Here is a 110,787-nt window from a genome sequence, read left to right as displayed (position 1 = left end):
CCGCATACCGGGCACGCGGCCGGCGAGGGCCTGCACGATGTCGGTGTCGGCGCGCTTCTCGCCCAGCACCATCACGTCCGTGTCGATCTCCCGCACCGACTCGTCCTGGAGCAGCACGGCCGACAGGTGGTGGAAGGCGGCCGTGACCCGCGACTCGGGCAGCAGGGCGGCGGCCTGCTCGGCGGCGCTGCCCTCCTCCGGCTTCAGCGCGTAGGCGCCCCGCTTGTCGAAGCCGAGCGGGTTGACGCAGTCGACGACGAGCTTGCCGCGCAGTTCCTCGCGCAGCGCCTCCAGGGTCGCGGCGTGCCCGTCCCAGGGCACGGCGACGATCACGATGTCGCTGCGCCGCGCGCACTCGGCGTTGTCGGCGCCCTCGACGCCCGCGCCCAGCTCGGCGGCGGCGGCCTCGGCGCGCTCCGCGGCCCGGGAACCGATGATCACCTTCTGGCCGGCGCGGGCGAAGCGGAGGGCGAGGCCGCGGCCCTGGTCGCCGGTGCCGCCGAGGACACCGACGACGAGCCCGGAGACGTCGGGGAGGTCGTACGGATCAGTAGTCATGGGCCCGACATTACGTGGCGGCCCCCCGTACGGGTGACGCGACGCCGAACGCCCGCGCGGCGCCCCGGGGGAGGGGCACCATACGGCGCCATGGATGCCGTACGAGTCGCGTTGCTGCGCGAGGTGCTGGACGGTACGCAGTGGCCCGCGGCGGCCCGCCGGTTCGCCGGGGTGCTGCGCTCCTCGGTGGTACCGCGGGGCGGCGGGCTGCTGCTGGTGGGGACGGAGCGGTACGAGCCGTGGCACCTGGCCGCGCACCTGGTGGACGAGGCCGCGTGGTCGGGGCGCCCGGAGCTGGCGCCCACGCTGGTGCGGCACCGGGCGCGGCCCGCCGGCCCGGCGCACCTGGCGGTGGGCCTCGGACGGCTGGAGGCGGCCGGGCGGGGCGAGACGCTGATGGTGGTGGCGCCGGAGCGGCCGGACGACGCCCTGCTGGAGCGGGTGCACGACGCGCGGCGGGCGGGCGCGACGGTGCTGTCGCTGGACGGCGGGGACCGGGAGGTGCACGGGCTGGCGCACGAGGCGCTGACCGTGACGGAGGCCGACGACGTGGACCTCGACATGGTGCAGCACCTGGTGAGCGCGGCGGCCGGCGAGAACACCCTGCCGGCCGCCCGGCCGGGCCGCCGCCGCTTCATGGACCGGCTGGCGCGCCTGACCGACCACCTGACGGCCCCGCCGCCGCAGCGCTGGTAGCCCGGCGGCCCCACCGCCCCGGCCCGCCCGGGCGCCCCGGCCCGCGCCGCGAGCGCGGGGCGCGTACCGCCCCTCCCCGCTCCCCCGTGGGGCGCCGCGAGCCTCAGGGTGTGTCGTCCTTGGGCGCGTCGTGCCACTTGGGGTCGGTCTCCCACCGGAGGTTCCGGTCCCGGGCGGTCTCCATGGCGTGGGCCGCCTCCTCACGCGTCGCGTACGGCCCGAAGCGGTCCGCGGCGCGGCACTCGGGGCCCTCCTCGACCTTCCCGTGTTTCAGGCAGTAGTACCACTCGCCCGCCTTTCCGGCGGTGCGCCTCTTGAACAGGGCCATCTCGGCTCCTTCCTCTGTCGCAAGGGTGCCCCCGCGACGCCTGGTTAGACTCGCTGGCATGTCTGGCCAGTCGCTGCTCGTACCAGGGGAACTGTCCCCCACCCGTTCCGTTCCCGGATCCATCCGCCGCCCCGAGTACGTGGGCAGGCCCGCCCCTGCGCCGTACACCGGTCCGGAGGTGCAGGACGCCGACACCATCGAGCGGATGCGGGTCGCGGGCCGCATCGCCGCCCGGGCGATGGAGGAGGCCGCCAAGCACATCGCGCCGGGGGTGACCACCGACGAGCTGGACCGGGTCGCGCACGAGTACATGTGCGACCACGGCGCCTACCCGTCGACGCTCGGCTACCGCGGCTTCCCGAAGTCGCTGTGCGCCTCGGTCAACGAGGTGATCTGCCACGGCATCCCCGACTCGACCGTGCTGCGCGACGGCGACATCGTGAACCTCGACGTGACGGCGTACATCGGCGGCGTCCACGGCGACAACAACGCCACCTACCTCTGCGGCGACGTCGACGAGGAGTCCCGGCTGCTGGTGGAGCGGACCCGGGAGTCGCTCAACCGGGCGATCAAGGCGGTCAAGCCGGGACGCCAGATCAACGTCATCGGCCGGGTCATCGAGTCCTACGCCAGGCGCTTCGGTTACGGGGTGGTGCGCGACTTCACCGGGCACGGGATCAACTCCTCGTTCCACTCCGGGCTGATCATCCCGCACTACGACTCCCCGCACGCGACCACGGTCATCCAGCCGGGCATGACGTTCACGATCGAGCCGATGCTCACGCTCGGGACGCACGAGTACGACATGTGGGACGACGGCTGGACGGTCGTGACGAAGGACCGCAAGCGGACCGCGCAGTTCGAGCACACGCTGGTGGTCACGGAGGCGGGCGCCGAGATCCTGACGCTGCCCTGACGATCCGGGCTGGCGGCCACTTACCGACAGACCGTCGGGAACCGGTTGACTCGGGGTCGCCCCGGCAGGAAGATCGGCGGTATCGGCGGTTCCGGCCGCCCACCCCGTCCCCCCGGTCCCCGGAGGCCCGCCTTGGACGTACGCGGCACCGTCACCCCGTTCTCGACGCTCATCCGCACCGCCTCGCACCAGCAGCACACGGAGGCGGAGAACTCGACCTTCATGAGCGACCTGCTCGGCGGACGCCTCGGCGTGGACGCCTACGCCCGCTACACCGAGCAGCTGTGGTTCGTGTACCGGGCCCTTGAGGGCGCGGCCGAGGCGCTCCGGGAGGACCCCGTCGCCGGGCCGTTCGTCCAGCCGGAGCTGTTCCGCACCGCGGAGCTGGAGCGGGACCTCGCGCACCTGCGCGGCGCGGGCTGGCGTACCGCCGTGGCCCCGCTGCCCGCCACCGCCGCGTACGCCGCGCGGGTCGAGGAGTGCGCACGCACCTGGCCCGCGGGATACGTGGCGCACCACTACACGCGGTACCTCGGCGATCTGTCCGGCGGCCAGATCATCCGCGACAAGGCGGAGCGGACGTGGGGGTTCGCCCGCAAGGGCGACGGCGTCCGGTTCTACGTCTTCGAGCACATCCCGAACCCGGCCGCGTTCAAGCGGGCCTACCGCGAGCTGCTCGACCGGGTGGACGCCGATGACCTGGAGAAGCAGCGGATCATCGACGAGTGCCGGCGCGCCTTCGACTTCAACGGCGCGGTGTTCCGTCAGCTCGCCGACGAGTTCCCGCTCAGCGCCTGATCTCCCGTACGCGGCCGCCGAGCTCGATCGTGCCGTCGGGGCCGGGGGCCGTCAGCAGTTGGGAGCCCCGGCCCTGCGTGATGTTCAGCGCCCGCCCCAGCCGGGCGGTGAGCAGCAGCGCGGCGGCGCCCGTCGCCTCGTCCTCGTCGATGCCGTCGCCCCGCCCGGGGAAGGCCCGCGCCCGGATCCGGCCGGCCGCCTCGTCCTCCCACGCCCACGCGTAGATCCACTCGCCGGGCGGCGGCACGTCCAGCGCGTCCACCTCGCCGGCCGACGCGTACTGGCGCAGCGTCCGTTCCGGGGCCCACGCCGCGCGGGCCGTGATCCAGGTGAACTCGCCGTCGCTCCGGGCCCACACCTCGCCCGCCGGCGGGTTGAGCACCTCCAGGTCGAGCAGCCAGGCGGTGCCCACGAGGGGGTGCCCGGCGAAGGGCAGCCGCACGCCGGGGGTGTAGATGTCGACGACCCCGCGCTCGGGGTCGTCGACGAAGACGGTCTCGCTGAAGCCCAGCCGCTTGGCGAACGCCTGCCGGGACGCCTCGTCGGGGTGGGACCGTCCGTCGCGCACGACGCCGAGGGGGTTGCCGTGGCGGCCGTCACCCCCGCAGAAGACGGCGACCACGTCATATGCGGTGTTCACCCGGGCATTGAAGCACGCGGCGGGGCGCACCGGTCAGCGCCCGGACACCATCCGGCGAACCACCGCAAACGGCGGTGACCTGGATGGTGTTCCGGATGCGGCGCACCGCGCGGCGGCCGGCGAGGCGGGGTCGGTGGAGCCGCTCCGTGCCGGCGTACGGCGTGCACGACTTGCAGGAGGCGCGGTTCCTGGGCGGCCTGGCGGACAAGGCGTTCGACGTCAGCCCACCGTCCCGCCGGACTGGTACGGGACCCCGCTGAAGGGCGTCTGCAACTTCCGGCCCGACCCGACGGTCCTTCAGGCCACGGCGTGGGCGCTGGTATCTGGTCCCGGCGCTCGCGCTGTCCCTGTCCCCGGTAGGGTTCGGACGGTCAGTGGGGGTCGAGGAGCAGAAGGCAACCGATGAGAAGGCTGGGTCGGAGTCGGGCGGCGGGGCTCGTGGCGACGACGATGGCGGCGGTACTGGCGCTGACGGCGAGCGGGTGCGTGACGGTGCACGGCGAGCTGGAGGTCGTGCCGGCGGCGACGAAGGCCGAGGCCGCAAAGGCCCTCGCGGCGTTCACCGACGCGTACAACGCGGCCGACAAGGCCTTCGACCCGGCCCTCGACGCGGGCCGGGTCACCGGCGCGCTGGGGGCGATCAACCAGGCGGGGCTGAAGTCGCGCAGCATCACCAGCCCGGGCGGCAACCCCGCGCACCGGCCCCTGCGGCTCACCGACGCGCGTTACGTCATACCGAAGAAGGCCGGCTGGCCGCGCTGGTTCGTCGCGGACACCGACTCCAACCGGGACACCGACCGGGGCGCGGACGACGAGCGCTGGGTGCTGGTGTTCGTACGCAACGGGCCCGAGCAGCTGTGGGAGGTCGCCTACCTGCAGATCCTGGCCGCCGGCGGGGTGCCGGAGTTCGCGACGGACCAGGACGGGTGGGCACGGCCGGTCGAGCCGGACTCCGCCGCGCTGGCGGTGGCGCCGAAGAACCTGAGCGAGGAATACACCTCGTACCTCCACACCGGCAAGCCGGAACACTTCGCGGCCGGACCGCACACCACGGTGTGGCGGGAGGAGCGGGCGAGGGTCGCCAAGCGGCCGGGGCTGGCCACGCAGTACGTGGACCAGCCGCTGGACACCGGCGACTACGCGCCGCTGGGTCTGGCGACACGCGACGGCGGCGCCCTGGTCTTCTTCGCGACCCGGTTCTACGACCGGCAGGTGGCGGCCAAGGGCTACCGGCCGAAGGTCAGCCCCGAGGTGCGGGCCCTGATGACCGGCGAGGTCCGGAGCACCCTCACCAAGGAGTGGGTGTCCAGTCAGGCGGTGCTGGTCAAGCCGGCCGGTGCGGCGGCGGACCAGGTGACGGTCCTGGGCCGGCTCCAGGGTGTGACCTCGGCGACGGGTTCGTGACGCCCCGGCCGGTCAGCGGCTGAGCGGCCAGGCCACCGAGTGGTGGTCGTCCTGCCCCGCGTACCGGTCGGCGTGGCGCGCGCACGCGTCGGTGAGCGCCTCCAGCAGGGTCAGCGGGTCCGGCAGAGGGTGCTCCGGGCCGCGCACCCAGTCCACGCCCAGCTCGCCGGGGAGGCGGGCCGGCGGGACGAGGACGTAGGAACCCCGGCAGTGCCAGCGCAGCCCCGGGTGCTCGTCCATCGTCTCGGGGTGGCAGTCCAGCTCGCACGGCCACCACTCGTCCTCGTCCTCGGGGGTGCCGCGGGTGGCGGTGAAGAACAGCATCCGGCCGTCCCCGGACTCGGCGACCGGTCCGACGTCGACGCCCTCGCCGAGCAGCCGCTCCAACGCGGCGCGACCGGCCTCCAGCGGAACGTCGAGGACGTCGTGGACCATGCCGGTCGCGGTGATGAAGTTGGCCTGCGGCTGCCCCTCGGCCCACCGCTCGATCTGGGCGCGGTCGGTGGTGGACTGCGTCTGCCAGGCGAAGGACACGGGATGGCGGGCCGGGGTGGGACAGCCGACGCGCTCGCAGGAACATCGGTATCCGACGGGATACGCGGCGGGGGCCAGGGGCAGGCCGGCGGCGGCGACGGCCCGGAGCAGATCCTCGCGGCCCGGGGCCTCGACGGCGGCTTTCTTCGGACGCCGGCGCAGCCATTGCGCGAGTTTGTTCTCCGTGCCGCGGTAGCGGCCGATCCCGTCGCCCATCTATCCCCTCACACCTCTGCCGAGCCCTGCGGTCCCTGCCATCGTCCCACCATCCTGCGCCTTCGGTGACCCCAAGTACCCAACCCGACCGCGGTGACCAGGCCCCCGACCCCGCCGGGCCGGTGAAGATGGGGGCTTATGCGGTGATTCGCCCCCCGGTGCGGGCCGCGGGCGTGAGGAGCTCCACGCCGCACGCGGGCGGCGCGCGCAACGGCGCACGGGCCGGGCCGGGCGGGGTCACCTCGGGGCGAGGCCGCGCACGGCGTACTCCACGAGACTGTCGGCGTACGCGTGGGTCAGCGGCGCGGTGCGCAGCAGCCACCGGTGGGTGAGCGGGCCGACGAAGAGCTCCAGGGCGATGCGCGGGTCGACCTCCGGGCGGACCTGGCCGGCCTCCCGGGCGGCGGAGAGCCGGTCGACGTACAGCCGCAGCTGCGGCTCCAGCAGCTGTTCGACGAAGCGGGCGCCCAGCTCGGGGTCGACCACGCCCTCGGCGGCCAGCGCCCGGGAGGGGGCGTCGTACCCGGGGTCGTTCATCTCGTCGACCGTGGCCCGCAGCACGAGCTTCAGGTCGGCCTCCAGGTCGCCGGTGTCCGGGATCACGCTGTCCGCGTCGCCGCCGAGCGCCTCGCCGGCCCGGACGCCCAGGTCGACGAACGCCTCCAGCAGGACCGACGCCTTCGAGGGCCACCAGCGGTAGATGGTCTGCTTTCCGACCCCGGCGCGGGCGGCGATGCCCTCGATGGTGGTCCTGGCGTAGCCGACCTCCCCGACCAGGGCGAGGGCGGCGTCGTAGATGGCGCGGCGGGAGCGTTCGCTGCGGCGCGTGGAGTCGGGCGTCTTGGAGTCGGGCGTCTTGGAGTCGGATGCCTTGGTCTCAGCCATGCCGCTCAATCTAGCAGTCGGGCGAGGCGAGACGTATCGTCTCTTGACAAGACGATACGTCTCGTTCAATCTGGAGGACGTCAGAGACGGACACGGCCCGAACCGAAGGGAGCCCACCCATGACCCGTGGTGGAGCAGGAAACATGCTGGGCGTCGGCGGCACCCGCAGGAACCTCTCCCGCGACGCCCTGCGCGGCGGCGGCGGCAAACGCGCGGGCCGGGGCGTCGACCCGGCCGCGCAGAAGCGGGAGTTGCTGCGGAAACTGAAGGAGGGGCGTACGGCGCGCGGCGCCTGAAGAGCGCCGGCGTGAACTCACCCGTACGGTCCACTGCGCGAAGGCTCCTCACGGCGCACCATGGCAGGCACGCACAGATCGTGCGCCTGCCGTCCGTGAGGAGCCTTCCTTGCATCGTGACGCAACACCCCGCCGCTACCTGATGTGCCCACCCGCGCACTTCAGGGTGACGTACTCCATCAACCCCTGGATGGACCCCGCGAAGCCGGTCGACCTGCCGCTCGCCCTCACCCAGTGGGAGGACCTGCGCGACCGGTACCTGTCGCTCGGCCACACCGTCGAGCTCCTGGAACCCCGCGCCGACCTGCCCGACATGGTGTTCGCCGCCAACGGCGCCACCGTCATCGAGGGCCGGGTGCTCGGGGCCCGGTTCGCCTTCGCCGAGCGCGCCGCCGAGGCCGCGGCGCACCGGGCGTGGTTCCGCGCGCACGGCTTCACCGACGTGCGCGAGCCCGACCACGTCAACGAGGGTGAGGGCGACTTCGCGGTGACCTCGACGTACGTCCTGGCGGGGCGCGGCTTCCGCTCCAGTCCGCTGTCGCACGACGAGGCGCAGGAGTTCTTCGGCCGGCCGGTGATCGGGCTGGACCTGGTGGACCCCCGCTACTACCACCTGGACACGGCCCTGTGCGTCCTGGACGACGCGGCCGACGAGATCATGTACTACCCCGGCGCGTTCTCGCCCGGCAGCCGCTCGGTGCTGCGCCGGCTCTTCCCCGACGCCTTGATCGCCGAGGAGGAGGACGCGGCGGCGCTCGGGCTGAACGCGGTGAGCGACGGCAGGCACGTACTGCTGCCGCAGGCCGCGGTGGGACTGTTCCGGCCGCTGCGCGAGCGCGGGTTCGAGCCGCTCGGCATCGACCTGGGCGAGCTGCTCAAGGGCGGCGGCAGCGTGAAGTGCTGTACGCAGGAGCTGCGCGCCTGACGGCCGCACGGGGGCCGGCCCACGCGGCCCGGCCCCCGTGCGCTCCGGTGCGCGCGGTCAGTCGTCGAGAACGATCCGGAACCGTGCCAGGTCCGCCTTGACGAAGGTGATCTCTGCCTCGCCCTCGGCGTCGTCGTACTTCCCCGTACCCCCGGTGACGGCCGAGTTCCCGCCGTGCGGGAGGCGGCCGACGCGGTCGATCGAATCGCTCAGGCTGATGCTGCCGTCGTCGGTGCGCAGCACGCGGTGGCACAGGGCGACGTACCCCTGGCGGGTGAGGTCGGCGACGCTGCAGTGCGACGAGATGTCGCCGATCTTCTTGCCGGGCTTGCCCTTCGTGTTGGTGTACAGGTGGCCGTGGGTCGTCCAGTCGGCGCCGACGCGCAGGCGTTCCGGCCTGGTGTCGGACCGCTTGACGGCGAGCCAGTCGAGCACCGTGACCGAGTCCTTCGGCGTGGGCTTCGGGGCCGCGTCGGCGGTCACGGTCAGCGCGCCGGTGGCGAGCACCGCGGTGGCGGCGGCCAGGAGGCCGCGGGTCAGGAGCCGGGCGCGGGAGCGGGTGCGCGGCATGGAACCTCCAGTGTGTGAGGAGCGGGAACGAGCCCACCCCAACTCCACCGCGGTACCCGGGGCAATGGCCACGGGCACGAGGTCACCCGCGTGGTCGCGCACTGTCACCCCGTCAGCGGGGCGGCCACTCGTCCCCCCAGGCCGCGTCGCGGGCGGCTTTGTAGAGCGTGCCGTGCCGCTTGGCGACCGTCTCGCGGCGCAGCCCGTCGTCCTCGGTGCACAGCTCCAGCAGGACCTGGCCCTTGCGGATCTGGGGCCTTCGGGTGACCCGGGCCGGGGCCGGGACGACGGGGAAGCGGGTCGCCGCGACATAGGCGAACTTCTCGTCCTCGTACGCGAGGGAGCCGCCCTTCACCTGGCGGTGCAGCGAGGAGCGGCTGACCCGGGTGGCGAAGTGGCACCAGTCGGTGCCCGGCTCGATGGGGCAGGCGCCGCTGTGCGGGCAGGGCGCGGCGACCGTCAGTCCGGCGGCGATCAGCAGGTCGCGGGCGGCGATGATCCGCGCGTAACCGTCGGGGGTGCCGGGTTCGACGATCACGACGGCCCGCGCGGCGCGGGCCGCCTCGGTGACGAGGGCGGTGCGGTCCCGTTCGGTGAGCTCGTTGAGGACGTACGACACGGTGACGAGATCGGTGCTCTCGACGCGGAGCGCCGCGCTGATGCGGGAGCGCCGCCACGCCGCGGCCCGGAGCGAGGGGATGCCCGACGCGGCCGCCAGCTCGCGGCCCAGCGCGAGCGCCGGCTCGGCCCAGTCGAGCACGGTGGTGCGGGCCGAGGAGCCCCACGCGTCGGCGACGGCCCAGCTCGCGGCGCCCGTCCCGCCCCCGATGTCGGTGTGCGTGTCCGGCGCCCAGCCGGGAGCCGCCGCCCTGAGCGCGTCCAGCGCCGCCCGTACCGCCTCGAACGTCGCGGGCATCCGGTACGCGGCGTAGGCGGCGACGTCCGACCGGTCCCGCAGCACGGGCGCTCCGGTGGGGACCGTCCCCCGGTAGTGGGAGATCAGCCGGTCGACGGCTTGCGCCGCCTGCGTCGGCGGGAGCCCGTCGAGCAGCCCGGCGAGGGCGCCGCGCAGGGCTTCCGCGGTGGAGGGGGAGGCGTTCACCGATCCATCGTAGGCGGGCGGGCGGCGCGCTCCGGAACGGCCGGCACCGGCTCCGGCCCCCCGTCGCGCGAACGGCCCCGGCGGGTCCGGCAGTTGCTACGCTGGCCGCCCGTCGGCCGGGGTGGGGGGACCAGGGACCATGGGGCACAGGATCACGGGCAGGGCGCTGGCGGCCGGCGCGACCGTCCTCGCGTCACTGGCCCTGCTCGCCGGCTGCGGCTCCGGCGAGGAGCGCGCCGCCCCCTCGCGGGGCGCCGCCCGGTCCACGGCCGGGGGCACGGCCCCGGTCACCCGGCTCACCGTCCCCGACGCGTACGACACCTCGCGCGGCTGGGAGGTCACCGGCCCGTCACCCGACTTCGTCACCGTCCCCGGCAGCGGCCTGGTCGCGTACCTGGAGCGCGTCGACGGCAGCCGGTACCGCCTGCGCACCCTCGACGCGCGCACCGGCCGCCCCGGCTGGACGGGCCCGGCCTGGCGCCCGCTCGGCGACCCGGCGGCCGTCCCCGGCCTGCTGGCCCCGGCCAAGGACGGCCGGGGGTTCCTCGTCACCTGGTCGTACGGAAGGACCGGTGGCGACCCGCTGACGACGGCCGACAGCCTCGTGTCCCTGGACCTGTACGACGCGGCCGACGGCACCCGCCGGCGGGTGGAGGTGCCCTGGGCCGACGTGCCGATAGTGACCGGCACCGGGCCCGGCGTGCTGATCAGCGACGGGCGGGCACGGAGCGCGGTCGTCGCCCCGGACACCGGCGAGGTGAGCACCCTCGCGCCGCAGCGCCTGGGCTACCCCAAGGGCTGCGCCGACTGCCGGCGGCTGACCGCCGTACGCGGGGTCACGCCCAAGGGGCTGCTGGTGAGCGGCGCGCGCGGGTTCTGGGTGCCGGGCGGCTGGGCCGGCCGCGACCGGGCGCCCGCCGGCGCGGACCCGGCGAGCGGGGTGCCCGCGTCGCTGACGTCCGGCCACGTCCTGGCCCGGTGGCGGGGCGCGAAGGGCACGGCGCGGGCGGCCACCCACGACATCTGGGCGGTCCACGAGTCGGGGACGGGCCGGCCGCTGGTGAAGGCGGAGTGCCGCAGGCCGGCGATCGAACCGGGCGAGTACCCGCAGGCGGTGGTGTCGCCGGGCGGGCGGTACCTGATCGCGGGGAGCCTCGCGTTCGACCTCCACGCCCGGACCGGCCGCTGCTTCGAGGAGGCGGACGGTTCGAAGCCGCTGACGCTGACCACCGTCTCGGACGCGGGCGTGGCGTACGGCGCGAGCGCGGCCCGCGGGGCGGTGGACGCGCTGAACGGCGGGGGCGACCCGGTCGCGGTCGACCTCGCGACCGGGGACCCCGAGGCGCTCGCGCCGAACGTGCGGCTGCCGGTGGCGGAGGTGGCCGGGGTCGGCGTCTTCCGCTGGACGGACGCGCGGGACCGCGTCCACCTGACGGGTCACCCCCGGCGCCGCTGACCGTCCGGCCGGCGGGCGGTCACTCCGGGCGCGGCCGGGGGTCCTGCCGCCGCTGCCGCCACGGGCGGCACAGGCCCAGGAAGCAGGCGACCGCGCCCAGCGCGCACACCAGCTGCACCACGGCCATCGGGACCGCCGTCGCCTCGCCCGCGATGCCCACGAGCGGGGAGGCCACCGCGCCGACCAGGAACGAGGAGGTGCCCAGCAGCGCGGAGGCCGAACCGGCCGCGTGCGGGGTGCGCATCAGGGCCTGCGCGTTGGTGTTGGGCAGCGCCAGGCCCATCGCCGACATCAGCACGAACAGGCCGGCCGACACCGGCACCAGCCCCACCTCGCCGAGGGCGCCGCTCGTCATCAGCAGCAGCGCGGCGGACGCCAGGGTGATCGTCGCCAGACCGAAGCCGAGCACCTTGTCCATGCTGACGCGTCCCACCAGCAGCTTGCCGTTGATCTGGCCGACCGCGACGAGCCCGACGGAGTTGACACCGAACAGCAGGCTGAAGGTCTGCGGCGAGGCGCCGTAGATCTCCTGCACCACGAACGGGCTGGCCGAGATGTACGCGAAGAGGGCGGCGAAGGCGAGCCCGCCCGCGAGCATGTAGCCGGAGAACACCCGGTCGGCGAGCAGCCCCCGCATCGTCCGCAGCGCCTCGCCGACCCCGCCGCCGTGCCGCCGGGCGGGCGGCAGGGTCTCCCCGAGCCACTTCCAGACGACGAGGGTGAGCAGGACGCCCACCACGGTGAGGGCGTAGAAGACCCCGCGCCAGTCGGTCACCCGGAGGATCTGGCCGCCGATGAGCGGGGCGACGATCGGGGCCGCACCGGAGATCAGCATGAGGGTGGAGAAGAACCGAGCCATCTCGACCCCGTCGTACAGGTCGCGCACCACCGCCCGGGCGATCACGATCCCGGCCGCGCCCGCGAGCCCCTGGAGCAGCCGGAAGGCGATGAGCAGTTCGGGGCTCGGAGCCAGGGCGCACACGGCGGTGGCGGCGATGTACACGAGCATGCCCACGAGCAGGGGGCGGCGGCGCCCCCACCGGTCGCTCATGGGGCCGACCACCAGCTGGCCGAGCGCCATGCCGGCGAGGCAGGCGGTCAGGGTCAGCTGGACGGTGGCGGCGGGGGCGCGCAGTGCCTGGGTGACCTCCGGCAGGGCCGGGAGGTACATGTCCATGGACAGCGGCGGGAGCGCGGTGAGCCCGCCGAGCACCAGCGTGACCAGCAGCCCCGCCCGCCGTGTGGCGGCCGGCGCGGTGCCGGGGGCCGGCGCGGTGCCGGGGGCCGCGGCGGGGGCGGCGGCCGTGGGGCCGGGCCGGTCGACGGGCGCGGCGGGGGCCGGGGGCGCGGCCTTCGGGTGCTCGGTCGGTATGTGTCCTGGTGTGCTCGGGCCGCTTTCCGGCATCTCATCTCCTGGTGGTCGGGGCCGCGCCTATGCTCTCAGCTCGTCAGCGATGGTTGAAACCTCAATTTGGGGGCTGGGTATGGGCGGGACCGTGCGATGGGGCGTGCTGGCGACGGGAGGCATGGCGGCGGCCTTCACGACCGACCTGCTGGACATGCCCGACGCGGAGGTGGTGGCCGTCGCCTCCCGTACCGCCGCGTCGGCGGAGGCGTTCGCCGAGCGGTTCGGGATACCCAGGGCGTACGGGAGCTGGGCGGAGCTCGCCGCGGACGACGGCGTGGACGTCGTGTACGTGGCGACGCCGCACTCGGCGCACCGGGAGGCCGCCGGGCTGAGCCTGGAGGCGGGCCGGGCGGTGCTGTGCGAGAAGCCGTTCACGCTGAACGCGCGCGAGGCCGGGGAGCTCGTGGCACTCGCCCGGGAGCGCGGGCTGTTCCTGATGGAGGCCATGTGGATGTACTGCGGGCCGGTCGTGCGGCGGATGGTGGAGCTGGTGCGGGACGGGGCGGTCGGTGAGATCCGGTCGGTCCACGCCGACTTCGGGCTGGTGGGGCCCGCCGACCCCGGGCACCGGCTGCGCGACCCGGCGGTGGGCGGCGGCGCGCTGCTCGACCTGGGGGTCTATCCGGTGTCGTTCGCGCAACTGCTGCTGGGCGAGCCGGACCGCGTGCAGGCGGACGCGTTGCTGTCGCCGGAGGGCGTGGACCTGAACACCGGGATGCTGCTGGGCTGGGACTCGGGGGCGACGGCGTCGCTGTCGTGCTCGCTCGTGGCGGACACGCCGCTGACCGCGAGCGTGTCGGGGACGAAGGGGCGGATCGAGTTCCCGCGCGGCTTCTTCCACCCGGAGGGGTTCGTGCTGCACCGGGAGGGGAGCGAGCCGGAGGAGTTCACCGTGCCCGGGCGGCGGGACAGCCTCCAGCACGAGGCGGCGGAGGTGATGCGCTGCCTGCGGGCGGGTGAGACGGAGTCGCCGCTGGTGCCGCTGGACGGCACCCTGGCCGTGATGCGGACGCTCGACGCGGTACGGGACCGCGTCGGCGTCCGCTACCCGGCCGACGACCGGGTCACACCGGCTCGAGGCCCGGGTCGCCGGCCTCGGTGACGAACGAGGCCGCCGTGGTGACCGGCGCGCCCGGCGTCGTCACGGCGGCCACCGTCCGGTAGTCGGCGCGCGCCCGCTCGCCGGTCAGGGTGACCCTCACGTAGCCGCGCCGCCCGTTGTAGAACCTCAGGTGCGGGTTGGCGCGGGTGAGGTTGTCCCAGTTGGCCGGCTTGTCGGCGCCGTCCTTGCCGCTGGTGACCGACGTGGCGACGATCTCGGTGCCAACGGTCCGGGAGGCCGGGTCGTCGAAGTCGGCCTTGAGGTCGAAGGCGTACCCGACGTGGACGTCACCGGTCAGGACGACGAGGTTCTCGATCCCGGCGGCCGCCGCGCCCTCCAGGACCCGCGCGCGGGAGGCGGGGTAGCCGTCCCAGGCGTCCATGGAGAGCTTGAAGTCCGGGGTGGGGACGTTGCGCCGCTGGGCGAAGGTCACCTGCTGGGGGACGACGTTCCAGGTGGTGGCCGCGTCCTTCCACCCGTCGAGCAGCCAGCGCTCCTGGGTGGCGCCGATCATGGTACGCGAGGGGTCCTCGGACTGGGGGCCGGGCGTCTGCCAGCCGTCCCCGTACGCCTGGTCGGAGCGGTACTGGCGGGTGTCGAGGATGTCGAACTGCGCGAGCCGGCCGAACCGCAGCCGCCGGTACAGCCGCATGTCGGGACCGGCCGGCCGCTGCGGGGCGCGCAGCGGCTGGTTCTCCCAGTAGGCGCGGTACGCGGCGGCGCGGCGCAGCAGGAACTCCTCGGGCGGTACGTCGTTCTCCGGGGTGCCGCCCGCGTAGTTGTTCTCCGTCTCGTGGTCGTCCCACGTCACGACGAAGGGATGGGCCGCGTGCGCGGCCTTCAGGTCCGGATCGGACTTGTACAGGCCGTAGCGCAGCCGGTAGTCCTCCAGCGTGACGGTCTCGCGGTTGAAGTGGGCGGGCAGCCGGCGGTCGGTGTAGGCGCGGGCCCCGCCGGTGGCGTTGACGGCGTACTCGTACAGGTAGTCGCCGAGGTGGAAGACGGCGTCGAGGTCCTCGTCGGCGAGGTGCCGGTAGGCGGTGAAGTACCCGTCGTGGTACGCCTGGCAGGAGACGGCGGCCAGTCTCAGCTCGCCGACGCGGGCGCCGGGGCGCGGGGCGGTGCGGGTGCGGCCGGCGGGGCTGACCCAGGCGCCGGCGCGGAACCGGTAGTGGTAGACGCGGTCGGGGTCGAGGCCGGGCACCTCGACGTGGACGCTGTGGTCGAGTTCCGGGTGCGCGGTGGCCTGGCCGCGTCTGACGATCCGGGTGAACCGGGCGTCGTGGGCGAGCTCCCAGCGGACCTGGAAGCGGGCCCTGGGCAGGCCGCTGCCGGGCTCGTACGGGCGGGGCGCGAGGCGGGTCCACAGCAGGACGGAGCCGGGCAGCGGGTCGCCCGATGCCACGCCCAGGGTGAAGGGGTCCTCGCCGATGCGGCGGGCGTCGGCCTCGGCCGCGTGGGCGGTGCCCGGGAGGTTCACCGAGAAGGCGAGGGCGGCGGCGGCCCCGGTGGCGGTGAGGAGGCCGCGGCGGCCGATGTGGCGTGCGGCGGCGCGGAGTTCGGGTGCGTGCTCGGCTTCCCGCCGGGCGCCGGCACGGTCTGCGGACGTCATGGGCCCTCCCCTGGTGGTGTGTGTCCGGAGCATCCCAGCCGTACCGGTTGTCGGGTACACAACATCCACATGTCGGCCGCGTGAGTTCCGCGTGCCGGACTCTCCCGTACGCTGCGGCCCCATGAGCGGTGTACGGAGGATCGCGGTGGTGACGGGGGCCGGTTCGGGCATCGGCCGGAGCGTGGCGCTCGCGCTGGCGGAGGACGGCTGGTCCCTGGCCCTGGCGGGGCGGCGGGCGGAGCCCTTGCGGGAGACGGCGGCGCTGGCCGGCGCGGACGCCCTCTGCGTCCCCACCGACGTGACGTCGACGACGGCGGTGACGGCCCTGTTCGAGGCCGTCCGGGACCGCTTCGGGCGGGTCGACCTGCTGTTCAACAACGCGGGGACCTTCGCGGGCGGCGGGACGCCGGTCGAGGACCTGGACCCCGAGACGTGGCGTGCGGTCGTGGACGTCAACCTGACCGGCGCGTTCCTCTGCGCCCAGGCGGCCTACCGGCAGATGAAGGACCAGTCGCCGCAGGGCGGCCGGATCATCAACAACGGCTCCATCTCGGCGCACGTGCCACGGCCGCACTCGGTCGCCTACACGGCGACCAAGCACGCGATGACGGGACTGACGAAGTCACTGTCCCTGGACGGCCGCCCCCACCGCATCGCCTGCGGCCAGATCGACATCGGCAACGCGGCGACGGACATGACCCGCCGCATGGAGACCGGCATCCTCCAGGCCAACGGCGAACGCGCGGTGGAGCCGGTGATGGACGCGGCGGACGTGGCCCGCACGGTCGCGCACATGGCGGCCCTGCCCCTGGAGGCGAACGTCCAGTTCGCGACCGTCATGGCCACGACCATGCCCTACATCGGCCGCGGCTGATCCCCTCCCCCGCCCCCGGCCGCCGCGGGCCGCCGGGGCGGTGTCAGGCCTGGCCCGTCTCGAAGCGGGTGACCTTCCCGTCGTCGCCCACCAGGAACCGCCACGCCGTCCGCATCTCGCCCCAGGTGTCGTTGCGGTAGCGCACGACGAGGGCGCGGCCGTCCGCCTGCTCCGACTCGACGTCCATGTGTCCGCCCGAGGAGAAGATCTCCTTCTCGGCCCACTGGTCGAGGTCCCGGTCGGAGCCGTCGTCGGACATGGTGGCGCCGGGCGCGAGCACGCCGGCGAACGCGGCACGGTCGCCGGCGTTGACGGCGGCGACGAACGCGCGTACGGCGGGGTCGGTGAGCTGGTCCACGGGGATGGTCACGGTGTCTCCTTCGGTATGGGCACGGGAAGCGCGGCGCCCCGGCCGTACACCTCCGTACCCCGCTCCCCGCGCGCCCCACCCGGCCACCCCGCCCGTACGGGTGAACCCGCCGTGTCCGAACCGGCCGGGACACCGCCCTGGGCGGAGCATCGGCCGCGTGAACGCCGTCAGCCAGGTCTTCGTCCTGATCGCCGCAGCGGTCCACGTCTTCGTGTGGCCGCTGGAGAGTTTCCTCTACGGGCGGCCGTGGGTGCGCGTCTTCCTCACCGGCAGCACGGCGGACGCGCCGGAGGTCCGGCTGTGGCGGTTCAACGTCGGGTTCTACAACCTGTTCCTGGCGCTGGGCCTGGTCGCCGGCTTCGTCGCACTGCGCCTGGGGCACGTGGCGACCGGTCGCGCGCTGGTCGTCTACGTCTGCGCGTTCATGATCGGGGGCGGGATCATGCTGTTCGTCTCCGACCCCCGGCTGTGGCGCGGCTCCCTGGGGCAGGCGGTTCCGCCCCTGGTGGTCCTGGTCGCCGACCTGGCCGCCTAGGCGCCGTCCGGCGCCGTCCGGACCAGGGTCTCCCCCGGACCCGTCGCCCGCACGGTCACCTCCGATCGGTGAGCGCCTCCCGGACCCGGTCGCGCGGGGCGCCGATGCGCCGTTCGACGGTGACGACGGTGACGACGGTGACCTGAGGCGTGTGGTCCATACCGGACTCGTCACCGCATCACCGGAAACGGACGAGTCGGGACGGACGCCCCGGGCGCCCCCCGGAGGGCCGGGGCCGAGGGGCAGACGAGTCGGGCTGTACGCCGGGTTCTGTGCCCCGGGACCTCGCGGTCGTCGGGGCGACGGCCATCCATCTAGGACCGGTGTTGCCACCGGCCTCGTGCGGTCTACCCGCGGACTCGGGCGGGCAGCCCTCAAGCGTCCGCGCAGGGACACCGGGGTGTCCCCTTTTGACCTTGCTCCGGGTGGGGTTTACCTAGCTGCCCAGGTCACCCTGGGCACTGGTGGTCTCTTACACCACCGTTTCACCCTTACCGAGGACCGAGGTCCCCGGCGGTCTGTTTTCTGTGGCACTGTCCCGCGGGTCACCCCGGGTGGCCGTTAGCCACCACCCTGCCCTGTGGAGCCCGGACGTTCCTCGGGGAGGTCCCCGAAGGGTCTCCACGCGGCCGTCCGCCCGGCTCGTCTGCCGTGCCGACCATGGTACCCGCCGCCGGGCACGCCCCGGCCTCACAGGAAGTCGGCGGTCTCCGGATCGAACCCGACCAGGAGTACCTCGCACGGCCTCCAGGACTCGGTGCCCCGAGACGGACGGAGCTCGGCCGAAGGTGCCGTCGGGGATGACGTGACTCCTGGGACAGCTACGGCATGGCGGTCATGCCACGCCCCTTCCTCGGTCGCTCGTCGGGCTGGGACATCGCCGGGCCGCCTGTCCGCGAGACGGGAGTCGTTCCCTGGTCCGAGGCACATGATCGAAGAGGGGCGCGTGACTGCGGTTGACCCTGCCGCGACGTCAACGTCTCTACTGGTGTCATGCGGATCGGAGAGATCGCCGGCCTCGTCGGCGTCACGGCGCGGGCGGTACGCCACTACCACCACATCGGGCTGCTGCCCGAGCCCCGGCGGCGGGCCAACGGCTACCGGGACTACTCCCTGCGCGACGCCGTGCTGCTGGCGCGGGTCAGGCGGCTGACCGAGCTGGGACTCGGGCTGGACGAGGTGCGGGACGTGCTGGCGGACGACGCGGGGCGGGAGCTGGTCGACGTGCTGGAGGAGCTGGACGCCGACCTGGCGCGGCAGCAGGAGGAGATCGGGGCCCGCCGGGAACGGCTCGGGGTGCTGCTGGAACAGGCGCGGGCGGGGCGGCTGCCCGTGGAGGGGCCGGTGTCGCCGGGGCTTGCGGAGCTGTTCGGGGAGATGGCCACGGCCTCGGCCGCGCTGCCCGGGCCGGAGCCGGCGATGGCGGCACGCGACCGTGAGGTGCTCGCCCTGCTGGAGACGGTGGTCCCGGAGGCGGAGGGGGCCCGGCTGCTGGGCTCCCTGCGGGAGATGGCCCGGGCGCCCGGTGCGATGGAGCGGGCGTACGAGGTGTACGCGCGGCTCGACGCGCTGGCGGACGCGCCCGCCGATGACGTACGGGTGGAGGAGACCGCGCGGGCGCTGGCCGGGCTGCTGCCCGACGACGTGGTGCCGCACGACCTGGATGGCCTGGACGACGGCCCGGACGGCGGGGCGTTCACCGGGGTGTTCTTCGCGGACTTCTCGCCCGCGCAGGCGGAGGTCGTCCGGCGGGCGCTGCGGATCGCGGCGGAGCGTGCGCGGTGAGGCGGGCGGTCCGGGCGGCGGCGTACGCGCTGCTGCCCGCCGAGGTGGTGCTCGCCGTGTGCCTGGTGGCTGGGGTGCGGATACCGGCGGCCGTGCTGCTCGGGGCGGAGGCCGCGGTGGTCGCCCTGCTGGGCGCGGAGGCGGTGCTCTACGTACGGCTGCGGCGTCGGGGGCTCGGCCGCCGGGCGGCGGTGCGCGCGCTGGTGCCGGAGCCGGTCGCCCGGCTGCTGGGGCACGAGCTGCGGCTGATGGTGAGCCTGGTGCGGTGGGCGGCGCGGCGGCCGGACGGGGCCGGGCGGCCGGGCACACGGGCGTTCGGGCACGCGCGGGATCAGGCCGCGTACCTGTACGGGTTCGCCTTCGTGTGCGTGGTGGAGACGGTCGGCATGTCGTACCTGCTGGCGTCGTGGCCGGTGGTGCACGCGGTGGTGCTGGTGCTGGACGTGTACACGGTGCTGTTCGTGCTGGGGCTGCACGCCGCGTCCGTCACCCGGCCGCATCTGCTGGACGGGGCCGTGCTGCGGGTGCGGCAGGGGGCGCACACGGACCTGGCGATACCGCTGGAGCGGATCGCCGCGGTCCGGCGCGAACTCCGGTTCTCGCACGAGAGGGAGGAGGGCGTGCTGAACCTGGCCGTCGCCTCGCAGACGTCCCTCACCGTCGAGCTGAGCGAGCCCGTCACGGCCGTGCGGCTGCTCGGCGGGCCGTACCCGGTACGCCTCGTGCGGTGCCACGCCGATGCCGCGCGGGCGCTGGCGGAGGCGCTCGGGCAGGCCCTCACACGGGCGCGAACAGCGCCTTCGCCCGCCCCGGGTCGGCCTGGGTGAGCCGTACCCGCAGGCGTTCGCCGAGGGGCAGCGGCCGGGTGCCGCCCTCGACGCGGGCCACCACCGCGGGCTCGTCCAGGTGGACCGTGCCGACCGTCGGGTCCTTCTCGCGGACGTCGACGACGTACGCGTCGAAGATCTCCCCCACCCGGTCCGCCAGCAGCGCCGCCTCCACGATGTCGACGCTCTCGCGCTCGACCGCGCCCGCCCGGCGGGAGCCCTCCGCCATCCGCCGCGGGAGCTCCGGCAGCGCGGCCCGCACCCAGTCCGGCGGCTCCTCCCCGGCCACCGCGGCCACGCACAGCTCGCCCGCGTACCGGTCGACGAGGCGCCGCAGCGGGGCGGTGCAGTGCGTGTACTCGTCGGCGACGGCGGCGTGGACGGCCGGGACGGGGGTGTCCCCGTCGGTGAAGACGGTGTAACCGGCGCCGCGCAGGAGGGTGGTGCAGTCCTGGAGGAAGGCGGCGTTGCGGGTGTCGCTCGGGTCGAGGGTGCGGACGAGGGCCGCGTACGAGACGTGGTGCGGCCACGGGACGCCGAGCGCCTCGGCGGAGCGCCGCAGCCGGCCGACGGCGCCGTCCGGGGCGGTCGGCAGGGTGCGGAGGACGCCGGTGCCGGCGGCGGTCATCAGGTCGGCGGCGGCCATGCCGGTGAGCAGGGAGATCTGTGCGTTCCAGGCGTCGGCGGGGCGGGGCGCGCGGTACTCCAGGTGGTAGCGGCCGTCGCGTTCGACGACCTCCTGCTCGGGGACGTTCAGGGAGATCCCGCCGCGTTCGGCCTCCAGCCGTTCCCTCAGGGTGCCGATCTCGCGCAACAGGGCGAGCGGCTCCTCGGCGGTGCCCGCGTCGAGCCGGCGCTGCACGCCCTCGTAGTCCAGCCGGGCCCGGCTGCGGACGAGGGCGCGGTGGACGTCGGTGGCGACGCGGCGGCCGTCGGCGTCCAGGTCGATGCGCCACAGCAGGGCGGGGACGGTCCGGTCCGGGAGGAGGCTGGCGGCGCCCTCGGAGAGGACGGCGGGGTGGAGGGGCACCCGGCCGTCGGGGAAGTAGAGCGTCTGGACGCGGCGGTGCGCCTCGGTGTCGATCGCGCCGCCGGGGGTGACGAAGGCGGCGACGTCGGCGATGGCGTAGTGGACCCGGTAGCCGCCCCGGGCCCGGCGGGTGAGGTGCATGGCCTGGTCGAGGTCGGTCGAACCCGGCGGGTCGATGGTGAGGAAGGGCAGGTCGGTGGCGTCGCGCCCGGGCAGGCGGGGCGCCCGTGCGGCGGCCTCGGCCTCGGCGAGGACGGCGGGCGGGAAGTCACCGGGGACGTCGAGCTCGGTACGCAGCGCGCGGAGGGCGGCCCGCAGGGGCGCCTCGGCCGCGCCGGACACACGTATCTGGCGGCGGGGCATGGGTCGAGCGTAAGGGCGCGGGGCCCGGACCGGCACGTCGTACGCCGTCACGCCGTGCGCCGGCGACGGGGCCGTGCGCGGTGCGGGCCCCCGGGCCGGCCGCCGGGCCGCGCGGGTCGAGGGGCCGTGCTGCTCGTGGGCGGGCGTCCGGGTCACGGGCCGGGCCGTGTGGGACACGGGCGGGTGTCCGGGTCGTGGGCGCCGTCCGCCGGCGCGGTGGGGGTCGCGGCACTTTGTACGCTGGCGCGGGGCCGCATCCCCGTTTCGTACGTACTGAAGGAGAACCACCGTGCTCGTGCTGTTGCCGCCCTCGGAAGGAAAGGCCGCATCGGGGAGCGGCGCGCCGCTGGAGCCGGGTTCGCTGTCGCTGCCGGGTCTCGCGGAGGCGCGCGCCGCCGTGCTGGAGGAGCTGGTCGAGCTGTGCGCCGGCGACGAGGGGAAGGCGCGGGAGGTCCTCGGGCTGAGCGAGGGGCTGCGCGGCGAGGTGGCGAAGAACGCGGGGCTGCGGACGGCGGGGGCGCGGCCGGCCGGGGAGATCTACACGGGCGTGCTGTACGACGCGCTGGGACTGGCGACGCTGGAGGGTGCCGCCCGCGAACGGGCGCGCGCCTCGCTGCTGGTCTTCTCGGGGCTGTGGGGCGCGGTGCGGGTGGACGACCGGATCCCGTCGTACCGCTGCTCGATGGGCGTGAAACTGCCGGGACTGGGCGCGCTCGGGGCGTACTGGCGCGCGCCGATGGCGGAGGTCATGCCGGAGGCGGCCGGGGACGGGCTGGTCCTGGACCTGCGGTCGGCCGCGTACGCGACGGCGTGGCGGCCGAAGGGCGAGGTCGCGGCGCGGACGGCGACGGTGCGGGTGCTGCACGCCCCGACGCGGAAGGTGGTCAGCCACTTCAACAAGGCGACCAAGGGGCGCATCGTGCGGAGCCTGCTGGAGGCGGGGGCCGTGCCGGCCGCGCCGGGTGAGCTGGTGGAGGCGCTGGGGGACCTGGGGTACGTGGTGGAGACCCCGGCCACGGGGAAGCTGGACGTGCTGGTGGACGAGGTCCACTGAGCATCGTTGCACGCTACGCAACGCTCGTTGCGGTGGGTGCGGTACACCGGCAGGATGACCGCATGACTCCCGCCCCGTCCGCGCTCGACCACGCGAGCGTCCTGCCCGTCGTCGTCATCGACGACGCCGCCGACGCCGTACCGCTGGCGCGGGCGCTGGTGGCGGGCGGGCTCCCGGCGATCGAGGTGACGTTGCGGACCCCGGCGGCGCTCGACGCGATCCGGGCGATCGCGGCGGAGGTGCCGGACGCGGTGGTCGGCGCCGGCACGGTCGTCTCGGCGCGGGGCGTCGCCGACGCGGTGGGCGCGGGGGCCCGGTTCCTGGTGAGCCCCGGCTGGACGGGCGGGCTGGTGGACGCGATGCGGGACTCGGGCGTGCCGTTCCTGCCGGGTGTCTCGACCGCCTCGGAGGTCGTGGCGCTGCTGGAGCGGGGGGTGCGCGAGATGAAGTTCTTCCCGGCGGAGGCGGCGGGCGGCACCGCGTACCTGACGTCACTGGCCGGTCCGCTGCCGCAGGCCCGCTTCTGCCCCACGGGCGGCATCTCCGCCGCGTCCGCGCCGTCCTACCTGGCCCTGTCCAACGTTGGCTGCGTCGGCGGTACGTGGATGCTGCCGGGCGACGCGCTGGCGCGACGCGACTGGGCGCGCGTGGAGTCGCTGGCCCGCCGGGCGTCGGCGCTGCGGACCTGACGCACACCACCGCCGCGGGCCTCGTCGGGCGAACCCGACACCGACCCGCCCACCGGCCGGGCGGCGGCCCCCGTGAGCCGCCGGCCCGTGCCGGTCACCGCAGGTGGGAGGTGTCGTTCAGGAGGCGGACCGAGGCGTTGCCGTCGCGGTAGTACGCGACCGCCGACAGGGAGGCCGCCGACAGCTCCATGCGGAACAGGGACTCCGGCGGGGCGCCCAGCGCCAGGCGGACCAGGGTCTTGATCGGAGTGACGTGCGTGACCAGCAGGACCGTACGGCCCGCGTGGCGGGCGGTCAGCCGGTCACGGGCCGCCGCGACCCGGCGCGCGACCGCCGCGAAGGACTCCCCGCCCGTGGGGGCGGCCTGGGGCGACGCCAGCCAGGCGTCCAGGTCCTCGGGGTGGCGCTCCCGCACCTCGGCGAACGTCAGGCCCTCCCAGGCGCCGAAGTCCGTCTCGCGCAGTCCGTCCTCGACGTGGACGTCCAGGCCGAGGCGGGCCGCCACCGTCGCGGCGGTCTGCCGGCACCGGGCGAGCGGGGAGGTGACGATCTCCTGGATCGTGCCGCGCGCCGCGAGGGCGGCGGCGACCGCGTCGGCCTGCCGCCGGCCCACCGCGGAGAGGTCGGGGTCGCTGCCGCCGCTGCCCGAGAAGCGCTTCTCGGGGGTGAGCGCGGTCTCGCCGTGCCGCAGCAGCACGAACGTGGCCGGTGCGCCGAGGTCCGCCGCTGCGGCCCAGCCGACGGGCGGGGCGGCGGGAGCGGTACGGCCGGCGACCACCGCGGCGCCCACGTCGCCGAGCGGGTCGCCCCCGGCGGGAGCGGTACGGGCGGCTCCGGTGCCGGCCGGGGCGGGCGGTTCGACGTCCGCCCCCGGGGGCGCGGTGACGGCCGTCGCGCGGGAACCGGCCTCACCGGCCGGTGCCGTGCCGGCGAGGGCCGCGCGGGCCTTCGCCGCGCCCGCCGCCGCGTCGCCGACCACCCGGGCCGCGCCCGTGTCGGGGGCGTCCGCGCCACGGCGGGCGCCCGCGTCGAGGGCCGCCGTCGAGGTGGACGGCCGCCACTGCTCGCCGCGCTTGCCGGCGTCCATCGCCTCGTTGGCGAGCCGGTCGGCGTGTTTGTTCCGCTCGCGCGGGATCCACTCGTACGTCACCTGGGACGCCGGGAAGACCCGGGCCGCCTCGGCCGCCAGCGGCTTCATGTCCGGGTGCTTGATCTTCCAGCGCCCCGACATCTGCTCGACCACCAGCTTGGAGTCCATGCGGACCCGGATCGTCGCGTCGGGCGCCAGCTCGCGCGCCGCCTTCAGGCCGGCCACCAGCCCCTTGTACTCGGCGACGTTGTTGGTGGCGACGCCGATGTACTCGGCCGCCTCCGCCAGCGGCTCCCCCGACACCGGGTCCAGGACCACCGCCCCGTAACCCGCCGGCCCCGGGTTGCCCCGGGAGCCGCCGTCGGCCTCGACGACCAGTTCCCGCACGTCCGGCATTACAGGCCCGATTCCGCCGTACGGACCAGGATGCGGCGGCAGTTCTCGCACCGCAGGACGGTGTCGGGCGCCGCCGTGCGCACGTCGTTCACCTCGGTGATGTTCAGCTCGATGTGGCAGCCCTCGCAGCGGCGCTGGAACAGCCGTGCCGCGCCGACCCCGCCCTGCTGGCCGCGGATCTTCTCGTACAGCTTCATCAGGTCGGCCGGTACGGAGCCCGCCACCAGCTCGCGCTCCTTGGTGACGGTGGCGGCCTCGCCGTCCAGGTCCCGCGTCGCGGCGTCCCGCCGGGCGACGGCGTCGTCGACCTTGGCCTGCACGGAGGAGACCCGCTCCGTCAGCTCCGCGACCCGCTCCTGGGCGGACTCACGGCGCTCCATGACCTCCAGGACGACGTCCTCCAGGTCGCCCTGGCGCTTGGCCAGCGAGACGAGCTCCTTCTGGAGGTTCTCCAGGTCCCTGGGGGACGAGACGGCGCCGGAGTCCAGCCGCTGCTGGTCGCGGACGGCACGCTGGCGCACCTGGTCGACGTCCTGCTCGGCCTTGGTCTGCTCGCGGGCGCAGTCGCTCTCCTCGGTCTGCGCGGCGACGAGCAGGTCCCGCAGCTGGGTGAGGTCCTTGTTCAGCGACTCGATCTCGGCGTGCTCGGGCAGGGACTTGCGCTTGTGGGCGAGCTGCGACAGGCGTACGTCGAGGGCCTGGACGTCGAGGAGTCGGATCTGGTCGGCGGGCGCGGCGTTCAGTTGGGGGCTCCAGAAGAAGAGTGGTGGGACCACGGGTCGGTGACCGTCTTCGAGACGTGGACCCGCAGGTCCCAGCCGTGGCGGTCGGAAATCTCGTCGAGCTGGGCGGCGGCCAGCTCGCACCAGGGCCACTCGGTGGCCCAGTGGGCGGCGTCGACCAGCCCCAGCGGTGAGTGTCGGGTGGCCTCGGAGGCCGGGTGGTGGCGCAGGTCGGCGGTGAGGAACGCGTCCACGCCCGCCGCCCGCACCGCGTCGAAGAGGCTGTCGCCGGAGCCGCCGCTGACGGCGACGGTACGGACGGTGGCGTCGAGGTCGCCCGCGACGCGGATGCCCTGCGCGGTGGCGGGCAGCCGCTCGGCGGCGCGGGCGGCGAACGCGCGCAGCGTCATGGGCGGCTCCACCTCGCAGATCCGCCCCAGGCCGTTCTCGGGGACGAGGGGCCCGGTGACGCGCAGGTCGAGGGCGCCGGCGAGGGCGTCGGAGACGCCGGGCTCGGCGGTGTCGGCGTTGGTGTGCGCGACGTGCAGCGCGATGTCGTTCCTGATCAGCGTGTGGACGACCCGTCCCTTGAAGTGGCCGGCCGCGACCGTCGTCGTACCGCGCAGGTAGAGCGGGTGGTGGGTGACGATCAGGTCGGCGCCGAGCGCGATCGCCTCGTCGGCGATCTCCTGCACCGGGTCGACGGCGAACAGCACGCGGGTGACCTCGGCGTCGGGGTCACCGCAGACCGTGCCGACGGCGTCCCACTGTTCGGCCCGCTCGGGCGGCCAGAGGGCGTCGAGCTCGGCGATGACTTCAGACAGACGGGGCACGGAGGAAAGGCTACCTGGCCTGCCCTCCGGCCCCGTACCCGTGACCGCCGGGCCCCGCCCCGCGACCGCCCGGACCGTGCTCCCGCCCACCGCGCCGGCGGGGAGCGGACCCCCATGACGGCTCCGCCAGCACAATCGCACCCCCTTTCTCCGGCGAATCCGGACATCGCCACCCTTATAGGTGAAGTGCGGAAGCTCTCATTGTTCGGCTGGAAGTGCGAAAACTAGCTTCGGTCGCCGGAGGTGACGAGTCGATGACAGTCTGTGCCATCGAGACCGCCGCAGAGGACGACGGCGCGGTGTCGCGTCCGGGTTTCGCCATCGCGGCCAACGGCGCCTACGCGGCGCGGCTGGCGGGCGACGGCGAGGCCCTGTTCCCCGAGCGATGGACGCTGGACGGGCCGGAGCCGTACGCGGTTCCCCTCCCCGCCGCGCAGCCGGAGGACCCGCACGCGCAGGTGCTTCCGATGGTGGACGGGCGGGTGCTGATCGCCCGCCGCACGGGTGGGCGGTACGTCTTCTCGTTGCTGTACCCGACGGGGCCGCGGACCGGTGAACTGCCGCTGGGCGCGATCGAGTCGGCGTCGCTGCGGCTGCTGCCGCCGTCGCCGGACGGGGCGTGCGCCTACGCGCTGGCGCCCGGGGAGCACTCGACGGGCGTCTGGCTGGTGGCGGGTGGCGGCGGGGGCGGCCCCGAGCACGTCGCCGAGGTCGAGGGCCGCTGCGGGGGCGGGGCGTGGCTGGACCGTACGGGCCGGATGCTGGCGCTGGACCGGCGACAGGACGAGGGCGGGCCGGTGAAGGCGGTCGCCGTCGACCTGGAGCGGGGCGGCGAGGTGACACCGTTGCTGCAGATCACGGAGGGCAGCGAGGACCGGGTGCTGCTGGCGGACCCGGACAGCGGGCTGCTGCTCATCCGGTCCGACGCGCCGTCACCGGGCCACCACCGGCTGGGCTGGGGGGTGCTGGGCAGCATGATGCCGGTCCGCTTCCCGGAGTGTCTGCGGCTCCCCGACGCCGCGGTCACGCCGTTCGCGGTGCAGCCGGGGCAGACGCTGACCCCGGAGACCTGCGCCGTGGCGGTGCGGATCGACGCGGCGGCGGGCAGCTGGGTGGGGCTGTGGCGGCCGGCGGGGCGGCGGTTGCACCAGTTGCCGGCGCCCCGGGGCTGGGTGGCGGGGGCGGGGCTGTGGAGCCGGGAGGGGGTGCTGCGGCTGCCGTACGCGACCGGTGCGGTGCCGTGCGGCCTGGCGCGGGTGGACGTGGCCCGGGTGGAGGCGGCACGGGCCGGCACGGAGGGGCCGGGGCGGGCCGGGGAGCCGGGCGGTGTGCGGGCCGGGACGGCGCCGGAGGCGCCCGTACCGCGTCCGGCCGCACCATCGGCCGCGCCCGAACGCGCCGGCGGGGAACCGTCCGGGCCCGTGGTGACTCCTGGTGTGTGCAAGCCGGTTCCGCTGCAACAGGCACCGCTCACCGGCCGCACGGGCCCTGGATAGACTCTCGGGCCGCAACATCGTCAGCGATCACTACGGGGTGACTTCCCACATGTCTGAAGCCAGCACCGACACGACCCACGGGCGACCGCAGGGGGACGCCGGCGGCTCCGGAAAGCACCGAGGGTGTGCGGCGTCGACCGAGGACCTGTCGACGCAGCCGCACGGCCGCCACCGCAAGGACCCGCACCACAGCGCGGCCTGACGGGACGACAGCCGGAAGGGGCCGTCCGCCGGGGGTTCTCCCCGGCGGACGGCCCCTTCGTCGTACGCCGGGCGGGCCCGCGCACGGACTCCCCCACCCGGGTCCGGAGGGTCCCGCACCGGCGCCCCGCGCCGGCGGAGCGGGTGCGGTACGAGCGGGGGACGCGCACGGGGCGGGTGCGGGCGGGTGCGGGCGGACGCGGGGACGGGCCGGTGGGGGCGGGCGCGGGGACGGGCCGGTGGGGGCGGACGGCTCGCGATCCCTGGAGGACGGCCGCGAGGGCGACGTCGGCGCCGGGGTCGTCAGCCGCCCAGCGCGCCGGCCCCGGCCCCGGCGACGGTGGCGGAGCCGGTCAGGACGCGTGCGGCCGGGACTCCGGGGTGCGCCGAAGCCCGGGGGGTCGGTCAAGCAGGGGCGGCGGCACCGACGCCGAGGGTGGTGGAGCCGGACGCCCCGCGGGCCCGGGTGATACCGGCGGACGGGGCCCGGCCGCGACCGCCCGCTCCGGGGCGATGGACAGGGGGCTCATGCCGCGCCTCAGCGGGCCGTGGCCCTCCCGTACGGCGCGGGCGGTGGAAGTGCGGAAGGGGCCCGGCGACGGGCCGGAGGGCACCCCCGTACCGCGTCGGGCGCGGAAGGGCCGGAACGGATTTTCTTGCCGGGGCCCGGCCGGCCCGGGGTCGCCGGTCGCGTGGCCGCGCGGTGAGCGGCGGACGCACGGCCGGCCGCGGCGGACGGTCCCGGGGGCGGGACCGGCTCCGCGGCGGGCGTCCGCCGCCGCTGCGACGGATCAGTCGGAGTGAACGGGTCGGTCGGTCAGAGCTTGTCCATGCCCTTGTACGGGCTGACGATGCGGGCCTTCTGGGACCCGAAGTCGACCAGGGTGGCGATCTGGTCCTCGACGGCGATGACCGTGCCGAGGCCGTGCCGGTCGTGGGAGACCCGGTCCCCTACCGCGAAGTGCTTGATCGGTGCGGCGACGGGGGCTTTGAAGGGACTGGTGGCGAGGTGGCGCCGGGGCGCGGATCGGTTCGTCATTTCCCGCCAGTATGCGGCACGGAGGCCGGTTGGGGCAGAGGGCTGCCGTGACCGTGACCTACGGCTCGGTCCGGCGCGGCAGCCACAGCAGCATCAGCACGGCGCCACCCAGCAGGATGCCCGCACCGGTACGGAAGGCCAGCGCGTACCCGGCCGTCAGTGCCTCAGGCCCCGCTCCGCCCGCCGTCCGCGACGCGGCGACCGTCGACAGGACCGCCAGACCGAGGGCGCCGCCCATCGTCCGCGACGTGTTGATCAGGCCCGAGACCAGGCCCGCGTCGCCCGGCGCGGCACCCGACGTGGCGAGGGCCGCGAGCGGGGTGATGGACAGGCCCGTGCCGGCCATCATCAGCACGCCGGGGCCGAGGATGGTGGTGACGTAGGAGCCCTGGGCGTCCATCAGGGACTGCCAGCCGAAGCCGGTGGCGGCGATCAGCGTGCCGAGCACCGCGAGGTTGCGGGCCCCGGTGGCCGCCATCAGCCGGGGTGCCAGTTTCGAGCCGACGATGACGCTGATCGAACTCGGTACGAGGGCCAGGCCGGCCTCCAGCGGGGTGTACCCCAGCACGTTCTGGGCGTACACGGTCATGAAGAACCACATGGCGAACGACGCCGAACCGTTGACCACCATCGACACGTTGGCCGATGTCACGGCTCCGGAGCGGAACACCTTGAGCGGCATGAGGGGCGCCTTCGTCCGGGCCTCCACGGCCACGAACGCCGCCAGCAGCGCCACCCCGCCGAGCAGCGGCAGCAGGGTCGCCCGCGCGCCCCAGCCGGCCTCCTCGGTCTGCACGATGCCGTACGCCACCGCCGCGAGACCGGCCGTGACGAGCACCGCGCCGGGCAGGTCGAGCCGCCGTCCGCCGTCCGTGCGGCTCTCCCGGATCCACGCCGCGGCGCCGACGAGCACCAGGACGCCGACCGGCACGTTGATCAGCAGCACCCAGCGCCAGGACAGCAGGTCCGTCAGGACGCCGCCGACCAGTCCGCCGGCCGCCCCGCCGCCCGCGCCGACCGCCGACCAGGTCGCGATCGCCCGGGTGCGCGCGGGTCCGGCGGGGACGGCGCCGGTCACGATGGTGAGCGTCGCGGGCGCGAGGACCGCCGCGCCGAGCCCTTGCACGGCGCGGGCGCCGAGGAGTTGCCAGCCCTCCTCGGCGAGCCCCCCGGCCACGGAGGCGGCGGTGAACAGCCCGAGGCCGACCAGGAACATGCGCTTGCGTCCGAACAGGTCCGCCGCCCTGCCGCCCAGCAGCATGAACCCGGCGAACGCGATCGTGTACGTGTTGAGCACCCACTGGAGCCCGACCGCCGACAGGCCGAGGTCGGCGCGCATCGAGGGCAGCGCCACGTTGACCACGGAGACGTCGAGGACCACCAGGAACTGGCCGGCGCAGGCGGCGAGGAGCACCGCCCACGTACGGCCGGCGGGCCGGGAGGGACCGGTGGCGGACGGGCTGCCGGACGGACCGGCGGGCGGGCCCGGGGCGGGTGCCGGGGACGGACCGGTGCCGGACGGGCCGGCGAACGATTCGGCGAACGGGGCGGCGGAGGGTGGGGCGGACGGGTCGGGGGCTATGCGGTCGCGGTCGTGGCCGGCGTCGGGGCGGGGCTGCGGCATACGCGTCATGGTCGCAGGTGCGGTGCGCTCCGTACACGTGGTCACGGGTCTTCGCCGGAAGTCCCGGCCACGGTGCCCGGGCACCGGCCGCCTACGATGTGACCGCCCAGTACGGACGTCCGACCAGGAGGAACCCATGGCCGTGCCCGCCGCGCCCAAGCCGGAGACGCTCGCCGCCTTCGAGGCCGCCAAGGGGTTCATGCCGGTGCGCGAGGGTCTGGCGCTCCACGCGGCGGCCACCGAGGCCGGGCGGCTGGGGCTGCCGCTGCTGGAGGTCGGCACGTACTGCGGGCGCTCCACGATCCTGCTCGCCGACGCGGCCCGCGCCGCGGGCACCGTGGCCGTCACGGTCGACCACCACCGGGGCAGCGAGGAGCAGCAGCCGGGCTGGGAGTACCACGACCCGGCGGTGGTGGACCCGGAGGTCGGCCTGATGGACACGCTGCCGACGTTCCGCCGCACGCTCCACAAGGCGGGGCTGGAGGAGTACGTCATCGCGGTCGTCGGCCGGTCGCCGCAGGTCGCCCGGGTGTGGGCCGGCGAGGTGGGCCTGGTGTTCATCGACGGCGGCCACACCGACGAGCACGCGACGGCCGACTACGAGGGCTGGGCGCCGCGCGTGGCCGAGGGCGGGCTGCTGGTCGTGCACGACGTGTTCCCCGACCCGGCGGACGGCGGCCAGGCCCCGTACCGCGTCTATCTGCGCGCCCTTGCGTCGGGCGCCTTCACCGAGGTGTCGGTGACGGACTCGCTGCGCGTGCTGCGGCGTACGGGCCCGGGTTTCTGACCTGACGGCCCGGCACGTCCTAGCATCGCGCTGTGCACCACGACGACAGTCCGCCGGCCGCGCGCCCGCCCCGCCGCTCGAAGCCCGTCCGCGTCCTCGCCCTCACCCTCGCCGTGTCGGCGTCGACCGCGCTGGCCGGGTGGCTGGTTTGGGGGGCGATGAGCGGTCCGGCCAAGAACGCGGCGCCCGGCGCCCGCCCGGCGCCCGGCCCCACCGCGCCCGGCCCCACCGCGCCCGGTCACACCGCGCCGGGCTCCTCCGGCGTCACGGCGTCCCCGGGCGCCGCGCCGCTCGCCGGGCGGACGGTGGTGATCGACCCGGGTCACAACCCGGGGAACTTCGCGCACCCCCGCGAGATCAACCGGCTCGTGGACATCGGAACGAACCGCAAGGAATGCGACACCACGGGGACGTCCACCGACTCCGGTTACACGGAGGCCGCATTCACCCTGGATGTTTCACACCGTCTCCGCGTCCTGCTCCGGGAGCAGGGCGCGACCGTGGTCCTCACCCAGGACGCCGACCGTCCGTACGGCCCGTGCATCGACGAGCGGGCCCGCATCGGGAACACCGCCGGGGCCGACGCCGTGGTCTCCGTCCACGCGGACGGCTCGGCCGTCGGCAACCGGGGCTTCCATGTGATCCTGCCCGCCCTGGTCAAGGGCGGAGCGGCCGACACCGCGAGGATCGCCGGCCCGTCGCGGTCGCTGGGCGAGAACATCGCGCGGGCGTTCGCCCGGGCGACCGGGAGCGCGCCCGCCAACTACGTGGGCGGCGGTACCGGGTTGGACGTGCGCAAGGATCTGGGCGGACTGAATCTGTCGACCGTGCCCAAAGTCTTCATCGAATGCGGCAATATGCGTGATCCGAAGGACGTCGCATTGCTGACAGACGCGGCATGGCGGCAGAAAGCGGCGCAGGGGATCGCGGTCGGCGTCCGTACCTACCTGCGGGGCTAGGCCCGGCGGACGGTAGCCTGCCGGGGGTCCGGGGTCAGCCCGGGTCCGAATCCGTACCGCATCCGTACGATGGGGCCGGCCACCCCCGTGCACCGCGCCACCCCGACGAGACGAACCGACGAAGGACTCTTACACGTGAACATCCGCTCCCTCACTCGAGGCGATGGCGTGGTGATCGGAGCAGCGGTGGTGCTGTTCATCGCCTCGTTCCTCGGCCTCACCAGTTTCGACTGCCCCACGGGGGTCGACTGCTCCGGTTTCGAGAAGAGCAACGCCTGGGACAGCCTGGGCCTCCTCATGAGCATGTTCCTCTCCGGTGTCATCGGGGCGGCGCTGATCGTGGTCGGGCGCGGGATGCCCGGCCGCAAGGTCGCGGGGATCGACCTGGGCCAGTTCGGTGTGGCCTTCTGCATCTTCGCGCTGTGGACCGCGTTCTGGACCATCGTCGACATGGACGCCGACGCCGGCGCCGGCATGATCCTGGGCCTGCTGGCCACGATCGTGCTGGCCGGCGCAGCGGTCGCCGCACCGCTCGTGCCGGCGCTGCGCGCCCCGCTGATGGGCGCGCCGCGTCCGCAGCAGCCGCAGCCGTACGGCGGTCAGCCGCAGGGCGGCTACGGCTACCCCGGCGCCCAGCAGCCGCCGTACGGCGGTCAGCCGGAGGGCGGTTACGGCTACCCGGGCGCCCAGGCCGGTCAGCCGGGCCAGCCGCAGTCGTCGCAGGCCGGGCAGCCGGGCCCCCAGGCCCAGCCGCAGGGGCAGCCGTCGCAGGGCGGCCAGGCCCAGCAGTCCGCGCCCGCCGCGGACTTCTCGCCGTTCTGGTTCGCCGTGCCGGTGGCCCGTCCGCTGTACGCGGAGGACGGCTCCCCGAGCCCGATCGCGGAGCTGGCGCCCGGTACCTGGTACCTGGCGGTCGAGCAGCGCGGCCAGGGCCTGGTGGCGCAGACGCAGGACGGCCGCCGCGGCGTGCTGCAGGACACGACGGGCATCCAGCGCGGCTAGCCCGCGTCCGGTCCCGTACGCGGCCCCTCGCCCTGCCGGGCGGGGGGCCGTCGCCGTGAGGCCGTCCGTCCGGGTGGCGCCGCGCCGCCGGGCGGGCGCTCCGCCTCAACGCGCCGCCGGCGGCGCGGGTTTCGGGCGCGGGCGAGCGGCAACCAGTAGCGCATGTCTCCCCGTCATCGGAACGGAAGCGCGCAGGCGGCGACCGCGATCGCGGTCATCGCCGATGTCATGGCCGCCATCATCGGCCTCTGGATCCTGATGTACCTGTTCGACGCCAACCGGGCCAACGACCTGGTGCAATTCGTCCAGGACACGGCCCGCTGGCTCGCCGGGTGGTCCCACGACCTGTTCACCTTCGACGCGGCCTGGCTGCGCGTGGTGGCCGGGTACGGGCTCGCCGCCCTGGTGTACCTGTTCCTCGGCCACGCCCTGGCCGGCCGCCTCCGCCGGTACTAGGGCCTGTCTTTCGGATCATGCCGGGCTCGCGGGGTCTGGCCTGATCCGAAAGACAGACCCTAGGCGCCATGCGGTACCCGGTGTCCGGGCACCGCGTGCCAGCCGGTGGGCCGGGACTCAGCGGCCGGCGCCCCAGGTGTGGGCGACGTCGACCACGAGACGGTCGGGCAGGTGCAGGACGCGGAAGGGCAGCCGGGCGCGGACGCCGAGGCCGACCTGGGTGTCGCCCTCGAAGCTGCCGACGAACCGGGTGTCCCGGAACGTGCGGTAGCCGGTGATGTTCACGCCGGGCAGCGGCTGGGACACCTTTCCGGCGTAGGTGGCGCGGCCGGTCTCGGGGTCGTACCCGGGCGCGGCCAGGCGGATCTCCAGGACGGCGCCGCCGGCGACCGGGACGTGGTGCCCGGAGCCGTCCTGGAACAGCCGGTCGACGTACCGGATCCGGTAACCGGCCTTCTGGGTGCCGAGACCGGGGACATGGAAGACCATGCGGTCGAAGCAGTCGTGGCGGCCGGTCCTGATGTCGGTCAGCGACGCGGTCGCCGCGCCGGCGCCGGTCTTCAGCGCGCTGCCCCAGCCGGTGGGGCAGGCGGCGGCCCGAGGGGCCGCGGCGGGCGCCGTCCCGGCCTGCGCGGCCTGGGCCGGCACCGTCAGCGCGGCGAGTCCCGCTCCGGTGAGCAGGAGCGTCGCCATGGTCGTCGTACGTCGTGTCATGTTTCCCCCTTGACGCTGGGTCCTTGTTCCACATCGGACGACCGGGGCGGCCGGAAGGTTGTGGTCGATCCTTCCGGGACCGCCGCGTCCGGTCGGTGAACTCGGGTACCCCTGCGCCGGGGTGACGAACCGGCGGCGGCGTCAGGTGGCTTGTTCAGGCCACCGGGCAGCAGTCGGGGGCCAGGCCCCGCGGGAGGCGTTCCCCGCCGAAGACGGCCGTCGTCGCCTCGTCCCCGCCCAGCGCGGCCACCGCCAGCAGCAGGGAGCCGGCCGTCCAGGTGGTGAGCTCCTCGGGCCAGACGGCCCGGTTGCCCTCGAAGACGTAACCCGTCCAGTACAGGCCGCCCGGGGCGCGGAGGTGGCCGATGGACTGCAGGATCCGCAGGGCCCGGTCGGACTCGCCCATCGCCCAGAGGGTCAGGGCCAGTTCGCAGCTCTCGCCGCCGGTGACCCAGGGGTTGGGCAGGACGCAGCGGACGCCGAGGCCGGGGACCACGAAGTCGTCCCAGCCGCTCTCGATCCGCTCCTTGGCCGCCGCGCCGGTGACGGCGCCGCCGAGGACGGGGTAGTACCAGTCCATCGAGTAGCGGTTCTTGTCGAGGAACCGCTCCGGATGGTGGCGGATGGCGTGGGCGAGCGCCCCGACGGCCAGCTCCCAGTCGGGCTGGGGCTCCTCGCGTTCCTCGGCGATCGCCAGGGCGCAGCGCAGGGCCTGGTGGACGGACGAGGAGCCGGTGAGCAGCGCGTCGGTGACGGGGGTGCCGTCGGGCTCGCGCTTCCAGCCGATCTGCCCGCCGGGCTGCTGGAGGCGGAGCACGAACTCGACGGCGGCGTAGACGACGGGCCACATCCGGTCGAGGAAGGTGTCGTCGCCGGTGGCGAGGTAGTGGTGCCAGACACCGACCGCCACGTAGGCGCAGAAGTTGGTCTCCCGGCCGTGGTCGGTGACCTGGGTGGGGTCGCCGTCGTGGTAGGCGGCGTACCAGGAGCCGTCCTGGTTCTGGTGGCGGGCGAGCCACTCGTAGGCGCGGGCGGCGGCGTCGTGCTCGCCGGCCGTGTCCAGGGCCATGGCGGCCTCGGTGTGGTCCCACGGGTCCAGGTGGTGGCCGCGGAACCAGGGGATGGCGCCGTCCTCGCGCTGGACGGCGAGGATGCCGGCGACGGTCTCGGCGGCCTGCTCGGCGGTGAGGACGCCGGGCAGGACGAGGTGTTCGGTGTGTTCGGGGGAGGTCACTTGGCGTCCGTCGCGGGCAGGTGCGGCTTGGTCGCGTACGCCACGAAGCTCTTGCCCATGACGGGGTTGAGCGCCTGCTCGGCGAGGCGGGTGGCGAGCGGCTTCTTCATGATGTCCCAGACCAGGAGCTTGTGGTACGCCCGCACCGGCAGGGCCTTGTCGTTGTCGACACCGAAGGCGCACTTCAGCCACCAGTACGGCGAGTGCAGCGCGTGGGCGTGGTGGGTGCCGTACGGCCGGAGCCCGGCCTCGCGGATCCTGGCGAGGAGTTCGTCGGCCTTGTAGATGCGGATGTGGCCGCCCTCGACCTCGTGGTACGCGTCGGAGAGCGCCCAGCAGACCTTCTCGGGGCCGTAGCGGGGGACGGTGACGGCGATGCGGCCGCCCGGCTTGAGGACGCGGACCATCTCGGCGAGGACGCCCTTGTCGTCCGGGATGTGCTCCATCACCTCGGAGATGATCACGACGTCGAACGACTCGTCGGGGAAGGGCAGGTTGAGCGCGTCGCCCTCCATGGCGGTGGCCGTCGCCCCGGCGGGTGCCTCCCCGGCCTCCTTCATGGCGGCGAACCAGGTGGCGACCTCGCGGATCTCCTCGGCGTTCCGGTCGAGGGCGACGACCCGCGCTCCGCGCCGGTAGCACTCGAAGGCGTGCCGCCCCGCGCCGCAGCCCAGGTCGAGGACGCGGTCGCCGGGGGCGAGCGGGAAGCGGGTGAAGTCGACGGTCAGCACGGGGACGGCCTGCTTTCACGGAAGAGGGGGGAGGAGGTGCGGGGGGACTGCGAGGTCATCTGCGGGCTCCGCGGGCCGCGATCGCCTCGCGGTACAGCTCGGCCGTGCCCTGGGCGGCGCGGGCCCAGGTGAACCTGTCCAGCACCCGGGCGCGGCCCGCCGCGCCGAGCCGGGCGCGCAGTCCGGCGTCGCCGAGCAGCCGGCCGAGACCGGTCGCGAGGGCGCCCGCGTCGCCGGGCGGGACGGCCAGGCAGGTCTCGCCGTCGGGGCCGGCGACCTCGGGGATGGCGCCGCCGGTGGTGGCGACCAGGGGCGTGCCGGTGGCCATCGCCTCGGCGGCCGGCAGCGAGAACCCCTCGTAGAGCGAGGGCACGCACGCCACCTGGGCGCTCCGGTAGAGGTCCACGAGCTCCGCGTCGGTGACGCCCTTGACGAAGCGGACGGCGCCGTCGAGCCCGTACCGCTCGATGGCCTGGGCGACCGGCCCGTCCTCGGCGCGCCTGCCGACGACGACGAGGTGGGCGTCGGGGTGCTCGGTGCGCAGCTTGGCGAGCGCCTCGACGAGGTGGACGAGGCCCTTGAGGGGGACGTCGGCGCTGGAGGTGGTGACGATCCGGCCGGGTACCTCGGGGACGGCGGGGTCGGGCGACCACAGGTCGGTGTCGGCGCCGATGTGGACGACCCGGATGCGGTCCCGGCGTACGCCGAGGTGCTCGACGATCTCGTCGCGGGAGGTGCCGGAGACGGTGAGCACGGACGGCAGGCGGCGGGCGACCCGCTTCTGCATGCGGGTGAAGGCGTACCAGCGGCGGACGGAGGCGCGGCGCTTCCAGTCGCCGGCGGCGTCCAGCTCCAGCTGCCGGTCCACCGTGATGGGGTGGTGGACGGTGGTGACGAGCGGGGCGCCGATGTCGCCGAGGAGGCCGTAGCCGAGGGTCTGGTTGTCGTGGACGACGTCGAAGTCGCCGCGGCGGGCCGCCAGGTGGCGCCGGGCGCGCAGCGAGAAGGTGAGCGGTTCGGGGAAGCCGCCGGTCCACATGGTGGCCACTTCGAGGGCGTCGATCCAGTCGCGGTACTCGTCGCGCTTCGGGGTGCGGAAGGGGTCGGGCTGCCGGTACAGGTCGAGGCTGGCCAGCTCGGTGAGCGGCACGCCCTCGTCGAGCACGGGGTAGGGCTGGGAGCCGATCACCTCGACGCTGTGCCCGAGGCGGGCCAGTTCGCGCGAGAGGTGGCGGACGTAGACGCCCTGGCCGCCGCAGAACGGGTTGCCCTTGTACGTGAGGAGCGCGATGCGCAGCGGGACGTCGCCGCCCCCGGTGCCACCGCCGCGGGGGCCTGCCTCTATGGCCTCAGCGGTCACTCGCGGCCCCCTTCTGCCTTGCGTTTCGCCGGAGCGTAACCGGTCGCGCTAATCTAGAACAAGTTTCAGACTTGATGGTTCAAGGAGCTCCGAATCTACCGGCAGGTAGTGCCGCTGTGAGGGCCGGTCCAGGTGATTCACGCCACGACGGCCGCCCGGCGGTACCGGCCCGTACGCACGTCCGTACGCCGGGGGACGGAACGACGGAACGGGACACATGACAGCGGAACTCAGACCGGCCTCGCCGCCGCTCACCGAGCGCCAGGAGGCGCGCCGCCGCCGCATCCTGCACGCCACCGCCGAACTGGCCGGCCGGGGCGGCTTCGACGCGGTCCAGATGCGTGAGGTGGCCGAGGCGGCGGGGGTCGCGCTGGGCACGCTGTACCGGTACTTCCCGTCCAAGATCCACCTGCTGGTCGCGACCATGCGGGACCAGCTGGAACACTTGCACACGACGCTGCGGAAGCGGCCCCCGGCCGGGGACACCGCCTCGGAGCGGGTCGCCGAGACGCTGATGCGGGCCTTCCGCGCCCTGCAGCGCGAACCGCACCTCGCGGACGCGATGGTGCGGGCGCTGACGTTCGCCGACCGGAGCGTGAGCGGGGAGGTGGACACCGTCTCGCGGCGGACGACGGCGATCATCCTGGACGCGACGGGTCTGGAGCACCCGACGCCGCAGCAGCTCTCGGCGGTGCGGGTGATCGAGCACACCTGGCACTCGGCGCTGATCACCTGGCTGTCGGGCCGGGCGTCGATCGCCCAGGTGCGGACCGACATCGAGACGGTGTGCCGGCTGATCGACCTGCCGGCGCGGGACACGTCCGGGGGCGGCGCCCGAGCCGGGGGCGGGGCGCCTGCGGGGGGCGGGGCCGCCGGGCCGGGGTGACCGGGCCTGCGGGGGTCGTCACCGCGCGTTCTTGTTCTTCTCCAGGTCTTCCCCGAAGAGCTTCTCGCACTCCGGTCCGCTCTCGGTGGCGATGAACGAGACCATGAGGAAGCCGCCCTGGCGGTGGTGGCTCGCCTTCACCGTCCAGTCGCCCTTGTCCAGCGACGTGATGACCGAGCCCGTGTGGTCGGACTTCTGCTTCTGCTTCCAGCCGCCCTTGACGAGTCCCGCGAGCGTGGCGTCGTAGGACTTCTCGGAGTCGGCGACCTTCTCGTCGTCGACCTGCCAGGAGACCATGCAGGGCTTGAGCGCCGGGGGCACGTCCCCGTCGGACGGCTTCTCGCTGAAGCCCGCCGCCGTGGCCGCGTCCGCGATCTCCCGGGTCACCCCGGCGGCGTCCAGGCCGCCTCCGGCCTCCGCCCCGGCACCCGTGCCCGCCGGGGCCGTGGCGCCGGGCGGGGGCGCGTGGTTCCCCGTCCCCTCGCCGGAACCACCGCCGCAGCCCGCGACCAGCAGCACCACACCGGCGGCCGCAGCCGCCCTCGTCCAGGCTCCCGGCGTCGCCGGAGCCGGGGACAGCCCCATCGCCTTGCGCACGAATATCCCCATCCTGCGTGCACGCGGGCCCCGTGCCCGCCTGACCAGGAGGGAAGCTTCGCACGAGGGGGCGGGCCGGCCCGTGCAAGGACAGGCCCCGCGCGCCGCCGCGCCGCGCTCCGCCGGACCGGGCGCGGGCGGCCGGAAGCGGGTGCCCCGCCACCGGCCGGCCGGGGACGGACCTCCGGCGCGGGGCACCGCACGTCACCCGGCCGCCGTCCCCCACCCGGCCGTGTCCGGTCACCCCGCCGTGGTCGTTGCCCGGCCGTGCGCCCCGTCAGGCGCGCCGGACCCACCCGCCGTGCCGCGTCGGGCCGCGCCGTCGTCCGTCACCGTGCCGCGCGCCGCGTCGCCCCGCCGGGCCGGTGCCAGGGCTGCGGGCCGGTGACGTACGTCGCGTGGGGGCCGTCCTGACCCGCCGGTAGAGTGAACGCGTCGTCATCATGCCCGTACGGGGGGAAGCCGGTGCGAATCCGGCGCTGACCACGCAGCCGTGAGACCGCCTTCGGCGGTGAGCCGGAATGCCCCGTACGCGCACGTGTTCGGCTCGTGTCATCGGGACCACCACCCGGTGACCGGCACCGTCGAGGAATACGGAGCCGGAGCCTGGTGCCCTTCGCGTGCCGGTGCCCGGCTTCCGCAGGAGAGGCCACCAAAGCCATGATCACCGTTCGTGTCCGCCACGGCGCCGCCGCGCTCGCCGCGGCCGCCGTCCTGCTGTCCGGCGGTGTCCCGACCGCTCACGCGGCGCCGTCGCCGGCCCCCTCCCCCACGCTCCCGGCCGGCCTGTACGGCACGGGGGACCCCACGTACGACGGTGTCTGGCGGCAGTCGCTGGCCTTCATGGCCCAGCAGGTGGCCGGCGTCGAGCCGAACCGCACGGCCGTGGACTGGCTGCTGGACCAGCAGTGCGACAGCGGCGGCTTCGCCTCCTACCGCCCCGACCCGGCGAAGACCTGCGACCCGAGGACGCCGCTGGACACCAACGCCACCGCCGTCGCCGTGCAGGCCCTGTCCGGAGTCGACCGGCCCGAGGCGGCCGAGCCCGGCACCGACCCGGTCAGCAAGGCCATCGGCGCGGGCGCCGCCTGGCTGAAGGGCGTCCAGAACAAGGACGGCGGCTGGGGCTACAACCCCGGCGCGCCCAGTGACGCCAACTCCACGTCGGTCGTCGTCAGCGCGCTCGCCGCCATCGGCCACCGGCCCGGCGGCATCACCTCCAGCGGTGGCCGGACCCCCTACGACGCGCTGCTCGGCTTCGCGCTCCCCTGTGACGCGGGGAAGGGCGGGGGCGCCTTCGCCTACCAGCCCGACGCGAAGACCGGCGCGCTCGTCGCGAACGCCGACGCCACCGCCGCCGCCGTCCTCGCCGGGCTCGGCAAGGACATCCGGACGCGGGGCGTGGAACCGGAGCAGAAGCCGACCTGCGCGACCCCGGCGAGGCCGACCGCCGAGCGGGCGGCCCGCAACGGTGCCGCCTGGCTGGCCGGCGCCCTCGCCGGCAGCGGCCACCTCGACCTGCCGCCCATGCCGGGCGCCGCGTCGACGGCCCCCCGGCCCGACGTGGGCAACACCGCCGACGCGGTCATCGCCCTCGGCGCGGCCGGGCACGGCGGCAAGGCGGCGGGCGCCGTGGCATGGCTGAAGAAGAACTCCGCCGCCTGGGCGCGGGCGAACGGCCCGGCGGCCTGGGCCCAGTTGGTCCTCGCCGCCCACACGGTGGGCGAGGACGCCCGCGACTTCGGGGGCGTCGACCTCGTGCGGGGGCTGAACGCGACCGGCCCGGCGCCACGGTCGGTCCCGCTGGAGGAGAAGCCGGAGCAGCAGGAGACCGAGGAGGAGCCCGGCTTCGACGTCTGGCTGGTCGTCGGCGTTTTCCTGGTGGCCGGCATGGGCATCGGCTTCCTGCTCAGCGGCCGCAAGCGGAACCGGCAGCTGTGACCCGCGCCAGGTTCCCGGCCCTGCTCCTCGCGGTCTGCGCCGTGCTGCTCGGCCTTCCCGGGACGGCCGATGCGGCCGGCTACCGCTACTGGTCGTTCTGGGAGGGCGGCCCGGAAGGCGGATGGACGTACGCCACGCAGGGCCCGGGCACGGCCCGGCCCGCCGACGGCGACGTCAACGGCTACCGGTTCGCGGTGAGCGCGGACTCGCGGGACGCCGCCCGGCCCCGCCGGGCGCCGGACTTCGAGGCGGTCTGCGGGACGACGTCCGCCGGGGACGGCGCCAAACGGGTCGCCGTCGTCATCGACTTCGGCACGGCGGCGGACGCGCCCGCGCACGACGCGCGGCCACCCGCGCCGCGCGCGGCGTGCGCGCGGGTGCGGGCCGACGCGACCGCCGCGGAGGCGCTCGCGGCGGTGGCGAAGCCGCTGCGGTACGACGACCGGGCGCTGCTGTGCGCGATCGCGGGCTACCCGAGGACCGGGTGCGGGGAGCAGGTGGCGACGACCCCCGGCGGGCCGAGCCCGGCCGGTCCGGCGTCCCCGTCGCCCGCGGCCCGCCCGGTGACGGACCTCGGACCCGGGCCGTCCGTCGGGGTGGCCGCCGGGGTGGCCGCCGTCGCCGTCCTGGGCGCCGCCGGGGTGTGGCAGGCCCGCCGACGGCGCCGATGAGCCTCCGCGCCCCGGGGGCGAACCGCTCCAACGCCGTGCACGCGGGCGCCTGGTGGCTGTGGGCCCTGGGCCTGGCCGCCGCCGCCTCCCGTACGACGAACCCCCTGCTGCTGGGCCTGCTGGTCGGGGTGGCGGGGTACGTGGTGGCGGCCCGCCGTACCGACGCGCCGTGGGCCCGCTCGTACGGGGCGTTCGTGAAGCTGGGCCTGGCGGTCCTGGTGGTGCGGCTGGTGTTCTCCGTGGTCCTCGGCTCCCCCGTCCCCGGTACGCACCCGCTGTTCACGCTGCCCGAGGTGCCGCTGCCGGACTGGGCCCGGGGCGTGCGGATCGGCGGCCGGGTGACCGCCGAGCAACTGGTGTTCGCGCTGTACGACGGGGCGAAGCTGGCCGCGCTGCTGATCTGCGTGGGCGCCGCCAACGCGCTCGCGAACCCGGCACGGCTGCTGAAGTCGCTGCCGGGCGCGCTGTACGAGGTGGGGGTCGCCGTGGTCGTGGCGATGACGTTCGCGCCGAACATGGTGGCCGACGTGGGACGGCTGCGGGCCGCCCGGCGGCTGCGCGGACGGCCGGCGGGCGGGGTGAAGGCGGTGCTCCAGGTGGGGCTGCCGGTGCTGGAGGGCGCGCTGGAGCGGTCGGTGGCGGTCGCCGCGTCGATGGACGCGCGGGGGTACGGCCGTACCGTGCCGGTGCCGCCGGCCGTGCGGCACGCCACGACCGTCCTGGCGCTGGGCGGCCTGCTCGCGGTGTGCGTCGGCGCGTACGGCCTGCTGTCGGCGTCGGGGGCCTCGTACGCGGTGCCGTTCGTCGCGGCGGGGGTGGTCATGGCGGCGGCGGGGCTGCGGCTGGGCGGCCGCCGTTCGGTGCGCACCCGCTACCGGCCCGACCGGTGGGGCGCGCGGTCGTGGCTGGTGGCGGGGTCGGGCGCGGTGGTGGCGGCCCTGGTGGCCGGCACCGACCCGGTGGCGCTGCACCCGGGCGTCGTTCCGCTCGTCGCGCCCGGGCTGCCGCTGTGGCCGGCGCTCTCCGTCCTCGTGGGCCTGCTGCCCGCTTTCGTGGCCCCGCTGCCGAAGGAGTCCGTGTGATCCGGTTCGAGAACGTGACGGTGACCTACGCCGATGCCGCCGCGCCCACGCTGGACGGTGTCGACCTCACCGTCCCGGAGGGTGAGCTGGTACTGCTGGTGGGCCCGTCCGGGGTGGGCAAGTCGACGCTGCTGGGCGCGGTGTCGGGCCTGGTCCCGCACTTCACGGGCGGCACCCTGCGCGGCCGGGTCACCGTCGACGGCCGCGACACCCGCGCCCACCGGCCGCGTGAACTGGCGGACGTGGTGGGCACCGTGGGGCAGGACCCGCTCGCGCACTTCGTCACGGACACGGTGGAGGACGAGTTGGCGTACGGGATGGAGTCGCTGGGGCTGGCGCCCGCGGTGATGCGGCGCCGGGTGGAGGAGACCCTGGACCTGCTGGGCCTCGCCCCCTTGCGCGACCGGCCGATCGCGACGCTGTCGGGCGGTCAGCGACAGCGGGTGGCGATCGGGTCGGTCCTGACCCCGCACCCGAAGGTGCTGGTGCTGGACGAGCCGACGTCGGCCCTCGATCCGGCGGCGGCGGAGGAGGTTCTCGCGGTCCTCCAGCGGCTGGTCCACGATTTGGGCACCACGGTCCTGATGGCCGAGCACCGCCTGGAGCGGGTGGTGCAGTACGCCGACCGGGTGGTCCTCCTGCCGGCGCCCGGTGCCCCGGTGGTCGCCGGTCCGCCCGCCGAGGTGATGGCGGTGTCGCCGGTGCACCCGCCGGTGGTGGCCCTGGGCCGGCTGGCGGGCTGGGACCCGCTGCCGCTGACGGTACGTGACGCCCGGCGCCGCGCGGGCGGGCTGCGGGACCGGCTGGCGGGGCTCTCGCCGGCCGCCGCGTCCCCGGGGAGCGGGGCGGCCGTCGCTGCGGGCGGCGGGCCGGCCGCCGCGGGCCGCGCGCCGGTGGCACCGTCCGGGGTGCGGGCGGTGCTGGGCCGGCTGGTGCGCGGCGGCACCGCCCCGCCGGCCCCGGAGCCCCCGCCCGCCGCCGGCGCCGGGGGAGCCGGACGGACGGTGGCGGGGACGCGCGCGCTGTCGGTGCGGCGCGGCAGGGTCGAGGCGCTGCGGGACGTGGGCATCGGCGTCCGCGCCGGGGAGACCGTGGCCCTCATGGGGCGCAACGGGGCCGGCAAGTCGACCCTGCTCGGCGCGCTGGTGGGGCTGGTCGAGCCGGCGTCGGGCAGCGTCCTGGTGGGCGGCCGGGCGCCGCACCGGACGGCGCCGCGTGAACTGGTCCGGCACGTCGGGCTGGTCCCGCAGGAGCCGCGCGACCTGCTGTACGCCGACACGGTGGCGGCCGAGTGCGCGGCGGCCGACGCCGACGCGGGCGTCGCGCCGGGGGCGTGCCGGGCGCTGGTGTCGGAGCTGCTGCCGGGGGTGGCCGGCGACACGCACCCCCGGGACCTGTCGGAGGGGCAGCGGCTGGCGCTGGCCCTGGCGGTGGTGCTCACCGGCCGGCCGCCGTTGCTGCTGCTCGACGAGCCGACGCGGGGGCTGGACTACGCGGCGAAGGCCCGGCTGGCCCGCGTCCTCGGGAGGCTGGCCGCCGAGGGGCACGCCATCGTCATGGCGACGCACGACGTGGAGCTGGCGGCCGAGCTGGCGGACCGGGTGGTCGTCCTGGCGGAGGGGGAGGTCGTCGCGGACGGGCCGACCCACGAGGTGGTCGTCTCCTCGCCGGCGTTCGCCCCGCAGGTGGCGAAGATCCTGGCCCCGCAGCCGTGGCTGACCGTCGCGCAGGTGGAGGCGGCCCTGTGAGCGCCGCCCGCCCGGTGCGCCTGGGGCCCCGGTCGGTGGCCGCGCTGGTGCTGATCGGCGCCGTCGGGGTGGTCGCCTTCGGCTGGCCGCTGCTGGCGGACGGCTCGTCCGTCCTGGCGGGCCGGTCGCAGGACGCGCCGTGGCTGCTGGCCCTGGTGCTGCCGCTGCTGGTGGCCGTGGTCGTGGCGACGATCGCCGACTGCGGCATGGACGCCAAGGCGGTGGCGATGCTGGGAGTGCTGGCGGCGGTGGGGGCGGCCTTGCGTCCGCTGGGCGCGGGTACGGCGGGCCTGGAGCCGATGTTCTTCCTCATGGTGCTGAGCGGCCGGGTGCTGGGCCCGGGGTTCGGGTTCGTCCTGGGGGCGGTGACGATGTTCGCGTCGGCGCTGCTGACCGGTGGGGTGGGACCGTGGATGCCGTTCCAGATGCTGTCGATGGGCTGGTTCACCATGGGCGCGGGGCTGCTGCCGGGGCCGGTGGCGCTGCGGGGCCGGGGCGAGCTGCTGATGCTGGCGCTGTACGGGGCGCTGGCGTCGTTCGCGTACGGGACGGTGATGAACCTCCAGGGCTGGGTGACCCTCCAGGGCCTGGGGAGCGGGATCTCGTTCCAGGCCGGTGACCCGGTGCGGGAGAACCTGGTGCGGTTCGTGGCGTACTGCGCGGCGACCTCGCTCGGGTGGGACCTGGGGCGGGCGGTGCTCACGGTCGTGCTGGTGATGACCATCGGATCGACGGTGCTGAGGGCCCTGCGACGGGCCACCCGGCGGGCCGCCTTCGAGGCCCAGGTCACATTCGAAGGCGCCGAGAAGGGGTGAACGGGGCGCGCGGGGGTGAGGCGCCCCACAGGACACACGTCACATACGAAGGGGCATAGTGGCCTGGAACGGGCGGTCAGGGGTCCCGGCACCGCCCGTGGTGACGTGCGCCGATCGCCTCCCGGGCGACCGGAGACCTTCCGCCCCCTCTCCGGCCCCGGGTAGTAACAAGGGTCCTTGCGGCGGCCGGACCGCCCTGCTTCTCTGGTGATGTCGCCGGGCGCTGCTCGCATCGCAGCGCCCCTGGCAGCCACCTTCCCCCCGCCCAAGGCGTGGTTCCGGCATGCCCGCGACTCCCCGAGTCCCCGACGTTAGGTCGCTACGTGTTCCGCTCGCTCGTCAGCCGTTTCTCCGCCCGTCCCAAGTCCGTCGCCGCCGGCGCCGCGGTGCTGCTGAGTGCCACCGGCGCCGTGCTGGGCACCACCGCTCCGGCCTCGGCCGCCTCCGCGCAGGACATCGCGAAGAAGATGGTCCCGGCGGGTCAGTACCAGTGCTTCAGCAAGATCGTGGAGCACGAGTCCGGCTGGAACCCGTCCGCCACGAACGCCTCGTCCGGCGCCTACGGCCTGGTGCAGGCCCTGCCGGCCTCCAAGATGTCGTCGGCCGGTTCGGACTGGAAAACCAACCCCGCCACGCAGATCGAGTGGGGCCTGGACTACATGAACGACCGCTACGGCAGCCCGTGCGGCGCGTGGAACTTCTGGCAGTCCAACGGCTGGTACTGAGCCATTGGTACGGAGCCGTCCCGGCCCGACGGCGCGAGGCCCCGGTGAACGACGTTCACCGGGGCCTTCCCGCGTCCCGGCCGCGTCCTGCGACCGCCTCCAGGACCGTCCGCCGCCCCCGGGACGGTGAGCGCGACAGCACGGAGCGAGGGGGGACGTGGACGTCCTCGCGCCCCGTCACCGGGCGCGAGGAACCGCTGCACGGGCCGCGTGTCCTGACAGAGCGGTGCGCGCCGGGGCAGCGGGACTGCGCCCGGGGGCCCGGTCGTGCCCTGCCGCCCTGTCCTCGGCGCCCCCGGGCCCGGCCCGCTGCTGCCCGCCGGCCTGCCGGTGCCGGCCCACGTCGCCGCCCTCGCCGGGCGGGAGTGACACGAACGCACGAGTCGGCCCGGCGGGCGGCGGCGTGACGTACGTTCGGCTGCATGAGCCAAGAACGCTGGTCCGCCGTGGACGACTACCTCACCGACATGCTGGCGCCCGCCGACGAGGCCCTGACCGCCGCGCTCGCCGACAGCGACGCGGCCGGCCTGCCGGCGATCGGCGTGACGCCGCCCCAGGGCAAGTTCCTGCACCTGCTGGCCCGCCTCCAGGGCGCCCGCACGATCCTGGAGATCGGTACCCTCGGCGGCTACAGCACCATGTGGCTGGCCCGCGCGCTCCCGGAGGACGGCCGGCTGATCTCCCTGGAGTACGCCCCGGAGCACGCGGACGTCGCCCGCGCGAACCTCGCGCGGGCGGGGCTGGACAAGGTCGCCGAGGTACGGACGGGCGCGGCCCTGGACACGCTGCCGCGCCTGGCCGACGAGGGCGCGGGCCCCTTCGACCTGGTCTTCATCGACGCCGACAAGCCCAACAACCCGCGCTACGCGGAATGGGCGCTGCGGCTCACCCGGCCGGGCAGCCTGGTGGTCGTCGACAACGTGGTGCGCGGCGGCGCGATCACCGACGAGTCCTCCCGGGACCCGGCGGTGATCGCGACGCGCGAGCTGTTCGACCTGGTCGCGCGCGACCCCCGGCTGGACGCGACGGCGCTCCAGACGGTCGGCGGCAAGGGGTACGACGGCATGCTGCTGGCCCGCGTCGCGGCCTGAGCGGCCGCCGTCACACCCGCAGCAGGCGCTCGGCCATCGCGCGGTACGCCTGCAGCGTGACCCGCAGCCGCTCCGTGTCCGGCTCCCGGTCGTCGCCGCGCCCGTCCCCGTCCCAGTCGGCGCGCAGGGCGCGGCGGTGGTCGGCGAGGGCGGCCGTCAGCTCGTCGGCGGCCGCGTCCAGCACGTCGGCGGCCTCCTTCACGGAACGGTGCGGGCTGTCGACGAACCCGCTGAGCGCCCGCTGCATCCGCCGGGCGAGGTCCTCCCGGGTCTCGTCCGGCATCAGCGGCGCGGACACCCCGGCCACCTCCCCCTTGCGGGGCGCGTCCTCGCGGGCGCCGTCCCCGGCCGGGGACGCGGCCGGGGCGGGGGATCCGGCGGAGTGGCCGCCGGCGGGGGGCGTGGTGCCGGGCGCGGTTCCGGTCGGGGTGCCGGTCGTGGGTGCGGTGCCGGTCGGAGTTCCCGTGGAAGCCTCGACCTTCTGGACCGCGCCGGGTGCGGCGGAAGCCGCGTCCCGGGCGGCGGGCGGCGGGGCCCCGGGTCCGGTGGCGGCTTCGTTCAGCGGGGCGACCCGGTACGACGTACCCGTCCGGGGGCCGGCCCCGTAGGGGTCACCGGTGCCGTGCCGTGCGGGCGACTCCGGCGGGGTCGGCCTCTGCGGGGTCGGCTCCTGCGGGGACATCAGGCACCACTCCCCTTCGGCTGCCACGGCGCGTCGACCCGGTGGCCGCGGCTCTCCCGGCGGCGCGGGGCGTGGCGGGCGTGGTCCTCGGAGTGCTCGGCCACCAGCTCCTCGAAGAGCCGGCGGGCGTCGACCATCGCGGCACGCAGCTCCTCGGTGCCCATGTGCGGGTCACGGCCGTCCGTGTGGGCACTGCGGTGCACCCGGCGGTAGCCGTCGACGTGGTCGGCGTGGTGCACGGACAGCGCGGCGACCTGCTCCTCGTACGCGGAGGCCGCCGGGAAGCCGCGGTCCTCGGCCAGCCGGGCCAGCAGTCGGTCCGCCTCGGAGACGGCCTGGCGCGGCGCGTCGACGAACTGCTCCTGCAGGCCCGCCCAGAGGGCCACGTACCGCTCACGGGCCTCCCGGGACAGCGGTCGCGGCCGCAGGTCACCATGGATCCGGACGCGCTCGGCGAGTTCGCGTTCCGCGGCCTTGGTGTCACCGTCGTGCCGGGCGACGGTCCGCTCGTACTCGGGGCCGAACCGCCGCTTCAGCCCGCGCCCGCGGCGGCCGCCTCCCCTGCCCGGTCCGGCGTACAGGACCGCGGCGACCACGGCGACGAAGACGACGACCAGGGCGACGACGATCAGGACAGTGGACATGACTGTCTTCCCTCGATCCAGGGGTCGGGGTTCCTTCGTGTCTGTTCGACGGCCGTGTTGCCGCAAATACGTTGGCCAAACGAGGGCCCCCTCGGATAGAGACACCCCATGACGAGTACCAACTGGAGCATCGGCCCCGAGCGTTACGACACGCCCGACGCCACCGCTCTCCGGGTCGACTACTACCACGACGTGGCGAGCCGCTACTACCGGCGGCCCATCACGGCGGACGAGATCGACGACGGGATCCTCAACGACGGGCTGGAGCGACTGTCGCCGCCCAAGGGCGAGTTCGTGGTCGGCCGGGTGGACGGGAAGCCCGCCGCGTGCGGCGGGGTGCTGATGCTGGACGGCGAACGGGCCGAGCTGACGCGGGTCTTCGTCCGGCACGCCTTCCGCGGCACCGGCGGTGCCGGCCTGCTGATGGACGCGCTGGAGACCGCCGCCGCCGGGCTGGGCGCCCGGCGCATGGTGCTCAACACCCGCCTGGACCTGGTGGAGGCGCGCGCCCTGTACGCCCGGTGCGGCTACCGCGAGATCCCCGCGTACTGCGAAGGCCCGTACATGGAGATCTGGTACGGCAAGGAGCTGCCGGCCGCCGGCCGGCCCCCGGGAAGCGTCCGGAAGCGTGTCGGCGGAGGCACGCCCCTGGCCTGACACCGACCGGGCCCCGGCCCGGCCCGAGCCGCACGGCCCGACCGGGCGCGGCGGGCCCGACCGGGCTAGCGCGCGTGGTTCCGGCGCACCTCCACGGCCCGTGGCCGTTCCCGCCGGGAACCGGAAAGCTCGGCCGTCAGCTCCTCGACCAACCGCACCAGGTCGGTCGGCCGCTCCGGCCCCCACCAGTCGCCCAGCAGCTCCGCGAGGGACTCCTCCCGGGCATGCGCCAGCCGCGCGGCCACGGCCACGCCCTGCTCGGTGAGCAGCAACTGGATGCCCTCGCGGCGCACCAGACGCCGTTCCTCCAGCTGCCGGGCCGCCTCGGTGATGAACCGGAGCGGTACGGGCGTGGTGTCGGCGAGCAGCCCGGGCTCCACCGCGCCGTGGCGGCGCACGCGCAGCAGCAGCCAGCTGGCGGCGGGGAGCAGGTCGAGCCCCGCGCGGGCGGTGATCTTCTCGTAGATCTCCTTGCGCCCCTCACGGGAGCCGAGGACCGACAGCGCGCGGGCGCACTCGTCGTACGAGGAGCGTTCGACGGGGTTGGAGGCGACCGTCTGGCTGGGGTCCGGGGCGGTGACCGCGGCGCGCAGCCGGTCCTCCTTCAGCAGCAGGGCGACGAGGAAGGCGAGGACGACGACGGGCGCGGCGTACAGGAAGACGTCCGTGATGGAGGTCGCGTAGGCGTCCAGCACGGCGGGGCGCAGGTCGGGCGGCAGTGCGCCGATGGCGCGCGGGTCGGCGGCGAGCTGGTCCGCCCCGGCTCCCGGTGGCAGCTCCCGGCCGGCGAGGGCCTCGCCGAGTTTGCCGGTGAGCCGGTTGGTGAAGACCGTGCCGAAGATGGCCACGCCGAAGGAGGCGCCGATGGAGCGGAAGAAGGTGGCGCCGGAGGTGGCGACGCCGAGGTCCTCGTACCCGACGGCGTTCTGCACGACCAGGACCAGGACCTGCATGACGAGGCCGAGTCCGGCGCCGAAGACGAAGAAGTACAGGCTCATCTCCCAGTCCGAGCTGGACACCTTCATCCGGTGCAGGAGGACCAGGCCGAGGGCGGTGATGGCGGTGCCGAGGACCGGGAAGACCTTCCAGCGGCCGGTACGGCTGACGATCTGGCCCGACGCGGTGGACGTCAGCAGCATGCCGAGCACCATCGGCAGCATGTGCACCCCCGACATCGTCGGGGTGACGCCCCTGACGACCTGGAGGAAGGTCGGCAGGTAGGTCATCGCGCCGAACATCGCGAAGCCGACGATGAAGCTGATGACCGACACCAGGGTGAAGGTGCGGATGCGGAACAGCTTCAGCGGGAGCACCGGCTCGGCGGCCCGCCGTTCGACGCGCACGAACCAGACGAGCAGGACCGCGCCGAGGACGGCGAGGGCGATGATCTGCGCCGAGCCCCAGGCCCAGGTGGTGCCGCCGAGGGACGCCACGAGGACGAGGCAGGTGGCGACGGAGGCGATGAGGAAGGTGCCGAGGTAGTCGATGGTGTGGCGGGTGGAGCGCACGGGGATGTGGAGCACCGCGGCGATGACGAAGAGCGCGACGACGCCGATGGGCAGGTTGATGTAGAACACCCAGCGCCAGGAGAGGTGCTCGGTGAACAGCCCGCCCAGGAGCGGCCCGAGGATGCTGGTGGCGCCGAACACCGCGCCGAACAGGCCCTGGTACTTGCCGCGCTCCCGCGGTGAGACCAGGTCGCCGACGATGGCCATGGACAGCACCATCAGGCCGCCGCCGCCCAGGCCCTGGACGGCCCGGAACGCGATGAGCTGCGGCATGTTCTGCGCGACGCCGCACAGCGCGGAGCCGATGAGGAAGATGACGATGGCGGTCTGGAAAAGCTTCTTGCGCCCGTACTGGTCGCCGAGCTTGCCCCAGAGGGGCGTGCCGGCGGTCGAGGCGAGCATGTAGGCGGTGACGACCCAGGACAGGTGCTCCATGCCGCCGAGTTCGCTGACGATGGTCGGCAGGGCGGTGGAGACGATGGTCTGGTCGAGCGCCGCCAGGAGCATGCCGAGCAGCAGGGCGCCGATGGCGACCAGGACGGTGCGCCGGTTCTGTCCCTGTCCCGGGGCGGGGCCGGTGGCCGGTGTGGTCACTTCCTGCGCCATGGTTTCTCCCTCGTCATCCCTCGTCATCCCTCGTCGCGCGGGCGGGCGGGTCGGACGCGTACCCCCTCGTTTCCTCATCCCATCCTGGGCGCTTCGTCCCGATACGGCCCGCTGAACGGGGAGGAGGGGGCGGACCGTGGTCCTCCACGGCGCCCGGCGGGCTGCATAATCGCTCGCAGTTCAAAGGGGAGGGGCCCACATTGACGGGACAGTTCTGTCCTGAGTGCGACGGCGACTGCGGTTGTGCCTCCACGGAGGACACGCTGGGGATACGTCCGTACGTGAACCTCGGCGGGGAGGCCGGCCGGGGTCAGGAGCCGTCGGGCTCGGCGGCGCCCGGCCCCGTCGCGCCGCCGCCGGGGACGCCGGTCTCCACCATGCCGCTGTACGTGCCGCTGGAGCCCGAGCTGGTACCGCTGGAGACGGTGGGCCCGCCGCGTGGCGCACGGGCCGGCACACGGGCGCAGGCCCGGGCCGCCGCCCGGTCCCGGAGCCGTGCCCGTCGGCCGTACGCCGTGGTGGGCGCCGTGGCGGCGGTGGTCGCGGTGGTGGGCGTTGCGGCGTTCGCGGGTGGGCTGTCCGGCGGGGACGGCAAGGCGGACCGGGTCCTTCCCGACCTGGGGCCGAGCACGCCGGCCTGGCCGAGCGGAGAGCCCGAGGGGCCGTCGCGGGCCTCCGGGCCGGCGTCGCCGTCGGGGCCGGCGGCGGGGACGGGGTCGCCGTCCGCCTCGGCGTCGGCCTCCGCGTCGCGGTCGGCCGCCCCGTCCGCCTCGGTGACGGTCTCCGCGTCCCTGGCCGTCGCGGTGCCGGACACACCGTCGGCGTCGGCCTCCCCGAGTCCCTCGGACAGCCCGGACCGGCCGACGCCCTCGCCCGACCGGAGCCGGGTGCCCAGCGCGGAGCCCTCCCCCGAGGAGCCGGCCACCCTGCGGCGCGGCGACTCCGGGGCGGCGGTCACCGAGCTCCAGCACCGGCTGCGGGAGGCCGGCCTCTACGACGGGCCGATGAACGGCCGCTACAACAAGGACGTGGAGTGGAGCGTGGGCCAGTACCAGCAGGCCCGCGACCTCCGGAGCGACGGCTGGGGCGTGTACGGCCCGGAAACCCGCGAGTGGCTGGAGTCGGAGACGACCCCCCGCTGACCCCCCGGCGCGCCTCACCCCGCCCGCGTACGCCCTTCTGGCAACCCGGCCGGCAGGCCGCGCCCTCCGCGCCGGTCCCCCCAGCGTCGCCGGACGGGGGCGGACTGGCGTTCGGCCGCCCGGTTTTGTATCGTGAAGGAACAAAGTGGTCCCGCCCGTATACCCTGACCGGCGGGCGGGCCACTTCGTACCCCCCACCCCACCCTCCCCGTGGAGATCGCCGATGCCGGCCGCCCCCTCCGTCCTGACCGCCCGGGCCCTCCTGCTCGACATGGACGGCACGCTCGTGAACTCGGACGCCGTGGTGGAGCGCTGCTGGCGCCGCTGGGCGCTGCGGCACGGGCTCGACCCGCAGGAGGCCCTCAAGGTGGTCCACGGCCGCCAGGGCTACGCCACCATGGCGGTCCTCCTCCCGGACCGCCACATGGAGGAGAACCACGCCGACAACCGCGTGATGCTCGCCGAGGAGACCGCCGACCTGGACGGCGTCGTGCCGATCGGCGGCGCGCCCGCCTTCATGGCCGCCATCGCCGCACTGCCCCACGCCCTGGTCACCTCGGCCGACGGGGCGCTCGCCCGGGCCCGCTTGGGGGCGGCCGGGCTGCGCATGCCGCGGGTGCGCGTGACCGCCGAGATGGTGGGCGCCAGCAAGCCGGACCCCGAGGGGTTCCTGAAGGGCGCCGCCGAGCTGGGCTTCGACCCCGCGGACTGCGTGGTGTTCGAGGACTCCGAGGCGGGCATCGAGGCGGGACGCGCCGCCGGGATGCGCGTGGTGGGCGTCGGACCGCGCGCGGGCGCGTTCGCCCCCGACGTCCTCGTACCGGACCTCACGCACGTGCGCGTGGAGGCGGACCGCGCCGGTGACGCGATCCGCCTGCACGTCACCGCGTAGGCGTCACGCCGCCAGCGCCTCGTACAGGCTGAAGCCCGCCAGCGCCAGCATCAGGCAGGCGGCGACCCTGGTGATGAGCCGCAGCGGCACGTACTTCATCAGCGTGCGGCCGCCCAGGATGCCGATTCCGGCGACCGCCCACAGCGCGAGCACGGCGCCGAGGCCGACGGAGAGCGGGTCGTCGTAGCGGGCGGCGAGGTTCGCCGTCATGATCTGCGTCAGGTCGCCGAACTCCGCGACCAGGATCAGCATGAAGCCCGCCCCGGAGACCTTCCAGAAGGACTGGTCGGCCGGGGCCTTGATGTTCTCCTCGTCCTCGTCGGCCTTCTTCAGCAGCAGCACCGCCGCGCCCGCCAGGAACAGCACGCCCACCAGGGCCTGCACCAGCCGCTGCGGGAGGAGGGTCAGGACGCTGCCCGCGGCCACCGCGAGCACGACGTGGACGGCGAAGGCGGCGGCGACGCCCGCGAAGACGTAGGACGCGCGGTAGCGGGTGCCCAGCATGAGGCCGGCCAGCGCGGTCTTGTCGGGAAGCTCGGCGAGGAAGACGACGCCGAAGGTGATGGCCATGATCGTGAGGCTGAGCACGGGTGGGATTCCTCGATCGGTCGGGCTCCGCCGTACCGAGAAGAGACGTGTCAGGGGTCACTCCGGCACGGCGGCACCATGAATGGGGACAGGCATGGCACTGCTGTTGCCGAAGGTCTCGCTGGCCCGCCCGACGGCGTGCCTCCGGGCGCCGGCCGGGCGCGAGGCCCAGCAGTATGTCGACGTTCCGGCGAAGAGCTACTCCCCTTCTGCTCCGTCCAGGGTACGTGATCCGCCCGGCCGCCCCTCGCGCCGGTGCAGCCGGCCCCGCGCGACCAGCTCCAGCACCGCCGCGACCGCCACGGCCTGCACGGCCATCAGCCCGACCAGCACGAACAGCTGCACCGCCCCCGCCTGGAGCGGCGACGCCCCGCCCAGCAGCATCCCGACGAACGCCCCCGGCAGCGTGACCAGCCCCACCGTCCTCGTCTGGTCGAGCCCCGGCAGCAGGGCGTCCGCCGCCGCTTCCCTGGCCACCTCCAGCCGCGCGTCGCGCTCCGGCAGCCCGAGCGCCAGCCCCGCCTCCACCTCGCCGTGCCGGGTGCCGAGCTCGTCCAGGGCGCGCCGCCCGCCGAGCACGGTCGCGGTGAGCGCCCCGCCGATGAGGATGCCGGCCACCGGCACCAGGGCGATGCCCTTCGGTGGCACGAGACCGGTCAGCAGCAGCGCGCCGACGACGGGGACGACCCCGGTGGCGATGGGCACGGCCGCCCACCACCAGGTGCCGTTGGGCGTGACGCGGCGCCCCGCGGTACGGACGGCGACGGCGTACATGAGCAGCAGGAAGGCCAGCAGCAGCGGTACGGAGCGGACGACCCACCCGATGACCAGGGACACGGCGGCCAGCTGCGCCGCCGCCCGCACCCCCGCCGTGACGATCTCGCGCGGCGCCCGCAGGTGGGCGAGCGCCACGACGGTGGCGGCGACGGCGAGCAGGACGGCGAGAACAGCCGCGAACGTGGCATTGACGGGCAGCAGCACACGTCAACCCTAAAGCCGGACAAGGCAGGTGCCGGGCCGTCAGGAACCGGGCACAACCCTTGATGTGACGTGCGCATGTCGTCACTCTGTAACCCGGCGCATCCCCCGGGGCAACCTGGCGCCACCACGATGACCGAGCAGCCCGACCGGGCAGCCGGCCACCGCCCCCACATCCCAAGGGAGTTACCCATGTCCGGTGTCTACGCGCGTCGAATAGCCGTCCTCGCCGCCTCCGCCGCACTCACCGCCACCGGCGTCCTGGCCACCGCCCCCGCCGCCCAGGCCGCTCCGCCCACCCCGATCAGCGCCGCCACCGCCCGTACCTACCTGGGCCAGCTCACGGTGAAGGCGGAAGGTTCCTCCAGCGGCTACAGCCGCGACCTGTTCCCGCACTGGGTCACCCAGTCGGGCAGTTGCAACACCCGCGAAGTCGTCCTCAAGCGCGACGGTGTCAACGTCGTCCAGGACTCCGGCTGCGCGGCGGTCAGCGGCAGTTGGTACTCCGAGTACGACGGCGCCACCTGGCGCGCGGCGTCGGACCTCGACATCGACCACGTCGTCGCCCTGGCCGAGGCGTGGCGCTCCGGCGCGAACGCCTGGACCACCTCTCAGCGCCAGTCCTTCGCCAACGACCTCACCCGCCCGCAGCTCATCGCGGTCACCGACGACGTCAACCAGGCCAAGAGCGACCTCGACCCCGCCGAGTGGCTGCCGCCGCGCACCGCGTACCGCTGCACGTACGCCCGGATGTGGGTACACGTGAAGTACCACTGGAACCTGAGCGTGGACTCCGCGGAGAAGAGCGCTTTGCAGTCGGTGCTCAACGGCTGCTGACCTGCTCTCCCGGTTCCTTGCGCCTCCTCCGCCCCGTACCGTACAGAAGTAGTACGGACGAGTCGGCGGAGGCGGCCTCCGCGGGGACCGCTGAGGTCGCCGGGAGCTGGTGACCGCGGAGTCCGCGGTGATCCGGGAACGTGATCGCGGTGATCGCGGGAACGTGGTCCCTGCGGGGATCGCGGTCTCCCCGGGGATGAACGAGCCGGTGGACGAGTCCACGGAGTCGATGAGGAGGCGGGCATGGCAGCCGGACTGCGGTTGGGACCACTCCTGCGGCATGTCGACTGGGAGCGCGGGGACCGGGCGACCGTCTGGGTCGAGGCCGACCGCCCCTGCACGGCCGAGGTGCGGTGCGCGGACGGTGCCGGAGGCAGCGTCCGGACCTTCCAGGTGGCCGGGCACCACTACGCCCTGGTGCCCGTCACCGGCCTGACCCCCGGCTCCACCACGCCGTACGAGGTCCTGCTCGACGGCCGTCCGGTGTGGCCGCCCACCGGGCCGGACTACCGCTACCCCGCCAGCACCATCACCGCGCCCCGGCCCGGCACCGACGAGGTGCGCGTCTCGTTCGGGTCCTGCCGCTGGGCCGCGCCCCCCGACGGCGGCGACGACCCGGTCGGCCCGGACGCCCTCGACACCCTGGCGACCCGCCTGGCGGGGGACCCCGGTGCCGTGCGCCCGGACGTCCTGCTGCTCCTCGGCGACCAGGTGTACGCCGACGAGACCTCCAAGGACACCCGCCGCTGGCTGGCGGAACGCCGGGACCTGCGCCAGGCGCCCGGAGCACAGGTGGCCGACTACGAGGAGTACACCCACCTCTACTACGAGTCCTGGCTCGACCCGGGGGTGCGCTGGCTGCTGTCCACCGTCCCCAGCTGCATGATCTTCGACGACCACGACGTGATCGACGACTGGAACACCAGTGCCTCCTGGGTGGCCGACATGCGCCGCGAAGGCTGGTGGCGCGAGCGCATCCTCAGCGGGCTGATGTCGTACTGGGTCCACCAGCACCTGGGCAACCTCTCCCCCGACGAACTGGACGCCGATCCCCTGTACGCGGAGGTCCGCGCCGCCCCGGACGGCACGGAGGTGCTGCGCAGGTTCGCCGCCGACGCGGACGCCGACCCGGCCCGGGTGCGGTGGAGCTACCGCCGCGACTTCGGCCGTACGCGGCTGGTGATGATCGACAGCCGGGCGGGGCGTGTGCTGGACGAGCAGAAGCGGGCCATGCACGACGAGGACGAGGCCCACTGGCTGGTCGAGCAGCTCCTGGCCGACCGGGAGGACTGCGACCACCTGCTGGTGGGCGCGTCGCTGCCGTGGCTGCTGGCGCCGATGATGCACGACGCGGAGACCTGGAACGCCGCGCTGTGCCGCGGTGAGCGGGGTGACCGGTGGGCGCGGCTGGCGGAGCGGGTGCGCCGGGCGGCCGACCTGGAGCACTGGGCCGCCTTCCCGGACTCCTTCGAGCGGCTGACACGGCTGCTCGCCGAGGCCGGCAGCGGGCCGGACGCCCCGGCGACGGTGTGCGTCCTGTCGGGCGACGTGCACCACGCGTACGTCGCCGAGCCCGCATGGCCGGAAGGTGCCACCACCCCGGCGTCCGCGCGGATCGTCCAGTTGACCTGCTCGCCGGTCCACAACCGCATCCCGGCGGCGCTGCGCGCCGGGTTCCGGCTGAGCTGGAGCCGGGCGGGGCGGTGGATCGGGTACGCCCTGCGGCGGCACGGCCGGACGGGGCGGCCGGTCGTGGACTGGCGCCGTACGGGCGGGCCGTGGTTCGGCAACCAGCTGATGACGCTGACGCTGCGCGGGCGGGAGGCGGAGCTGCGCCTGGAGCACGCGGCGGCACGGGGCCGCGACGGGAGCGGTGCCGAGCTGCGGACGGTGCACACGCGGAGCCTGACGCCGCGCCGGGACGGCGCGGCGTAGGCGGAGGCGCGGTCAGGCCCGGGGCGCGGCGGGCGCGGCGGGTGGTCGCGCCGGAGGCGGAGAGGCGGTCGCCGCGCCGCAGGCGCGGTCGCGCCGGGCGCGGAGGCGGCCGGGACGGAGGCGCACGCGGGCCGGGGTGCGGAGGCGGCCGGGACGGAGGCGCACGCGGGCCGGGGCGCGGGCAGGCGGGGCGCGGGCAGCCGGGGCCGCCGGACGCGGACGGGAAGAGACCCCCGGGACGACGTGACCGGAACCCGGCCGTCGGCATGACCGGAGGCGGCCCGGACCGGCGGCGGCCGGCGTTCGACGGTCGGGCCGGACGGGCGTAACCGCAGGCCGGGCGGCCCGGCCGGGGGCCTTGGGGCGGGGCGGATCGCGGCCCGGCGCGGCGGGCGGACCGCACGCCCGCGCTGTGAATGTCCGGTGAACGTCCGCATCAGGCCTCCCACAATCCCGCCCATAGCGGATGGTGATCCTCCGGCCAAGGGTTCGGTGAGAGGCGCGGCACCGGCATGATGACTTCCGCCCGCCCCCGCGGGCACCGCCGACACCGCCCCCTGCTCCGGGAGTCCGAAGTCTTGTCGTCCGAAGTTCCCCATGCCATGGCCCTGGTCGGGGCGGGCCCCCGCGGCACGTCCGTACTCGAACGGCTCTGCGCCTCCGTCCCGGAGCTGGCCCCGGGAACCCCGCTGACCGTCCATGTCGTCGACCCGGCCCCGCCGGGCGCCGGGCGCGTATGGCGCACCGACCAGCCGGCCGAACTGCTCATGAACACGGTGGCGTGCCAGGTGACCGTCTTCACCGACGAGAGCGTGAGCTGCGAGGGCCCGATACGCCGGGGGCCGAGCCTGTACGAGTGGGCCGCGGCCCGCTCCTACCGGCTCGGCCCCGACGACTACCCCACCCGCGCCTGCTACGGCGCCTATCTGGAATGGGCGTTCGCCCGCGCGGTGGCCGAGGCGCCGCGCGAGGTGACCGTGCGGGTGCACGCCGCCCGTGCCGTACGGCTGGAGGGGGGCGACGGTCCGCGGACCCTGGTGCTGGACGACGGCACCGTCCTCACCGGACTGGGCGCGGTCGTGCTGGCCCAGGGCCACCTCCCGGTCGTCCGGGACCCGTCGTCCAGCCACCTGGGCGCGTACGCGGCCCGGCACGGCCTGCGCCACTTCCCGCCCGCCAACCCGGCGGACCTCGACCCGGCTCCGATCGCCCCCGGCGAACCGGTGCTGCTGCGCGGCCTGGGCCTGAACTTCTTCGACCACATGGCGCTGCTGACCGAGGGCCGCGGCGGGGTGTTCCACCACGACGGCCAGGGCCGGTGCGTCTACCGCCCGTCGGGCCGGGAGCCCCGGTTGTACGCCGGCTCGCGGCGCGGCGTCCCGTACCAGGCGCGCGGTGACAACGAGAAGGGCGCCTCCGCGCGGCATGAGCCGCTGCTGCTGACCCCGGACGTCATCGAGAGGTTCCGCAAGCGGGCGGACGCGGGTGACCCGCCGGACTTCCTGGACGAGATATGGCCCCTGGTGGCCAAGGAGGTCGAGACGACGTACTACGACACGCTGCTGCGCCACCCGAGGGGCTTCCGCGGCCGTTTCCTGGCCGCCCCGGAGGACACCCTCGACGCGCACGCCGTGCCGCCCCGCGACCGGTGGTCATGGGAGCGGATCTCGCGCCCGTACGCGGGGGAAACGTTTCGGTCACCGGCGGACTTCCGTGGCTGGCTGCTGGCGCACCTGCGGCGGGACGCGGCCGACGCGGCGCTCGGCAACGTGACCGGCCCGGTCAAGGCCGCGCTGGACGTGCTGCGCGACATCCGCAACGAGCTTCGGCTCGTCGTCGACCACGCGGGATTGCCGGGCACCTCGCGCAGGGACCACCTGGACCGCTGGTACACGCCACTGAACGCCTTCCTTTCGATCGGCCCGCCGCGCCGCCGCATCGAGGAGATGACAGCCCTGATCGAGGCCGGGGTGCTGGACGTGATCGGCCCCCGTATGAGCATCCGTCCCCACAACGGCGCGTTCGTGGCGGAGTCTCCCGATGTGCCGGGATCCGCCGTGACGGCCACCACACTGATCGAGGCCCGGCTGCCGGAGCCCGACTTGAGGCGCACTGGCGACCCACTGCTCGCCGGAATGCTGGAGTCCGGCCAGTGCCGCACTCACGTGGTGGACGGATACGACACCGGAGGGCTGGACGTCACACCGTCCCCGTACCGGCTGATTGACCGTCAGGGGCGTGCCGACCAGGCCGTTTTCGCCCTGGGTGTCCCCACGGAGGGCGTGCACTGGGTGACAGCGGCCGGCGCCCGGCCGGGCGTCGACTCGGTGACCCTTTCGGACACGGACGCGGTCGCTCGAGCCGCCCTCCGCGCATGCTCCACCGCGGAAGCGGAACGACCGAATGTTGAACTTGCAAGTATTGATTAGGAATCCCTAACCTGGGGGCTCGTCGGTTCCGTCCCCAACCGAAGGATTCCCATGTCCCAGATATCCGCGCGCCTCGATCAGGGCCGCCCGTACGTCCTCGGCCTGTTCCGGATCGTCGTCGGCCTGCTGTTCCTGTGCCACGGCGCCGCCTCCCTCTTCGGCGTCCTGGGCGGTGCGGGCGGGACCGGCGGCACCGTCCCGACCGGCAGCTGGCCCGGCTGGTACGCGGCCGTCATCGAGCTCGTCGGCGGCGCCCTGGTGCTGGTGGGCCTCGGCACCCGCGCCGCCGCGTTCATCGCCTCGGGCGCGATGGCGTACGCGTACTTCAAGGTCCACCAGCCGATGGGCCTGTTCCCGCTCCAGAACGGCGGCGAACTGTCGGCCATGTACTGCTGGTCGATGCTGCTGCTGGTCTTCACCGGCCCGGGCGCGCTGTCGCTGGACACCGTGTTCTCGTCCTCGCGGGCGACCGACCGCGGGCGTGAGCCGGTCGCCGCGTAACGAGCCGCACGGCCCCGCCCCGCACGGCCCCGCCCCGCTTGTCCCGCTCCCCCGCTGGTCCGCCTCTCCGCCTCTCCGTCTCTCCGCGCCGCTCCGGCTCGGCCGGGCCCCGGGCGCCGGGCGCCGGGCACGCATGGACGCCCGTTCCCGCCCACGCGGGGGCGAGACGGAGTCCGCTTCCCGGACCGGGCGGGGCCGCCGACGTCACACAGTCGCCGCCGGTCCCCGCCCGGGTGGCCGCCCGGCCCGCCCTTCGGCGTACGCTTTCGGCCTGTCCAGCCGCCGCCCGCTCCAGGGGACCGGCTTCACGGGACCGGGGAGTGAAGGTGCTCGAAAGCGTGGCCGCCGGCCCGTGGATCTACGCGGCCGTCGCCGCCTCCGTCCTGCTGGACGTGTTCCTGCCGGTGCTGCCGAGCGGCATCCTGGTCGTCACCGCCGCGACGGTCGCCGCGACCGGCGGCGGCTCGCTCTTCGCGCTGGTCCTCTGCGCGGCCACCGCCTCCGTGGTGGGCGACCTCGTGGCGTACGGCCTGGCACGGCGCGGGCGGTCCCGCCTGCACCGGCTGATCTCCCGGTCGCGCAGGCTGGCCATGGCGCAGGAACGTCTCGGCGCCGCCCTTGCCCGCGGCGGCGGCGTCCTGGTCGTCGTCGCCCGGTTCGCGCCGGCCGGGCGCTCGGTGGTGTCGCTGGGCTGGGGCGCGGCTCGCCGCAGGGCCGGCCAGTTCCTGCCGTGGTCCGCCCTGGCGGGCGTGGCCTGGGCCTCGTACAGCGTGGCGCTGGGCTACTTCGGCGGCCAGTGGCTGGGCGCCACCTGGACCGGAGTGGCCGTCTCCGTCCTGGCCCTGTTCCTCGCGGGTGCCCTGGCGGCCTACGTCGTACGGCGCCCCGCTGCCCCCTCGGGCGCCGCGTCCCCCGTTCCGGCCCGCAGCGCCACTGCCGTCGCGCCCCCGCTCACGCCGGCCCTCCCCATCCCGGCCCAGGCGGCCGTCCCCTCGCCGGCGCGGCCGGTTTCCCCGTCCCAGCCGCCCCCACCCACACACCCGGCACCCGCACCAACCGCTTAACGACCATCACCCCGGCACCGCCCCACACCAACGGCCCCACCGCGTCCCCCGCGACCCAGCACCACCCCGGGCCTCGCGCTCCCGCGCGGGCTGCGGCCCGGACCACGCAGACCGCGTCCACCTGCCCCGGGCACCACCCCCGGGCTTCAGCACGGACCTCGGCCCGAACCCCGGGCCGAGCTTCCGGCACCACTTCGGGCCTCTTCGGCGCCACCAGGGGGGCCTGCGCCCGGTATCGCCCCGAATCCAGGCGTCCAGCACGGACCTCGCCCGAACCCGGGCCTGACTCCCGGCACCACCTCGGACCCGGCCTCGGACACCATCCCCGCCCTGGTGGCCCCGGCACCGCCTCCGCCCGTACCCCGGCCACCTCGCACACCAGCTCCCGGCACCACCTCGGCATGCCCCCGGCAACGTCCCGGGGCTCACGCTCCTGCACCACCTGCCGGCGGCCCGCGCTCCGGCACTCCTCGGCCTCAGCCCGGCATTACCGGGGCATGGGGCCCGGGGCCCGGCACTGCGCCAGACCGGCCTGACCGGGCCCCGGTCAGGAGACGTCCTGCGCCCGCACGCGGCCGGCCGCCTCCTCGTGCTCGACCGCGCGTGCGGCGCCCCGCACCTCGAGTCCGTCGAGCAGCCGCCGGGTCGCTTCGGCGACCTCCTCCACGGCCCGCTCGAAGACCTCGCGGTTGTGCGCGGCGGGAGCGCGGAAGCCGGACACCTTACGGACGTACTGCAGAGCTGCGGCGTGGATGTCCTCCTCGGTGGCCTCGGTCGGGAGCACGGGCGGGCGAAGGGTCTTGATGCTGCGGCACATGCCCCCAGTGTGCGCCCGCCCGTCCTCCCCGGTCACCGCTTCGGCCGCTTGCGACGCACCCTTGCCCGCGCCCTCTCCCGCTCCCGCTCTCGCTCTCGTTCCCTCTCCCGCTCGATCGTGTAGGTGGCCCAGTCCCCGCGGTGCAGGTTGCACCGTGGGGCGCCCACCATGGCGAGCCGCTGACAGCACCCGCCGTGCTTGGTGCGCGCGCCGCACTTGGACTGTGTACGAGCCATGTCGTCGCCTCCTGGTACGCGTCGGTGTTCCCCTGACGCAGGGTCCCGCTCCCGGGGACCGCCCAGGCAGGGCGCACGGCGGTCCCACGAAGGTGCGCTCCGTCGCACGCGCGGTCCGGCGTCCGCTGCGCGACGCACGGGCCGCACCTAAACTGGCTGCGGAGGTGCACGCCATGTCCAAGCGAGGCAACAAGCGCCGCGCCCGCAAGAAGAAGGGCGCCAACCACGGCAAGCGGCCCAACGCCTGATCCGGTCCTCCGCCGCGAGCCACACCCGCCGCTCCGGCACCGCCGTGTGCTCGGGGCGGCGCGGGCGCGCGTGGCGCAGCAGCAGGGCGCGGGCGGTGGCCCCGACCCACCGCTTCTCGGGACGGTGCGACCGGCGCCGTCAGGCCCCGCCCTGTTCCCGCCCGGCACGCTCCACGGCGTCGAGTGCGGCACCCCACGGGAACCCGCCGGGCAGCTCCGCACCCGGCGCATCGGGCAGGCAGGTCCCCTCACCGAACAACACGCGCACTCCGGTCGCCCGCAGCGTCGCCACCGACGTACCGAATGCCGGGTGCTGCACGTGGGCCTCGTTCACGCACGGCATCATCACCGTGGGAATCCGCTTCCCCGCTCCCTGGGAGGCCATGCTCACGACGAACTTCCCCGTCAGTCCCAGCGCCCACTCGTTGACCACGGTGAACGTGGCCGGTGCGAACAGCACGACGTCCGCCGCGGGCCACGGATCCGGCTGCCCGGGCAGCTCGTACTCGACCCGCACGGGGTGCCCCGTCAACGCCGCCAGACCGTCCAGCCCGTGCTCCAGCCACCGGGCGGTGGTCGGCGTCAGCCCAAGGCAGACGTCCCAGCCCCTGCGCTGAGCGTCCTCGATCACACTGGCGACATCGAATACGGGCGGAGCGGCTGAGCAGAACAGATGCAGGGTCCTCGTCATACCCCCATCCGATCACACCCAACACGCCTGCCGAGTCTCAGCCTTGGCCGATACACCTACGTCGGAAACCGGCCGCGCAGTGTTCGGCGGAGGCAGTCGCCGTCATCGGCACCGGCCGCGTAGACAATCAAGGCCACCCCCGACCCAGCCGAGAGCCCCCTCCCGCTACGCGCAGACCTGGCCGAACATAATCACCCCGCAAGGGCGGTTCCCCCTTGTCCCACGGCGCACGCATGCACCGTGCCGCCCGGCAGCCGTCGCTGTCAGGAGCGGAAGAGCTGAGGATACGGACAGGGCTCCAGCGAATCGTCGGGACGGTCCGCCCACCTCCACCAGACATGGCGAGACGTGCATCGCCACAGGACGCGGCACGCGCGCTCGCCATCGCCCTCCCGACCGGACAGGACGAAACCTCCGGACCGCATCGTCCGGTGGCACTCGGGACACAGGGGCGGGGCTACGGCCATGAGCCGCCAGATACGCCGCGCGGCTCGGGCCGCCACCCGCGCGAGGCCCCCGGGGAAGGGCGTCACGGACCGCTCGTAGCTGCTGCTGTCTGCCGCCGGTGATGTCTGATGCGGACGTCAGGCCGGCCGAACCACGATGGCCAGCGCCCGGAAGTCGTACCCGTCCTGCTTGAAGCCAGGGGCTTCCCACCGGAGGTCCACCCGCTGTCCCGGCGACAGCGTGCGGAACCCTTCCATCCGGATGTGGGAGTAGTGGCCCCAACAACCGCCGGGTGTCTCCGGGGAGTCGAGCACGCCCCAGCCTTCCTCGTCGCGCCACTCACGGACAGTCGCAGTCACCATGCGGGGCACCCTACGGGTCCCGTCCGCGCCGACGCACCGCGCCTGGCCCCGGGAATCACCGACGCGTCCCAGCGCGCCGGACCTCCGAGCCGCCTGTCAGGTCGGGGAAATGGGGATCCTCACGCCGTCGCCGTCAGGGACCGCGACCGTCGCTGACAGGTACGGATGTCAAAAGACCCCCAACCGTGATCGGCTGGGGGTCTTTTGACTGGTGGGCGCGGACGGTTTCGAACCGCCGACATCTGCTTTGTAAGTTCGTGCGGGACGCTCTCGCAAAGGGCGGATCGCGTGCGACCACCGTCATCCGCCGCCGTTGATGTCAGTTTTGGATGTCAGCCGGCCGCACTCGACGGCCCGCTACCGCTTCTTCCGAAGCTTCTTCATCTTGGCTTCGGCTTCCTTCTTCTTCCGCTGCTCGACCCCGTACGGGGACCACGCCCCCTGGTGCTTGGAGCACCGAGAGGTACCCGTCATCGCCTTGTTCTGGCAGCGGCCCCCGCTCTGGGTAGGAGCACCGCACTTCGACTGAACCATCCTGCCCCCTTCGTCGCCGGACCCTGGAATGCTTCCAGCGCTCGACGCAGAGCTGGGAGGCGCAACCGCGGCGGACAGCAGCACGCCGACAGCACACGGCCCAGGAACCGGGCTCAGGCTTCTTCCGCCGCGCCAACCAGCCGCCCGGATGCGCACTGCCCATCCGCCTCCAGGTCCCCGCGCTCCAGAGCCTCAATGGCCTTCCGCCGCCATCGGCCGACCACAGCGGCCACAACCACCAGTACGACGAGAGCGGCAACAGGTGCGCCCCAGATCAGACCGCCGATGGCGAAACCGAGCGACTCCATGACTCCCCTTGTGTGGTGTGTCGTCAGCGATTGATCGGGATCTCGTAGACGATCTCGCACAGTGCGGCGGGCACGACGATGTCCGCCGTCTCCACGGGCCGGCCCTGCTCGCTGTAGTACGTCCGCCGGATGTGCGTGACGAGCGCGGCCTTCTGGATCCCGAGAAGTGAGGCTTCCTCAGCGGTGGCCTGCCGCGGCTCGGGCTGCTCGACGGCGTGACTGACGTTGATACCGATCTCGGCCATCCGGTTCACAACACCGGCGCCAGCGTGCGGCCCGCCCTCAGGCAGAACGACGAGAGTCCCGCCGGTGAGGTCGTACGGCTCCCAGCTCGTCGACAGTTGCACGGGCCGCCCGTCGGCGAGGAACTCGTACACGGTCCGGACGCACAGCTCGCCCTGGCCAATCCCGAGCCGCGCGGCAATCTCGGCCGGCGCGGGCACCTTCGCATCGGTCCGACTCTCCCAGCCACCGTTCCGCCCGACGGCCTTCATGTCCGCCCGGAACGGCGACCCGTCCGGCTGCTCGCGCGCCGCGGACCGCACCATCCGCACCCGCTGCCGGGGCTCGGCCACATAGGTCCCGGACCCAGCCCGCCCCTCCAGCACACCCTGGGAGATCAACAGCTCCTGGGCCCGGCGAACAACGTTCTCGCCCACCCCGCACTCCTGGCCGATCTGGGCCCGCGAGGGCAGCCGGTCTCCAGGACTCCACTCGTGCTCCGCAATCCGCCGCCGCAGTTCGTCGGCGATACGGAGGTATGGCGGCTGCTCAGGCATATGGAAAATCTAGTCCACTAGCTCTAATCTAGTTAACTAGCTTCACTTAAAGTGATCACCGGTAACGGAGGCTGTTCTGTGCCTGCTCCCGAAGTAAGCGCGGAGGCCCTCGCCGCCCGGTTGTCCGCCCTCGGACTGACCACACGCGTACTAGCTCACGCCAGAGACACGTCGATCGAAGCGGAGGTACCGGAAACCCTCCCCGCAGAGACATGGCGGGAGGTCCTGGAAGTCCTGGCACAGGCAGACCGCTTCGGTCTCCTCGCCACCAGCCTCGGCGGCCGAACCCTCTGGGCCGCAGTGAACAAGCGGTCCCCGCGACACGCGACGTCCGGGGACCCGGCCATCAGCGATGGGAGCTGATCAGCATGCGCAACCGTATCCGCCGCGCACTCCACCCGACCAGACCGCGGCACGCCCGAACCGCCCACCCCCACATGCCCTTACGCCGCGCCACCCCGCCGGGGCCGGCCATCATCGCCCCGAGCACACCCCTAGCCATCCGGCACGTCTTCACTGCCGAGCACCCCCACCCCACGCCGGCAGAGGCGGCCTGATGCCCCACGCGAAGCCCACCCCGTACCGCTCGTCCCGGTGCCAGATCGGCACTCACCACGAGTGCGCCCACTCCTCCCCGGTAACGGCCCCGGTCGACATCCCGGTGATCTACGAGGCGTGCGCCTGCCCCTGCCACACGCCGGCGACGACCCCGCCCCGCCCGGAGGCAACGGCATGAAGCCTTGGTCCCCGACTGGTGCTGTGGTCGCCCCCATCGAGATCACCTCGATCAACGTCCAACGAGGTGACGTCATCCAGATCGGCGGCCAGCCCTGCCGAGTAGCCGACCTACGCCAACTCCCCCTCGGCGCCAAACGCCTCCTCTTCGAAACGGGCGAGCAACTGACCATGCACCCCCGCACCCGCCTGGTCGCCCTCCGAGTCCAGAAAAGGTGGTGACCCCGACCGTGCCCACCCTCCGCGACACCATCGCCGAAGACCTCCGCATCCAGATCACCACCGGCCGCCTCAAGCCCGGAGCCCGCCTCCCCTCGGAACCCAAGCTGGCCACTCACTACAAGGTCAGCACCCCGACCATCCGCCAGGCCCTCGCTCTCCTCCAGGCCGAAGGACTCATCGAGAAGACCCACGGCAAGGGCAACTTCATCCGCACTCCGCTCCGCCGCATCACCTACACGGGCGGCGCCGGCGTACCGTTCGCCCCCGACCTCCAGACCACCATCCGCACCACCACCGTCCAGGCACGCGGCCACATCAGGGCCCTCTTGAAGGTCCCCTCCAACACCCCCCTTACGGAGTTCCACTGCACCACCTACGAGGGTGAGACACCCCGAAGCGTGGCCCGCATCTACATCCCCCGCGACCTCGCACCGACCGCACGACTCGCCTCGTCCTCCTGGCCCGGCGGTCGAGACATGGACCGTACGGAAACCCAGGAGACGGTCACCGCCCGCCTCCCCACCCCGGAAGAGGCATCTGCCCTCCGCATCAGCCCCACGCGGACGGTCCTCACCATCACGCGCATCGCCCTCAACTCCACCGGCCGCGTACTCGAAGCCGCTCTACTGGCCCTTCCCAGTGACGCCGCAGACGCGGTATTCACCACCCACCCGACCCTCAAGGAGGAGACGGACAGATGACCTCCCGTGACGAACTGCGGCTCCTCCCTTGGTCCGGCCCCGACGGCAAACCGTGCTTCCTGAGCACCGACGACGACAGCAGCCACCTGTCTCGCCTGGCCGACACCCTCGAAACGACCTACCTCGACCAGGCGGCCGGCGTACTGCACCACGCCATCGAGCTGCTCGGCCTCCCGGAGCCCGATCCGGTGGATCTTCGTGCGGTGTCCGCGGATCTCATGGAAGCCTTGGGCCAGGTGCTACGCATTGCAGAGAGCCGCGGCTGGCGCCTCCCATAGACGGGATCCAACCCGCCCCAACAAGGCCATCCCGCCTCGAAGCGAAGAGGGGCACAGGGCCCCGCATGCACGACCATGAAGCCCCCGGCATCTCTGCCGGGGGCTTCTCTGACACACGGCTCCGGAGGCCGTATGTAGCGCACAGATCGTTGCTGGTCAGCTGCTTATGACGGCTCTTAGGTCGTGTACTCGTCCACGCATAGGCCGCAGCGCCTCGTCTGAGTCTGGGAGGGGCGACGCAGCCCCGTTGAGCGGCGCCCGCCCAGTCACTTCGTGAGGCATCGGCCGTGAGCTGTATTAGCCCTCATCGTCTACTGCGTCAGGCTCCTCAGGGATCTCGCCTGCTTCGCCAATCTCAGGTTCGACGTCGAGAACCTGCCGCCCGCGATAGTATCGCCACGCACTTGGATAGGCTCGCTGGTTATCGGGGTACATGATAGCCCGGCCTGGAAGTGCGGCGATCTGCCATTCTTCGGGCAAGTTCCTCGCAATGAGACTGAAGAGTTGATCAACCGTCAGATCCGCATCAAGAATCTGTATCTCCCTCCTATAAGCTGAGCCCATCTTCTTCTTCTCATAGCGGAAGGTGTAAGGGGCCACCTTGCTCACGTGGGCCAACAGCTTGGCGAGCGTAGTCGTTCCGGGAGCTATTTGCGGAATCGTCCGACCCAGGTCGATGGGGAAAAGTGCATCGAAGTGATTTTCTTTTACAACGGTCTCGTCTCGGCGCTTACCCGGATCATTATTGCCGAACCCGTTGTTGTTCCAAGGAATTTCCCCTCGCTTCTTGTAATTATTGATCAGCAATTTCTCGGGCGCGAGCGCTGAGAAGTCTTCGGCGACATAGAGGCAGGTGAAAGTCATCTCAGAAAGGGAGATGCCCTGGCGTCCCGATACCTTCCTCAGGTGCTTCAGGATCCGGGTCGGTAGCGATTTATCCGCCTTGCCTACATAGACGAAGTCGCCATTTCGGTACAGCTGGTAGACGCCGGGGCGATCTTCCAGTTCGGCCAAGTTGGGCTCTGTCAGTGGGGCAGGGATCAGATCGTCCAGGGCATCGGCCAGTTGATCACCGAGCGCCTGTGTGATGCTGAGTCTGAAGTCACCATGATTCGCGCCGCCCCGTCCCGCTGTGTCCGGCATCGCCGTCTCCCCTCCTGGCTTGATGATCAAGGGAACTCTAGGGCGTGACATGGTTCGCTGCGGGCACCTTCGGGCTAACGTGCCTCAAGATCGCAAACTCCGCGGTATGGTTTGCTCATGGTTGACCTGCCAGGAGACATGAAGAAGCCCCGCACTAGCGTTGAACTGTTCGCCGGCGGGGGTGGCCTCGCCATGGCGGTGCACCGTGCTGGCTTCCGCCCTCTCCTGCTTAACGAGTTCAACGCGCGGGCGTGCGAGACCCTTGAGGCTAACGCAAGCAGGACGCTCGGCGTTGACGGGGTCAAGCGTACGGAGTCGCGGAGTCCCGTACCGCCGGCCGAGGGTGAGCCCGCGCCTCTCTTCCCGTTGGATGTCAGTCATCTAGACCTGAGCGCCTTCGAGGGACAGGTGGATGTGTTGGCTGGCGGGCCTCCATGCCAGCCCTTCAGCGCTGGAGGCGTGGCGAAGGGGGATGAGGACAAGCGAAACATGTTCCCCGCCATGTTTAAGGCCATTCGCGAGATGCGCCCAAAGGCTGTTATCTGTGAGAATGTTCGGGGTCTTCTGAGGCCTTCCTTCCGGGACTACTTCACTTATATTCAGCGTGAACTTGCTTTGCCATTTGAGTCCCGAAAGTCCAATGACTTGTGGCAGGAGCACAACCGCAAGCTGGCTAGCATTTTGGGCGATACGGTCGACCTTCCTGACGAAGATGACAACGCGGAGCACTACCGCGTCAAGGTGTTCCCAGTGAATGCGGCCGATTTCGGCGTACCGCAGGTGCGCAATCGCGTTGTGATGGTTGCCTTCCGGGCTGATCTTCCCGTCGATATTGAAAAATTCTACGAGATCTACTCTGCGCGAAAATACTCCGAAGAAGCTCTCTACTTGTCATTGCTAGACGACAACAGTGAGTACTGGACGCGACATGGCTACGTTGAGCCGCACGTACGGGAACGGGTTCGGGCGCGTATCCCAAAGGATGTCCAGCCCAAGTTGGGAGAGGAGGACCTTCCTCCCTGGCGAACCCTCCGTGACGCAATCCAGGGATACGGTACTGATGAAAGGCTACCAGCGCTCCCGAATATCGACCTCGAGATGCTGGACAAGAAGACCAATCAAGCTGACCACCTTGGCATCTCTGATCATGTCGGCTGGCCTGAGGCGCGGATCTACAAGGGCCATACCCCTAACGAACTCGACAGGCCAGCAAAGACCGTTAAGGCGGGGGTACACGGGGTTCCGGGCGGTGAATCGGTGGTGCTACTTGATGAGTTGGCATCCGGCTCCGTGCCTGGAGATGGCGCGACCTACCGGCATCGCTACATGACTGTCAGGGAGACCGCCCGAGTCATGACGTTCCCTGACGACTGGGAGGGTAGCGGTCCCAGGGGCGAGAAAATGCGTCAACTCGGAAACGCCGTGCCAGTACTTCTTGGGGAGCACTTTGCGCGGGCGGTAGCAGAGACCCTCGACGATGCGGGGCAGTGACTCATTGATGGATTCGGTTGGTCGGCACTGGAAGGAAGAGGTCCCGCCAGAGCGTGCGTACAAGCGGCGGGCTGGAGCCGCGCCGCCTACTGTCGAACAGGATAAGGCTGCTGGCGGGAGGCATCGCCGCTGGGTGGCGCTAGGGGATAATCGATACGCAAGAGCCTCTATTAGTCTGCGTCTCTACCGTCGAACGCGAAGGATTCGTGCATACCTTCGCTGGTCGAAGGACGGGGAGACACAGGAGCGGTACGTCTGCGAGGTCTCACAGGATTGGCGAGGAGCCAACCTGGCCGAAGCCTGGCGATACGCGTGGGAGCAGGGTTTTGTAACGGAGAGACCTCTTCCGGCGGACTCTAAGGCCTCTTCCATAGGGGTTCGCGTCAACATGCAGGCGAACCGCGCCCGTGATACTGGACCCGAGCTGGCGCTGCGTTCGCTCCTTCACGCGTCTGGGTTGCGATACCGAGTGGATACCCGTCCTATCCCTGAGATCCGGCGGCGCGCGGACGTGGTGTTCCCTAGGGAGCGCGTTGCAGTTTTCGTCGACGGCTGCTTTTGGCACGGGTGCCCCCTGCATAGCCGTCCGGCCAAAAAAAACTCAGAGCTGTGGTCGGCCAAAATCAGCGGAAATATGGAACGCGATGCGGAGACGAACGCCCTCCTCGTCGCCGCCGGCTGGACCGTCCTTCGTGTATGGGAGCACGATGATGTCGGTGCGGCTGCGGAAGCCGTGGCGATGGCTGTAGCCAAGGCTCGACAGGATCTGTGACCCCTGACGGTAAATCCTGTCAACTAGGTGCCACAGCGCAAGCGGGTCCTGTGGCGAGGCTCGACGTTGATTCAGTGCCACGGCCCCCGGATACCATCCGGGGGCCGTCGTGTCAGCAGTTCAGCCGGTATTCAACGCAGTAAGAGGCTAGCGAGTCGCTTCAGATGATGGGCGGCTCTCTTTGTAGCCAGAGTTGCAGTATGGGTGAGTCATCTGTCCGTTATCCATAGCTCCGCCACCGCCATCCTCCTTGCGAATTTTGTGGTCGAATGTCATTGATCTCAAATGCAGCCGCGCGTTGCAGATTTGGCAGACCGGAGAGGATTCCAGTGTCGCCTTTAGGACGATTGCGTTCTTGGTTTCGCTAGAGAAGTTTCGCCCATGTCTTCTATCATCTTCCGTGATGGCTTTGACCGGTAGGCGCGGATTGGAGTTCGCGCGCATTCGCTCAATTGTGGCCTCATCGTCAAGTCCTTCAGCCAGGGAATCTAGAAGGATCTTGTACATTTCGAGGATCGGTGGCACCGACCTCTGAAGGCTTCCATAGGATTGAACAATCTGATTCAGAAAGTGCTTGTAGCTGACCAGGAAGTCCTCGAACTTGGCCCGGAGCTCGGTGTACTTCACGAGGCGTCGCTTTTCCACCAGTTCCTGCGTGAAGGCCACTGCGGCCAGGAAGGCAGCTGGTTGAAATCTTCCAGTCGCGCTATAGAAGTAGACGGCCGGGTGAAGCCCTAGGGATGCTGGTGAATTTCCGGCAATCTTCGAGGCAGCTTTTTTGGTGGCTCGCATGAATTCGAGTGTGGCTGTGCCATCGAGGTCGTCTGCGAGAGTGCTCATGTCGCTCTGATTCGCGGTGGTTCGCTTACGCCCGTTCTTCTCAGGCTGCCACATCTCTGGGCGTAGCCTGTTCACGAAGTTGACGAGTTCGAATACCATCTTCAAACTGTCCGCCGAGTAGCCTCGCCCAGCGACTGGCAGGTCGGTGGACCTGATGGACATGTCGAGGGTTGGTCTGAAAATCAGATCGTAGACGTCCTTCGCTAGCGACTCGATTTCCATCTGAATTGGATCATCAAAGGAGGACCAGTACTTATGTCCGGTACCCGCTCGAATGAATGCGCGTGCCGCGAGAGCGTTAGGCTTGTGGCGCGCTTTGATCATATCGAGCTCAGTAGGGTCAATAGGTGTGGCTTGTTGATTGATTCGAAAGAAGGAGCTTTCCGCCTTCTCGGCTTCGCCGTTTACCCATTGTAGCTGGAGCGCGAAAGCGCTGAGATTTCTAGCCAGGCGCAGTTTTTCGCTAGAGGTGGTGTCGGGGTTTTGTAGCGCTGTCTTGAGCTCGCTGAAAGATCCTACGCTGTCCTGGATCAACTTCCTTGTTGTTTCGGCGGCCTTTTGTTGTTCGGAGGGGATAACGCCGTCGAAGAATCGCAGCGAGCGGTGCTTATCGCCATAGTCGTCGTGAACCCAAGCGATCAATGCGCTGAGTCTATGAGCTCCGTCAATTGCAAAGATATTGCCGCTTTTCGGTGAGCGCCAGAGAATGATGGCAGGGATTAGGTCTCCTTCCAGGAAGCTCCGTACTAGTGCAGCAACCTTGTCTGGAGTCCAGTTTGCTGTTTCCCTCTGAAAGTCAGGCTTACGGAGGACGTTGTACATGAAGCTCTCGGGCCCCAGTTCGGCTACGCCGAGATTTGCCATTAGTCCTGATGGCTGCGTAAGCGCTTCAGGGCTTGCCGCCTCGAAGTCTTCGCGCGGGATGAGAGCATCGAGATTTACCATGTGTTTCGCCATGTTGTCCTCCCCTTAAGCGCCCCAGCTGGTGGCCCGCTAGCCTAGCGGCTGGAGTTTGTCCGGGCACCGCTTTCACGAAAGTGCGTCGTTGGTTACGCAGAAGGGCAGTGTGTTATTCATCTACGCAGACGGCCGCAGTCCCGGTCCGCCAGGGCCCGAGGGCGTCCCACTGCAGTGGTGCAACGGCGCCGCACCGTCAGAGGAGTCGCGTGTGCCGGCTACTGACTGGATGATGGGGGCCGCGACTGAGGCGTGTCACGCACGAGGTCGGTGGAGCGGCTTTGGGCGGGAGCTGCTTTGGGGCGAGTGATCATGGCCCCGTAAGCTTCAGGCGCGTCGGGCAGTCTGTGGACCTGCCCGCTAGAGCACGACGTTGGGGCCATGATCTTCGAGGCTCGCCCCAAAGTGGCTGCCTAAAGCCGTGGAGCCGACCGCCCCAGCCACGGAGGGGTTTCCTACCTCTGCCCGCATGCACGCAGCGCGCCGCCGGGCGCGGCCAGCCGGGGCGAAGACAGGAGGCAGGCCGCGCCGCAGAGGCGGCGCGCGCCCGCGCCGTGCGCGGGCCTTGATGAAGTAGGGAAACTCTTACCGCGCTGGCCTCAGAGGGCGATCGGCTTGTAGACCATGGCTCGGTCGACGACCTTCTCGGGGGTCGGGTTGGGGTCGGAGCTCCAGAAGACGTAGTCGCTGATGTGGGGGCAAGCCAGGCCCTGTTGCAGCGCGGTCAGGGTCTCGGAGGACTGCTCTTCGGGTGTCTCCGGGTTCATCAGGCACTCGACCAAGAGGATCGCTTCTTCGCGGGGCATCCGCCGCGGTGGCTGTGTGCTCACTGCTGGGTGATCAGGTGGCGGCCGTCGTGGCTGCGGACGTGGGGGCCCTTGTTGTCCAGGGCGTCGAGGAGGCGGATCGCGTAGACCTCGGTCATGCGGGCGGTGATCTCTTCCGGGGTGAGCCATTCGACCGCGGTGGACTCGGAGGAGGTTCGTTCCTCGCCGCCGGCGGGCTTGCAGCGGAAGACCAGCGTGCGACCGGCTCCGGCACTCGTTCGGCATGTTCGAGGTCACCTCGCGGGAGATCCGCTCCGGCGTGGTCGAACTGCGGATGACCGGATACGACGTGCTCCGGCGGGTTCAGATGCCGGCGCGGGCCGAACGCTCGACCATGCGGGTGCCGGTCGCCCTCCGCGAGGACGGGGACGTCCACTACCGCGACTACCGGACCACCCCGCACGCCCTCACCATCGGAGCCACCAAGTCGGGGAAGTCGGTCTACCAGCGGAACCTGGTGGCCGAACTCGCCGCCCAGGAGGTCGCCTTGGTGGGGATCGACTGCAAGCAGGGGGTGGAGCTATTCCCTCTGGCCCGACGGTTCTCCGCGCTGGCCGACAACCCCGACACCGCCGCCGACCTACTCGATGCCCTCATCGCGCACATGGAGGACGTCTACCAGCTCATCCGCGCCGAACAACGCATCACCGCCGACACCCCGGACGCCGACATCGCCGCCGACATCTGGGACCTCCCCGACCACCTCCGCCCCGTTCCCATCGTCCTCCTCGTGGACGAGGTCGCCGAACTCGCGCTCTTCGCCACGAAGGACGAAGAGAAGCGGCGCGACCGGATCATCACCGCCCTCGCCCGCCTCGCCCAGCTCGGACGCGCCGCCGGCATCTACCTGGAAATCTGCGGGCAGCGCTTCGGCTCCGAACTCGGCAAGGGCATCACCATGCTCCGCGCCCAGCTCAGCGTCCGTACCGCCCACCGCGTCAACGACGAGACCAGCGCCAACATGGCCTTCGGCGACATCGCGCCGGACGCCGTCCTAGCCACCGTCCAGATCCCCGTCTCCGCTCCCGGCCTCGCCATCACCGGCGACGCGTCGGGCGGCTGGTCCCGCATCCGGGCGCCCCACACCTCGCTCCGCGCCGCTGTGGACGCCTGCAACAAGCACGCTCACCTGACCCCGGACCTGCCCGCGCTCGACGCGTTCCGGCCGGTCCTCGCCTCGCCCGCCGTGCCCGTGGCCATTCCCGCCCCGGCAGCCCCGGCCACTCCCTGAGGCTTCCCGCTCTCCTGGCCGGCGCGGCCTCCTCGCGCCACGTCCCTACCCCCGCCATGCCCGAAACGCCCACCAAGGAGGTGCCGTCATGACCAGCAAGCTCCGCGTCGACGCCGTGCTGGTCCAAGCCCTGATCGCAGGTGCGCTGTCCTTCGCCCACCTGCACGACCTGGCCGCCGCTGCCGGACAGACCGGATGGAAGGCGTGGGCCTACCCCGTCTCCGTCGACCTCCTCCTGGTCGCCGCCTGGCGCCGGCTCCGCGCGGACGGCTCGTCCCGCCTCGCCTGGTGCTGGTTCCTGGTCTCGCTCTTCGCCTCGCTCGGCGCCAACGTCGCCACCGCCGGCTTCCTCGACCTCGCCGACCCTCCTGCCTGGCTGCGCTTCGGCGTCGCCGGATGGCCCGCGGTCGCCTTCCTCGGAGGAACGCTGCTTGCCCATTCCGCGCCTGCCCCTGCCGCACCCGTTGAGCCAGAGCCTGCGGAGCTGGAGGACGTACCCGAGCCGGAGGACAGCGGGGACGCCGGGCCCGTGACTCAGGTGGAGAGCGAGCCGGTCGACGTACCCGCCCTTCCGGCCCCTGAGCCCGGCCCCGCTCCCGCTCCCGCCGTCCCGGCCTCGCTCGTCGAGCACGCACGCAAGGTCGCCGCCGACCACCACGCCCGTACCGGCTCCCCCATCGACACCGACACCCTCCGCGCCCGCCTCGGCGTCCCCGCGCCCATGGCCAGTGCCATCGCCGCCCAACTCGCCTGAACCGGAAGGAGAACGGCATGCCCGCCCGAGACCACTTCCACTCCCTGATGCGCATCGGCCCCGTGCAGATCGGCACCCACCGCGACCGCCACGGACGCACCAAGTACGCGGCCGTCTGCACCGCCGACCGCTGCGGCTGGTCCGCCGACTACTCCAGCTCCTCGGCCGCCCAGCTCGCCGCCCGCACCCACCGCTGCCGCCCCACCAACTGAACGGAGACCGTCCGTGGACGTCCCGCTCTGGTTCACCCTCCTCGTCGTCGGCGCCCTCGGCATCAAGCTGATCCGCCCGCCCTGGTGGCTCGTCGCCGTGCTTCTCCTCGGCGGCTTCCTCCTCGCCGACAGCCTCCTGGCCCCCGTCATCGACGCCGCCGTCTCCGAGTGACCCGACCCGTACGGATCCGACCCACCCAGAAAGGAGAACCACCCATGCTTCGCCCCAAGGTTCCGACCATGCCGGCCCCGGTCGGTTTCACCACGCCGCCCGCCGTCGTCCAGCCGACCACCGTGGAGCCCGCGCCGCAGACCATGGCCCCTGCCACGGCTCCGGTCGTCCCGACCACCCGGCCCGCCGTCCAGCTCACCCCCGGCAGCGTCCTCGCCGTCGTCGGCGCCGGCACCGCCGTGGTCCTGGTCGTGGGCACGGTCCTGGTCTCGATGCTGCTCGCGACCGCCGTCACCGCCGCCTCGGTCGCCGTCTGCGCCGTCGTCGTCCGCTCGCTGCTCAACGGCCAGCGCCGACAGCGCTAGTCGTCGAACTCGAAGCCCGATGCTTCCGCACGGGCAACGATGTCGCGGACTGCCTCAGGGCTCGTGATGACGGACTCAAGGGTCGCCTTGAGTCGTGCGAGAGCACTCGGACTTCCGACCGCACAGAACATGCCGGCCTCACTGTCGAAGTCGAGGTCCTCGGCGATCTCCGGCCAGGCGAACTGCACGAGACCTTCCCAGAAGTACCCGTTCGGCTCGTATCCGGCGGCAGTTACGGCGTCATCGGCAGCCAAGCCGCCGGCGTTCAAGGTCAGCGAGTGCTCGCCGTCGAAGTCGTGCAGGTTGATCGTCACGGCGTGATCCTCACACCGCCCTCTGACAGGGCTGCCGATCTCGCGGGCCACCTCATCCGGTCCCGCTCCCTGCCGGTCCGGTGGGCCTCTCCGGACCCCGCACCAATCAGCTTCCGGGCGGCTCAACCGCCAAAGTCTCCGCCGCCCGGAAGCGCTGCCCCTACCCAGCTCGCAGAACCAGAAGGAAGCACTCCATGATGACCGTCCCAGCTGCCTCGTCAGCGGGATTCGACACTGCCACCCTGCACGACGTCCTCCGCGTGGCCGCGAACCCCGACTTCGACCGCTGGAAGGACCAGGTGCACCGCACCGGCGGCTGCTCCGACCCCGTCCACCTCACCGGTTGGTCCCTCGCCAAGGACCGGACATCCGGCGAGACCCTCCGCCGGTACTCGACGGAGACCGAACCCGGCGGACGTCTCCGCGTTGCCTGCGGCAACCGCCGGGCCTCCCGCTGTCTCTCCTGCGCGCACACGTACGCCGGGGACACGTACCACCTGATCCGCGCCGGCCTCGCCGGTGACGAGACCAAGGAGATCCCCGCAACCGTCCGCGACCACCCCCGGGTGTTCGCGACGCTCACCGCCCCGTCCTTCGGGCCCGTCCACAACCGACCCGACCGGGGTACCTGCCGCTGCGGCGTCCGGCACCGGGACGACGACCCCGCCCTGGGCACGGCCCTCGACCCAGACTCGTACGACTACGCCGGCGCCGTCCTCTTCAACAACCACGCCGGACAGCTCTGGCAGCGCTTCACCAACCGGCTCCGCCGCGAACTGGCCGCTCGCGCCAGGCTCACGCAGCGCGCCATGAAGGACGTCCTGCGGGTCTCGTACGGGAAGGTCGCCGAGTTCCAGAAGCGCGGCGCCATCCACTTCCACGCCGTCATCAGGCTCGACGGACCGGACGGGCCCGGCAGCGCCCCGCCCTCCTGGGCCACCGTGCCCCTGCTGGACGACGCGATCCAGGCTGCCGCCGTCCACGCGTACACCACCATCACCGTCCCGGCCGCCGGGGACCATCCGCGCCGGCGGTTCCAGTGGGGACGACAGCTCGACGTCCGTCCGGTCAAGGCGTTCGGGGACGGCTCCGACATCACCGAACAGGCCGTGGCCGCGTACGTCGCCAAGTACGCCACCAAGGCCGCCGAGACCACCGGCAGCCTCGACCGCCGGATCGGCAACCGGGAGGTGCTCGACCTCCTCGACGTCCCCGACCACCCCCGCCGCCTCATCGAAGCCTGCCTGGATCTGGCCCCGCTCTACCCGGACCGCAAGCTCACCGCCTGGGCCCACATGCTCGGATTCCGCGGCCACTTCTCCACCAAGTCCCGCCGCTACTCGACCACCCTCGGCGCCCTCCGTCAGATCCGTGCCGACTACCGCGCCGCCCAGGAAGACCACGCCGACCCGGACACCGTGCTCGTCCTCGCCACCTGGCAGTACGCCGGCCACGGCCACACCCCCGGCGAGGCCGCCCTCGCCGCCACCATCGCCCGGGGCATCCACCTCAACCGTCAGACCGCACGGGAAGCACTCCGCCTGGAAGGAGCCGCCGCATGACCACCGCCACCGCCGAACTCCTCACCGTCCCGGAGGTCATGGAGCGGCTCAAGCTCGGCCGCTCGACCGTCTACGACCTCATCCGGTCCCGCCGTCTGATCTCGATCACGGTCGGCCGGTCGCGCCGCGTCCCCATCGACGCCGTCCGGGACTTCATCGACAACCAGATCGAGGAGGCCGCCTGATGGCCACCCAGCGCAAGCGCAACCCCAACGGGGCCGGCACCATCACCCAACGGTCCGACGGCCGCTACCAGGCCGCCGTCTACGTCCTCCAGCCCGACGGCACGCGCGCCCGGAAGTTCGCCTACGGCAAGACCTGGGCCGAGTGCGACGCCAAGCGCCGTGCGCTCCTCGACAAGGTCGACAACGGCGTTCCTGTCCCGACCCGTTCGATGAAGCTCTCCGAGTGGCTGCCGTACTGGCTGGACAACATCGTCAAGCCGCGCCGCATGAAGACCACCGCGGCCAAGTACGAGGTGCACGTCCGGCTCTACCTCGTCCCGATGCTCGGCTCCAAGCCGCTCGAATCCCTCGGTGTCGCCGACGTCCGGCGCTTCCTCGTCCAGTTGGAGAAGAAGACCAGCGCCGCCACCGCCAAGGAGTCCCACCGGGTCCTGCGCACCGCCCTCACCGCCGCCTGCCGTGAGGAGCTGGTGAGCCGGAACATCGCGACGCTCGTCGAGCCGCCGACCGTCGCCGCCCGGGAGCTCTCCCCCTGGTCCCTGGACGAGACGCTCGACTTCCTCGCCGCCGCCCGGAAGGACCCGCTGTACGCCGCCTTCGTGCTCGCCATCGCCCTCGGCTTCCGCCGCGGGGAGGTCGTCGGCCTCCGCTGGGAGAACGTCGACCTCGACAAGCGGGAGATCCGGGTCAGGACGCAGCGGCAGCGGGTGGCCGGTGAGGTGTACGAGGACGATCCCAAGGGGCGCCGACGGAAGCAGACGCTCCCCCTCCCCGCGATCTGCGTCGCTCCCCTGCGGTGGCAGCGAATGCGACAGGCCGCTGACCGTGATCGTTTAGGAGAAATTTGGGAGGACACTGGTTACGTCTTCACCACCCGCACCGGCAAGCCCATCGAGCCGCGCAACCTCTACCGCTCGTTCACCCGCGTCGCGAAGAACGCCGGTCTCCGCGTCGTCCGGCTGCACGACGCCCGGCACGGTACGGCGACGCTCCTGACCGCCGCCGGCGTCCCGCCCCGCGTCGTGATGGAGATTCTCGGACACAGCCAGATCGCCGTGACGATGAACGTGTACACGCACGTCGTCCAGGACACACAGCGGGAGGCCGTGAGCCACGTGGATCGGCTGCTCAGGAGCCGTCCCCGGTCGTGATCGACCGCTCCCGTTGATGTCAGAAATAGATGTCAAAGGCCCCGGACCATGATCGGTCCGGGGCCTTTGTGCTGGTGGGCGCGGACGGTTTCGAACCGCCGACATCTGCTTTGTAAGAGCAGCGCTCTACCCCTGAGCTACGCACCCGTGGAGTGAGTGAACAGCGTACATGGCCGACCCGTCGATCCTGCAAACCCGGCGGCCGGGTGGTCCTGAGGCCCGGGGGGTAGCCCCACCTGGGATCGGGTGGGTGGCCGGATCGTGGGCGGGCCGGGTGGACACGTAGCGTGAGCGGGGAGACGCAGAGGTCTATGGGGGGGGAGTCGTCGTGGGTGCACGCCGGATGCGGGCGGTCGTGGTGGTCGGCGGGGCGGTGCTGGGGGTGATCGGCCTGGCGGGGTGCGGGGGCGCCGAGGTGGACGGGGCGCCGGTGGAGCGGAAGACGTTCGGGTTCCGGGGGGAGACGCTGGTCGTGGACGCGGACGACTCGGAGCTGGTGCTGGTGCCGGCGGATGTGAAGGACGTGGAGGTGACCCGCCAGGTCGACGGGTGGGTGGTGTTGGGGGAAGGGCCGGCGCCGGTGTGGAAGCTGGAGGGCGACCGGCTGACCCTGCGGGTGGAGTGCGACGCGGTGGTGAGCGACTGCGCGGCACGGCATGAGGTGCGAGTGCCTCGTGGGGTGGCGGTGACGGTGGAGGACGACAACGGCGATGTGACCGCCGAGGGGTTCCGGACGGCGCTCAAGGTCACGTCCGACAACGGCACGGTGACCGTGCGGGACGCGGGAGGGCCGCTGGACCTGAGGAGTGGCAACGGGGACGTGCGGGAGATACGCCTGGCGCTCGGGGCGGTGCCGGACCGGGTGGACGCCGCGAACGACAACGGCGACATCGCCGTCGAACTGCCGCGTGGAAGCACCCGGTACGCGGTCCGGGCGGGGAGCGACAACGGTGAGGTGGAGGTGGGAGTGCCGACCGACGCACGCAGCGGGCACGTGGTGACGGCGCACAGTGACAACGGGGAAGTCATGGTCCGGGGCGCGAACTGATCGGCCCGTGTGTTCGTCCTTACCTGGTGGGAGAATGAACCGGTCAGGGGCGGACACATGGCACGGGAGCGGATGTGACGGCGACACACGCGCGGCGGTTCGTGAAGGATGTGCTCGCGCTGATGTTGTTGCCGGTGCCGTTGGCGCTCGCCGTGATGCCCGGTGCCTTCGCCGGCGGCGGTACGCGGCGCTGGTTCGGCGGGCGCGGGGAGAGCCGGCGGGCGGACGCGCAGGCGGCGAAGGACGCGGCCGCGGCGGCGTTCTACGAGCTGGACACGGCACAGCGGGACCTGCGGATCTCGATCGAGACGATCACGGCGGTGGACGCGTCGCCGGGGGCGCGCCGGGCGGTGGACGACTTCGCCGCTCTCGGGCGGCGCATCGACGAGGTGAGTCACGCGTACATCACCGCGGTCGACGCGTACGACCTCGACCGGGACGACCTGGAGGCCTCGGCCGCCTCGCGGGCGCAGAGCGAGCTGAACCGGGCCAAGGACGACCTGGTGCGGGTGAAGGGGGAGCTGGACCGGTTCGAGCAGGGGCTCGGGCCGCTGCTGGACAAGGCGGAGACGCAGCTCACGCGGTTGGCGCCGGCGGTCGAGCGGGCGCGGCAGGCGCTGCTGTCGGCGAGCAACGCTCTGGACGCGGTGCGGGCCTCCGGGCTGCGTGCGGATGACCTGGCGGCGCGGCTGGCCGCCCTCGGGCCGGAGCTGACCAAACTCAACCAGGGTGCGGGGCAGCATGGCGTCGCCGAGACGTTGCAGCGGGCCGACCGGGTGCTGCGGGACGCCGAAGCGGTGCGGACGGAGGCGGAACGGCTGCCGGAACGGGCGGCCGAGACGGACAAGCGGCTGGTGTCCCTCCGGACGCGGGCGCAGGCGCTCGCGAACCGGGCGGCCGGGGTCGAGCCGGTGCTCAGCGAGTTGCGCCGGCGGTTCACCGCCGCGTGCTGGCAGGACCTCCAGCATGTGCCGGAGCAGGCCGCGGAGAGTGTGCACCAGGCGGAGGGGAAGCTGCGGGAGGCGGCGCAGGCCCGGTCCGAGCAGCGCTGGGCCGACGCCACGGCGCTCCTCTCGACCGTGCGGGCGCTGCTGAACGGCGCCGATGAGGCCGTGTCGGCCGCCGGTGACCGGCTCAACCGGTTGAACGCCGTCTCCAAGGACCCGGAGGCGGAGATCCAGCGCACCCGCTTCGCCATCCGGGACGCACAGCGGCTCGCCATGGCCGGCCGGCACACTCCCGATCCGCGCCATGCGCGGCCGCTGGACGACTCGGTGGCCCGGTTGGACCGGGCGATCGGGGGTCTGGAGGGCCGGCATCCCGACTACTGGCACTTCCTGACCGAGACGGAGGCGGTGCGGGCGTCGGTGGCGCGGGTGGTGGAGATGATCAGGGAAGAGCTGGGCGGCGGACACTGACCGCGCGGTTAACCTGAAGGCATGCCTCGCTATGAGTACCGCTGCCGCACCTGCGGAGACACCTTCGAACTGAACCGTCCCATGGCCGAGTCGTCCGCGCCCGCGGCCTGCCCCGCCGGGCACGCCGACACCGTGAAGCTGCTGTCCGCCGTCGCCGTGGGCGGTACGGCCAGGGGCGGCGCACCGGCTCCGTCCCAGGGCGGGGGCGGCGGCTGCTGCGGTGGCGGGTGCTGCGGCTGACCCGCGCTGCTCCGCCGCGCCCCGCCTCAGGGGTTCAGCTGCCGAGGTAGCGCAGGACCGCCAGCACCCGGCGGCTGTAGCCGGTCGCTCCGGCGCCACTGAGCTCCAGCTTCTCGAAGATCGCGTTGATGTGTTTCTCGACGGCGCTCTGCGAGACGTTCAGCCGCTGCGCGACGGCCGCGTTGGTGTGCCCCTGTGCCATCTCGGCCAGTACGTCCCGTTCGCGGGCGGTCAGGCGGGACAGCGGGTCGGTGCGGGTGGAGCGGGCCAGGAGGCGGCGTACGACCTCGGGGTCGAAGGCCGCCCGGCCCTCCCCCACGCGCTGGAGGGCGTCGAGGAAGTCGTCGACCTGCGCGACCCGGTCCTTCAGGAGGTAGCCGACGCCCTCCCCGTCGCCGGTGAGGAGTTCCGCGGCGTAGCGGTTCTCCACGTACTGGGACAGGACGAGGACACCGACGCCGGGCCGGTTCCGCCGGATGGTCAGGGCCGCCCGCAGCCCTTCGTCGGTGTGGGTGGGCGGCATCCGTACGTCCGCGATCACCACGTCCGGCGGCTGGGCGTCGACGGCTGCCAGGAGCTGTTCGGCGTCGCCGACCGCCGCGAGCACCTCGTGCCCCTCCTCGTTGAGCAGCCGCACCAGCCCCTCGCGCAGCAGGGTCGAGTCCTCGGCCAGGATCACCCGCACGGCAGCTCCGCGGTGACGACGCTCGGTCCGCCGGGCGGACTGTGCACGCCGAACCGCCCGTCCAGGGCCGCGACCCGGCTGGCCAGGCCGGTCAGCCCGCCGCCCCGCGGGTCCGCTCCTCCGCTGCCGTCGTCCGTCACCGTCACGCTCAACTCCTTCTCGGCCAAGGTCACTCGGACCTCCATGCGGGTCGCCCCCGCGTGCTTCACCACGTTCGTGACCGCCTCCGACACCACGAAGTAGACCACCGTCTCCAGCTGCCGCGGCAGCGGGCGCCCCACCTCGTACGTCAGGGCGACGGGCAGCGGGCTGCGCTCGACGACCGACTCCAGCGCGGCCCTCAGGCCCGCCTCGTCGAGCACCGCCGGGTACACCCGCCACGCCACCTCGCGCAGCTCGGCCAGGGCGCGCCGGGTCTCCTCGTGGGCCTGCAGCAGGAGTTCACCGGCGCGCTCGGGGTCCCGGTGGCGCCGGGCGCGGCCGATGAGCATGCCGAGGGCGACGAGCCGCTGCTGAACGCCGTCGTGCAGGTCGCGCTCGATACGGCGCCGCTCGTCGTGGACGGCGTCCATGACCTCCGCGCGGCTCGTCGCCAACTGGGCGATGCGCCGCTCCAGTGCGTGCTGGTGGCTCGGGCCCAGGAAGTGGCGGGCCATCCGCTCCTCCGACGCGGCGACCCCGAGGACGCCCTGGGCGGCGAGGAACAGCAGGAGGAGCCCCGCAAGGCTGCTCATGAGGACCGCCCACAGGTGGCGGACGTCCGTGATCGCCCAGCCGTAGAGGATGAACGTGCCGTAACCGGCCCCGGTGACCAGGCAACCGAGCACCACACCGCCCAGCAGCCCGACCGGCCAGCGGGCAGCCACGTACCGCAGGGCGCGCTCGTCCTCGCCGGCACCGGGCACCGCCGCGATGCGCACGTCGTGGAAGCGGGCGAGACGCCGCACGTCGACACGCGCGGCCTTCACCGCGGCCGTACGGAACGGACGCAGCACCGCGCGCCGGCCACGCGGCCAGGCGGCGACGGGCAGTACGGCGAGTCCCGCGACCAGTGTCAGGAGGAGCCCGGCCACGGCGGTGGCGGCTCCTGGCGCCAGGCCGGCCGCCTGCCGGGCCCAGCGCGCGACGGCCCCCTTCATCCGGCAGTCCCCCTCACCCGGCGGCCCTCCACATCCGGCGGCCACTCATCCGGTGGCCACGCACCCGATGGCCCCTCGTGCGGCGGCCCCCCGGCCGGTCCGTGCCGCTCTTGTCATGATCCGGCAGGCTAGCGAACGGACCCCACCCCCCACACTGCGGAAAACCACAGGAAAACTGTGCGGCGGCCTTCAGTGTGCCTTCAGCTCCGCTTACCTAGCGTGGGGGCATGGAACGCTGGATCAACAGCCTGATGGACACCCTCGGCGCGCCCGGCGCGGGACTCGCGATCGCCTTGGAGAACCTCTTCCCGCCGCTGCCCAGTGAGGTGATCCTGCCGATGGCCGGATTCGCCTCCGCGACCGGCCGGATCGGCCTCGTCGCCGCGCTGCTGTGGACGACGGCCGGTTCGGTCGTCGGCGCGCTCGCGCTGTACGGGGTCGGCGCGCTGCTCGGCCGGGAGCGGACGATCGCCATCGCAGCCAAGCTGCCGCTGGTCAAGGTCACCGACATCGAGCGAACGGAGGCGTGGTTCGCCCGGCACGGCACCAAGGCGGTGTTCTTCGGGCGGATGATCCCCATTTTCCGGAGCCTGATATCCGTCCCGGCCGGCATCGAACGCATGCCGCTGCCGGTCTTCCTCGGGCTGACGACGCTCGGCAGCGCCATCTGGAACACCGCCTTCGTCCTCGCCGGTTACGCGCTGGGCGACAACTGGGAGCAGGTCACCCACTACGTGTCGCTGTACTCGAAGGTGGTGCTGGTGGTGGCCGTCTGCGCGGTCGCGGCGTTCGTCGGGCTGCGGCTGTTCAGGCCGGGGACGGGCGCACGGCGGAGCTGAACCGGCGGAGGATCTCCTCGCCGGCCGCCACACCCCGCTCCTCCAGCGCGTCGACGTGGCCGGCGGTCCACCCGGCCTCGGCGAGCTCGCCGTGGCCGGGCCGCCAGCCCCGGTCGGCGGCGAGCAGCAGGTCGGCGTCGAGCAGCGAGTCGCCTGCGGCCAGCACACGGTCCGCCCCGGCGCGGCGGGCGGCCTCGCGGACGGCGGCGCTCTTGGTGAGCGGCTGGGGAACGGCGTAGACCTTGCGGCCCTGGAGGGAGACGGCCCAGCCGCGGGGCGCGGCCCACGCGGCCAGTTCCCCCATCCACCCGTCGGGCAGCAGGGCGCGCTCGACGACCAGGTAGGCGAAGAGGTCCTCGGCGACGCGTTCCTTGAGCAGCCAGGCCGGGTCGGCGACGGCCAGGAGGTGCCCGCGGACCTCGTCGAGCGTGGCGCACTCGTCGGCGAGGCGGGTGGCGACCGTACGCCGCCAGTCCGGGTCGGAGACGCCGTCGACCAGCAGGTGCCCGCCATTGGCGCAGATCGCGTACCGCGGCGGGGGTCCGGGGAGCCGGATGCGGTGGTACTGCTCGCGGGTGCGGGTGGTGGCGGGGACGAAGAGGGCGTGCTGCGGCAGCTCGGTCAGCAGGGCGGCGGCGGTCTCCGTCATGTACGACAGCGGTTTGTGCTGGTAGGTCTCGACGCACAGCAGGCGCGGCGCCTCCGCGTCCGGCATGGTCAGGCCGAGGGCGGCGGTGGAGTACACGAGCGTGCGGTCGAGGTCGCTGGCGATGAGCGTGGTCGGGGTCATCGGCCGGTCACCGCATGGCCGTCGGCGCCGGTGGCGCCCCTGGTGTACTTCGGGTGGATCAGCCCCACGCAGGTGTAGTGCAGGTCGTCGGCCTCCTCGACCGGTACGCCGCGCTGTTCGGCCAGCAGCCGCACGTGGTCGAGGTCGGCGCCCGCGCCGCGCTGGGCGAGGATCTTCCAGGGGACGCGGCGGAGCAGGACACGGGTGGTCTCGCCGACGCCGGGCTTGACCAGGTTGACGTCGTGGATGCCGTACTCCTCGCTGATCCGCTCGACCGCGGCCCAGCCCTCCCAGGTGGGGGTGCGGTCGGTGGCGAGGAGGTCCTTGACGTCGGCGTCGACCGCGGTGGTGACGTCGTCGAAGTGGGCCGTGACGGTGTCGAGGAAGGCGGTGGAGACGTCGGCTCCGGCCAGTTCGCGGTAGAACTTCGCGCCGTGGAAGTCGTGCGGTCCGACGAGGTCGGCGCGCAGCACGGTGCGCGATATGAGGCCGGAGACGGTGGAGTTGAGGCAGGCGGAGGGGATGAGGAAGTCCTCGCGGGTGCCATAGGTGCGCACGCACGAGCCGGGGTCGGCCAGGACGGCGATCTCCGGGTCGAAGCCGGGGAAGTCCTCCAGGGCGGCGGCCAGTTCGCGGGTGATGGCGCCCTTGCCGGTCCAGCCGTCGACGAACACCACGTCGGCGGGGTCGTGGTGCTGCTGGAGCCAGCGCAGCGCGTTGGCGTCGATGCCGCGGCCGCGCACGATGGACACGGCGTAGTGCGGGAGGTCGAGGCCGTGGCGGTGGAGCGCCCAGCGGCGCATGAGTACGCCGACGGGGGTGCCGGCGCGGGCCAGCGACACCAGCACGGGGCGCGGGGACCGCTCGGCCAGGACCGTCTCGGTGACGGCGCCGACGGCGCGGGCGATACGGGCGGCGGAGGTGTCGAGGGCGGTGTGGAAGAGGGCCTGGTACCGGTCGCTGGGCTGGTACTCGACGGGGAGGGACTCGGCGTAGTGGGCACCGCCGCTCTGGATGGCCTCCTCGCGCTCCTCGGTCGGGGCCTCCAGCCGGACGCCGGAGAGGTCCTGGAGGAGCCAGCCCACGTCGTCGGGTGCGTAGGACGAGAAGGCGGGGCCTCGGAGGGGGTTGGGCAGCATGGTGGCCCTTTCGGCGGGGGCGTAGGACGGTACGACGGCGAGCAGCACGTGCGGTACGTGCGCGGCGAGCTGCGCGAGCAGGCCGTCCGGGGCGTGGAGCGCGGGGGTGTCGGCGGCCGAGTCGACGACGGCGACGACCGCGTCGAAGCCGGCACCGGCGACGTTGTAGGCGTACCGGTCGCCCGGGCCGTCGGCGGGGTCGTCGTGCGCGGGGAAGACGAGCCGCGTGCGGATCGCGTAGCCGGGGTCGTCGACGGCGAGGACGGGCGAGCGGGTGGTGGTGGAGAACCGCACCTCGGCGCGGCCGAGCTCCTCGAGTGCGACGCCCAGCGCGAGCGGCGCGTACATCAGCTCCTCGCAGCCCAGTACGAGGACACGGGGCGCGTCGGCCCGCCGCGGGGCGTCCGGGGCGAGCCCCAGCGCGTCGGCGACCCGGGCGGCCATGGCGGGCAGCGCGGCGTCCAGGCGGGCGCGGTGGGCGGGCGTGAAGCCATGACGCCCGCCGTCCGGCACGCCGTCCGGCCACCCGAGCTCGACCCGCCGTACGTCCGTCGCGGCGGGGGCGTCGCCCCGGGCGGCCGACCCGGCACCGGCACCAGCAGCGCCACCCGCACCCGGGCTCGCACCGCGCGCGCCCGTCCCGGCAGCCGCACCACTCGCGCCGGCCCCCGCCCGCGCAGCCGGACCCGCACCCGCAGCCGCACCCGCGGCCTCGTGCTCGGCCACCAGGGCCTGGCCGCGCTCCAGGACGCCCTCCGGCAGCAGGACCGTGCCCGCCGCCAGGGTGACCAGGTCCACGCGGGCGCCGATCTCCGAGGCGAACGCCTCCAGGCGGTCCCGGTCGGCGGCCGAGCGCATGTCGACCAGCGCGACTATCACGTACCGGTCGCGCGGGTAGCGCGCGTGGAGGGCCCGCACCGTGTTGAGCACCGTGTTGCCGGTGGAGAACTCGTCGTCGACCAGCACCAGCGGCCCGGGCCCCGCGAGGAGCGCCGGGTCCTCGGGGAGCAGCAGGTGCGAGGTGGCGTGCGAGTGGGACTCCTCGAAGCCGCCCGCCGGGGCGACCCCGGGCACCGGGCGGCGCGTGGAGTGCAGGTACGGGGCCGTGCCCAGGCCGTCGGCGACCGAGTGGCCGAGGCCGGTGGCCGTCTCCGCGTAACCGAGCACCACCGCCCGCGCCGCGTCGGCGGGGCCGAGCAGCTCCCGGACCCGGACGCCCAGGTCGCGACCCGACCGCCACACCACACCCGGGCTCTGCGGGACGTGCTTGCCGAGCACGTGGGAGACGAGCAGGTGCGCCCGCTTCGGGTTGCGCCGCAGCGCCAGGCCCAGCAGTTCGCGCAACCGCGGGTCACCGGTCAGCTCGACCCCGAGCCGCTCCGACACCCACGTACCCGACCAGACCGCCACGTTCCCGTTCTCCTTCACTTGACCAGCCCGGCGGCCAGCAGCTCCACGAAGCCGACGTCCTCCCGCGCGACGCCGAAGACCTCCGCCCGCTGGAGGGTCCGCTCGGCCCACGCGCGGTGGGGTCTCACTTCGTTCATCTTGTTCGTGTAGGCGCTGCGCAGCACCCCGCCGCCGTTCCGCTCCGGCCGCAGGATGTCCTGGGCGTCGCTGAACTCCTCGTGGCTGACGACGGACAGGGCGTGCACGGGCAGGACGTGGGAGGGGTGGATGCACGTCTTGCCGAGCAGGCCGTTGGCCCGGTCCAGCTCGATCTCGCGCAGCAGCCCGTCCAGGTCGTGCTCGATCAGCGCGGTGCGCAGCTCGTCGGCGCGCTGCTCCATGAAGGGGCTGCGGCGCAGCTGCGGCTTGAAGATGCGCTCCTGGAGGCGGAAGTACTCCCACACCGGGCCGGTGATGGTGAAGCCGGTGCCGTCGGACCGGCCGAGGACGTTGACGACGTCCGCGATGACATGGGCGACGATCTGGACGTCGTATGCCGTCATGTCGGGCGAACGGCGCAGCCCGTACGCGGAGCAGAAGTCGGTGACGCCGAGGCGCAGGGCGAGGACCCGGTCGCGGTACTTGTCGACGATCCGCCCGATGCCGGCGAGCGTCTCGCGCCGGGTCTCCAGGTGGAGCAGCTCGGGCGACTCCAGCACGGGCATGGCGAACAGTCGCCGTCCGCAGCTGTTCTCGGCCTCGGCCAGGGCCTCCATGAACGGCCCGCCCCGCTCCTCGGTGAACTTGGGCAGGACGAATCCGGACAGCAACCGTGCGGACGGCCCGAGGCGTCGCACCAGGTCGGAGATCTGTTCCGCCGTACGTACGCGGATGAACAGCAGCGGCGGCTCGCCGTCCCGCCGGCCGAGGTCGGCGAACTGGCGGACGAGGTTCTCCTCCGCCCCGGCGACGTCCCCGTCGTCGATGGAGTCCTCCAGGCACAGCACCATCGAGACGACGCCGCGCCGCACCTGCTTCATCACGTCGTCGGCGAGCCGCGGCCGGGTGGCGGGGCTGTAGAGGGTGGCGCCGAGGGCGGCGGCGAGGACGCGGGCCGGGGAGTCCGCGCCGAACTCGCACGGTTCCCGGTGGAAGAGCCCGGCCCGGGCAGTGGCCGGGATGTGCCCGAAATGACGCATGAGTATCCCCCGTACTGCCGTGACGGCCCTGATGACATGTGGCCGGTAATAGTACGTAGGGACCGGTGTCGGAGGTTCCCCCCGGGCATGAACTTCAGGTAACTCGTCCGCTTCTCGCCCCCGCCGCGCGGCCCCCGCGTTGTCCGCGGCGTGGGCGGCCAGGCAGGATGTCGGACATGACGCACGCCATGCTGAAGGGCTCGAACGTCCCGCTCGACGCCGCGGCCGTACGGGCCGTACTGTGCTGGACCCCGGGCCCCGGGGTGCCGGACGTGGACGCTTCCGCCCTGCTGCTCGGGACCGACGGGCGGGTGCGTTCGGACGAGGACTTCGTCTTCTACAACCAGCCGCGGCACCCCTCGGGGCTGGTGCGGCGGCTGTCGAAGAAGCGGGTGACGGAGGGGCTGACCGACACGGTCGAGGCGGACCTGGCCGCGCTGGACTCGTCGGTGGACCAGGTGGTGCTGGCGGCGTCGTCGGACGGGGACACCTTCGACCGCGTCCGTGACCTGCGGATCCTGCTGTACGACGCCGGCTCCGGCGCCGCGGAGCCGCTCGCGGTCTTCGAGGTGAAGCCGGAAACCGGCGAGGAGACGGCGATCATCTGCGGCGAGCTGTACCGGCGTGGCGAGGGCTGGAAGTTCCGGGCGGTGGGGCAGGGGTATCCCACGGGGCTGATCGGTCTGGCCACGGCGTTCGGGATCTCGGTGGACGAGGCGGACGGGGCGGACGGGGCGGACGGGATGGCAGAGGACCGCCGGACGGACGGGCCGGCGGCGGACGCGTCGGTGAGCGCGCCCACCACGGTGGTTCCCGTGCCTCCGGCACCCACGGCGCCGCCCGGCCCTGCGGTGCCCCCGGCTCCGGCGACGCCCCCCGGGCCCGCGTACGGCTACCCCCAGGGGGGTTCCCCCCAGCCCGCGTACGGCTACCCGCACGGCGGCGGCCCGGCCCGGCCCGGGGCGGCGCAGCCGGCGTACGGCTACCCGCAGCCCGCCGCGGCCGCCGCTCCCGCGCCGGACCCGAACTTCCGGCTGCCGCCGATGGGCCCGCAGTTCGTCCGCCCCTGACGGCGGACGGCCGACGGTGGACGCGCCGGCCCATCCGTACCGGCCGGCGGACGACGGACGGCCTTCAGACCTTGCCGGCCTTGAAGCCCCGCCCCCACTGCATGCCCCAGCCGTACAGGCGGTCCAGCTCGGCCTGGAAGCCGTACACGAAGCGGACCTCGCGCCGTACCACCAGCTCGTCCTTCACGTTCTCCAGCATGAACACCGCGCAGGAACGGGCCTGCGGGGCGCGTTCGTCGAGCTCGATCTCGATGCGCGGGCCGTTGCTCGGGTAGAGCGTCATCGTGGCGTGCGTACGGTCGAACGCGGGTGTCTGGTCGTAGATGTAGACGAAGAACAGCAGGCGGGCGATCTCGTCCCGGTGGTCCAGGTTGACGAAGATCGTCTCGCCGGACGGGGCGCCGAACCGGTCGTCGCCGCTGAGCTTCACGTACGGCGGTGAGTTCAGGTCGCCGAAGAACCCGCCGAGCGGCTGGACGACGCCCTTGGTGCCGTCCTTCAGCTCGTACAGGCAGCCGATGTCGAGGTCCACGTTGACCACGCCCTGCGTGTGGGCCTGGACCACGTCGGGCTTGAAGAACTTGAGGGGGTGCCGCAGCAGCCGGCCGCTGTTGCGGGAGCGGCCCTCGATGTCGGAGGTGCGCATCCGCCAGGAGAGGTTGACGCGCAGGTTGCCGTTCGCCGCGCCCTGTTTGCTGAGGGAGACGGACGGGCGGCGCTTGGTCAGGTCGATCGCGTTCGTCGAGGCGCTGCCCGAGTCGAACTGCGGCGCGTTGTTCCGCCACAGGTTGTCCCAGAAGGCCATGCTCCCACCCCCAGTCGTCCGGTTCCCCCACGGGATCCGCTCGGATACGCGGCGGGGCGGCCGGGAGCACCCGGCCGCCCCGCAACGGAAGCGTTCCTCAATGCCGGGGCCGCCACACTCCGGCGGGCCCCGGCGAATGTCACACGTGGACGTGCGTCGCTTCGCCCTCGCCCCTGGCCGCCAGCGCCTTGTTGCGGCGCACGGAGGACAGGAAGGACGCGGCGATCAGGAAGACACCGATGGTGCCTGTGATGAGCTCGCTGATCTCGTGCTGGATGGTGATGAGCAGGATGACCGCGAGCGCGCCGATCGCGTAGTGCGCGCCGTGCTCCAGGTAGACGTAGTCGTCCAGCGTGCCCTGGCGGACCAGGTAGACCGTGAGGGACCGGACGTACATGGCGCCGATGCCGAGGCCCAGTGCCATCCAGAAGATGTGGTTGGTGATCGCGAAGGCGCCGATGACCCCGTCGAAGGAGAAGGAGGCGTCCAGGACCTCGAGGTACAGGAAGAGGAAGAAGGCCGCCTTGCCGGCGAGGCCGACCGCGGAGACCGGCTTGCCCTCCTTCTTGGCCTTCTCCTCCTCCTCGTGCTCGCGCTCCTCTTCTTCCTCCAGCTTGTTCTCGAAGTAGCTGGAGAGGCCGCCGACGACCAGGTACGTGATCAGGCCCGCCACACCGGACAGCAGCACCGTGGCCGACTTGTCGGCGTGTCCCGCGCTGGTGTGCGCCTGGGTCGCGAAGGTGATGGCGGTGAGGAGCAGGACGATCAGGGCGACGCAGACCGAGAGCATGTCGACCTTGCCGAGCTTGGCCGCCGGGCGCTCCAGCCACTTGAGCCACTTGTGCTCGCGCTCCTCGAACATGAAGTCCAGGAAGATCATGAGCAGGAACATGCCGCCGAACGCCGCGATCGCCGCGTGCGCGTCGGTGACGAGGTCCTCGTACCGCCCGGGGTTGTCCATGGCGAGCTGGACGGCCTCGATGGGGCCGACCTTGGCGCTGATGGCGACGATCACGACGGGGAACACCAGCCGCATACCGAAGACCGCGATCAGAATGCCGATCGTCAGGAAGATCTTCTGCCAGAAGGCGTTCATCTTCTTGAGGATCCCGGCGTTGACGACCGCGTTGTCGAACGACAGTGAGATCTCGAGGATCGACAGGATCAGTACGATCCCGAAGGCCTCCCAGCCCCACTGCCAGGCGGCGAAAGCGAGGCCGAGCGCCGTGATGGCGAACGACCAGCCGAAGGTTTTCAGAACCACTGGCTACCCAATCGTGTTAAGTACGGGTACGGGTCTCCCCCGCGCCGTGCGCGCCGGGCTTTGAACGAACCCGGAGACGAGCTTTAGGAAACATTGACCCCGAAGTCTAGAGCGATGCCCCTCAACCCCGATGCGTACCCCTGTCCTACGGCGCGGAACTTCCATTCCCCGCCGTACCGGTACAGCTCGCCGAAGATCATCGCGGTCTCGGTGGAGGCGTCCTCGCTGAGGTCGTAGCGCGCGAGCTCCTGGCCGTCGGCCTGGTTGACCACCCGGATGAAGGCATTGCTGACCTGGCCGAAGGTCTGGCCCCGGTTGTCGGCCTCATGGATGGACACCGGGAAAATTATCTTGTCGACGTCGGCCGGCACCCTGGGGAGGTCGACGATCAGCGACTCGTCGTCGCCGTCGCCCTCACCGGTGAGGTTGTCCCCGGTGTGCTCGACGGAGCCGTCGGGGCTGGTGAGGTTGTTGTAGAACACGAACCACTCGTCGCCGAGCACCCTGCCGTCGCGACAGAGCAGTGCGCTGGCGTCGAGGTCGAAGGGCGCTCCGGTGGTGGAGCGCGCGTCCCAGCCGAGCCCTACCAGCACCTGGGTGAGGTCGGGTGCGGCCTTGGAGAGGGAGACGTTGCCTCCCTTGGCGAGCGTGACGCCCATGACGGTGGTTCCTCCCCTGAGATCTGCTGCTGCGTCGTTCCGGGGAAGTCCCCGGCCTCCCGGCCCCGGGCGCGGTCACCGCGTGCGGAGCGGGCGGTAAGGCACGTCCGGCGCCGCACGGAAGCGTGCGGCGCCGGACGGGACGGCACGGCGGTGGCCCGTGCCCCGGAGCGTGACGGTCGGCGACCCGGGCCGGCCCGTCCCCCGGCGGGCCGGGACGGCGACCACCCGGTGGGCGGCCTCCCGGGGCGGGCCCCGGACGGCCCGGGAGGCGCCGTCCGTCGCCGGGGGGTGCGGGTCAGACGTTGACGCCGAAGTCCTGCGCGATGCCGCGCAGGCCCGAGGCGTAGCCCTGGCCCACGGCGCGGAACTTCCACTCCGCCCCGTTGCGGTACAGCTCGCCGAAGACCATGGCGGTCTCCGTCGAGGCGTCCTCGCTCAGGTCGTAGCGGGCGATCTCGGCGCCGCCGGCCTGGTTCACGACGCGGATGAACGCGTTGCGGACCTGGCCGAAGGACTGCTGGCGGGTCTCGGCGTCGTAGATCGACACCGGGAAGACGATCTTGGCGACGTCGGCCGGCACGTTGGCCAGGTCGACCTGGACCTGCTCGTCGTCGCCCTCGCCCTCACCGGTGAGGTTGTCACCGGTGTGCTCGACCGAGCCGTCCGCGCTCTTCAGGTTGTTGAAGAACACGAAGTCCTGGTCGTTGCGGACCTTGCCCTCGGCGTTGACCAGAATGGCGCTGGCGTCGAGGTCGAAGTCCGTGCCGGTGGTGGTGCGGACGTCCCAGCCCAGACCGACGGTGACTGCCGTCAGGCCCGGGGCCTCCTTGGTCAGCGAGACGTTGCCGCCCTTGCTGAGGCTGACTCCCACGAGTCCCTCCATTGGTTTTCAGGGGCAGCGCGCCCCCGTGGTGCGTTGGTATCGGATCAACGACTGGATCCTAGTGACCGGTTCCCGTCGTGAGCAGGCTCTTGGGCCGAAGAATCAGAGGGTGTCGAGCGCCGCGGCGTACTCGTTGAGGTCCCGGGCGTCCGGCAGACCGTTGACGACGGTCCAGCGGACGACGCCCTCCTTGTCGATGATGAAGGTGCCGCGGACCGCGCAGCCCTTCTCCTCGTCGAAGACGCCGTACGCCCGCGAGACCTCGCCGTGCGGCCAGAAGTCCGACAGCAGCGGGTACTCCAGCCGCTCCTGCTCGGCGTATACCCGGAGCGTGTGGATCGAGTCGTTGGAGACGGCGAGGAGCTGGGTGTCGTCGTTGACGAAGGTCGGCAGCTCGTCGCGGAGCGCGCACAGCTCACCGGTGCAGACCCCGGTGAAGGCGAAGGGGTAGAAGAGGAGCACGACGTTCTTCCGGCCGCGGAAGTCCGCGAGCGACACGGTACGGCCGTGGTTGTCCTTGAGCTGGAAGTCCGGGGCCTTGGTGCCGACCGCCACAGGCGCGGTCGCCTCGATCGCCTCGATCGCCATGACAGAAAGCATCCCTTCGCTGGGTCTCGTGGGGTCCCACCCTACGCACAGGGCCCCCGCCGACCGAGGTCGGCGGGGGCCCTGTGGCTGGGGGACGGGTGGGAGGGACGACTCAGCGCTTGGCGGTCTTCGGCGTCACCAGGCGGCTGCCGGTCCAGTCCTTGCCGGCGTTGATGCTCCGGGTCTGGGAGAGGCCGGCCGTCTGGGCGGCCTCGTTGATGTCGCTGGGCTCGATGTAACCGTCCCGGCCGGTCTTGGGCGTCATGAGCCAGATCTGCCCACCCTCGTCGATCAGACCGATGGCGTCGACCAGCGCGTCCGTGAGGTCGCCGTCGTCGTCCCGGAACCACAGCAGTACGACGTCGGCGACGTCGTCGTAGTCCTCGTCGACGAGGTCCTGGCCGATGATGGCCTCGATGCCTTCACGGAGCTCCTGCTCGACGTCGTCGTCGTAGCCGATCTCCTGGACCACCTGTCCGGGCTCGAACCCCAGCTTTGCCGCCGGGTTGGTCCGCTCCTCCGCGTGGTCCGCGGTCGCGCTCACGGCTTGCCTCCTGATCGTTTTTTGGAAAGTGCTTCGGCCGCGCGCGTACGCGTGGCATTGGGCGTAGTCCACACGTGCGGGGCGGATCGCGCAAGTACCCGGCGATCGAGACCGTCGAAACGGTGACTTTTGGGGCCGTCTCGCCGCAACTCCAGGCACCTCCCCGCCCTCGTCCGCGATCCACGCCACGGCTCTTGACCCACTTTATTCGCTTCTACTCCTTCCGTGCGCCCGTAGGGGCCGAACGACCGAACGAAACACATGGCCGCCTTGGGCGTAAGGTTGCGATTTGACCAGCGCCTTCCGGTGACCGCGGCCCGGATACGGCGACCCGTGGGGGTTACCCCTCGGTAAAGATGACGTTTAAGCCCATGGGGTACACGATGGTGGCGGCGCGACCGTATAGCTGACACTCCCCTCCCCGTAGGCTTCACCGACCAGAAGGAACAGCGTGGCTTCCGGATCCGATCGCAACCCGATCATCATTGGCGGCCTTCCCAGCCAGGTCCCGGATTTCGATCCCGAAGAGACCCAGGAATGGCTCGACTCCCTCGACGCCGCCGTGGACGAGCGCGGCCGTGAGCGGGCCCGTTACCTGATGCTCCGCCTGATCGAGCGGGCCCGCGAGAAGCGCGTGGCCGTGCCCGAGATGCGCAGCACGGACTACGTGAACACCATCGCCACCAAGGACGAGCCGTTCTTCCCCGGCAACGAGGAGATCGAGCGGAAGGTCCTCAACGCCACGCGATGGAACGCCGCCGTCATGGTGTCGCGCGCGCAGCGCCCCGGTATCGGCGTCGGCGGCCACATCGCCACCTTCGCCTCCTCGGCCTCCCTGTACGACGTGGGCTTCAACCACTTCTTCCGCGGCAAGGACGAGGGCGACGGCGGTGACCAGATCTTCTTCCAGGGGCACGCGTCGCCCGGCGTCTACGCGCGCGCGTTCCTGCTGGACCGGCTGACCGAGGCGCAGCTCGACGCCTTCCGCCAGGAGAAGTCGAAGTTCCCGAACGGACTGTCGTCGTACCCGCACCCGCGGCTGATGCCGGACTTCTGGGAGTTCCCGACCGTGTCCATGGGCCTCGGGCCCATCGGAGCGATCTACCAGGCGCGCATGAACCGCTACATGGAGGCACGCGGCATCGCGGACACCTCCAAGTCGCACGTCTGGGCGTTCCTGGGCGACGGCGAGATGGACGAGCCGGAGTCGCTGGGCCAGCTGTCCATCGCGGCCCGCGAGGGCCTCGACAACCTGACGTTCGTCGTCAACTGCAACCTCCAGCGGCTCGACGGCCCGGTGCGCGGCAACGGCAAGATCGTCCAGGAGCTGGAGTCGCAGTTCCGCGGCGCCGGCTGGAACGTGATCAAGCTGGTGTGGGACCGCTCCTGGGACCCGCTGCTGGCCCAGGACCGCGACGGGATCCTGGTCAACAAGCTGAACACCACGCCGGACGGACAGTTCCAGACGTACGCGACGGAGACCGGCGCATACATTCGTGAGCACTTCTTCGGTGACGACCACCGGCTGCGCGCCATGGTCGAGGGGATGACCGACGACCAGATCCTGCACCTGGGGCGCGGCGGTCACGACCACAAGAAGATCTTCGCGGCGTACAAGGCGGCCGTGGAGCACAAGGGCCAGCCGACCGTGATCCTCGCGCAGACGGTCAAGGGCTGGACGCTCGGACCGAACTTCGAGGGCCGCAACGCGACGCACCAGATGAAGAAGCTGACGGTCGACGACCTGAAGCGCTTCCGCGACCGGCTGCACATCCCGATCACCGACCAGCAGCTGGAGAGCGGCGTCCCGCCGTACTACCACCCGGGCCGGGACTCGGAGGAGATCCAGTACATGCACGACCGCCGCAAGGCGCTGGGCGGGTACGTCCCGACCCGTGTCGTGCGGGCGAAGCCCCTGGCGCTGCCGGACGAGAAGACGTACGCGGCGGTGAAGAAGGGGTCGGGGCAGCAGTCGATCGCCACGACGATGGCGTTCGTCCGGCTGCTGAAGGACCTCATGCGGGACAAGGAGATCGGCAAGCGGTTCGTGCTGATCGCTCCGGACGAGTACCGCACCTTCGGTATGGACTCGTTCTTCCCGAGCGCCAAGATCTACAACCCGCTGGGTCAGCAGTACGAGGCCGTGGACCGCGAGCTGCTGCTGGCGTACAAGGAGTCCCCGACCGGGCAGATGCTGCACGACGGCATCTCGGAGGCGGGCTGCACGGCGTCCCTGATCGCGGCCGGGTCGGCCTACGCCACGCACGGCGAGCCGCTGATCCCGGTGTACGTGTTCTACTCGATGTTCGGCTTCCAGCGGACCGGCGACCAGTTCTGGCAGATGGCCGACCAGCTGTCGCGCGGTTTCGTCCTGGGCGCGACCGCCGGACGCACGACGCTGACGGGTGAGGGTCTGCAGCACGCGGACGGCCACTCGCAGCTGCTCGCCTCGACGAACCCGGCCTGTGTCGCGTACGACCCGGCCTTCGGCTTCGAGATCGCGCACATCGTCCGGGACGGTCTGCGCCGGATGTACGGCGAGAACGCGGAGGACGTCTTCTACTACCTCACCGTCTACAACGAGCCGATCCAGCACCCGGCCGAGCCGGCGGACGTCGACGTGGACGGCATCCTCAAGGGCCTGTACCGGTTCAGCGCCGGCAGCGAGGGGGCCGTCCCCGCGCAGATCATGGCGTCCGGTGTGGCCGTGCCGTGGGCGCTGGAGGCCCAGCGGATCCTCGCCGCCGAGTGGAACGTCCGCGCCGACGTCTGGTCGGCCACCTCCTGGAACGAGCTGCGCCGCGACGCCGTGGCGGTGGACGAGCACAACCTGCTCCACCCGGAGGAGGAACAGCGCGTTCCGTACGTGACGCGGAAGCTGTCCGGCGCGGAGGGGCCGTTCGTGGCCGTCTCCGACTGGATGCGCTCGGTTCCCGACCAGATCGCGCGCTGGGTGCCGGGCACCTACACCTCCCTGGGCGCGGACGGCTTCGGTTTCGCGGACACCCGGGGCGCGGCCCGGCGGTACTTCCACATCGACGCCCAGTCGATCGTCCTGGCGGTGCTGACGGAGCTGGCCCGGGAGGGCAAGGTGGACCGTTCGGTGCTGAAGCAGGCCGTGGACCGCTACCAGCTGCTGGACGTGTCGGCGGCCCACCCGGGCGCCGCGGGCGGCGACGCGTAACGTCCCTCACGCGGGGGGCTCCGGCCCCCCGCTCCGGCCTACCATTCCCGGCATGAACGAACGCTGGGAAGCTCGCACCCAGACGCCGCTCCTGGCTCTCGCCCTGGTCTTCGGCGTCGCGTACGCGGTGCCGATAGTGGCGCCCGGCGCCGAGGCGTGGGTGCACGCGCTGTGCACGACCGTGGAGTGGGTGGTCTGGGGCGCGTTCGCTCTGGACTATGGGGTCCGGCTGGCGCTGGCACCGTCACGGTGGCACTTCGTGCGGAGCCATCCGCTGGACCTGCTGGCGGTGCTGCTGCCGCTGGTCCAGCCGCTGCGGCTGCTGCGGCTGGTGTCGACCCTGCTCCTGGTGGGCCGGCGGGCCCGGATGGCTCCGCAGATCACGCTCACCACCTATGTCGCCGGGTCGGTGGCGGGCCTGCTGATGTTCGGCTCGCTCGCGGTGCTGCACGTGGAGCGGGACGCTCCGGGCGGGAACATCAAGACGCTGGGTGACGCGGTCTGGTGGTCGTTCACGACGATGACGACCGTCGGGTACGGCGATCACGCGCCGACCACCGGGCTGGGGCGGCTCCTCGCCGTGGGCCTGATGCTGTCCGGCATCGCGCTGCTGGGTGTGGTGACGGCGAACATCGCGGCCTGGTTCATCTCCCGCTTCGAGCGGGACGACGAGCAGGAGCGCCGCCAGAGCGCCCTCCTGGAGGTACTGATCAAGGAGGTCGGAGAACTCCGCACCGAGGTCGCCCGGCTGTCGGGCGGCGTCCCGGCCGTCCCCGCCCAGCCCACGGCGTCCGCCGTGCCGGCCGTGCCGGTCGCGCCGTCCGCGCAGGCCGTAGCCGCCGCGCCGGCCGGGACCTCCGCGGAGCGGACCGGCTAGGAACCGCCGCGCACGGGCCGGGGGCGGAGCGGGTGGCACCCGGGGGACGGCGGGTGCGCGGCGCGCGCGGGACAGGGGCGTGGGGCACCGTGGGCTCCCGGCGCGCCGGGGGCCGGGGTGAGCCCTTGCCCCCGGTAGGCGCGCGGGCCTGTCCTCCGGGTACGGCTAGAGCGTGCCGTCGCTCAGGGTGCCGACACCGGCCAGCCGGACGAGGGCCAGGACGGTGTCGATCGCCCCGAGGACGAACGCGACCAGCGCCGGGATGCGATCGCTCGCCCAGCGCCGGCCCATGCCGAGCCAGCCGCAGACGATCGCCACCGGGCCGAGGACGATGCCCAGTACGAAGAATCCGGCGACCGCGCAGACCAGTCCGACGATTCCGAGCGTCGCGCGATCCGGCCCGGTCCGCGACCACATGCGGCCGCGTGAGCGGGGGCTCCTGCGCGAGCGCGAGGTGTACCCGAAACTGCCCATGGCCCCCGAGTGCCCCGCCTCAGGTCTCCCACACCTTGAAGGCCCGCACCTGGTACGGCGATTGGGGAACCCATGTGCCGCCGCCCGGATAGGTCTCGAACTCGCCGGTCTCGGCGCACTCGGCGGACTGGTAGGTGGTGACGGGCCGTCCGGTGCGGTTGGCGAGGGCAGCGGCCGTCGTCCCGGCGGGCAGCGGGACGCACGCCTCGATGTCGACGTCGGTCAGCTCGTGGGTGTGCCTCGCGCCCCTGAATCCCTCCTTGGCCCACAGGCACAACTGTCCGGTCTCGCAGGGCCCGAGCCGGGGCGGCGCCGCTGCCACCGGGGCGGCGCCCCCGAGGACTCCGGCGGCGAGCGCGCCGGTGGCGAGGAGGGTGGTGACGGCGGCGGTGAGGACGGTCGTGGAACGCATGTGAACCCCCGTGGAGAGTGGTGTGCCGTGTGCCGTGCGTGCGGTGCGTGCCGTCGGAGCGTCGCCCGGATGTCGCCGGAACCGCGCGTGACGATCACAGGACCATCGTGACGCTGAGTGACTCTCTGGGGAAGAGTTCCGGGGCCGGTCCACCCGGAAGGGTGACGCGGCACAACGGACGGGGCCCCGCGGCCGTAGCCGCGGGGCCCCGCCCTTCCGTCCGAACCTCCGTCAGATGTGGGCGCCGCCCACGCCGGCGTCCGCGTTCTCGCCGCGCTTGGTGAGCGTGGCCACCAGCGCCGCGACGACCGCCACGACGCCCGCGACCGTGAAGGCCAGGCCCATCCCGGACAGGAAGGTGTCATGGATGACGCCGCCGATCTTCGCGGCCAGGTCCGGCGTCATGCCGGGCGCCTTCGCCAGCTCGGCCGGGACGGTGCCGAACTCCGCGGCCTGCTCCAGCCTGCGGTCGACCGGCACCGGAATCCCGGCGTCCTTCCAGTTGTCCGCGAACTCGGCGCTCACCTTGGAGGACATGACCGCGCCCAGCACGGCCGTCCCGAGCGCGCCGCCGACCTGCATGGCGGCCTGCTGGAGTCCACCGGCCACCCCGGAGAGCTCCAGCGGGGCGTTGCCGACGATGACCTCGGTGGCCCCCACCATCACGGGGGCGAGGCCCAGTCCCAGGAGGGCGAACCACAGGGACATCGCCAGCGCGCCGGTGCCCTCCGTCAGGCTGATCATGCCGAACATGGCGACCGCCGTGCACACCATGCCGCCCACCAGCGGGACGCGCGGTCCGAACCTGGTGATGAGCGCGCCCGCCAGCGGCGAGGAGACGATCATCATGGCCGTCAGGGGCAGCAGGTGCAGGCCGCTGTCGACCGGGCTGAGCCCCTTGACGCCCTGCAAGTAGAAGGTGACGAAGAACAGCCCGCCCATGAAGGCGAAGGCCATCAGCACCATGAGGACGGTGCCGGCGGTGAGCGGTACGGAGCGGAACATGCCCAGCGGGATGAGCGGCTCCTTGACCTTCGTCTCCCAGACCGCGAACACCGCGAAGAGGACGACGGCGCCGCCGAGGAAGGCCCAGGTGTTGGCGCTGCCCCAGCCCCAGCTCTCGCCTGCCTTGATGATGCCCCAGATCAGGGAGCCCATCGCGGCGGACAGCAGCACGATGCCGAGCAGGTCGAACGAGCGCGGGGCGTTCTCCGCGCGGTGGTCCTTCAGGATCACCAGGCCCATCGCGAGCGCCAGGACACCGACCGGCACGTTGATGAAGAACACCGACTGCCAGCTGACGTGCTCGACGAGCACGCCGCCGAGGATCGGGCCGCCCGCCGTGGAGGCGCCGATGACCATGCCCCAGATGCCGATGGCCATGTTCAGCTTCTCGGCCGGGAAGGTCGCGCGCAGCAGCCCCAGGGCGGCCGGCATCAGGAGCGCGCCGAAGAGGCCCTGGAGGACACGGAAGGCGATCACGAACGTGATCGAGTCCGACAGGCCGATCGCCGCGGACGCGGCGGCGAAGCCCGCGATGCCGATGAGGAAGGTCTGGCGGTGGCCGAACCGGTCACCGAGCTTGCCGGCCGTGATCAGCGCGACGGCCAGGGCCAGCAGGTAGCCGTTGGTGATCCACTGGACGTCGGCCAGCGACGCGCCGAGGTCCCGCTGGATCGCGGGGTTGGCGATCGCGACGATGGTGCCGTCGAGCGCGACCATCATCACGCCGACCGCGACGGCGAACAGCGTCAGCCAAGGGTGGCCGCGCAGCCCTTTGGCCGGGGCCGGCACGGGGTCCTGGCCCTGCGGCGACTTATCGATGGTGGTCTGACTAGTCATACCGCGAGGCTAGTGTCAGTCACTGACAATTGACAAAGCATTTCATACGCCGGTAACTGTCGCGTCCCTCACAGGTAGCCTGAGCAGCCGGAAATGGCAGAAAGAGGACCATGACGTGACGGCCGAGCAGCCGACCTCCCCCCGGACGCCGGCGCCCGCCGGACTGCGCGAACTCAAGAAGCGGCGCACCCGTGACGCCCTGCTGCGCGCGGCGCTGGAACTCTTCACGACCCGGGGGTACGAGGAGACGACGGTCGACGAGATCGTCGACGCCGTCGACGTGTCGCAGCGCACCTTCTTCCGCTACTTCGCCAGCAAGGAAGAGGTCGCCTTCGCCGTCCAGCACATGGTCGAACGGCACTTCGTCACCGCCCTGCGGGAGCGGCCCGCCCACGAGGCGCCGTTGGAGGCGATGCGCAACGCCGTCCTCTCCGCGTGGGACACCATCGGCGAGGCCATCATGGAGCTCGTCCCCATCGAGCTGTACCTGCGCACCTTCCAGGTGATCGAGTCGACGCCCGCCCTCCTGGCCGTACACCTGCGGCGCTCCATCGAGATGGAGGAGAACATCGCCCGGCTGATCGCCGACCGCGAGGATCTGGACGTGGACGCCGACCCGCGCCCCCGTGTGGCCGTCGCCGCGTTCAGCGGTGTCATGCGGATGACCGGCCAGCTGTGGGGCCGGGGCGACGACCCGTCCCTGCGGTCGATGCGCACGCTCACGGAGTCCTACCTCGATCACCTGGAGCCCGCGCTCGCCGCCGACTGGCACGGCGGCGCCCGCGCCTGACCCGTACACCGCGCCGCACGGCGCACGCCGCACCGCCGCCCGCACCGCCGTCGCGTCACCGCCCCGGTCCAGCCCTCAGCACCCGCACGCGCGCGGCGCGCGGCCAGGCGCGTACGCGCACCTGTACGCCTCGGGCACGCGTGCGCGTACCTACGGAAAAGGCGGCCGACGCGCCCCCACGCCCCGCGCCCTCCACTGCCGTTCACGTCCGCGACCGCCCGGCCGGCCGCCCGGCGCGCTCCGCTACCGGCCTCCGAGCCGGCGCGCACCCCTGCCGGCCCCCTCGGCGCCACACGGCCGGCACCCCCGCGTTCCTGGTCCGGGATTCCGGTCGGCCACCGCCGTTCGCGTTCGCGACCGCCACCCCGTGCACCAGGAGCAACCGCCGGGGTGCGTACGGCGAGTAACCGGCCTTCCCCGAAGCGGCCGTTTCACGCGTGATGTGCGTCACCCTCGTCGCGGCGCTCCCCACGGGTCTCCTAGGGTGTCCCGCAGTGACTTCCTTCGACTCCTTCCCCACGCTCCAGGTGTGGCGAGGCATGCTGGCCCTCGCCGTGGTCTTCGTCCTCCTCATGACCACCGGCTGGACCGCGATACGCCACCACCACGGCCCTGAACAGGCGCGCGAGGCCGCGCTCGCGGCGTGGCGGGACGACCGGACGGGTTCGCGCGAGCTGCCCGACCCCGCGTCACCGCCCGCCGAGCTGGCCGCCTTCTTCGGCTCACTGACCCCGCGTCAGCGCGACCGGCTGGCCGCCGACCACCCCCTCGTCGTCGGCAACCTCGACGGCGCCCCCGTCACCCTCCGCTACCGCGCCAACCGGCTCGCGCTGCGTGCCGCGCTGGACGCCGAACGAGCGCGCGTGGCGGATCAGCGGCTGTCGCCCGACGGCCACCGCGAGGCCGTCCGCCGCACGCACCGGTTCGCCGCCCTGATGCGCGAGGACCGGCGGATCCTCGCCTTCGACCCGTCCGGCAAGGGCCGCGTCGCCGAGGTCTTCGGCGACCTCGACCGGGCGCGGCACGTGTCGGTGGTCGTGCCGGGGGTCGACACCAGCCTGCTGACGTTCCAGAGGACGGCCCGCAAGTACGCGGCCCCCGTCGGGATGGCCGAGTCCCTGTACGCCGCCGAACGCGCCGCCGCGCCCGGCACCCCTACCGCCGTCATCGCCTGGGCCGACTACACGGCGCCGGCCGGCGTCGGGATGGACGCGGCCATCGGCAGGCTCGCCGAGAGCGGCGCGGCCCGGCTCGTCTCCCTCACCACCGCGCTGCCCGGCGACTCGCGCGTGGCGCTGTTCTGCCACAGCTACGGCTCCGTGGTCTGCGGCGTCGCCGCTCGCCGGCTGCCCGCCCGGGTGACCGACGTCGCGGTGGCGGGGAGCCCCGGGATGCGGGCCGGGACCGCGGCCGGGCTCGGCACCGGCGCGCGCGTGTGGGCCATGCGCGACGCCGACGACTGGATCGCCGAGGTGCCGTACCTGGACGTCGGCGGGCTGGGCCACGGCGCCGATCCGGTGGCCCCCGAGTTCGGGGCGCGGCTCTTGTCGGCGGCGGGCGCCGTCGGGCACGCCGGTTACTTCGAGCCGGGCACCGAGAGCCTCCGCAACTTCGCCGAGATAGGTGTCGGCTCATACCGTTCCGTGCGCTGCGCGGGCGCCCAGGGGACCTGCAACAGCGGAATCTCCGGCACGAGCGCGCTCTGACGCGCGTAGAGCCCCGTCCGGCCCCGCTTGAAGGTCGTAAGTCTCCGGGGGCGACGCGCGGGCGTGCGCCGCATACGATGAGGCGCATGGGTGATGTGCTGGCCGGAATTCATGCCACCTGGGAGTTCGAACCGGACGCCGTGCTCATCCGCTTCGAACGGGGGATCCGCGCACCGAAGCTCTACCAGGCGCTGCGCGAGCGTCGCGTCCCGCACGAAGCGCTGGCGTCGGTGACCCTCTCCCCGGGCAGACGCGGCACGGTGGTGCTGCACGCGACGCCGCGAGCGGGCGCCGATCCGTTGATGGAGGCCGCCGCGGGGCAGCTCAAGGACGCCTGCGACCCGTACCGGCTGGTGCTCCCGGCCGAGAGCGAGACCCTCGCCGAGTACTACGCGGACGAGCTGCGGGCCCGGCTGGTGCCCGGGGCCGCGGAGCCCGCCGAGCGGTTCCTGGTCGCGGCCCCCGAGGCGCCGCTGCAGTTCAAGGCGTACGACGGCAAGGCGACCTTCGACGGCGGACAGGTCGCCTTCCGCTGGTTCTGGACCGGCGCCTCGTCCGCCAAGTGGAAGGCGGGCGACCAGACCTTCCCGGTACGCGAGCTGAGCGGCGTCGAGTGGCGCTCGCCCGACCTGTTCGACGGCTACCTGCGGCTGGTGCGGCGCGGCCACGCGGGCGACGTCCAGCCGGCGCAGGCGGACCAGGACCCGGCGGCGGTCGTCTTCGGGCTGGGCTACGGACCGGTGCACGAGTCGCTGCCCTTCGCCGCGGCGGTCCTCGCGGCGGTACGGGACGCGGGCGCCCTGGCGCCGGTACCGGTGTCCGCCGCGGTGACGGCCGGACGGGACCCGGCGGTCATCGCGGAGCGGATACGTCACCTGGGAGAGCTGTACCAGGCGGGGCTGGTGACGGACGAGGAGTTCGCGGCGAAGAAGGCCCAACTGCTCGCGGAGCTGTGACCCGCGACGGACGGGGCTGAAGCGAGGAGCGGCGGGCCCGGGAGCGGGCGGACGCGACCAGGGGCCCGTACACGCGCGCGTGCCCCGCGCGGCGCGGCCGGAGGCCCCGCCCCCGCCGTATGCCCGTGGGCGCGGCCGGAGGCCCCGGGGCGTGCCAGGTCCGGGCGGTCGGCCGCCGGGCGTGTGTCGTACCGCGGTACGAGAACGGAACCAGCACCCCGGTATGACGTCGGCGCGGCGGCCGGTGCCTAGGCTGGGCGGTCATGCGTACCCCTGCCCCGCTCGCCCGGCTGAGCGCCTCCGCCCGCGCCGTCGGGCTTGCCGTCGCCACTCCGACCGAGGGCGGGGAGCCGTTGCTCGCGCGGGCGGCCTCGCCGTGGCTGCGGCGGCTGCCGTACGGCGTCGCCTTCGGGTTCGTCGCCTCGCTGCTGCCGGTCACGGTCACCGTGCTCGTCGACGACTACCGGGTGAACGGCGCGGTCGCCGGCGCCCTGGCGACCGCCCAGACCGTGCCGCTGCTGCTGGCCGTGGCCCGGCCGTTGCGGGCGTGGTGGATCGTCATCGCCGCCGACGTGCTGGGCGCGCTGTTCCTGCTCGGCGCCGACGGCGGGGCCGGCCGGCCGTGGCCGTGGACGCCGATGATCGTGATCGGCTACCTGGCGCTGATGGTGGCCGTGGGGCTGCGCGAACCGCGCCGGACGCTGCTCGGCGTGTGGCTGGCCACCGGCGCCGCCGGGTTCCTCTTCGAGCTGATCTCGCAGAGCCGCAGCGACGGCATCCACCTGCTGCTGTTCATCCTCAGCGGAGCCGTGCTGCTGCTCACCGCGTCGCTCCGGGAACGCGGGGACGCGCAGCGGCGGCTGGTGGAGCAGGAGACGATCAGCGAGGCCGAGCGCTCCCGGCGGACGCTGCTGGAGGAAAGGGCGCGGATCGCGCGGGAGTTGCACGACGTGGTGGCCCACCACATGTCGGTGATCACGGTGCAGGCGGACTCCGCGCCGTACCGGATCGAGGGGCTGCCCGAGGCGGCGCGTGAGGAGTTCTCCACCATCGCGGCGTCCGCGCGGGAGTCCCTCTCCGAGATGCGGCGGCTCCTGGCGGTGCTGCGCAGCGAGGGCGCGGAGGGCGAACGCGCCCCGCAGCCGGGGCTGGAGCGGGTTCAGCAGCTGGTGGAGGCGACGGTGCGGGCGGGCGTGCCGGCGGAGTTGTCGATGCCCGCCGAGCTCGGTCCCGTGCCGCAGGCGGTGGACCTGTCCGCGTACCGGATCGTGCAGGAGGCGCTGGCGAACGTGGTGCGGCACGCGCCGGGCGCGCGGACGCGGGTGTCGGTGTCGGCGGACGACGGCCGGCTGACGGTGCTGGTCGTCAACGGGGCGCCAGAGAGGGCGCGTTCACCCCTGGAGACGTCCGGCACGGGGCACGGCCTGATCGGTATGCGGGAGCGCGTACGGTTGACCGGCGGCACCCTCGACACCGGGCCGCTGCCAGACGGCGGCTTCCGGGTCGCGGCCCGTCTCCCCCTCGCCCCCGCCCCGGAGGAACCCGCGTGACCATCCGCGTGATCATCGTCGACGACCAGGCCATGGTGCGCGCGGGGTTCGCCGCGCTGCTGTCGGCGCAGCCGGACATCGACGTGGTCGGCGAGGCGCCGGACGGCCGGGAGGGGGTCGCGGTGGCCCGCTCCACCCACCCGGACGTGGTCCTGATGGACGTCCGGATGCCGGAGATGGACGGTCTCGCGGCGGCGCGGGAGATCCTGTCGCCGCCACCGGGGGTCGTGCACCTGCCGAAGGTGCTGATGCTCACCACCTTCGACGTGGACGACTACGTGTACGAGGCGCTGCGCGCCGGAGCCTCCGGGTTCCTGCTCAAGGACGCCCCGCCGGCGGACCTGATCGGCGCGGTACGGGTGGTGGCGGCGGGCGAGGCGCTGCTGGCCCCGTCCGTGACGCGCCGCCTGATCGCCGACTTCGCGGCCTCCCGCCCAGCCCCGCGCAGGGACCGGACGCTGCGCCTGAAGGGGCTGACGCCCCGTGAGACGGAGGTGCTGGAGCTGATCGCCCGGGGCCTGTCGAACCAGGAGATCGCGGGCCGTCTGGTGCTGGCCGAGCAGACGGTGAAGACCCACATCGGCCGGGTGCTGGCGAAGCTGGACCTCCGCGACCGGGCGCAGGCGGTGATCTTCGCGTACGAGTCGGGCGTGGTGACCCCGGGCGACGCGTAGCGGCGGTGACGACCCCGGTTCAGGACGCGGGCCGCCCGGCCGGGCTCGTACACCCCCTACCCGGGTAGCACCCCGGACTTGGCCCCGCGGGGTGACGTCACGCAGCAGGCCGCCCTCCTACCTTCCTCTCGCCGCACAGGACGAGGGAAGCAGAGGGGGGCGCCATGCGCCGCTGGACGAGGGGCCACGCCGACGGCAGGGGCCACGCGGGCGACACGGGCAGCACCGGCCCGAGCAACCGGAGCAGCCGCCGGCAGACCCGCTGGAAGCGGACCCTGACCGCGCTCGCCCTCACGACCGCGGTCGTCACGGCGACCGCCGGCTGGGCCGCGGGGAGCGGCCAGCGGCCCGTGACGGGGCCGCCGCCGGGCAGCCAGGAGTGGCGGGCCGACACCTCGCTGGGGCGCGCCCTGCCCGACCCCGCGAGCGCGACGCCCACCGAGATCGCCGCGTTCTTCCGCACCCTGACGAGCGCCCAGCGGCAGAACCTCGCACGCCGGCACCCATCCGTCGTCGGCAACCTCGACGGCGCCCCGGTCGAGCTGCGCTACGAGGCGAACGCGACCGCCCTGCGGCGCGACGCCCGCTTCGCGCACCTCGCCGGGCGCCAGGTCCTCGCGTTCGACCCGCGCGGCCGGGGCCAGGTCGCCGAGGTGTACGGCGACCTGACGCGCGGCGACCGCGTCGCCGTCGTCGTACCCGGGTCGGACATCGACGCGGGGACGTACGACCGCCGCACCGACCCGTACGGCACGCCCGCCGGGATGGCGAGGCAGCTGCGCGCCGCGGCACTCGGCACCGCCGTCATCGCGTGGGCGGGGTACACCACGCCCGTCGGGGTGGGCCTCGACGCCGCCACCGGCGGGCTCGCCGAGGCCGGCGCCGTACGGCTGGCCCGCCTCGCCGACGGGCTCGCCGCCCAGGGCGCCCCGGCGCCCGCCGTGTTCTGCCACAGCTACGGCTCCGTCGTCTGCGGACTGGCCGCGCCGCGCCTGCGGGCCCGCGACCTCGTGGTCCTCGGCTCCCCCGGCATGCGCGCCGACACCGTCGCCGACCTGGGGACCGGCGCCCGGGTGTGGGCCGCCAAGGACCCGGCCGACTGGATCTCCAGGGTGCCGAACGTCCAGCTCCTCGGGCTCGGGCACGGCACCGACCCGGCCTCCGCCGAGTTCGGCGCCCGCCCGGTACCGGCCGCCGACGCCCCCGGCCACACCGGCTACTTCGCGCCGGGCACCGAGTCCCTGCGTACCTTCGCCGCCATCGCCCGGGGAAACGTCCGATGAAGGCCCCCGCCGCCGCCCGCGGCCTCTTCCGTGTCCAGAGCCCCGCGCGCGTACCGGCCCGCACCCGGGCCCTCGCCCCCGCCCGCGCCCTCGCGCGGAGGATCGAGGCCCGGACGCCCGCCCACCGTGACCGCGCCGTCGACGGGCTGCGCGCCCTCGCGCTGCTCGCCGTCCCCACCGGCCACTGGCTCCTCGGCGGTTTCACGCTCGACGCCGACGGGGCGATCCACAACGCCAGCCCGCTCACCGCGTTCGGGTTCTTCGCGCCGGTCAGCTGGGTGCTACAGATGCTCGGGATCTTCTTCCTGGTGGGCGGGTACGCGGCCGTCCTGTCGTACGACCGGCGCACGGGCTCCACCGCCGCGTGGCTCAGGGGGCGGATCACCCGGCTGGGCCGTCCCGTCCTCGGCGTCACCGCCGTCTGGGCCGTCCTGGTCCCCGTCCTGTACGTCCTCGGCGTCCCGGACGACACCCTGCGCACCGGGGCGACCCTGGTCGTCCAGCCGCTGTGGTTCGTCGGCGTGTACCTGGTCGTCACCGCCCTGACCCCGTACTGCGTCCGCGCCGCCCGCCGGCTCGGCGTCTGGGCGGCGGCCCCGCTCCTGGCGACGGTCGCCGTCGTGGACCTCCTGCGCTACGGCCCGTACGCGGACGCCGTGCCGTCCTGGCTGAGCGTGCTGAACATCCTGCCCGGCTGGCTCTTCGCCTACCAACTGGGCGTCGCCTGGGGCCGGGGGCGGATCGGCCGGCGGGAGGCGTGGGCGCTGCTGCTCGGCGGCGCGGCCCTGTTCGCCGCGCTTCTGCTGGCCTTCCACTACCCCGCCTCGATGGTCGGCGTCCCCGGGGAGGCCCGCACCAACTCCCATCCGCCGTCGCTGCTGGTCCTCGCGCTCGCCGCGGCGCAGAGCGGCGCCGCGATCCTGCTGCGCGACCGGCTGGGCCGGCTGCTGCGCCGACCGGCGCTGTGGGCGCCGGTGGTGGTGATCAACCTGTCGGCGATGACGATCCTGTGCTGGCACCAGACGGCGATGCTGGCCGCCGCGGTGCCCGCGTCGTTCCTCGGGCCGGTCGCCGGGCTGACGACCGCGCCCGACACCGCGGGGTGGATCCTGGCGCGGCTGGCGTGGATGCCGTTGTTCGCGGTGCTGCTGGTGCTGATCGGGCGGTACGCGCGGGGCTTCGAGACCCCGTGGACGCAGGCGACCGCCGTCCACCGCTCGGCCGCGGGACTGCTGGCGGCGGGCTTCGCGTGGTACGCCCTGGGGTAGGGCCCGCACGGTCCGCCCGGTACTCCTCCGCCCCCCGGCCCCCGTTATCTTCTTCGCGGTCCTGCAAGAGGGCCGCTGGCCTCCGGGCCCGGCATGACT

Annotated in this window: 112 protein-coding genes, 1 tRNA gene, 1 other RNA gene, 5 pseudogenes and 1 riboswitch (1 of these 120 only partly in view); of the genes and pseudogenes, 65 read left to right on the top strand and 54 right to left on the bottom strand. The window is 73.0% G+C overall.

Annotated elements, in window-relative coordinates; translation table 11 throughout:
* A protein-coding gene (gene npdG / locus IE109_RS00585) for an NADPH-dependent F420 reductase (protein WP_189548396.1) crosses the window boundary here: on the bottom strand, positions 1 to 558 show its 5' portion. The gene continues 117 nt to the left of window position 1, outside the view; the window shows 558 of its 675 coding nt (coding positions 1-558); its start codon is at positions 556 to 558; the stop codon falls past the left edge of the window.
* A 90-nt stretch (positions 559 to 648) separates the two neighbouring features.
* Here npdG and IE109_RS00580 point away from each other — a divergent pair, with 90 nt between their 5' ends.
* Positions 649 to 1,254 carry a hypothetical protein gene (locus IE109_RS00580; RefSeq protein WP_189548395.1) on the top strand — a complete coding sequence of 202 codons (606 nt, stop codon included), beginning with the start codon at positions 649 to 651 and terminating at the stop codon, positions 1,252 to 1,254.
* Between the two features lie 103 nt (positions 1,255 to 1,357).
* Here IE109_RS00580 and IE109_RS00575 read toward each other — a convergent pair whose 3' ends face one another.
* Entirely contained in the window at positions 1,358 to 1,582 is a 225-nt protein-coding gene (locus tag IE109_RS00575; protein ID WP_189548394.1) for a hypothetical protein, read from the bottom strand.
* A gap of 58 nt (positions 1,583 to 1,640) precedes the next feature.
* On the opposite strand from IE109_RS00575, the gene map reads away from it, so the two are divergent.
* Both map and IE109_RS00565 read left to right on the top strand, forming a co-directional pair.
* The gene (gene map / locus IE109_RS00570) at positions 1,641 to 2,498 is read left to right on the top strand and encodes a type I methionyl aminopeptidase (protein ID WP_189548393.1); all 858 of its coding nucleotides are present in this window, start codon (positions 1,641 to 1,643) and stop codon (positions 2,496 to 2,498) included.
* 132 nt (positions 2,499 to 2,630) lie between these two features.
* Positions 2,631 to 3,296: a biliverdin-producing heme oxygenase gene (locus tag IE109_RS00565; protein WP_189548392.1), complete on the top strand. Its 666-nt coding sequence runs from the start codon at positions 2,631 to 2,633 to the stop codon at positions 3,294 to 3,296.
* Here the strand turns inward: IE109_RS00565 and IE109_RS00560 are convergent.
* Complete coding sequence (locus IE109_RS00560) at positions 3,286 to 3,936, bottom strand: PhzF family phenazine biosynthesis protein (protein WP_189548391.1); 651 nt, start codon at positions 3,934 to 3,936, stop codon at positions 3,286 to 3,288. The two genes, IE109_RS00565 and IE109_RS00560, sit on opposite strands and share 11 nt — an antisense overlap.
* A gap of 146 nt (positions 3,937 to 4,082) precedes the next feature.
* On the opposite strand from IE109_RS00560, the pseudogene IE109_RS32905 reads away from it, so the two are divergent.
* Positions 4,083 to 4,358: pseudogene (locus IE109_RS32905) on the top strand (iron transporter); the annotation flags it as partial.
* The gene (locus tag IE109_RS00555) at positions 4,339 to 5,340 is read left to right on the top strand and encodes an SCO2278 family lipoprotein (RefSeq protein WP_189548390.1); all 1,002 of its coding nucleotides are present in this window, start codon (positions 4,339 to 4,341) and stop codon (positions 5,338 to 5,340) included. The pseudogene IE109_RS32905 and the gene IE109_RS00555, both read left to right, overlap by 20 nt.
* Before the next feature lie 12 nt (positions 5,341 to 5,352).
* On the opposite strand, the gene IE109_RS00550 is transcribed toward IE109_RS00555, so the two are convergent.
* Together IE109_RS00550 and IE109_RS00545 are read right to left on the bottom strand one after the other, a co-directional pair.
* Entirely contained in the window at positions 5,353 to 6,090 is a 738-nt protein-coding gene (locus tag IE109_RS00550) for a bifunctional DNA primase/polymerase (protein WP_189548389.1), read from the bottom strand.
* Positions 6,091 to 6,327: 237 nt separating this feature from the next.
* Positions 6,328 to 6,975 (bottom strand): TetR/AcrR family transcriptional regulator, encoded by a 648-nt coding sequence (locus tag IE109_RS00545; protein WP_189548388.1) that lies wholly within the window; start codon positions 6,973 to 6,975, stop codon positions 6,328 to 6,330.
* 119 nt (positions 6,976 to 7,094) lie between these two features.
* On the opposite strand from IE109_RS00545, the gene IE109_RS00540 reads away from it, so the two are divergent.
* Together IE109_RS00540 and ddaH are read left to right on the top strand one after the other, a co-directional pair.
* Positions 7,095 to 7,271, top strand: coding sequence for a DUF6243 family protein (locus IE109_RS00540; protein ID WP_189548387.1), 177 nt, complete (start codon positions 7,095 to 7,097; stop codon positions 7,269 to 7,271).
* Between the two features lie 82 nt (positions 7,272 to 7,353).
* Positions 7,354 to 8,196: pseudogene (ddaH, locus tag IE109_RS00535) on the top strand (dimethylargininase); the annotation flags it as partial.
* A 57-nt stretch (positions 8,197 to 8,253) separates the two neighbouring features.
* Here ddaH and IE109_RS00530 read toward each other — a convergent pair.
* Positions 8,254 to 8,766, bottom strand: a complete 513-nt coding sequence (locus IE109_RS00530; protein ID WP_189548385.1) for a hypothetical protein — start codon at positions 8,764 to 8,766, stop codon at positions 8,254 to 8,256.
* A 112-nt stretch (positions 8,767 to 8,878) separates the two neighbouring features.
* Entirely contained in the window at positions 8,879 to 9,868 is a 990-nt protein-coding gene (locus tag IE109_RS00525; protein ID WP_189548384.1) for a small ribosomal subunit Rsm22 family protein, read from the bottom strand.
* A 139-nt stretch (positions 9,869 to 10,007) separates the two neighbouring features.
* Here IE109_RS00525 and IE109_RS00520 point away from each other — a divergent pair, with 139 nt between their 5' ends.
* The gene (locus IE109_RS00520) at positions 10,008 to 11,324 is read left to right on the top strand and encodes a hypothetical protein (protein ID WP_189548383.1); all 1,317 of its coding nucleotides are present in this window, start codon (positions 10,008 to 10,010) and stop codon (positions 11,322 to 11,324) included.
* Between the two features lie 19 nt (positions 11,325 to 11,343).
* On the opposite strand, the gene IE109_RS00515 is transcribed toward IE109_RS00520, so the two are convergent.
* Positions 11,344 to 12,729: a multidrug effflux MFS transporter gene (locus IE109_RS00515; RefSeq protein ID WP_189548382.1), complete on the bottom strand. Its 1,386-nt coding sequence runs from the start codon at positions 12,727 to 12,729 to the stop codon at positions 11,344 to 11,346.
* A gap of 79 nt (positions 12,730 to 12,808) precedes the next feature.
* On the opposite strand from IE109_RS00515, the gene IE109_RS00510 reads away from it, so the two are divergent.
* Positions 12,809 to 13,834 (top strand): Gfo/Idh/MocA family protein, encoded by a 1,026-nt coding sequence (locus IE109_RS00510; RefSeq protein WP_189548381.1) that lies wholly within the window; start codon positions 12,809 to 12,811, stop codon positions 13,832 to 13,834.
* On the opposite strand, the gene IE109_RS00505 is transcribed toward IE109_RS00510, so the two are convergent.
* Entirely contained in the window at positions 13,797 to 15,446 is a 1,650-nt protein-coding gene (locus tag IE109_RS00505) for an alkaline phosphatase D family protein (protein WP_189548380.1), read from the bottom strand. The genes IE109_RS00510 and IE109_RS00505 overlap by 38 nt on opposite strands.
* Positions 15,447 to 15,567: 121 nt before the next feature.
* On the opposite strand from IE109_RS00505, the gene IE109_RS00500 reads away from it, so the two are divergent.
* Complete coding sequence (locus IE109_RS00500) at positions 15,568 to 16,320, top strand: SDR family oxidoreductase (RefSeq protein WP_189548379.1); 753 nt, start codon at positions 15,568 to 15,570, stop codon at positions 16,318 to 16,320.
* A gap of 43 nt (positions 16,321 to 16,363) precedes the next feature.
* Here the strand turns inward: IE109_RS00500 and IE109_RS00495 are convergent, their stop codons facing one another.
* Positions 16,364 to 16,690 (bottom strand): nuclear transport factor 2 family protein, encoded by a 327-nt coding sequence (locus IE109_RS00495; RefSeq protein ID WP_189548378.1) that lies wholly within the window; start codon positions 16,688 to 16,690, stop codon positions 16,364 to 16,366.
* Positions 16,691 to 16,847: 157 nt separating this feature from the next.
* Between IE109_RS00495 and IE109_RS00490 the strand changes: the two genes are divergently transcribed.
* Positions 16,848 to 17,225, top strand: a complete 378-nt coding sequence (locus IE109_RS00490) for a DUF1304 domain-containing protein (RefSeq protein ID WP_189548377.1) — start codon at positions 16,848 to 16,850, stop codon at positions 17,223 to 17,225.
* A 243-nt stretch (positions 17,226 to 17,468) separates the two neighbouring features.
* Here the strand turns inward: IE109_RS00490 and rnpB are convergent.
* Positions 17,469 to 17,870: RNase P RNA component class A (gene rnpB, locus IE109_RS00485), an RNA gene on the bottom strand.
* A gap of 348 nt (positions 17,871 to 18,218) precedes the next feature.
* On the opposite strand from rnpB, the gene IE109_RS00480 reads away from it, so the two are divergent.
* On the top strand, positions 18,219 to 19,010 hold the full coding sequence (locus IE109_RS00480) for a MerR family transcriptional regulator (protein ID WP_189548376.1): 792 nt from the start codon (positions 18,219 to 18,221) through the stop codon (positions 19,008 to 19,010).
* The gene (locus IE109_RS00475; protein ID WP_189548375.1) at positions 19,007 to 19,837 is read left to right on the top strand and encodes a hypothetical protein; all 831 of its coding nucleotides are present in this window, start codon (positions 19,007 to 19,009) and stop codon (positions 19,835 to 19,837) included. Before IE109_RS00480 ends, IE109_RS00475 begins: the two co-directional genes overlap by 4 nt.
* On the opposite strand, the gene IE109_RS00470 is transcribed toward IE109_RS00475, so the two are convergent.
* The gene (locus tag IE109_RS00470; RefSeq protein ID WP_189548374.1) at positions 19,788 to 21,230 is read right to left on the bottom strand and encodes an RNB domain-containing ribonuclease; all 1,443 of its coding nucleotides are present in this window, start codon (positions 21,228 to 21,230) and stop codon (positions 19,788 to 19,790) included. The genes IE109_RS00475 and IE109_RS00470 overlap by 50 nt on opposite strands.
* A 289-nt stretch (positions 21,231 to 21,519) precedes the next feature.
* Between IE109_RS00470 and yaaA the strand changes: the two genes are divergently transcribed.
* A complete protein-coding gene (gene yaaA, locus IE109_RS00465) occupies positions 21,520 to 22,284 on the top strand; it encodes a peroxide stress protein YaaA (RefSeq protein WP_189548373.1) in 765 nt (254 codons plus the stop codon).
* 62 nt (positions 22,285 to 22,346) lie between these two features.
* Complete coding sequence (eda, locus tag IE109_RS00460; protein ID WP_189548372.1) at positions 22,347 to 22,973, top strand: bifunctional 4-hydroxy-2-oxoglutarate aldolase/2-dehydro-3-deoxy-phosphogluconate aldolase; 627 nt, start codon at positions 22,347 to 22,349, stop codon at positions 22,971 to 22,973.
* Positions 22,974 to 23,067: 94 nt separating this feature from the next.
* On the opposite strand, the gene IE109_RS00455 is transcribed toward eda, so the two are convergent.
* The 3 genes from IE109_RS00455 to IE109_RS00445 are packed head-to-tail and all read right to left on the bottom strand — an operon-like array spanning position 23,068 to position 26,014.
* A complete protein-coding gene (locus tag IE109_RS00455) occupies positions 23,068 to 24,450 on the bottom strand; it encodes a bifunctional RNase H/acid phosphatase (protein WP_189548371.1) in 1,383 nt (460 codons plus the stop codon).
* Between the two features lie 8 nt (positions 24,451 to 24,458).
* Positions 24,459 to 25,202: a zinc ribbon domain-containing protein gene (locus tag IE109_RS00450; RefSeq protein WP_189548812.1), complete on the bottom strand. Its 744-nt coding sequence runs from the start codon at positions 25,200 to 25,202 to the stop codon at positions 24,459 to 24,461.
* Positions 25,199 to 26,014: a Nif3-like dinuclear metal center hexameric protein gene (locus tag IE109_RS00445; RefSeq protein WP_189548370.1), complete on the bottom strand. Its 816-nt coding sequence runs from the start codon at positions 26,012 to 26,014 to the stop codon at positions 25,199 to 25,201. The genes IE109_RS00450 and IE109_RS00445 overlap by 4 nt, the downstream gene beginning before the upstream one ends.
* 254 nt (positions 26,015 to 26,268) lie before the next feature.
* Between IE109_RS00445 and IE109_RS00440 the strand changes: the two genes are divergently transcribed.
* Both IE109_RS00440 and IE109_RS00435 read left to right on the top strand, forming a co-directional pair.
* Positions 26,269 to 27,510: a hypothetical protein gene (locus tag IE109_RS00440; RefSeq protein WP_189548369.1), complete on the top strand. Its 1,242-nt coding sequence runs from the start codon at positions 26,269 to 26,271 to the stop codon at positions 27,508 to 27,510.
* Between the two features lie 49 nt (positions 27,511 to 27,559).
* Positions 27,560 to 27,712 (top strand): hypothetical protein, encoded by a 153-nt coding sequence (locus IE109_RS00435; RefSeq protein WP_189548368.1) that lies wholly within the window; start codon positions 27,560 to 27,562, stop codon positions 27,710 to 27,712.
* 816 nt (positions 27,713 to 28,528) lie between these two features.
* Here the strand turns inward: IE109_RS00435 and IE109_RS00430 are convergent.
* Positions 28,529 to 28,750 carry a hypothetical protein gene (locus tag IE109_RS00430; RefSeq protein ID WP_189548367.1) on the bottom strand — a complete coding sequence of 74 codons (222 nt, stop codon included), beginning with the start codon at positions 28,748 to 28,750 and terminating at the stop codon, positions 28,529 to 28,531.
* Positions 28,751 to 28,808: 58 nt separating this feature from the next.
* Positions 28,809 to 30,374, bottom strand: coding sequence for an MFS transporter (locus IE109_RS00425; protein WP_229890402.1), 1,566 nt, complete (start codon positions 30,372 to 30,374; stop codon positions 28,809 to 28,811).
* 136 nt (positions 30,375 to 30,510) lie between these two features.
* Between IE109_RS00425 and IE109_RS00420 the strand changes: the two genes are divergently transcribed.
* The 4 genes from IE109_RS00420 (at position 30,511) to IE109_RS00405 (ending at position 33,578) form a co-directional block, all read left to right on the top strand.
* Positions 30,511 to 31,161, top strand: a complete 651-nt coding sequence (locus tag IE109_RS00420; RefSeq protein WP_189548366.1) for a class I SAM-dependent methyltransferase — start codon at positions 30,511 to 30,513, stop codon at positions 31,159 to 31,161.
* 32 nt (positions 31,162 to 31,193) lie between these two features.
* Entirely contained in the window at positions 31,194 to 32,120 is a 927-nt protein-coding gene (locus IE109_RS00415; protein WP_189548365.1) for an N-acetylmuramoyl-L-alanine amidase, read from the top strand.
* 135 nt (positions 32,121 to 32,255) lie between these two features.
* Positions 32,256 to 33,122, top strand: a complete 867-nt coding sequence (locus IE109_RS00410; RefSeq protein ID WP_189548364.1) for a single stranded DNA-binding domain-containing protein — start codon at positions 32,256 to 32,258, stop codon at positions 33,120 to 33,122.
* A gap of 162 nt (positions 33,123 to 33,284) precedes the next feature.
* Positions 33,285 to 33,578, top strand: a complete 294-nt coding sequence (locus IE109_RS00405; protein WP_189548363.1) for a hypothetical protein — start codon at positions 33,285 to 33,287, stop codon at positions 33,576 to 33,578.
* A gap of 117 nt (positions 33,579 to 33,695) precedes the next feature.
* On the opposite strand, the gene IE109_RS00400 is transcribed toward IE109_RS00405, so the two are convergent.
* From IE109_RS00400 to IE109_RS00385, 4 genes are all read right to left on the bottom strand, one after another.
* Complete coding sequence (locus tag IE109_RS00400) at positions 33,696 to 34,292, bottom strand: AMIN-like domain-containing (lipo)protein (protein WP_373297593.1); 597 nt, start codon at positions 34,290 to 34,292, stop codon at positions 33,696 to 33,698.
* A 154-nt stretch (positions 34,293 to 34,446) separates the two neighbouring features.
* Positions 34,447 to 35,526: a prenyltransferase/squalene oxidase repeat-containing protein gene (locus IE109_RS00395; RefSeq protein WP_189548362.1), complete on the bottom strand. Its 1,080-nt coding sequence runs from the start codon at positions 35,524 to 35,526 to the stop codon at positions 34,447 to 34,449.
* The gene (locus IE109_RS00390) at positions 35,523 to 36,257 is read right to left on the bottom strand and encodes a class I SAM-dependent methyltransferase (protein ID WP_189548361.1); all 735 of its coding nucleotides are present in this window, start codon (positions 36,255 to 36,257) and stop codon (positions 35,523 to 35,525) included. Before IE109_RS00390 ends, IE109_RS00395 begins: the two co-directional genes overlap by 4 nt.
* A 55-nt stretch (positions 36,258 to 36,312) precedes the next feature.
* Entirely contained in the window at positions 36,313 to 37,617 is a 1,305-nt protein-coding gene (locus tag IE109_RS00385) for a glycosyltransferase family 4 protein (protein WP_189548360.1), read from the bottom strand.
* Positions 37,618 to 37,834: 217 nt separating this feature from the next.
* On the opposite strand from IE109_RS00385, the gene IE109_RS00380 reads away from it, so the two are divergent.
* A complete protein-coding gene (locus tag IE109_RS00380) occupies positions 37,835 to 38,503 on the top strand; it encodes a TetR family transcriptional regulator (RefSeq protein ID WP_189548359.1) in 669 nt (222 codons plus the stop codon).
* Between the two features lie 18 nt (positions 38,504 to 38,521).
* Here IE109_RS00380 and IE109_RS00375 read toward each other — a convergent pair whose 3' ends face one another.
* Positions 38,522 to 39,100 carry a hypothetical protein gene (locus IE109_RS00375; protein WP_229890400.1) on the bottom strand — a complete coding sequence of 193 codons (579 nt, stop codon included), beginning with the start codon at positions 39,098 to 39,100 and terminating at the stop codon, positions 38,522 to 38,524.
* Between the two features lie 455 nt (positions 39,101 to 39,555).
* A riboswitch (cobalamin riboswitch) is annotated at positions 39,556 to 39,627 on the top strand.
* A 133-nt stretch (positions 39,628 to 39,760) separates the two neighbouring features.
* Here IE109_RS00375 and IE109_RS00370 point away from each other — a divergent pair.
* The 7 genes from IE109_RS00370 (at position 39,761) to IE109_RS00340 (ending at position 47,173) form a co-directional block, all read left to right on the top strand.
* Positions 39,761 to 41,041 (top strand): SCO2321 family membrane protein, encoded by a 1,281-nt coding sequence (locus tag IE109_RS00370; RefSeq protein WP_189548358.1) that lies wholly within the window; start codon positions 39,761 to 39,763, stop codon positions 41,039 to 41,041.
* Entirely contained in the window at positions 41,038 to 41,712 is a 675-nt protein-coding gene (locus tag IE109_RS00365; protein ID WP_189548357.1) for an SCO2322 family protein, read from the top strand. The genes IE109_RS00370 and IE109_RS00365 overlap by 4 nt, the downstream gene beginning before the upstream one ends.
* A complete protein-coding gene (locus tag IE109_RS00360; protein WP_189548356.1) occupies positions 41,709 to 42,794 on the top strand; it encodes an energy-coupling factor transporter transmembrane protein EcfT in 1,086 nt (361 codons plus the stop codon). The genes IE109_RS00365 and IE109_RS00360 overlap by 4 nt, the downstream gene beginning before the upstream one ends.
* Positions 42,791 to 44,542 carry an ABC transporter ATP-binding protein gene (locus tag IE109_RS00355; RefSeq protein ID WP_189548355.1) on the top strand — a complete coding sequence of 584 codons (1,752 nt, stop codon included), beginning with the start codon at positions 42,791 to 42,793 and terminating at the stop codon, positions 44,540 to 44,542. The genes IE109_RS00360 and IE109_RS00355 overlap by 4 nt, the downstream gene beginning before the upstream one ends.
* A complete protein-coding gene (locus IE109_RS00350) occupies positions 44,539 to 45,357 on the top strand; it encodes an ECF transporter S component (RefSeq protein WP_308431318.1) in 819 nt (272 codons plus the stop codon). Before IE109_RS00355 ends, IE109_RS00350 begins: the two co-directional genes overlap by 4 nt.
* A 323-nt stretch (positions 45,358 to 45,680) precedes the next feature.
* A complete protein-coding gene (locus IE109_RS00345) occupies positions 45,681 to 46,082 on the top strand; it encodes an aggregation-promoting factor C-terminal-like domain-containing protein (RefSeq protein ID WP_189548353.1) in 402 nt (133 codons plus the stop codon).
* Between the two features lie 422 nt (positions 46,083 to 46,504).
* Positions 46,505 to 47,173, top strand: coding sequence for an O-methyltransferase (locus tag IE109_RS00340; RefSeq protein WP_189548352.1), 669 nt, complete (start codon positions 46,505 to 46,507; stop codon positions 47,171 to 47,173).
* A gap of 10 nt (positions 47,174 to 47,183) precedes the next feature.
* Here the strand turns inward: IE109_RS00340 and IE109_RS00335 are convergent, their stop codons facing one another.
* Positions 47,184 to 47,855: a hypothetical protein gene (locus IE109_RS00335; RefSeq protein ID WP_189548351.1), complete on the bottom strand. Its 672-nt coding sequence runs from the start codon at positions 47,853 to 47,855 to the stop codon at positions 47,184 to 47,186.
* A complete protein-coding gene (locus IE109_RS00330) occupies positions 47,855 to 48,499 on the bottom strand; it encodes a hypothetical protein (protein ID WP_189548350.1) in 645 nt (214 codons plus the stop codon). The genes IE109_RS00335 and IE109_RS00330 overlap by 1 nt, the downstream gene beginning before the upstream one ends.
* Before the next feature lie 108 nt (positions 48,500 to 48,607).
* Here IE109_RS00330 and IE109_RS00325 point away from each other — a divergent pair, with 108 nt between their 5' ends.
* Positions 48,608 to 49,156 carry a GNAT family N-acetyltransferase gene (locus IE109_RS00325; RefSeq protein WP_189548349.1) on the top strand — a complete coding sequence of 183 codons (549 nt, stop codon included), beginning with the start codon at positions 48,608 to 48,610 and terminating at the stop codon, positions 49,154 to 49,156.
* Positions 49,157 to 49,221: 65 nt separating this feature from the next.
* Here the strand turns inward: IE109_RS00325 and IE109_RS00320 are convergent, their stop codons facing one another.
* Together IE109_RS00320 and IE109_RS00315 are read right to left on the bottom strand one after the other, a co-directional pair.
* A complete protein-coding gene (locus IE109_RS00320) occupies positions 49,222 to 51,270 on the bottom strand; it encodes an MDR family MFS transporter (RefSeq protein WP_189548348.1) in 2,049 nt (682 codons plus the stop codon).
* 310 nt (positions 51,271 to 51,580) lie between these two features.
* The gene (locus IE109_RS00315) at positions 51,581 to 52,084 is read right to left on the bottom strand and encodes a hypothetical protein (protein ID WP_189548347.1); all 504 of its coding nucleotides are present in this window, start codon (positions 52,082 to 52,084) and stop codon (positions 51,581 to 51,583) included.
* Positions 52,085 to 52,157: 73 nt separating this feature from the next.
* Here IE109_RS00315 and IE109_RS00310 point away from each other — a divergent pair, with 73 nt between their 5' ends.
* The gene (locus IE109_RS00310; RefSeq protein ID WP_189548346.1) at positions 52,158 to 52,412 is read left to right on the top strand and encodes a peptidoglycan-binding domain-containing protein; all 255 of its coding nucleotides are present in this window, start codon (positions 52,158 to 52,160) and stop codon (positions 52,410 to 52,412) included.
* A 223-nt stretch (positions 52,413 to 52,635) separates the two neighbouring features.
* Complete coding sequence (locus IE109_RS00305) at positions 52,636 to 53,304, top strand: HAD-IA family hydrolase (RefSeq protein WP_189548345.1); 669 nt, start codon at positions 52,636 to 52,638, stop codon at positions 53,302 to 53,304.
* Positions 53,305 to 53,307: 3 nt separating this feature from the next.
* Here the strand turns inward: IE109_RS00305 and IE109_RS00300 are convergent, their stop codons facing one another.
* Entirely contained in the window at positions 53,308 to 53,892 is a 585-nt protein-coding gene (locus tag IE109_RS00300; RefSeq protein WP_189548344.1) for a TMEM165/GDT1 family protein, read from the bottom strand.
* A 198-nt stretch (positions 53,893 to 54,090) separates the two neighbouring features.
* Complete coding sequence (locus tag IE109_RS00295) at positions 54,091 to 54,873, bottom strand: ABC transporter permease (protein ID WP_189548343.1); 783 nt, start codon at positions 54,871 to 54,873, stop codon at positions 54,091 to 54,093.
* Between the two features lie 189 nt (positions 54,874 to 55,062).
* Between IE109_RS00295 and IE109_RS00290 the strand changes: the two genes are divergently transcribed.
* From IE109_RS00290 to IE109_RS00270, 5 genes are all read left to right on the top strand, one after another.
* A complete protein-coding gene (locus IE109_RS00290) occupies positions 55,063 to 55,707 on the top strand; it encodes an HNH endonuclease family protein (RefSeq protein WP_189548342.1) in 645 nt (214 codons plus the stop codon).
* Positions 55,708 to 55,950: 243 nt separating this feature from the next.
* Positions 55,951 to 57,642, top strand: coding sequence for an alkaline phosphatase D family protein (locus IE109_RS00285; protein ID WP_189548341.1), 1,692 nt, complete (start codon positions 55,951 to 55,953; stop codon positions 57,640 to 57,642).
* Between the two features lie 602 nt (positions 57,643 to 58,244).
* The gene (locus IE109_RS00280; RefSeq protein ID WP_229890475.1) at positions 58,245 to 60,071 is read left to right on the top strand and encodes an FAD/NAD(P)-binding protein; all 1,827 of its coding nucleotides are present in this window, start codon (positions 58,245 to 58,247) and stop codon (positions 60,069 to 60,071) included.
* A 60-nt stretch (positions 60,072 to 60,131) separates the two neighbouring features.
* Complete coding sequence (locus IE109_RS00275; protein WP_189548807.1) at positions 60,132 to 60,572, top strand: DoxX family protein; 441 nt, start codon at positions 60,132 to 60,134, stop codon at positions 60,570 to 60,572.
* Between the two features lie 326 nt (positions 60,573 to 60,898).
* A complete protein-coding gene (locus IE109_RS00270) occupies positions 60,899 to 61,636 on the top strand; it encodes a DedA family protein (RefSeq protein WP_189548340.1) in 738 nt (245 codons plus the stop codon).
* A gap of 547 nt (positions 61,637 to 62,183) precedes the next feature.
* Here IE109_RS00270 and IE109_RS00265 read toward each other — a convergent pair.
* Together IE109_RS00265 and IE109_RS00260 are read right to left on the bottom strand one after the other, a co-directional pair.
* Positions 62,184 to 62,453 (bottom strand): DUF2277 domain-containing protein, encoded by a 270-nt coding sequence (locus IE109_RS00265; protein ID WP_189548339.1) that lies wholly within the window; start codon positions 62,451 to 62,453, stop codon positions 62,184 to 62,186.
* Positions 62,454 to 62,485: 32 nt separating this feature from the next.
* The gene (locus IE109_RS00260) at positions 62,486 to 62,689 is read right to left on the bottom strand and encodes a hypothetical protein (protein WP_189548338.1); all 204 of its coding nucleotides are present in this window, start codon (positions 62,687 to 62,689) and stop codon (positions 62,486 to 62,488) included.
* Between the two features lie 173 nt (positions 62,690 to 62,862).
* Here IE109_RS00260 and IE109_RS33960 point away from each other — a divergent pair, with 173 nt between their 5' ends.
* Complete coding sequence (locus tag IE109_RS33960; RefSeq protein ID WP_373297613.1) at positions 62,863 to 62,937, top strand: 50S ribosomal protein bL37; 75 nt, start codon at positions 62,863 to 62,865, stop codon at positions 62,935 to 62,937.
* A gap of 139 nt (positions 62,938 to 63,076) precedes the next feature.
* Here IE109_RS33960 and IE109_RS00250 read toward each other — a convergent pair whose 3' ends face one another.
* The 4 genes from IE109_RS00250 to IE109_RS00235 form a co-directional block, all read right to left on the bottom strand.
* On the bottom strand, positions 63,077 to 63,628 hold the full coding sequence (locus IE109_RS00250; protein WP_189548337.1) for a flavoprotein: 552 nt from the start codon (positions 63,626 to 63,628) through the stop codon (positions 63,077 to 63,079).
* Between the two features lie 584 nt (positions 63,629 to 64,212).
* Positions 64,213 to 64,437 carry a cold-shock protein gene (locus tag IE109_RS00245; RefSeq protein ID WP_189548336.1) on the bottom strand — a complete coding sequence of 75 codons (225 nt, stop codon included), beginning with the start codon at positions 64,435 to 64,437 and terminating at the stop codon, positions 64,213 to 64,215.
* Between the two features lie 647 nt (positions 64,438 to 65,084).
* Positions 65,085 to 65,279 carry a hypothetical protein gene (locus tag IE109_RS00240; protein WP_189548335.1) on the bottom strand — a complete coding sequence of 65 codons (195 nt, stop codon included), beginning with the start codon at positions 65,277 to 65,279 and terminating at the stop codon, positions 65,085 to 65,087.
* A gap of 23 nt (positions 65,280 to 65,302) precedes the next feature.
* Complete coding sequence (locus IE109_RS00235; RefSeq protein ID WP_189548334.1) at positions 65,303 to 66,058, bottom strand: GntR family transcriptional regulator; 756 nt, start codon at positions 66,056 to 66,058, stop codon at positions 65,303 to 65,305.
* A gap of 78 nt (positions 66,059 to 66,136) precedes the next feature.
* On the opposite strand from IE109_RS00235, the pseudogene IE109_RS32900 reads away from it, so the two are divergent.
* From IE109_RS32900 to IE109_RS00225, 3 genes and pseudogenes are all read left to right on the top strand, one after another.
* Positions 66,137 to 66,411 (top strand): annotated as a pseudogene (locus tag IE109_RS32900) (hypothetical protein); the annotation flags it as partial.
* Positions 66,412 to 67,023: 612 nt separating this feature from the next.
* Positions 67,024 to 67,716, top strand: a complete 693-nt coding sequence (locus IE109_RS00230) for a GntR family transcriptional regulator (protein WP_229890397.1) — start codon at positions 67,024 to 67,026, stop codon at positions 67,714 to 67,716.
* Positions 67,713 to 67,994 carry a hypothetical protein gene (locus IE109_RS00225; protein WP_189548332.1) on the top strand — a complete coding sequence of 94 codons (282 nt, stop codon included), beginning with the start codon at positions 67,713 to 67,715 and terminating at the stop codon, positions 67,992 to 67,994. The genes IE109_RS00230 and IE109_RS00225 overlap by 4 nt, the downstream gene beginning before the upstream one ends.
* A gap of 297 nt (positions 67,995 to 68,291) precedes the next feature.
* Here the strand turns inward: IE109_RS00225 and IE109_RS00220 are convergent, their stop codons facing one another.
* A complete protein-coding gene (locus IE109_RS00220) occupies positions 68,292 to 69,167 on the bottom strand; it encodes a GIY-YIG nuclease family protein (RefSeq protein ID WP_229890395.1) in 876 nt (291 codons plus the stop codon).
* Between the two features lie 87 nt (positions 69,168 to 69,254).
* On the opposite strand from IE109_RS00220, the gene IE109_RS00215 reads away from it, so the two are divergent.
* Together IE109_RS00215 and IE109_RS33835 are read left to right on the top strand one after the other, a co-directional pair.
* Entirely contained in the window at positions 69,255 to 70,628 is a 1,374-nt protein-coding gene (locus IE109_RS00215; protein ID WP_189548331.1) for a DNA cytosine methyltransferase, read from the top strand.
* The gene (locus IE109_RS33835; protein ID WP_308431317.1) at positions 70,615 to 71,400 is read left to right on the top strand and encodes a very short patch repair endonuclease; all 786 of its coding nucleotides are present in this window, start codon (positions 70,615 to 70,617) and stop codon (positions 71,398 to 71,400) included. The genes IE109_RS00215 and IE109_RS33835 overlap by 14 nt, the downstream gene beginning before the upstream one ends.
* 147 nt (positions 71,401 to 71,547) lie before the next feature.
* On the opposite strand, the gene IE109_RS00205 is transcribed toward IE109_RS33835, so the two are convergent.
* The 3 genes and pseudogenes from IE109_RS00205 to IE109_RS00195 form a co-directional block, all read right to left on the bottom strand.
* On the bottom strand, positions 71,548 to 73,197 hold the full coding sequence (locus IE109_RS00205) for an HNH endonuclease family protein (protein WP_189548329.1): 1,650 nt from the start codon (positions 73,195 to 73,197) through the stop codon (positions 71,548 to 71,550).
* 599 nt (positions 73,198 to 73,796) lie between these two features.
* The gene (locus IE109_RS00200; protein WP_229890391.1) at positions 73,797 to 73,964 is read right to left on the bottom strand and encodes a hypothetical protein; all 168 of its coding nucleotides are present in this window, start codon (positions 73,962 to 73,964) and stop codon (positions 73,797 to 73,799) included.
* Between the two features lie 59 nt (positions 73,965 to 74,023).
* A pseudogene (locus IE109_RS00195) lies at positions 74,024 to 74,218 on the bottom strand (NUDIX hydrolase); the annotation flags it as partial.
* On the opposite strand from IE109_RS00195, the pseudogene IE109_RS00190 reads away from it, so the two are divergent.
* The 5 genes and pseudogenes from IE109_RS00190 to IE109_RS00170 all read left to right on the top strand — a co-directional run.
* Positions 74,218 to 75,255: pseudogene (locus tag IE109_RS00190) on the top strand (FtsK/SpoIIIE domain-containing protein); the annotation flags it as partial. The pseudogenes IE109_RS00195 and IE109_RS00190 sit on opposite strands and share 1 nt — an antisense overlap.
* Positions 75,256 to 75,343: 88 nt before the next feature.
* A complete protein-coding gene (locus IE109_RS00185; protein WP_189548327.1) occupies positions 75,344 to 76,009 on the top strand; it encodes a DUF2637 domain-containing protein in 666 nt (221 codons plus the stop codon).
* A 17-nt stretch (positions 76,010 to 76,026) separates the two neighbouring features.
* The gene (locus tag IE109_RS00180; RefSeq protein ID WP_189548326.1) at positions 76,027 to 76,221 is read left to right on the top strand and encodes a mobile element transfer protein; all 195 of its coding nucleotides are present in this window, start codon (positions 76,027 to 76,029) and stop codon (positions 76,219 to 76,221) included.
* 13 nt (positions 76,222 to 76,234) lie between these two features.
* Positions 76,235 to 76,393, top strand: a complete 159-nt coding sequence (locus IE109_RS00175; protein ID WP_107063396.1) for a hypothetical protein — start codon at positions 76,235 to 76,237, stop codon at positions 76,391 to 76,393.
* A gap of 44 nt (positions 76,394 to 76,437) precedes the next feature.
* Complete coding sequence (locus IE109_RS00170; protein WP_189548325.1) at positions 76,438 to 76,758, top strand: SpdD-like protein; 321 nt, start codon at positions 76,438 to 76,440, stop codon at positions 76,756 to 76,758.
* On the opposite strand, the gene IE109_RS00165 is transcribed toward IE109_RS00170, so the two are convergent.
* Positions 76,755 to 77,072 carry an Imm51 family immunity protein gene (locus IE109_RS00165; RefSeq protein ID WP_189548324.1) on the bottom strand — a complete coding sequence of 106 codons (318 nt, stop codon included), beginning with the start codon at positions 77,070 to 77,072 and terminating at the stop codon, positions 76,755 to 76,757. The genes IE109_RS00170 and IE109_RS00165 overlap by 4 nt on opposite strands.
* A gap of 194 nt (positions 77,073 to 77,266) precedes the next feature.
* On the opposite strand from IE109_RS00165, the gene repSA reads away from it, so the two are divergent.
* Genes repSA through IE109_RS00150 form a run of 3 tightly spaced genes read left to right on the top strand, consistent with a single transcriptional unit; the run spans position 77,267 to position 79,970 of the window.
* Positions 77,267 to 78,634 (top strand): replication initiator protein RepSA, encoded by a 1,368-nt coding sequence (repSA, locus tag IE109_RS00160; protein WP_189548323.1) that lies wholly within the window; start codon positions 77,267 to 77,269, stop codon positions 78,632 to 78,634.
* A complete protein-coding gene (locus tag IE109_RS00155; protein WP_189548322.1) occupies positions 78,631 to 78,819 on the top strand; it encodes a helix-turn-helix domain-containing protein in 189 nt (62 codons plus the stop codon). Before repSA ends, IE109_RS00155 begins: the two co-directional genes overlap by 4 nt.
* Complete coding sequence (locus IE109_RS00150; RefSeq protein WP_189548321.1) at positions 78,819 to 79,970, top strand: tyrosine-type recombinase/integrase; 1,152 nt, start codon at positions 78,819 to 78,821, stop codon at positions 79,968 to 79,970. Before IE109_RS00155 ends, IE109_RS00150 begins: the two co-directional genes overlap by 1 nt.
* A gap of 72 nt (positions 79,971 to 80,042) precedes the next feature.
* Here the strand turns inward: IE109_RS00150 and IE109_RS00145 are convergent.
* Positions 80,043 to 80,117, bottom strand: a tRNA-Val gene (locus tag IE109_RS00145).
* Between the two features lie 196 nt (positions 80,118 to 80,313).
* On the opposite strand from IE109_RS00145, the gene IE109_RS00140 reads away from it, so the two are divergent.
* The 3 genes from IE109_RS00140 to IE109_RS00130 all read left to right on the top strand — a co-directional run bounded on the left by IE109_RS00140 (position 80,314) and on the right by IE109_RS00130 (position 82,676).
* Complete coding sequence (locus IE109_RS00140) at positions 80,314 to 81,018, top strand: DUF4097 family beta strand repeat-containing protein (protein WP_189548805.1); 705 nt, start codon at positions 80,314 to 80,316, stop codon at positions 81,016 to 81,018.
* Between the two features lie 74 nt (positions 81,019 to 81,092).
* Entirely contained in the window at positions 81,093 to 82,436 is a 1,344-nt protein-coding gene (locus IE109_RS00135; RefSeq protein ID WP_373297591.1) for a hypothetical protein, read from the top strand.
* 21 nt (positions 82,437 to 82,457) lie between these two features.
* Positions 82,458 to 82,676, top strand: coding sequence for an FmdB family zinc ribbon protein (locus IE109_RS00130; protein ID WP_189548320.1), 219 nt, complete (start codon positions 82,458 to 82,460; stop codon positions 82,674 to 82,676).
* Positions 82,677 to 82,710: 34 nt separating this feature from the next.
* Here IE109_RS00130 and IE109_RS00125 read toward each other — a convergent pair whose 3' ends face one another.
* Positions 82,711 to 83,361 carry a response regulator transcription factor gene (locus tag IE109_RS00125; protein WP_189548319.1) on the bottom strand — a complete coding sequence of 217 codons (651 nt, stop codon included), beginning with the start codon at positions 83,359 to 83,361 and terminating at the stop codon, positions 82,711 to 82,713.
* Complete coding sequence (locus IE109_RS00120; RefSeq protein WP_189548318.1) at positions 83,352 to 84,500, bottom strand: ATP-binding protein; 1,149 nt, start codon at positions 84,498 to 84,500, stop codon at positions 83,352 to 83,354. The genes IE109_RS00125 and IE109_RS00120 overlap by 10 nt, the downstream gene beginning before the upstream one ends.
* Positions 84,501 to 84,727: 227 nt before the next feature.
* Here IE109_RS00120 and IE109_RS00115 point away from each other — a divergent pair, with 227 nt between their 5' ends.
* Positions 84,728 to 85,339: a DedA family protein gene (locus IE109_RS00115; RefSeq protein WP_189548317.1), complete on the top strand. Its 612-nt coding sequence runs from the start codon at positions 84,728 to 84,730 to the stop codon at positions 85,337 to 85,339.
* On the opposite strand, the gene IE109_RS00110 is transcribed toward IE109_RS00115, so the two are convergent.
* The 3 genes from IE109_RS00110 to IE109_RS00100 are packed head-to-tail and all read right to left on the bottom strand — an operon-like array spanning position 85,308 to position 89,856.
* Positions 85,308 to 86,129 carry an HAD family hydrolase gene (locus tag IE109_RS00110; protein WP_189548316.1) on the bottom strand — a complete coding sequence of 274 codons (822 nt, stop codon included), beginning with the start codon at positions 86,127 to 86,129 and terminating at the stop codon, positions 85,308 to 85,310. The two genes, IE109_RS00115 and IE109_RS00110, sit on opposite strands and share 32 nt — an antisense overlap.
* On the bottom strand, positions 86,126 to 88,678 hold the full coding sequence (locus tag IE109_RS00105; protein ID WP_229890389.1) for a phosphoribosyltransferase: 2,553 nt from the start codon (positions 88,676 to 88,678) through the stop codon (positions 86,126 to 86,128). Before IE109_RS00105 ends, IE109_RS00110 begins: the two co-directional genes overlap by 4 nt.
* A gap of 14 nt (positions 88,679 to 88,692) precedes the next feature.
* Positions 88,693 to 89,856, bottom strand: a complete 1,164-nt coding sequence (locus IE109_RS00100) for an HpcH/HpaI aldolase/citrate lyase family protein (protein WP_189548314.1) — start codon at positions 89,854 to 89,856, stop codon at positions 88,693 to 88,695.
* Positions 89,857 to 90,023: 167 nt separating this feature from the next.
* Here IE109_RS00100 and IE109_RS00095 point away from each other — a divergent pair, with 167 nt between their 5' ends.
* Complete coding sequence (locus IE109_RS00095) at positions 90,024 to 90,926, top strand: TerD family protein (RefSeq protein WP_189548313.1); 903 nt, start codon at positions 90,024 to 90,026, stop codon at positions 90,924 to 90,926.
* Positions 90,927 to 90,990: 64 nt separating this feature from the next.
* Here the strand turns inward: IE109_RS00095 and IE109_RS00090 are convergent, their stop codons facing one another.
* From IE109_RS00090 to IE109_RS00065, 6 genes are all read right to left on the bottom strand, one after another.
* Entirely contained in the window at positions 90,991 to 91,731 is a 741-nt protein-coding gene (locus tag IE109_RS00090; protein ID WP_189548312.1) for a TerD family protein, read from the bottom strand.
* A gap of 139 nt (positions 91,732 to 91,870) precedes the next feature.
* A complete protein-coding gene (locus tag IE109_RS00085) occupies positions 91,871 to 92,995 on the bottom strand; it encodes a DUF475 domain-containing protein (RefSeq protein WP_189548311.1) in 1,125 nt (374 codons plus the stop codon).
* 83 nt (positions 92,996 to 93,078) lie between these two features.
* A complete protein-coding gene (locus tag IE109_RS00080; RefSeq protein WP_189548310.1) occupies positions 93,079 to 93,654 on the bottom strand; it encodes a TerD family protein in 576 nt (191 codons plus the stop codon).
* A gap of 298 nt (positions 93,655 to 93,952) precedes the next feature.
* Positions 93,953 to 94,528, bottom strand: a complete 576-nt coding sequence (locus IE109_RS00075; RefSeq protein WP_189548309.1) for a TerD family protein — start codon at positions 94,526 to 94,528, stop codon at positions 93,953 to 93,955.
* A 114-nt stretch (positions 94,529 to 94,642) separates the two neighbouring features.
* Positions 94,643 to 95,128, bottom strand: a complete 486-nt coding sequence (locus IE109_RS00070; RefSeq protein WP_189548308.1) for a peroxiredoxin — start codon at positions 95,126 to 95,128, stop codon at positions 94,643 to 94,645.
* A 112-nt stretch (positions 95,129 to 95,240) separates the two neighbouring features.
* Positions 95,241 to 95,672, bottom strand: coding sequence for a DUF3052 domain-containing protein (locus IE109_RS00065; protein ID WP_189548307.1), 432 nt, complete (start codon positions 95,670 to 95,672; stop codon positions 95,241 to 95,243).
* Between the two features lie 451 nt (positions 95,673 to 96,123).
* Between IE109_RS00065 and aceE the strand changes: the two genes are divergently transcribed.
* Positions 96,124 to 98,856, top strand: coding sequence for a pyruvate dehydrogenase (acetyl-transferring), homodimeric type (gene aceE, locus IE109_RS00060; RefSeq protein ID WP_189548306.1), 2,733 nt, complete (start codon positions 96,124 to 96,126; stop codon positions 98,854 to 98,856).
* 52 nt (positions 98,857 to 98,908) lie between these two features.
* Positions 98,909 to 99,733, top strand: coding sequence for a potassium channel family protein (locus IE109_RS00055; RefSeq protein WP_189548305.1), 825 nt, complete (start codon positions 98,909 to 98,911; stop codon positions 99,731 to 99,733).
* Between the two features lie 165 nt (positions 99,734 to 99,898).
* Here IE109_RS00055 and IE109_RS00050 read toward each other — a convergent pair whose 3' ends face one another.
* From IE109_RS00050 to IE109_RS00040, 3 genes are all read right to left on the bottom strand, one after another.
* Positions 99,899 to 100,207: a small hydrophobic protein gene (locus tag IE109_RS00050; protein ID WP_189548304.1), complete on the bottom strand. Its 309-nt coding sequence runs from the start codon at positions 100,205 to 100,207 to the stop codon at positions 99,899 to 99,901.
* A 19-nt stretch (positions 100,208 to 100,226) separates the two neighbouring features.
* Complete coding sequence (locus IE109_RS00045) at positions 100,227 to 100,619, bottom strand: peptidase inhibitor family I36 protein (protein ID WP_189548303.1); 393 nt, start codon at positions 100,617 to 100,619, stop codon at positions 100,227 to 100,229.
* Between the two features lie 231 nt (positions 100,620 to 100,850).
* The gene (locus IE109_RS00040) at positions 100,851 to 102,461 is read right to left on the bottom strand and encodes an MFS transporter (protein ID WP_189548302.1); all 1,611 of its coding nucleotides are present in this window, start codon (positions 102,459 to 102,461) and stop codon (positions 100,851 to 100,853) included.
* A 115-nt stretch (positions 102,462 to 102,576) separates the two neighbouring features.
* Here IE109_RS00040 and IE109_RS00035 point away from each other — a divergent pair, with 115 nt between their 5' ends.
* From IE109_RS00035 to IE109_RS00005, 7 genes are all read left to right on the top strand, one after another.
* Complete coding sequence (locus IE109_RS00035; protein ID WP_189548301.1) at positions 102,577 to 103,251, top strand: TetR/AcrR family transcriptional regulator; 675 nt, start codon at positions 102,577 to 102,579, stop codon at positions 103,249 to 103,251.
* 494 nt (positions 103,252 to 103,745) lie between these two features.
* On the top strand, positions 103,746 to 104,957 hold the full coding sequence (locus IE109_RS00030; RefSeq protein ID WP_189548300.1) for an alpha/beta hydrolase: 1,212 nt from the start codon (positions 103,746 to 103,748) through the stop codon (positions 104,955 to 104,957).
* 86 nt (positions 104,958 to 105,043) lie between these two features.
* Positions 105,044 to 105,913, top strand: a complete 870-nt coding sequence (locus IE109_RS00025) for a DUF4429 domain-containing protein (RefSeq protein WP_189548299.1) — start codon at positions 105,044 to 105,046, stop codon at positions 105,911 to 105,913.
* A 263-nt stretch (positions 105,914 to 106,176) separates the two neighbouring features.
* On the top strand, positions 106,177 to 107,463 hold the full coding sequence (locus tag IE109_RS00020; RefSeq protein ID WP_189548298.1) for a sensor histidine kinase: 1,287 nt from the start codon (positions 106,177 to 106,179) through the stop codon (positions 107,461 to 107,463).
* On the top strand, positions 107,460 to 108,137 hold the full coding sequence (locus IE109_RS00015) for a response regulator (RefSeq protein ID WP_189548297.1): 678 nt from the start codon (positions 107,460 to 107,462) through the stop codon (positions 108,135 to 108,137). Before IE109_RS00020 ends, IE109_RS00015 begins: the two co-directional genes overlap by 4 nt.
* 164 nt (positions 108,138 to 108,301) lie before the next feature.
* Positions 108,302 to 109,420: an alpha/beta hydrolase gene (locus IE109_RS00010; protein WP_189548296.1), complete on the top strand. Its 1,119-nt coding sequence runs from the start codon at positions 108,302 to 108,304 to the stop codon at positions 109,418 to 109,420.
* Entirely contained in the window at positions 109,417 to 110,688 is a 1,272-nt protein-coding gene (locus IE109_RS00005; RefSeq protein ID WP_229890387.1) for an acyltransferase family protein, read from the top strand. The genes IE109_RS00010 and IE109_RS00005 overlap by 4 nt, the downstream gene beginning before the upstream one ends.
* Positions 110,689 to 110,787 lie beyond the last annotated feature (99 nt).

The sequence above is a fragment of the Streptomyces lavendofoliae genome (assembly GCF_014649735.1).
Classification (GTDB): domain Bacteria; phylum Actinomycetota; class Actinomycetes; order Streptomycetales; family Streptomycetaceae; genus Streptomyces; species Streptomyces lavendofoliae.
This window is presented reverse-complemented; position numbering and strand designations above follow the sequence as displayed.

Bases quoted from the DNA above. Each gene is read 5' to 3' on its own strand.
- IE109_RS00285 (WP_189548341.1), top strand. From the start codon at position 55,951: ATGGCAGCCGGACTGCGGTTGGGACCACTCCTGCGGCATGTCGACTGG.
- IE109_RS00225 (WP_189548332.1), top strand. From the start codon at position 67,713: ATGACCTCCCGTGACGAACTGCGGCTCCTCCCTTGGTCCGGCCCCGAC.
- IE109_RS00180 (WP_189548326.1), top strand. From the start codon at position 76,027: ATGCCCGCCCGAGACCACTTCCACTCCCTGATGCGCATCGGCCCCGTG.
- IE109_RS00380 (WP_189548359.1), top strand. From the start codon at position 37,835: ATGACAGCGGAACTCAGACCGGCCTCGCCGCCGCTCACCGAGCGCCAG.
- IE109_RS00090 (WP_189548312.1), bottom strand. From the start codon at position 91,731: ATGGCCTTCTGGGACAACCTGTGGCGGAACAACGCGCCGCAGTTCGAC.
- IE109_RS00185 (WP_189548327.1), top strand. From the start codon at position 75,344: ATGACCAGCAAGCTCCGCGTCGACGCCGTGCTGGTCCAAGCCCTGATC.
- IE109_RS00120 (WP_189548318.1), bottom strand. From the start codon at position 84,500: ATGAAGGGGGCCGTCGCGCGCTGGGCCCGGCAGGCGGCCGGCCTGGCG.
- IE109_RS00070 (WP_189548308.1), bottom strand. From the start codon at position 95,128: ATGGCGATCGAGGCGATCGAGGCGACCGCGCCTGTGGCGGTCGGCACC.
- IE109_RS00575 (WP_189548394.1), bottom strand. From the start codon at position 1,582: ATGGCCCTGTTCAAGAGGCGCACCGCCGGAAAGGCGGGCGAGTGGTAC.
- IE109_RS00045 (WP_189548303.1), bottom strand. From the start codon at position 100,619: ATGCGTTCCACGACCGTCCTCACCGCCGCCGTCACCACCCTCCTCGCC.
- IE109_RS00150 (WP_189548321.1), top strand. From the start codon at position 78,819: ATGGCCACCCAGCGCAAGCGCAACCCCAACGGGGCCGGCACCATCACC.
- IE109_RS00430 (WP_189548367.1), bottom strand. From the start codon at position 28,750: ATGACGAACCGATCCGCGCCCCGGCGCCACCTCGCCACCAGTCCCTTC.
- IE109_RS00505 (WP_189548380.1), bottom strand. From the start codon at position 15,446: ATGACGTCCGCAGACCGTGCCGGCGCCCGGCGGGAAGCCGAGCACGCA.
- IE109_RS00050 (WP_189548304.1), bottom strand. From the start codon at position 100,207: ATGGGCAGTTTCGGGTACACCTCGCGCTCGCGCAGGAGCCCCCGCTCA.
- repSA (WP_189548323.1), top strand. From the start codon at position 77,267: ATGATGACCGTCCCAGCTGCCTCGTCAGCGGGATTCGACACTGCCACC.
- IE109_RS00520 (WP_189548383.1), top strand. From the start codon at position 10,008: ATGGGGCACAGGATCACGGGCAGGGCGCTGGCGGCCGGCGCGACCGTC.
- IE109_RS00235 (WP_189548334.1), bottom strand. From the start codon at position 66,058: ATGCCTGAGCAGCCGCCATACCTCCGTATCGCCGACGAACTGCGGCGG.
- map (WP_189548393.1), top strand. From the start codon at position 1,641: ATGTCTGGCCAGTCGCTGCTCGTACCAGGGGAACTGTCCCCCACCCGT.
- IE109_RS00245 (WP_189548336.1), bottom strand. From the start codon at position 64,437: ATGGTGACTGCGACTGTCCGTGAGTGGCGCGACGAGGAAGGCTGGGGC.
- IE109_RS00100 (WP_189548314.1), bottom strand. From the start codon at position 89,856: ATGCGTCATTTCGGGCACATCCCGGCCACTGCCCGGGCCGGGCTCTTC.
- IE109_RS00420 (WP_189548366.1), top strand. From the start codon at position 30,511: ATGGCCGTGCCCGCCGCGCCCAAGCCGGAGACGCTCGCCGCCTTCGAG.
- IE109_RS00470 (WP_189548374.1), bottom strand. From the start codon at position 21,230: ATGCCCCGCCGCCAGATACGTGTGTCCGGCGCGGCCGAGGCGCCCCTG.
- IE109_RS00005 (WP_229890387.1), top strand. From the start codon at position 109,417: ATGAAGGCCCCCGCCGCCGCCCGCGGCCTCTTCCGTGTCCAGAGCCCC.
- IE109_RS00530 (WP_189548385.1), bottom strand. From the start codon at position 8,766: ATGCCGCGCACCCGCTCCCGCGCCCGGCTCCTGACCCGCGGCCTCCTG.
- IE109_RS00510 (WP_189548381.1), top strand. From the start codon at position 12,809: ATGGGCGGGACCGTGCGATGGGGCGTGCTGGCGACGGGAGGCATGGCG.
- IE109_RS00340 (WP_189548352.1), top strand. From the start codon at position 46,505: ATGAGCCAAGAACGCTGGTCCGCCGTGGACGACTACCTCACCGACATG.
- IE109_RS00240 (WP_189548335.1), bottom strand. From the start codon at position 65,279: ATGGAGTCGCTCGGTTTCGCCATCGGCGGTCTGATCTGGGGCGCACCT.
- IE109_RS00095 (WP_189548313.1), top strand. From the start codon at position 90,024: ATGTCGGACATGACGCACGCCATGCTGAAGGGCTCGAACGTCCCGCTC.
- IE109_RS00500 (WP_189548379.1), top strand. From the start codon at position 15,568: ATGAGCGGTGTACGGAGGATCGCGGTGGTGACGGGGGCCGGTTCGGGC.
- IE109_RS00010 (WP_189548296.1), top strand. From the start codon at position 108,302: ATGCGCCGCTGGACGAGGGGCCACGCCGACGGCAGGGGCCACGCGGGC.
- IE109_RS00115 (WP_189548317.1), top strand. From the start codon at position 84,728: ATGGAACGCTGGATCAACAGCCTGATGGACACCCTCGGCGCGCCCGGC.
- IE109_RS00250 (WP_189548337.1), bottom strand. From the start codon at position 63,628: ATGACGAGGACCCTGCATCTGTTCTGCTCAGCCGCTCCGCCCGTATTC.
- IE109_RS00305 (WP_189548345.1), top strand. From the start codon at position 52,636: ATGCCGGCCGCCCCCTCCGTCCTGACCGCCCGGGCCCTCCTGCTCGAC.
- IE109_RS00405 (WP_189548363.1), top strand. From the start codon at position 33,285: ATGTCTCCCCGTCATCGGAACGGAAGCGCGCAGGCGGCGACCGCGATC.
- IE109_RS00170 (WP_189548325.1), top strand. From the start codon at position 76,438: ATGCTTCGCCCCAAGGTTCCGACCATGCCGGCCCCGGTCGGTTTCACC.
- IE109_RS00545 (WP_189548388.1), bottom strand. From the start codon at position 6,975: ATGGCTGAGACCAAGGCATCCGACTCCAAGACGCCCGACTCCAAGACG.
- IE109_RS00370 (WP_189548358.1), top strand. From the start codon at position 39,761: ATGATCACCGTTCGTGTCCGCCACGGCGCCGCCGCGCTCGCCGCGGCC.
- IE109_RS00130 (WP_189548320.1), top strand. From the start codon at position 82,458: ATGCCTCGCTATGAGTACCGCTGCCGCACCTGCGGAGACACCTTCGAA.
- IE109_RS00435 (WP_189548368.1), top strand. From the start codon at position 27,560: ATGTCTGAAGCCAGCACCGACACGACCCACGGGCGACCGCAGGGGGAC.
- IE109_RS00140 (WP_189548805.1), top strand. From the start codon at position 80,314: ATGCGGGCGGTCGTGGTGGTCGGCGGGGCGGTGCTGGGGGTGATCGGC.
- IE109_RS00325 (WP_189548349.1), top strand. From the start codon at position 48,608: ATGACGAGTACCAACTGGAGCATCGGCCCCGAGCGTTACGACACGCCC.
- IE109_RS00400 (WP_373297593.1), bottom strand. From the start codon at position 34,292: ATGACACGACGTACGACGACCATGGCGACGCTCCTGCTCACCGGAGCG.
- IE109_RS00025 (WP_189548299.1), top strand. From the start codon at position 105,044: ATGGGTGATGTGCTGGCCGGAATTCATGCCACCTGGGAGTTCGAACCG.
- IE109_RS00290 (WP_189548342.1), top strand. From the start codon at position 55,063: ATGTCCGGTGTCTACGCGCGTCGAATAGCCGTCCTCGCCGCCTCCGCC.
- IE109_RS00040 (WP_189548302.1), bottom strand. From the start codon at position 102,461: ATGACTAGTCAGACCACCATCGATAAGTCGCCGCAGGGCCAGGACCCC.
- IE109_RS00330 (WP_189548350.1), bottom strand. From the start codon at position 48,499: ATGTCCACTGTCCTGATCGTCGTCGCCCTGGTCGTCGTCTTCGTCGCC.
- IE109_RS00335 (WP_189548351.1), bottom strand. From the start codon at position 47,855: ATGTCCCCGCAGGAGCCGACCCCGCAGAGGCCGACCCCGCCGGAGTCG.
- IE109_RS00580 (WP_189548395.1), top strand. From the start codon at position 649: ATGGATGCCGTACGAGTCGCGTTGCTGCGCGAGGTGCTGGACGGTACG.
- IE109_RS00360 (WP_189548356.1), top strand. From the start codon at position 41,709: ATGAGCCTCCGCGCCCCGGGGGCGAACCGCTCCAACGCCGTGCACGCG.
- IE109_RS00155 (WP_189548322.1), top strand. From the start codon at position 78,631: ATGACCACCGCCACCGCCGAACTCCTCACCGTCCCGGAGGTCATGGAG.
- IE109_RS00540 (WP_189548387.1), top strand. From the start codon at position 7,095: ATGACCCGTGGTGGAGCAGGAAACATGCTGGGCGTCGGCGGCACCCGC.
- IE109_RS00320 (WP_189548348.1), bottom strand. From the start codon at position 51,270: ATGGCGCAGGAAGTGACCACACCGGCCACCGGCCCCGCCCCGGGACAG.
- IE109_RS00055 (WP_189548305.1), top strand. From the start codon at position 98,909: ATGAACGAACGCTGGGAAGCTCGCACCCAGACGCCGCTCCTGGCTCTC.
- IE109_RS00425 (WP_229890402.1), bottom strand. From the start codon at position 30,374: ATGCCGCAGCCCCGCCCCGACGCCGGCCACGACCGCGACCGCATAGCC.
- IE109_RS00205 (WP_189548329.1), bottom strand. From the start codon at position 73,197: ATGGCGAAACACATGGTAAATCTCGATGCTCTCATCCCGCGCGAAGAC.
- IE109_RS00020 (WP_189548298.1), top strand. From the start codon at position 106,177: ATGCGTACCCCTGCCCCGCTCGCCCGGCTGAGCGCCTCCGCCCGCGCC.
- IE109_RS00200 (WP_229890391.1), bottom strand. From the start codon at position 73,964: ATGAACCCGGAGACACCCGAAGAGCAGTCCTCCGAGACCCTGACCGCG.
- IE109_RS00440 (WP_189548369.1), top strand. From the start codon at position 26,269: ATGACAGTCTGTGCCATCGAGACCGCCGCAGAGGACGACGGCGCGGTG.
- IE109_RS00550 (WP_189548389.1), bottom strand. From the start codon at position 6,090: ATGGGCGACGGGATCGGCCGCTACCGCGGCACGGAGAACAAACTCGCG.
- IE109_RS33835 (WP_308431317.1), top strand. From the start codon at position 70,615: ATGCGGGGCAGTGACTCATTGATGGATTCGGTTGGTCGGCACTGGAAG.
- IE109_RS00265 (WP_189548339.1), bottom strand. From the start codon at position 62,453: ATGTGCCGCAGCATCAAGACCCTTCGCCCGCCCGTGCTCCCGACCGAG.
- IE109_RS00480 (WP_189548376.1), top strand. From the start codon at position 18,219: ATGCGGATCGGAGAGATCGCCGGCCTCGTCGGCGTCACGGCGCGGGCG.
- IE109_RS00080 (WP_189548310.1), bottom strand. From the start codon at position 93,654: ATGGGCGTCACGCTCGCCAAGGGAGGCAACGTCTCCCTCTCCAAGGCC.
- eda (WP_189548372.1), top strand. From the start codon at position 22,347: ATGACTCCCGCCCCGTCCGCGCTCGACCACGCGAGCGTCCTGCCCGTC.
- IE109_RS00515 (WP_189548382.1), bottom strand. From the start codon at position 12,729: ATGCCGGAAAGCGGCCCGAGCACACCAGGACACATACCGACCGAGCAC.
- IE109_RS00280 (WP_229890475.1), top strand. From the start codon at position 58,245: ATGGCCCTGGTCGGGGCGGGCCCCCGCGGCACGTCCGTACTCGAACGG.
- IE109_RS00260 (WP_189548338.1), bottom strand. From the start codon at position 62,689: ATGGCTCGTACACAGTCCAAGTGCGGCGCGCGCACCAAGCACGGCGGG.
- IE109_RS00110 (WP_189548316.1), bottom strand. From the start codon at position 86,129: ATGACCCCGACCACGCTCATCGCCAGCGACCTCGACCGCACGCTCGTG.
- IE109_RS00555 (WP_189548390.1), top strand. From the start codon at position 4,339: ATGAGAAGGCTGGGTCGGAGTCGGGCGGCGGGGCTCGTGGCGACGACG.
- IE109_RS00215 (WP_189548331.1), top strand. From the start codon at position 69,255: ATGGTTGACCTGCCAGGAGACATGAAGAAGCCCCGCACTAGCGTTGAA.